Genomic DNA, 115,343 nt, shown 5'->3' with positions numbered 1-115,343 from the left:
ACCCAGGCATGGCGCTTACCGGGATCCCCTTCAATAGGAAAGGAGCCACGTACGACATCAGTGGATCGGATCGGAGTCTTGTCCCAGTCTGCGTTTGCGTCGAATTCCGCGACATTCCGACCTTGGGTCAGATCGACCGTCATCATGCCAACTTCGCCATTCAAATTCTGTGCGGGCTCAGCCTTATCGCCACCACCAAACCACACCGCCCATTTTCCGTTCCCCATTGAAAGCAAGGTCGAGTCACAAATGACCTTCAAATTCCAAGCAGCGCGCTGCCGATCCGTGATGAGACCTGCGATCGACATCTTTTTCCAGTGTATCCCGTCCGTCGAAACCGCATAACCCAGGTTCCGAATCTCCGCATTGCTTCTCCCCGTATAAAGCATGTAGAAATAGGGCGGGGCATACGCAACGCTCGGCTCCCCCAAGCCGTTCTCATCAAACGCGCCGTAAGCGCCGACATCCAAGATCGGATTAGCCGGGGACCTTTGCCAAGTAACTCCATCCGATGATCTGGCGACGCCGAGTCGCTGCGTTGCTATTTCATCTTGCCCAAGGTAATACAGGTATAAATAGTCGGCCTTGCAGAAGTTCGTGAAGCCCCGCCTGGCCAAGCGATGCAGTTTGTTGGAGGGTAATAGAACTCCCAGAACGAATATCGATCTGATAAAGATTCTGGGAGTTTCGGAGTGGTCGCCAATGAGCACGCCTGATTTCTTTCGTAGCCGTCTGGACGCGATGATTGATCTACGTCACCCGCTTGCCGTGTTGGCAACGAAGATGTCATGGGCTTCAATCGAAACGACGCTTGCTCCCCTGTTCGAGCGACGTTCACGCGATGGACGGGTGAGCGAAGCGGTTGACCTGTTTGGCTCGAACTCGCTGGAATTTGCCGGTGGCGTCAGTGCGGCTGGACGTCCGCGCTTGCCTATGCGGCTGATGGTGGGTCTGCTGTACCTGAAGCACGCCTACAACGAGAGTGACGAAACGGTGTGCGAGCGCTGGGCACAGGACGTGTACTTTCAGTTCTTCTGCGGCGAGGAGTATTTCCAGCCGCGTCTGCCGTGCGACCCGACCAACCTGGTGCGTTTTCGGCAGGCGCTGGGCGAAGCCGGTGTCGAGGAGCTGCTCGCGGCGACGATCGCGGCTGCGGTGCAGATGAAGGCGGTGACGCCGGTCGAATTCGAGCGCGTGATTGTCGACACCACGGTGCAGGAGAAGGCGATTGCGTATCCGACCGACAGCCGTCTGCTTGAGGTGGCGCGGGCCAGACTCGTTCAGTTGGCGCAACGCGCAGGGTTGGGGCTGAAGCAAACGTACGAGCGCGAAGGCAAGCGACTGCGTCGCCGCGCGGGCGGCTATGCCCATGCGAAGCAGTTCAGGCGCCTGCGTCGTGTACTCAAGCGTCAGCGCACGGTACTGGGACGGTTGCTGCGCGATATCGAACGCAAGCTGTCTGGAGCTTCAGACGAACGGCAGGCACAACTGCGCGTCTGGCTTGAGCGGGCCTGGCGCATTTGCCACCAACGTCCAAAGGACAGGAACAAACTCTACGCACTGCATGCGCCTGAAGTTGAATGCATTGGGAAAGGAAAGGCACGCCAGCCCTACGAGTTCGGCGTCAAGGTGAGCCTCGCGATCACGGAGAAACAAGGGTTGATCGTCGGTGCGCGGGCGTTCCCCGGCAACCCCTATGACGGCCATACGCTGGCCGAGCAACTCGAACAGAGCTCCATTCTGTTGCAGGACCTGCCCGGTACACCACAGCCGAAGACCGTGTTGGTCGATCTCGGGTTTCGCGGCGTCGACGTGGAGGTATCATCAGTACACCTGATTCATCGCGGCAAACACAGGACACTGACCAGCACGCAGCGACGTTGGCTCAAGCGACGCCAGGCGATTGAACCGATCATCGGCCATGTGAAGCACGACCACGGTATGCGTCGCTGCTGGCTCAAAGGACAAACCGGCGATGCGCTGCATGCCGTGCTGTGCGCCACGGGCTACAACCTGCGCTGGCTGTTACGCGCGATTGTTCGCCTGGGTCTGGGGCCCATCTTTTTTGTCCTCGCCTGGCTGCATTCGATCGCCGATGTCCTGTCGCATCCGCTGCTTGCGCACCGGGAACGCTTCCGGCGGGCTAACCGTCCCGCTCCGACAAAATACCCGATCGGCGTCGTGCGTCAAGCAAACTGAATTTTGCAGGGCCGACTAAATAGCCGTCCTTGGCGATAACATAGGGATCACCAACTGCCTGACTATCCCACGTATGGGACGCACCAGTCGCAAATACCGGCTTGGGATAATTTGTGAATTTAAACCCGTCGCTGGAAGTCGCGAGACCAATCTGTGTACGCCCGGATTTATCACGACCTTGGTAGAAATAGAGAATCTTGCCCTTCCAGACTATGGCGGCTCCGTTCGCCGCGATATAGGAAACATCCCAGCTTTTTCCGTCGGGTTGCAGGACGGGATTGCTGTCAAATTTCCGCCAGACAATACCGTCTGAGGACGTAGCAATTCCAGTCCTCCAAACTTTTCCGTCATAACCCGAGTAGTAGTTGAAGAGCTTCCCGTTCAATCGCACAACCGACGGGTTCAAAACATCAACAGCGTCCCATTGCGTAGGAGCGCCTCGCGTTAACACCGGCTTCGCAAGCACATTTTCTATCTTGAGAGGAACGGGAGCTGCCAAACCTTTGGACGGTGCGAGAGTAAAATCGTCTCCAAGCGGCGCCGCAGGTGCCGCTTGCACAACTACGGCGACGAGGCATGCGGCCATCACGGCCAGCTTCTTTTCCATGTTATTCCCATACAGTTTGAGGCGGCAAGTTTGCCACAGTTTTTGTCCTTGATCGCCGCACGTACATGCCGGAACTGAGGATTGGCAGGGAGTCAAACATGGAGTCCCGCGGGAACACCGACCGGATTTATACAGCCGGCGCGAATGTCGACTAGACGTCACAAGCCAACCGGTCCTTACCACCATCTAATCGTGCCAGTCGCGCCCGAAAGCTACTGGTTGCCCAGTCCGCAAATCGGGCACCTTGCCTTGCGGATGGGATAGAATCGCGGGAATTCTACGCGGCCATTTACCCTACGAACTGCTACATGATCCAGCACGCCCATCGCCGCATTGACGATATCGAAGCCCTTCGTGCGTTTGCCGTCCTGTTCACGGTTATTGAACATGTCAGATATGTGCTGTCATGGGGCAACCACTATGTGTACATATTCGACCTGTTTTTTAGTGCCACGACCGGCGTCGACTTGTTTCTTTGCATATCGGGGTTCGTTATAGCGCGAAGCCTCCTCCGAACCCTAGATTCTGCGTCGGACAACGAGACGTTCTGGCGCCGCGTATTCGCCTTCTGGGTGCGTCGAGTGTTTCGCATCTGGCCTACATCTATTTTTTGGGTAACGGCCATCGTCGCGTGTGGGGTCATCTTCAGGCACGCTGGGTACTTCGGCCACTTCAGGGAGAACTTAGCTGACTTCGCAGCGGTTGTAACTCAGACCGCTAACTTCCATATGGTCGGTTGCCTCCCTCGGTCGGAATGCGGAAATGCGGGGCCATGGTGGAGTCTCTCGCTCGAAGAACAGTTTTATATATTATTGCCATTCGCCGCGTTTCTCTTTAGAAGAAAAATCGCTTACTTCATGGTGCTCGTCGTGGTGGCACAGATATTTCTTCATCGTCCGAGTTGGACCTACGGGTGGGTATTTAGAACAGATGCGCTTGCCCTTGGGGTTCTATTGGCTATATTCGCGAACACCAAGCTCCGAGAAGCGGTGAATCCAAAGTTCTTGGCAAATCGCCTGTATGCGATTCCTATAGTCGCAGTTCTACTTGTGTTAATGGCATCAATGCCCGATGCGGCGAGAAAAATCAGTTCCGTACCGTTCTCAACTGGAATGGTCGCGATAATAGCATCTGTGCTGGTGTTTATCGCCTCATTCGACGGCGACTATATCGCCAAGGGACCAATTGCGAAAACCGTTCTGCTATGGATCGGGTCCCGCTCGTACTCAATTTACCTGATTCACTGGTTTTCCATTCAGGCAACGAAAACTATTTGGTGGTTCGTTGAGCCAGCCCGTACAGTATTCGACGGGAGATATACATTACGGTACCTGCTGGTATGGATCGCGTTGACCGTCATTCTGAGCGAACTGAATTACCGGTTGCTCGAGACACCACTTCGAAGAAAGGGCGCGGACATAGCGAGGCGAATCGGAAACGGCGAATCAGCTGATCGGCCGGCATCACCAACTTCCATTTCCGAGCATTCAGCGAATGAAGCCTCGGCCGCTTCTGCTTAGTGACCGTTTAGCGCCGTTTGTCGCAGTTGCGATCCAGCTCGTCGAACCGGCAGCACCGGCGCGCGAACTGCCGTACACAAATTTTTGACGTCTCGGAGGTCGTGCAACACCTCAAACGAAGCAATTTTATTGGAGGCACGAAGACAGGGTTCCTTCCAAAACCCCAGGCCACGGGAGTCCGCTTCCGATGTGTCATAATTCGCGCATCTCCAAATGCGATATGTCCCGCCAACAGCCGCGCGGGACTGAGCTCAGTGCACGTCACGCACCCAAGACCGACCATCCCAAGAAAGTCCATGCAGAGTCGCTTAAGTAACTTGCCACCCCGGTCCCTTGAGGCGCCCGCCCGCTCAGAAGTACGCATCGCGATACCACTTTGGATAGTAGTGGCCTTGGCGCTTGCCGCGATGACGTACTGGCGGTTTGTGCGGTGGGAGCCATCAGTCTTCTTTGGAGATGACCTCTACAACGTCTTGGCGACGCTGAAAGACCATACCTTCGCCAGCGAATGGCAGCAACCATTCACGACGCCATTCTACGAGAAGTACCGGCCCGTGTTCGAGCTGATATGGCTGGCACTCGTCCGCTTATTCCAGACGGATCTACGCGGCTTCCTCGCCTTCAACTTTGGCGTGCATTTGCTGAACGCAATGATTTTGTTTGCTATTGCAATGCAAATCTCGAATGGCAACAAACTGGTGAGTGTAGGTGTGGCTGTCGCCTTTGCCGGCTCGCGCTTCGCACTCTATCAGATCACTCAGGCCACGGGCCCGGTCGAAGCGATCGCGCTAACGCTGTTCCTACTTACGATTGGTTGGGTTTTAAAAGCGTATCAATACCCGGAAGATAGCCGCTGGCAATGGCTCGTTGTAGGCGCCTTCTTCCTCTGCATACACACGCATGAGCGGTATATCTCCCTTACGCCCGTACTTGCATTTATGCTCGCGCTATCGCGCCGTCGCAGTGCTAGCTTTTTCAATCGATATGGCGCAGCGATTGTGTGTGTTGCAATACCGCTGTTCAACGCGCTAGTAAAAACAAGCCTACTTCATTTGGCATTCTTCGTAGGCACGGGCGCGACGCACATTGACGTGAATGTGCAGCGAATCGTTGAGCAGGCAATGCAAGCGATCCTGTCAGTGGTTGGATTCAACTATGGTCCCGAATATCTGGTTGGCCATAGCATCGTATTCGGCGAGTCATCAACCGGCGATGACGCTGCACGCCTTCTAGCAACGATAATCGTGTGCGCCGCGCTCGTCGCAACCACCTATGCAGTTTTAGTTGGGGGACGATCCCGCGCTCCGCTCCGTTGGTACCCTGTCTTTACGCTAGCGATTTTGATTACGATCCTAGTTCCACCGATCGTGACAATTCGCCTCGAACAGCGCTGGCTTTACGCTCCGCTGGCGCTTTTCTTGCTTCTTTTTGCATGGGCTGCGAGACTGGACGGAAGCAAACGTATTGTGCCAACGATCGCGAGCCTTGCGGCTTGTCTTTCATTGCTCACGCTGGATATCCTTCTGAGCCAATATATCCCCCGGATCTACTTCATAAGTTCCGCGACTGCTGCCTCGCTTGCAAAGCGTGACATAGTGGATGCTCACGCAGCACCGCTTGGTCAAGATCTGCTGTTGCACGCAGCACGCGACCATTGCAAGTGGACCTTGCAGGAAGGACGCTTCTTTGAACTGTACGAGGGACAGGTTCGAAAGATTTACTGCGCGCTCACCGATGACTCGTTCGACGCCCTGCTGAAGACATACCCGTCAGCGCAAGCATTCAGCTACACACCAGGTGCGTCGTTCACTCCCGTAGTAAGACCGAAGTAACCTCCGGCCCCGCATCCCATGGAACCACTCCAAACTCTGGATCAGCAGCGCATGCTGGAGATCCGCCGCCGACTGCTTCGCATGCACTACGAGAGTGGTGTGGGTCACATCGGCGGCAACCTGTCGTCCCTTGATGCGATTGCATTGCTCTTCAACGAGTACATCGGTCCAAACGACCACTTCGTTTTGTCGAAGGGGCACTCAGCCGGGGCGCTCTATATCGCACTCTGGAGCGCCGGAAAACTCGACGACAGTCAACTCGCGACGTTCCACAAGGACGGGACGTTACTCGCCGGCCATCCTCCCGCAGGCGGAATCCCTGAGATCATGTTTGCCACCGGAAGTCTGGGGCACGGACTATCTCTCGCTGCCGGCACAGCCCTCGCAACCCGCATGCGTGGAAAGGCCGACCACGTATATTGCGTGACGTCAGACGGAGAGTGGCAGGAAGGATCAACCTGGGAAGCCCTTATTTTCTCGAGTCACCAACAACTGGCAAATCTGACCGTTCTGGTTGACCACAATCAGCTTCAGGGTTTTGGATCTACGAATGCAATCGCCTCGATGGCGCCGCTCTGGGAACGCCTTCGTGGTTTCGACGTCGAGATCGATGTCGTGCCTGGTCATGACCTACAAGCTATTCGAACCGCACTCAACAAGCGGCCGGGCCGCCCACATATCGTCATGCTCGAAACGACAAAGGGCAAGGGCGTATCGTTTATGGAAAACCAGATGGAGTGGCACTATTTGCCGCTGAGCGAAGCTCAGTATAAGCAGGCAATCGCGGAGCTCGCCGGATCATGAGAAAGCAATTGTGTGATGCGCTGGTAGCGCGCGCCGCAAACCCGGATATGGCGTTTCTGACGGGCGACCTGGGTTTCATGGCATTGGAACCACTCCGCGAAACAATGGGGCAACGCTTTATTAATGCCGGTGTCGCAGAGCAGAACATGATTACGGTGGCAGCCGCAATGACGCGTCAAGGCTGGGAGACCTGGGTCTACAGCATTGCCCCGTTCTGCTATGCGCGACCGTTTGAACAGATCCGAAACGACATCACGTTTCATAAACTGCCGGTCCGGATGATCGGAAACGGTGGCGGCTACGGTTACGGCGTAATGGGACCGACCCATCATGCCATCGAGGACTATGGGATTCTGCTGACGCTGCCAAACATCACCGCATTTGTGCCGGCGTTCGATGAAGACGTCGCTGCAGTGATCGAGCGCGCCGGCGCCTCCGCGGGAGCCGCGTATATCCGGCTGGGTCGAGGCGAGGCACCGAAAGATTTCGCCATCCCAGCATATTCACCCTGGCGCCAACTCGTCTCAGGTAATGGGCAGCCCGTGATCGCGGTGGGCCCGCTCGCGGGAACGTACATCAATGCCTTGGCAAGTCTACCGGAAGCGAACAGACCTAACCTGTGGGTCGTTGGCGAGCTACCGCTCGCGGCTAATGGGCTGCCGGAGCGCCTAACGGCGCAGATCGCAGCCTCGGGAAAGCTCTGTGTTGTCGAGGAACACGTTGCACGTGGTAGCTTTGGCTCCGAGCTGGCGCTGCACCTCCTCACTCATGGGATTTTCGCAAAGCTGCATCACTTGCACGCCAAGGCACACCATTACCCGCGCTACGGGTCGCAGAACTACCTCCGCCGCGAATCCGGCCTCGACCCGCAAAGCCTGCTCGGCGCGCTCGGCCTCATCTGACCTTCCGCTGTCAACATCCATCATGACCAATCCGAGTTTAGACATCCGCTCCCTGCGGGGGCCGATCCTCATTACCGGTGCCTCAGGCTTCGTCGGTGCAAACCTGTTTCTGAAGATATTCGCATCGAGACAAGATGTATTTGCCGTAGTGCATCGGGACAAAGCGTGGCGGCTCGCTGGCGTGCCGGACACGAATGTGATGGCTGTCGACGTCAACGATCCCGCTGCCGTCAAACACATGCTGGACACCGTCGCTCCTCAAACTGTCTTCGATTGCGTTGCCTACGGCGCATATTCATTCGAACAGGATCCGGGGCTGATCTATCAAACGAATTTCAATTCCATCGTCACGCTAACCAGCTTGCTCGCGCAGCGGTCGATCTCGGCGTTCGTTCACGCTGGCAGCTCTTCGGAGTATGGGAAGAATTGCGCGGCGCCGCTCGAAGACAGCACACGCGAACCGAATAGCCACTACTCGGTTTCGAAGGTCGCGGTTGGCGAATACCTGCGCTACATGGGAATCGAGCGTCGGTTTCCGTGCGTCAACCTGCGTTTGTACTCCGTCTACGGCCCGCTCGAAGACGGCTCGCGCCTGATCCCCACCCTCCTGCGGAAGGCTTTGTCTGGCGCGCTTCCTCCCTTTGTTGCTCCTGATATCTCACGCGACTTCGTCCATGTCGACGACGTATGCTCCGCATTTATCAGCGCTGCAGTCCGGATGAACCCCTCGCTATATGGTGAAAGCTTCAACATTGGCAGCGGAACAAAGACAACCATTCGCGAATTGGCGGGGCTGACGCGAGGTCTGTTTGATGTCAAGGAAGAGCCACAATTTGGCACGATGGACGACCGCTCATGGGACATGTCGGACTGGTATGCGAATCCTGACAAGGCCAATACGTTGCTGGGTTGGGAAACGCAGATTTCGCTCGCCGACGGACTGAGTCTGACTGCGAACTGGGTCAAGACGCTCAGTGAGGAAGAACTCGCGCAACGGTCCAAGCAGACCTTGCACAAGCGCAAGCGCAGTGTCTCGGCAATTATTGCGTGCTATAAGGACGAGCCGGCCATTCCGATCATGTATCGCAGGCTCACCGACACGTTTCTTAAGCTCGGCATCGACTACGAAATCATCTTTGTAAACGACTGCAGCCCCGATAACTCTGCGGAAGTCATCCGTGAGATATCGACAACAGATCCCAAAGTCATCGGCATCTCTCACTCGCGCAATTTCGGTTCCCAGATGGCGTTTCGCAGCGGTATGGAGCTATCGACCAAAGACGCCGTTGTTCTGCTGGATGGCGATCTTCAGGATCCGCCGGAATTGATCGAAGCGTTCTACGCTGCCTGGGAGCAAGGCAATGACGTCGTGTATGGAAATCGGGTCGGTCGAGAAATGCCGTGGCATTGGGGCCTGCTGTATAAGGCCTTCTACAGGGTGTTCGCGGCGTTTAGTTACGTGAAAATCCCCCTCGACGCCGGTGACTTTTCCCTCATTGATAGAAAGGTCGTTCGGTGGCTGCTGGCATGTCCGGAGAGAGATCTATTCATGCGCGGCCTGCGCGCATACGTAGGATTCCGTCAAACGGGCGTGCCTTACGAACGTCCGGAGCGAATGTTCGGACACACGACGAATTCGCTGGCGAAGAACATCGACTGGGCGAAGAAAGGAATCTTTTCGTTCAGTAACGTGCCGCTCACCATGCTGACGACGGCCGGGCTTGCATTGTTCAGTCTGTCGCTGATTGCTGCTGTCATCATTGCAATACTGAGGCTCGCATTCCCCGATATAGCGCCACGCGGTATTACGACACTGCTGATTGCAGTACTCATGTTTGGATCGATCAACCTGTTCGGCATCGGCTTGGTTGGCGAATACATCGGAAAAATCATGATCGAGGTGAAGGGCCGACCTCGGCTTATCCGCGCCGCGTTGATCAGGCACGGTGTAGTCACGGAACAGATGGCAAAAGTCCCGCAGCTTTGAGCGCAATCCATGCACGCACCTGTCGTGTTGCAATGTGCGGCATTGGCATTCCCCTGACCTCATAGAACCGTCAAGATGCAACTCTCACAACGAGCTCAGCGTAACTGTCCTGTCTGCGGCAGCCCTCCCTCGACAGCGAAGGTCTTCTTCGACGAGCACATCGACTCGTCAAAGCTGACGGAATTTAGCTTTGCGTCGAGAAAGGAGCCTGAGTACCTGTGCTATCAGATGGTCCAGTGCCCCGCGTGCGATCTGGTCTACGTAGACCGGCCACCGTCTCAACAGGCGTTGGCGGAGGTCTACCACGCTGCCGACTACGACAGCAGTGAAGAAGCCGATGATGCTGCGACAGCTTATGCGCGCGTCATTCAGCCAGTACTCGGCGGGCTCCGTCTCGGACGTGCGCTTGAGATTGGCACCGGCACCGGTGTCTTCCTGGATAAGCTCAAAGAGATGGGTTTCGATAATGTAGTCGGCATCGAACCCTCTACCGCAGCTATTGCGGCTGCTCCGCCGCACCGGAATGGCTGGATCCGCGAAGGCATCTTCGTGGAAAGCGACTATGAACCAGAGTCGTTTGATCTGATCTGTTGCTTCATGACCCTGGAGCACGTGCGCGAGCCCAAGGAGATTGCCAGTTCAGTGATCAACCTGCTCAAGCCGGGCGGCGCATTCGTCACGGTTACGCATGACTACAGGAGCGTTGTGAATCGATTGATGGGAAGGCGCTCACCCATTATCGATATCGAACACATGCAACTTTTCTCCACGCGTAGCATAGAAGCGCTGTTCACGCGCACGGGCTACACCGACATTCGAGCGCGCCCGTTCATCAACCGATATTCGTTGAGATATTGGACCCGGCTGGCGCCCCTTCCGTCAGGAGTCAAAGGGCTCGCCCAAAACGTACTTTCATCGGTTGGACTGAGCGGGATCAAGATTTCAATGAATGTCGGCAACACCGTAGCATTCGGCTTTAAGCCGCCAAAATAGCGTGCTCAGGACACTTTACAACCGGTCTGGGCGCGTCGGCCGATTTGTCGCGGTCGGGGCGCTCAACACAGTCTTTGGCCTTGCGACCTATACACTGTTCATTCGGCTGGGCAGCCCGACGTGGTTTGCACTCGTCGGCGGAAACGTGGCCGGCCTGGTATTTAATTTCCTGACGACCGGCGGACTTGTATTTGCCGATCTCTCCCCTGCCCGTATACCGAAGTTCGTGGCTGTCTATGTCGGTACCTATTTCCTGAATCTTTTCCTGATTCATTGGCTATCGGCCGTCGTGGGCGGGCCAATTCTGAGCCAGGTCATTCTGACGCCGATCATGGCTGTCGTTGCCTACCTGCTCATGTCGCGCGTGGTGTTCGCGACACCCGCCAACGGCGGGAGCGAATCGCGATAGCCGGTAAAATCAGGGGTTGGAGCAGCGCAACGCTCAAGCTCTAAACAAACAACGAAGTTCCAGCGCCCGAGTCCAGAGGGATACTGCCTTGCAAGAACAGTTCCAGCCGATAGCGGTCACGTCGCCAACTCAGCACCCGCTTCTATTCAAATTGCGCTGCCTGGTCGACGTGCAGCTTGGCTCCATCGCCAAATTTCTGCGGCCCCACCTGGCTGGCCTGCATGGAAGCGTCCTCGACGTGGGCGCCGGTGAATCACCATGGCGCGATTGGCTTCCAGCAGATGCCACGTACCATGGCATCGACATTGGGAATTCAGACGACTTCGGAATGTCGCGCGGTCGGGCCGATATCACCTACTATGACGGGCGCAAGATTCCGTTTCCAGACGCCGCTTTCGACAACGCAATTTGTATCGAGGTGCTTGAACACGCGGCAGACCCGGAACTGCTGCTGGAGGAGATCGCGCGAGTACTGAAGAACCAGGGCACCCTATTGTTGACTGTTCCCTGGTCGGCGCGCAGACACCACATACCTCATGACTATCATCGTTTTACGCGTGAACGCCTCGGCGTGCTGCTCGAGCAACACGGATTCAGCGACGTGCAGATTGTTGAACGTGGCAGCGATATCGGGGTAATCGCAAACAAACTCACCGTGCTCACCTTGCGACTTCTTCGCCCAGCGAAAACTGTCGAGATGGTATGGACGCTGCCGCTCGCGGTTTTATGCGGGCCGATCGCGTTGGGATTCCTGATTGCCACGCATTGGGCAGACGCTGCGGGAAGAGGCGCGGCGGAAGACCCGCTCGGGTACTTCGTTTCTGCGGTCCGGCGGAGCTAATAGGCTCGCGGATAGATTGACGCGTTGATGTGCGGACTATCGCAGGAGTAGCTAGCGGCAATCTAATCATTAACGCTAGCCATTCGTCAGCGCAGCAACCTGACGCTATTGCACGTCCGAGGGATGGTTACTGAGTTGAGCCGCAACGTCCAGCAAATCGTCGACACGAATAACGTCCGGCTCCAAATCCTCGACAACCGCGTCCCCAAACAAATAGCAAGTGCCGACCTTTGCAGCCTTGGCCGCCTGCATATCGGTCAACGAGTCTCCCACCATGACTGACGTGCCAAGATCAACGTGGTGCTCCGCCGCCGCCCTCAACAACATCCCCGGCGCCGGCTTCCTGCACTCGCAAGCAATCCCATACTCGCCAATCCCGGCCGTCGGATGGTGCGGGCAGTAATAGACCTGCGTGATCGGCGCTCCCTGCGCAGCGAACTGTTCGAGCATCCAGCTTGTGAAAGCTGCAAACGTCTCTTCGCTGTAGTAACCGCGCGCGATCCCCGCCTGGTTGGTCACGACAAACACGTCGTAGTCCGCCTTGCGCGCCTGACGCACCAACTCAAAAATTCCCGGTACGAACACGCAGTCCTCGGCACGATGCAGGTAACCAATGTCGACATTGATCACCCCATCGCGATCGAGAAACAGCGCACGCTTCAATGCTGTCATCGTCTCAAGCCACCATCTGCGGCACGAGCGTCTGTGCCAGCGCATAATCTTCGGGCACACCGATATCGATCAACTGGCTAACGGCCGGAACCGCGTGAACCTGAAGCTCGGCAAGATGAGCGTGCAAAAAGTCCTGCTCGAACGAAAACCGCTCCTGGTTCACATAGCGCATGAACGAAGCCCGCTTCACCAGATAGACACCGGCGTTGATAAAGCCTGCACCGGTCTGCCCCTTCTCGCGGAATGCGGTGGCCCGGCGCGGCGGCGCCGCGTCGAAATCCACGGCCCCGTAGCGCGCCACATCGTCAAGCTTTGCCACCGCCATGACGACGTCGGCCTCGCCCGATGCGCCCGCGGCACGCAGGTCGTCGAAATCGACGATGGTCATCGTATCGCCGTTGAGCACGAACGCTTCGTCGCCGCCAATCTCAGCCATCGCCTTGGCAATGGCGCCGCCCGTACCGAGCGGCTCATCTTCGATGACGTAGTGCACCTTCAGTGCTCCGAAGGCGTCGCCGAAGTAATCCTCGATCACGTCGCGCTTATAGCCGACGGACAAGTACACATCCGCGATACCCTGCTGCTCGAGACGGCGCAGAACCCACCACAGGAATGGCTTGCCCGCCACCACGGCCATCGGCTTTGGCAGATCAGGTACGACCGAACGAAGGCGCGTACCAAGTCCGCCAGCCAGAACGATTGCGGGAATCATGCCGGGGTGAAAAGGCTCGACTCAACCAGGCCACAAATGATGTGGGCCAGCAGGATATGCCCTTCCTGGATCTTCGGCGTCGAGCGGGACGGCACTTCAATGCACACGTCGCACAGATCGAGCATCGCGTTACCGTTGGCGCCAGTGAACCCCGCCACATACATGCCCTTCGCGCGTGCCTCTTCCATGGCACGCAGGACGTTCGCAGACTTGCCGGACGTCGAGATGCCCCAGAAGAAGTCACCCTTGGTGGCAACGGCCTGCACCTGGCGTGCAAACACTTTCTCGTAACCGTAATCGTTGCCGATAGCGGTCAATGCAGAGGTATCCGTCGTCAACGCAAACGCCGGCAAGCCGGGACGGTCGAAGTTGAAGCGGCTGACAAACTCGCCAGCAATGTGCTGCGCGTCGGCTGCGCTGCCGCCATTACCGGCGATCAGCACCTTGTTGCCTGCCTTGAACGTGTCGACGATCGTCTGTGCGAAACCCGCGACCTTATCCAGCAGGACTTCGTCGGCGTGAATTGCGGTGAAAACGTCGATCGCCTTCGAGATTTCGTTCCGGATCGTATCTTTCATTAGGTCCTCCAGGAATACGCACCGTGTTCGGTGAAGTTGCAGGTAAATACCTGACCGTTGAATTGCGCGAGGGTGCGCATCACGTCAGGTCGCTTCGTCGGATCAACGACGAACATCATAAAACCGCCGCCACCGGCGCCGGATACTTTGCCCGCACGCGCACCGGCCGCAATCGCCGCATCATAGATTGCATCGATGCTTGAATTGCTAATACTGGTCGCCATTAGCTTCTTCGAGATCCACGAGAGACGCATCGACTCGGCGAAACTGTCAAAGTCACCCTTGAGAATGGCTTCCTTCATCTTGATGGCTTCTTCTTTCACGCGGTGCAACGCATCCAGCGAGGTGGAATTGCCACTGCGCACGCTGTCAGTCTGCTGCTGAATGATCCGGGCAGACTCGCGGGACACGCCCGTGTAAAACAAGACCAATGAGGACTCGAGTTCCGCACGCACTGACTGCTTGACGCGCAGCGGGTTGACGATCACCCGGTCCTGATAAAACTCCATGAAGTTAAAACCGCCGAACGTGGCCGCGTACTGGTCCTGCTTGCCGCCGGCAAATGCCAGGTCGACGCGCTCGATGTCATAAGCGAGTTGCGCTATGTCGTATTCGCCAAGCGGAATCTGCAGGTACTCGACGAAGGCGTGGACCAACGCCACCACCATCGTCGACGACGAGCCCAGGCCCGATCCCGGCGGCGCTTCGGAGTGTGTCGTCACGAGTACGGGCAGCGGGACGCCAGCGTTGTAGTCGCGAACGATACGGTTGTACACGCCCGCGTGCAGCTCCAGGCCCTTGACCAAGCCGAGCGACGCCGTAGCCGCGCCGGACCAGTGCACCGAGTTATCCGCCGCCACCAGTTCAACCGTCTCGTCGTCACGGGGGGTAATGGTCGCGTACGCGAACTTGTCGATGGTGGCGTTCAGGACAAGCCCACCAAAGTCGTCGGAGTATGGCGAGACGTCCGTGCCGCCGCCCGCGAGTCCAAGCCGCAGCGGTGCACGCGCGCGAACGGTTCCGGGTTTGAAAGAGGTAGTCATAAGCGATAAATCAAAGGTTGAAATCCAGATCCTGCGTGAACACTTCACGAATTGCCGAGCTCGAGAAGTTCGCGGCGACGTACGCACGCCCCGCTTCGGCAACACGGAACCAATTCGCGTCATTGCGAACCAGTTCAATCACGCTCGATGCAAACGCGGCCGGATCGTCGGTCACGGGCAGAAAGTCGTCGAGACCCGCCAATCCCTGAACGCCAACTGGTGTCGTCACCAGCGGAGTACCGAAGTTAAGAGCTTCAACAACCTTGTTCTTGACGCCAGCGCCAAAGCGCAACGGTACCACTGCCACGCGGGCGAGTTCATACAGCTGGGCAAGCCGCTGATCCGTCACGTAGCCGGTCACCACCACCTTGGGTCCAGCGAGAGCTTTCACCTCGTCGGTCGGATTTGAGCCCACCAACGTGAGATGGATATGCGGCAGTTCCGCAGTGATACGCGGCATGATCTCGTTCACGAGCCACTTCGCTGCGTCGACATTAGGCGGATGGCCAAAGCCCGCAACGAAGACAATCTGGCTGCGCTCCTGTAACGTCGCGGCGCTTTCGGTGGACGGACGAGGCTCGAAGAAATAAGGCGGCAAGGTGCGCGCTGCCACGCCCGGCGCCATCTTATTGACCGTATCGGTTTCCGTAGACGACGGGTAATAGACCAGGTCAACTGCCTTCCAGACCTTCAGTTCAAGCTGACGCTCAGTCTCCGCCTGGCGCAGCAATTTCTGCTCGCCCGAGACCTCCGCCTGCTTCAAGGTGCGCTCGAAGTGCAGGTCGTGGCCGTAATAGAGCAACTTCGCAGCAGGTGCGTATTTACGCAGCGGCTCGATGAACGGCTCGCTGACATAGGGCCGATTCAAAAATGCGAAGTCGATGGTCTGATCAGTATTCTTGATCCACTCGTCAAAACCGTCGATGAACTGCGGGCCGTAAAAGACCTCGACACCCATTTGCTGGAGCGGCTTCACATAGGCTTCGTCGTACCAAAGGTTCTGCGGCCAGAACTTGACGTTGAGGCCCATCTCCAGGAATACACGAATGAAGCAGATCAAGGAGCGCGAACCTGCATCGCGATCGGGCTGCGGAACATAGTGGTCGACAATCAAAACGGTCTTGCGAATACGCGTGCGATCGCGCGCTGCACTCACCTGCGTGGCGTTGTCGAAGTGCTGCGCGTTGAGGACTTCAAGCCAACGCTCCCGAAACTTCTTCTGATTCTCTACCTGGTAAGCCTTGATGCCAGAGCCGGTGTCAGTTCCGTTCGAGATGCCTTCGTAGTGAACAATGACCGATTCCGGCTGGTAATAGACCTTCTTACCCGCCAGACGCACCTTGAATGCCAGATCGGAGTCCTCGCAGTAGGCCGGTACATAGTGCTCGTCGAAACCGCCCAGTTCGTTCCACAGCTCCCTTCGGAGCAACAACGAAGCACCCGACGAATAGTCGATTTCTTTGACGTAGTTGTAAGCGCTCTTGGACGGATCGTCGAGACGCCCGAAATTCCACGCCGAACCATCCTTCCACATGATTCCGCCGGCTTCCTGCAGACGGCCATCGGGATAGACGAGTTTGGAGCCGACCATACCGCAATCGGGACGTGTATCGAACAACGCCACCATCGAATCGAGCCAGCCAGGCGTCACTTCCGTATCGTTGTTCAGGAAGTAGACGAATTCGCCGCGTGCGTGGGTCGCCGCGTGATTACAGGAGCGGATAAAGCCCAGATTCTTCGGGTTCAAGACGAAGCGAAGACCCGGAATCTCTTGCATCCGCAGAATGTCCTTATCTCCTGACGCGTCCTCAGCGACGATCACTTCGATCGGAACCGCCGGCAAATATTCGATGATGGACCGAACGCAGGCAAGCGTGTACGGCAAATTGCCGTAGGCCGGAATCACGACCGATACGAGGGGCTTCTCCACCTCGGGCAGCGTCAAAGAGGCGAGGACCGAATCGAACTCTTCCGGCTTGATCTGTGGGCGCCCCAGGACCTGGGTTAGCGGCGCGCCTTGACGCTTCCACGCTTCGTAGAACACCACGCCTTCGAAAAGCGGACCGGCAGCGCGAAAGACAACATCGGCAAGCTTGTTCTTTTGCCGGTGACTGAGCGGTAACGCCTTGTAGGCTGCTCGTCCCCACCGTTTGGCATACGGGCGAAGCGGCCGCAGTACCGACGCGACATCACCTCGGGCGACCCGCACAATGCCACGCAGCGGTCGCGTGATCTTCCATGAGGTGGACGCGTAGACGCTTGCCAGCTCGCCCTGCAACTGGCCAAGGCCTGTCTGCAATTCGTCGAGCTCGTGGCGAATCGCCTCATACCGCTCGACGAGCGCGGCGGTTTCACCGTCCGCGGTCGCTCTCAGCCCTCGAAGCTCGTTTTCGCGCTCACGCATCGAATCGGCGTGGCGTTGAACCTCCGCGTCAAGCGACAGTGCCCACTCGGTGCGGTCGGCAAACTCAGCTTGCAACCGGCGGATCTCCGTGTCGCGCGCCTCGATTTCGGCGGTCTGACGGTTCGCCCATGCCGCAATTTCCTCTTTCCGCGCATAGAGATCGCTACCCTCTTCAAAGAAGATAGACGCCTCCAGCTTGGGCTGTCCATGCTCAGCATCCTTCGAGCAGACCGCCAGAAAGTACATGATCGCGTCGAGTTTCGGCGTACGCACCGCTACACCGGCTTGATCGAGCGTCAAAGCGGAATACGCTGCATCCTGCCGATCACCCGGAAGGATCACCGAGCTCGTTGCAAGGCGCTGGCCATAGTAAGTCACAGCGCTGAAATAGCGCTTCACCAGCGCATCGAGCTCTTCGAAATAGAGCTCGCGGACGTGAAACTCGTTATTAAAGTTTCGATCGTCCGAATACACCTTCTTATTGGGCGACGACAGGATGAGAAAACCGCCCGGCTTAAGTACGCGGTGAATCTCCGCGAGCATTTCATCGTGCTGCGTCAGGTGTTCGAGCGTCTCAAATGAGACGACCGCGTCGACGCTGGCGTCAGCCAACGGGATCGCCGTTGCGCTGCCCTGCCGAAACGAGAGGTTCGGAACATCCCCGTAGCTCTCCGCCGCGTGCTCGACGGCTTCATGCGAAATGTCAACGCCGGTCACCTCTTTGGCGTACCTGGCCAAAATCGCCGAGCCATAGCCTTCACCGCAAGCAATGTCCAGCACATGCAGGCCCTTGACTGTCTGTGCGGCCCAGCCATAGCGGTGCAAATGCTCATAGCGCATGTCCCCGTCTTCGGTCGGGACATACCGTTCGCCGGTGAATTCGATCACGCCAGTGACCTCTCTTTTTCGACGCTAATGCTCAACATAGGGATACCAATTAAGCCGTGACGCATCGTGCTGTCGACGGTACGGAACTGCAACGCGTCATGGAGCCAATGCTGTTGGGTGTGATCGTCCTGGGTGCCGGATGCAACCGCGGCGTCGATGGAGTACGCGCCAACCGGCAGTATGGGCATACGGAACCGGAATGAAGCAAGGAACACATCACCCTCAGTCCCTTCGATGACGTCTTCGTAACTCAGGTGCGAGTTGTCCCCGAACAGCCGTTGCCCGAGGCGATCCTTCACGTAGAAGCCAAAAATCAATCCGGTCATCTGCGTGTGTGCAGCGACTTTCAGTTGCAGGGTGATCAGGTCGCCACCTTGCATGAGTTGAGCCTGACGTCCATCTTCGTCGATCAACGCAACATCGACGATCGAGGCGCCGCCCGCTCCGAATGCGCTCTCCTGCACCGCGGGATCGAATTCAAATACCTTGATGGTGTTCGCAGCTTTCAATTGATCGACCCGCGGATCGACCACGTCGAGCGCCTTCATCTTGGCCCGGGCCCGCGCGGTCTTCACCGCACTCACTGCCACGCCCTGTGCCTTTCGATCCAGCACATGCTGCTCGGCAAGGTAAGCCTCGACCACTTCTTTGGCCGACCCATCCATGCGCACCGAGCCATGATCGAGCCAGACCGCGCGTGAGCACAGGCTCGTCACCGCACCGACGTCGTGACTCACGAACAGCAGCGTGCCGTTCTTCTGGAACTCGCGCAAAAAGCGCATGCACTTCTGCGTAAAGCGCACGTCGCCGACGGACAACGCCTCGTCCACCACCAGCACGTCCGCATCGACGTGCGCAGCGATCGCGAACGCCAGGCGCACATACATCCCGCTCGAGTACGTCTTCACGGGTTGCGAAACGAAGTCGCCAATCTCCGCGAACTCGATGATCGACTTGTAGCGTTCCTTCAACTGCTTTTCGGTCAAACCGTAAAGCATGCCGCTCAGGTAAACGTTCTCTTCGCCGGTGAAATCGGGATTGAAACCGGCGCCCAGTTCGAGCAGCGCGGCGACCCGGCCGCTCCGCTTCACCTCGCCTTGAGTCGGAAACAGGGTGCCACAGACGAGCTGAAGGAAGGTCGACTTGCCAGACCCGTTCTGCCCAATGATCGCCACCGTCTCACCGCGGCTGACCGTCAGATCGACATTCCTCAGGGCCCAGAATTCGCGGAAGTATTCCTTCGGCTGCCGGCCCACCATCCGCGACACACGCGGCAGGATCATCTGCTTCAGCCGATCCTGCGGAGCACTGTAAATTTCATAACGCTTGCCGAGACCATGCACCTCGACAGCGGTTTCTCTCACGCTATCAGAGCACATCTGCAAATCCCTTACGCGTTTTCTGGAACCAGAATAGTCCAAGCGATGCGACGATATACGCAATCACCGAATAGATAGCCCAACCGAGCCAGTTGACTTGGCCGCCCCAGATTGCGACGTTACGAATCTGGTCGATCACAAAGGTCAAGGGGTTGAGCATGATGATCGCGCGCAAGCGCGGTGGCACCGAGGTCAGCGGATAAAAGACGGGCGCCATGAACATCAGCAGCGACGACACAATACCCATCACTTGCCCGAGATCGCGCATGAAGACGCCGAACGACGCAAGGAACCACACCAGCCCGGCAATCAATACGATAAACGGCAACAGGATCACGGGAACGAAAATCACCGTCCACGGAATATGCCCCTGCCAGAACAGGATCGCGATAAGAAGAATGACCGACGCGACGAGCATGTGAAACAACGCGGTGCCAATCGCGATCCAGGGCAGTGTCTGCAGTGGGAACACCACCTTCTTAACGTAGTTCGGATTGCCGACCACCAACATCGGCGCGCGTGTCAGGCACTCCGAGATCAAGTTGTGCGCCAGCACGCCCACAAACATCACCACCGCGAATTCGATGTGGTCGGTCGACGTAGGCCGCCATCTCGACTTAAACACAAACCCAAATACAAACGTGTAAATGCTCAACATCAACAGCGGCGTAATGAACGACCAAAAGAGTCCGAGAAACGAACCCTTATAGCGACCGGCCACTTCGCGTTTCACGAATTGCACGATCAGATGCCAATTCTCCGTGAGCGAGTACACGACCGCCAGTGGATGCAGCAGTCGATTTGGTGTTTCCATACCTGTTCCTGTTTGCAATGCGGGACGTGCTTACTGCCCCAAAAGATCGTCCAGCGCCAGCGCTAGCCCTTCGCGCCAGTCGAGGCGACCGAGCCTGAAGCGTCGGTCGAACTTATCGTTGTCGAGCACGGAATACTGCTGGCGGCGCGCCGGCGTCGGATACTCGTCTGAGGAGATCGGTTCGATCGACGTTGCCTTGATCGCCATCTTCCCGGAGGCACGCGCGCCCTCGATGATCGCGCTCGCGAAGCCGTGCCATGTTGTCTCGCCCGCAGCCGTCATATGGAACAAGCCGGACTCGAATTCGCCGGCATTGCGCTCGCGCTGAGCCTGCGCCACGACATGGGCGGTGAGATCCGCAATCATGCGCGCCGAAGTCGGCGCACCCGTCTGGTCCGCCACCACACGCAGCCTGTCGCGCTCACCCGCCACGCGCAGCATGGTTCGCAAAAAGTTGCTGCCACGCGGCCCATACACCCAGGTGGTCCGTAGCGTGAGCCAATCGCCGGCCACGTTTTCAATCGCCCGCTCGCCGGCTAGTTTGCTCGCACCGTAGGCATTCAACGGCGCCACGGGATCAGTCTCGAAGTACGGCGTCTTTGAAGACCCGTCGAACACATAATCGGTCGAGTAGTGGACCATCAGCGCGTTCTGCTCACGCGCGGCCTCAGCCAGCACGCCAACCGCCTCAGCATTCACCCGGTGTGCAAGCTCGGTCTCGGTTTCCGCATTGTCGACAGCCGTATAGGCCGCAGCATTGACAATCACGTGCGGACGCACCGACGCCACCAGCTTCGCCAGCGTCTCCGGCCTCGCCAGATCGGCCTCGTTGCGATCAAACGCCAAGACGTCGCCGAGCGGAGCCAGCGCACGGCGCAGCTCCCATCCGACCTGCCCGTTACGGCCAGTCAGCAAAATCCTCATGCGAACACCTCTGCTTCGGCGAGCGGCCGCGCTGCCGCATCTTTCGCGGCAACCTGCGGCTCGCCCTCGAGCGGCCATTCGATCCCGAGTGCCGGATCATTCCACAGCAGACTGCGCTCGAACTCAGGGAACCAGTAGTCGGTGGTCTTATAAAGAAACTCGGCGCTTTCCGACGTCACGCAGAAACCGTGCGCGAATCCAGGCGGCACCCAAAGTTGCCGCTTGTTGTCGGCAGACAGGTACACGCCCTCCCATTTACCGAAGGTCGGCGAACTGCGCCGGATATCCACCACGACGTCGAACACCTCCCCGGACACCACGCGAACCAGCTTGCCCTGCGGATTCTGAATCTGGTAATGCAAGCCGCGCAGCACGCCCTTCGCAGAACGCGAATGGTTGTCCTGCACAAACTCGGCGCTGACCCCCGTCTCTCTCGCGAATTCGCGCGCGTTGAAGCTTTCGTAGAAGAAGCCGCGCGCGTCACCGAACACTTTGGGCTCGATGATCTTCACGTCCGGCAAAGTGGTCGCAATTACGTTGATGGCCATGCCAAGGGGTCCGAAAGTAAATTTTGCAGATAGCGCCCGTAGGCATTCTTCGAGAGCGGCGTGGCCAGCTTCTCGAGCTGCTCCGCGCTGATCCAGCGTCGCCGGAACGCAATTTCCTCGGGGCACGCCACCACCAGCCCTTGGCGCTTTTGCAGCGTCGCAATGAAGGTGGCCGCTTCTATCAGCGAATCGTGCGTGCCGGTATCGAGCCACGCAAAACCGCGTCCCATGATCTCGACGTTGAGCGCGCCGTTGGCGAGATACCGCGAATTGACATCGGTAATTTCAAGCTCGCCGCGCGGCGACGGCTTGATTTCGGCAGCGATATCGCAGACTTGCTTGTCGTAGAAGTACAGGCCCGTTACCGCGTAGTTGGAGCGCGGCTTCGCCGGCTTCTCTTCAATCGAGAGGGCGCGGAACTGCTTGTCGAACTCCACCACGCCATAGCGCTCGGGATCTTGTACGTGATACGCAAACACAGTTGCGCCGTCTTCCTGCTGGTTGGCGCGCTCGAGCTGCTTCGCGAGATCGTGGCCGTAGAAGATGTTGTCGCCAAGAATCAGCGCCGACGGATCATTGCCCACAAAATCGCGGCCGATGATGAACGCCTGCGCGAGACCGTCCGGCGAAGGCTGAACGGCGTATTGAATGTTCATGCCCCACTGGCTGCCGTCGCCGAGCATGGCTTCGAAACGCGGCGTGTCCTGCGGCGTGGAGATGATCAGCACGTCACGAATACCCGCCACCATCAGCGTGGACAGCGGGTAGTAGATCATCGGTTTGTCGTAGACCGGCAGCAACTGCTTGGAGACGACATGCGTGATCGGATACAGGCGCGTGCCCGATCCGCCCGCGAGAATAATGCCTTTGCGCGCCATTGCCGTGCCCTTACGCGCGCTGCGCGTAGTTGGTCTCAACCCACTTCCGATACTCACCCGAAGCGACTTCGTCAGACCACAACTGATTGTCCAGATACCACTGAACCGTCTTGGCGAGGCCGGTCTCGAACGTCTCAGCCGGCTTCCAGCCGAGCTCGCGCTCGAGCTTGCGGGCGTCGATCGCATAACGGCGGTCGTGGCCCGGACGATCCTTCACGTAGGTGATCTGATCGCGGTACGAGACGCCTGCCTTCGGACGCAACTGATCGAGCAGTTCGCACAGCGTATGCACGACGTCGAGGTTCTTCTTTTCGTTCCAGCCGCCGATGTTGTACGTCTCGCCCGGCGTACCGCGCGCAAGCACTTCGCGGATCGCGCTGCAATGGTCGCCCACATATAGCCAGTCGCGCACGTTCTGACCGTCGCCGTACACCGGCAGCGCCTTGCCGCTGAGCGCATTGGCGATCATCAGCGGAATCAGCTTTTCAGGGAACTGGTACGGACCGTAGTTGTTCGAGCAGTTCGTGGTGAGCACCGGCAGGCCATACGTGTGATGGTAGGCGCGCACCAGATGGTCGGAACCCGCCTTGGTGGCCGAATAAGGGCTATTCGGCGCGTACGGCGTGGTTTCGGAAAATTGCGGATCGGTAGCGGAGAGCGAGCCGAACACTTCGTCGGTCGAGACATGCAGGAAACGGAACCCGACCTTGTCGGCCTCGCCGAGCGTATTCCAGTACTGACGGGTGGCTTCGAGCAGCGTGAAGGTGCCGACCACATTGGTCTGCACGAAATCAGCCGGGCCGTGAATCGAACGATCCACATGGCTTTCAGCCGCAAAGTGCAGCACGGCACGCGGCTTGTGCTCGGCAAAAAGCGCATCCATCGCGGCACGATCGCAGATATCGGCCCGCACGAACACGTGCCGGGGATTGGCCTGCTGCGACTTGAGCGTACCCAGATTGCCGGCGTAGGTCAGCTTGTCAACATTCAGCACCGCTTCGTCCGACGCATTGAGCCAGTCGAGCACGAAATTGGCGCCGATAAAGCCGGCACCGCCCGTTACCAGGATCATGAATTTCCCTTCCAGATGTTGGTGGCAGATCGAAGCCGGTTCGCCGACGATCTACGCGCCTCGCGTTGTGGCGTTTGTCTTGTCAGCGCCCGGCGCCACCCCTCGCACAGCGGGCAGGCGCTCAGACGCCAATCTTATAAAGGCCCGATTATAAAGCCGCGCGGGGCAAAAACTAGAACCCTAACAACTTGAAACGGCTTGACAAGTTTGGTTTCTATTGACTAGCAAGGAGTGATTTGACGCGGCATCGCAACATAAGATAACGGCAGATGCGCGCAGATACAGCCGGTTACACCGATTAAGCCGCCAACATCCAACGAAGCGTATCCATGAACGGAATCGCCTCGACTTCCGGCACCAGCGAGCGCAGCTTGGCGGGCGAGCCGGCCAGCATCTTCACGTCAGTTTGTCGCACGAAAGCCGGATTAATCTGGATCTCGAGCTCATGACCGGTCAGAGCGCTCGCCGCCGAGAGAATCTCTCGCAGCGTATAAGGCGTACCAGTACAGACATTAACCGTCTCCGAGGCAGCGGCCTCAGATTCGAGCAAAGCCTCATACGCGCTCGCCACATACCGCACATCCGAAAAATCACGCGCCACGTCGATATTACCTAACTCGATAGCCGACTCACGCCGCGCAAAATGCTCAACGATCTTCGGCACCAGAAAATTCGATGCCTGCCCGCGTCCAGTGTAGTTAAACGGCCGCACGATCAAGATCGGCAACCTGTCAAACCACGTCCGCACCATCGTCTCCATCGCCGCCTTGCTAGCGGCATAGTGATTCACCGGCGTAACCGGAAAGGTTTCGTCAATGGCGTCGCTCGTCACATTGCCGTAAACATTGGCGCTACTCGCGATCAACAACTTACGGGGCGTATGGCCAACGGCCGCGCAGGCCTCCAGCAGATTCAGCGTGCCGATCACATTGACGCGGTAAAAGTCGAGCGGATCGTTATGGCCCACGAAGCTGATCGCCGCCAGATGCACAATGTAATCGGGCCGCACCGTTTCGATCACGCGCCGGCATGCGTCGGGCGACGTAATGTCGAGCCTGATGCGGGTTGGCGTTTCAGGCTCGTTGCGCCCGGCCACCGTTTCGATCACGGTATGGCCGCGGCCGAGCAGATTGTCGACCAGATAGCGGCCCGTGAAGCCACTCGCCCCGGTGACGAGCGTGCGGATAGGTTGCTGCGCATGAAAAGACGACATGCTTTCTCCGTTCACGAGGTTCATCAGATTTGCTCCTTTCACTCCCCGCCCCTCAGGGCGGGGAGTGAAAGGAGCGCAGCCGCGAGGCTGTTTCACCAGATTTTCAATCTCACACAAACATATGATATTGTGTGAAGCATGGACATTAAGCGTGCATACCGATTCCGGTTCTACCCTACGCCCGAGCAAGAAGCGATTCTTGCCAGGACGTTTGGGTGCGCGCGTTTTGCCTATAACCACATGCTTCGGTTGCGTACCGATGCGTGGTATCAGCGTCAGGAACGAGTCGGATATCACGAAACCTCCGCAGCGCTCACGGCGCTCAAGAAAACACCCGAGCACGCATGGCTGAACGAAGTCAGTTCGGTTCCGGTGCAGCAGGCCTTGCGCCACTTGCAAACGGCATTTGCGAATTTTTTCGCCAAGCGCGCGAAGTATCCGAATTTCAGGCGCAAGGACGGCGCGCAGTCTGCCGAGTACACGACGAGCGCTTTCAAGTGGGATGGTGCGTCATTGAAACTCGCGAAGATGGATGCGCCTCTTGCGATTCGATGGTCACGCACTATCCCGAAGGGAGCGAAGGTAACGACCGCCACGGTGTCGAAAGACGCATCGGGCAGATACCATGTCTCGATGCTGTGCGATGACGCAGTAAGCGCGAAGCCTGAGGTATCCGGCAAAGTTGGCATCGACTTGGGTCTGACGCACTTCGCCATCCTTTCTACCGGCGAGAAGATCGCGGCCCCTAACACGTTCCGAAAGAACGAGGCTAGGCTCGCCAAGCTGCAACGGCGACTAGCGAAGAAGCAAAAGGGTTCCGCCAATCGCATGAAGGCGAAGCTCAAAGTTGCACGAATGCATGCCAGAACGGCAGATTCCCGAAGGGACTTCCTGCACAAACTTTCGAGCCGGCTGATAAACGAAAACCAAGTGATCGCCATCGAAAGCCTTGCCGTCAGCAACATGCAGAAGAACCGTTGCCTTGCAAAGTCGATCAGCGACGCAAGCTGGTCCGAGTTCACCCGGCAACTAGAGTACAAAGCGCAGTGGTACGGACGCACGTTGGTCGGCATCGACAAGTGGTACCCGTCAAGCAAACGATGCAGCGATTGCGGACATACAGCGGTCAAGATACCGCTGAATATCCGCGCATGGACCTGCCCGGAATGCGGCAGCATCCATGATCGCGACATCAACGCTGCGCGCAATGTTTTGGCCGCCGGACTGGCGGCGTCAGCCCATGGAGAAAGCGTAAGTCCCATGTCTCTTTGAGATGAAGTTGGGTTGCCGTCTGTGAAGTGGGAATCCCCTTCCTTTAGGGAGGGGAGCAGTCAACCTGTTGTGGTGCAATATTGCGCGCACCAGCGGCGGCGCTCCTGACAACGCCCCCGCCAGTCCCGGTTGCTGGCGGCTCCTGACGGCGTATGCCGCGATATCCCGGCCTCAAACGGGCTATTATGTCACGCTAGCATGTTGCACCGCCCAACGCGGCACGCCTTGTTCGTAACTGCGTGTATCGAACTGCACCGACTTCTCGATGACATCCTCCACCGCTTCCGCCGCCGCTGCTGCTTCTGCTGCTTCTGCTGCTTCTGCTGCTTCTGCTGCTTCTGCTGCTTCTGCTGCTTCTGCTGCTTCTGCTGCTTCTGCTGCTTCTGCTGCTTCTGCCGCTTTTACCGCCGCATCTGCTGTCGTCAAGCAACCGCACCCGCTACCTCTCGCTTTCGGCGACCTGCAAGGCTGCCGCACGCCGTTCCAGCAGCTGCTGGCCAAGGCCGCGCCGCCTGAAGACACACCGCTGTGGTTCGCGGGCGACCTGATCAACCGCGGGTCCGAGTCGCTCGCCACGCTGCGCGACATCATTGCGCTAGGCGACCGCGCGGTGCCGGTGCTGGGTAATCACGACCTGCATCTGCTGTCGGTGTCGGTGGGAATTCGCAAATCGAAGAAAGGCGACACGATCGACGACATTCTCGCCGCGCCCGATGCCGCGGATCTGCTCGAATGGGTCCGCCATCGTCCGCTCGCGCATTTCGACAAGGGGATGCTGATGGTGCATGCGGGCGTACTGCCGCAATGGGACGCCGCCCTGACGATGGAGCTCGCCGACGAACTGCAGCGGGCGCTGCGCGCGCCGAACTGGAAAGAAACGCTCGCGGGGCTCTACGGCAACGAGCCGAATCGCTGGACGCCCGGCATCAAGGGCATCGAGCGGCTGCGCCTGACGTGCAGCGCATTGACGCGCATCCGCTTCTGCAATGCCGAAGGCGCGATGGATTTCAGCAGCAGCGGCGGCCTGAATTCCGCGCCGCCGGGCAGCATGCCGTGGTTCGACGTGCCGTCGCGCAAGACCGCCGACGTCACCGTGGTGTTCGGCCATTGGGCCGCGCTCGGTTTGACCTTGCGCGACAATCTGATCGGCCTGGATTCCGGCTGCGTATGGGGTGAAAAACTCTCCGCCGTGCGTCTTGCGCAAAATCCCGCAGAGCGCACGCTAACCCAGGTCGACTGCGAGACTTGCCGCGTGCCAGGCGGCGGCGACTAAGCCGATTCCTTAGGCCGACCGGCCGGGCTGATCGACCGGCTCGATCAGCGTCGGCGAGGCGTTGGAGGCGTCAAAAGCACTGGGCGATGAAATCGACGCCGCGATCGCAGCACCGGACCTCGTCATGCCACGCTGCATCTCCCGCAACGCCATCCCAATCACCCCTTCCGCCTCCGCCGCCAGCGTGCGCCGATCCGCACCCGGCGCAAGCGGCGCACCGACATACACATGCGCGGTCAACGGCCCGCCGCGCAACAGCATGTTCAGCGAATCAGCTAGTGTCACATCGTCGATATACGCAGGCGCGGTGGATTGCCGGCCCTGCGAATCTTCATACATGATGCACAGCGGCTGCACCGGCACCGAGGCCGACACGACGGCCTGGAACATATTGGCGTGAAACGGCAGCAGCGTCAGACCGTTCGACGTCGTCCCTTCAGGAAACACGCACATCAGTTCGCCCGCGCTCAGGCGGTCGGACAGTTCGTGCATGATCCTCTTCGCATCGCTGCGCTTCTCGCGCTGGATGAACACCGTGTCCAATTGCTGCGCCAGCCAGCCGACCACCGGCCAGTTGCGGATCTCGGCCTTCGAGACGAACGGCGTGGGCCGCCACGCATTGATCACGTAGATGTCGATCCACGAAATGTGATTGGCGACCACCAGCGCGCCGCGGTCGAGCCGCGCGCTATCGTTATGCACGACGAGCTGCATGCCGCATAAGCGCAGCATTTTCAGCGACCATTCGCGATTCAGCGTGTGACGTGCTTCGGCGCTAGCCTTGGGAAAGCGTGTCGCGACGATCCACATGCCGTGCAGCAGATGCGCGATGAGACAGGCCTTGCGTAACGCGAGCTTCATTGTCGGAGCTTTCCGTAACTGGGCAATGACGCGGATATTAGCGCTGTTCGAACGCGACGTGACCGGACACAATCGTCGCCCGCACGCGCGCCGGCAGTTCATAGCCGAGGAAGGGCGTGTTGTGCCCCTGGCTCTTCAACGCACGCGGCTCGACGCGCCAAAACGCATTGCGGTCGAACACGCAGAGATCGGCGACGGCGCCCACGGCGATGCGGCCCGCCGCGTCCAGCTTCAACACGTCGGCCGGCGCCGTGGTGATGCGGTTCAGCGCCTTGGCCAACGGCACGCGCGCTTCGTCGGCCCACTTGACCGTGAGCGACAAAAACAGCTCGAGGCCCGTCGCGCCCGGCGTGGCTTCGGCGAACGGCAGAAGCTTCTCGTCGTCGTCGACCGGCGTGTGGTCGGAGCAGATCGCGTCGATCGTGCCGTCGACGAGACCCGCACGGATCGCCTCGCGATCGCGCTGCTGGCGCAACGGCGGATCGAGCCGGAATTGCGCGTCGAAATAGCCGATGTCGAGATCGATCAGATGCACATGGTTCACGGTGACGTCGCACGACACTGGCAAGCCTTCGGCCTTGGCCGCGCGCATCAACTCGATGCCCGCCGCCGACGACACGTGCGACAGATGCACTCGTGCCCCCGTCACGCGGACCAGCTCGAAGATCGTGTGCAGCGCGATCGTCTCAGCCGACACCGGCACGCCCGACAGCCCAAGCCGCGACGCCAGCGCGCCGCTCGCGGCCACGCCGCCCTTGCCAAGATACGCCTCGACCGGACGCAGCCACACGGTGTAACCGTAGGTCCTCGCGTACTGCAACGCGCGCATCAAGACCTGCGTGTCGACCACCGGCACGTCGGCCTGCGAAAAGCCGATACACCCCGCCTCGGTCAGCTCGACCATCTCGGTGATGACCTGGCCTTTCAGGCCGACGGTCAACGCGCCGAGCGGATAAACATGCGCCTGGTTCAGATTGCGCGCGCGGAACTTGAGCATCTCGACGAGGCCCGGTTCATCGAGCGTCGGATCGGTGTCCGGCGGACACACGAGACTCGTCACGCCGCCAGCGAGCGCCGCGGCCATTTCGGATTCGAGCGTCGCCTTGTGTTCGTAGCCCGGTTCGCGCAAGCGCGCGGACAGGTCGACGAGGCCCGGCGCGATCGACAAGCCTTTGGCGTCGATCGTCTTCTCTGCGTGGAAATCAGCGGGCGCGTTGCCAATGGCGACGATCTTGCCCGCTTCGATAAAAATGTCCTGCTGCTGTTCGGTGCCCGCTGCCGGATCGATCAGCGTGCCGCCTTGAATATGAATCTTCATGCGCTGCCTTATGTTTAGCCCGGCGGTTTAACCAGGCGTTCAGCTAAGTTGTGCGTGACTTGACGCGTGCTCGTTGTGTGCCGTGGCGCCCTGGACGCGCTTTGAGCTGGTTAAGCTCGTTGCGTCGTGGCGCGAGTCAGTTGCGAGATCAATCGTGATTGCCCACGACGATCCCCATCACCGCCATGCGCACCGCGATGCCGAACGTGACCTGGTTCAGAATCACCGATTGCGGGCCGTCGGCCACCTGCGAATCGATTTCGACGCCACGATTCATCGGCCCCGGGTGCATCACGATCGCATCGGGCTTGGCAAGCGCAAGGCGCTCCGGCGTCAAACCCCAGCTCTTGAAGTACTCCTGCGCCGACGGCAGCAGCGCACCGCTCATTCGCTCGTTTTGCAGACGCAACATGATGATCACGTCGACGTCTTTCAGGCCTTCGTCGAGGTTATGGAAGACGCGCACACCCATCTGTTCCAGACCGCCCGGCAGCAGCGTGCGCGGACCGATCGCGCGCACTTCCGGCACGCCGAGCGTGGTCAGTGCATGAATGTCCGAGCGCGCGACCCGCGAATGCAGAATGTCGCCGACGATCGCCACGCGCAGATTCGTGAAATCCTTCTTGTAGTGGCGGATCGTGTACATGTCGAGCAGACCCTGGGTCGGGTGTGCATGACGGCCGTCGCCGGCATTGATCACATGCACGTGCGGCGCGCAGTGCTGGGCGATCAGGTACGGCGCGCCGCTCGATGCATGACGCACGACGAACATATCGGCATGCATTGCCGAGAGGTTGTTGATCGTGTCGAGCAGCGACTCACCCTTGCTCGTCGACGAAGCATTGATGTTCAGATTCAGCACGTCCGCCGACAAACGCGTCGCGGCGATCTCGAAGGTCGTGCGCGTGCGCGTCGAGTTCTCGAAGAACAGGTTGAACACGGACTTGCCGCGCAACAGCGGCACCTTCTTCACTTCGCGATCGGTCACGCTGACGAACTGGTCGGCGGTATCGAGAATGTGATTGACGATCGCCTTCGGCAAGCCTTCGATCGACAACAGATGTTTGAGCTCGCCGTTTTTCGTGAGCTGCGGATTGCCCCTCAGGAAGCCATAACGGAAGCGCTCGGTGGCGCTGTCGGCCGAATCCTGGGGGCCTTGGGTGGCGGTGTTCATGGTGTACCTGCTTGTTGCTCAATGCGCAAAGCCGCGTTCAATCGACGCGGGCTTCGGTGTGAAAGGTGAAACGCTGATTGCCGTCGGCCCCGCTCTCTTCGCGGGTCAGCACGAGCGTGGCCTCGGCGGGCACTTGCACCACGCCGCCGACGAACCGCGCCGCCACTGGCAGCTCGCGTCCACCGCGATCGGCGAGCACCGCCAGTTCGACCGACGCCGGACGGCCGTAGTCGTACAGCTCGTTCAGCGCCGCGCGAACCGTGCGACCGGTGTACAGCACGTCGTCCACCAGCACGATGTGGCGCTTGTCCACGGAAAACGGCAGCGAGGTCGGACTCGCCTGCGAGTGCAAGCCCTTCTTGGCGTAATCGTCGCGATGCAGCGCGACATTCACCACGCCGAAGTTCGGCACGCGGAGGTCGCGCGCAAGGCGTTCGGCAAGCCACGCGCCGCCGCTGTAGATACCGGCCAGCACGGCGCCGTCCGCACTGTCTTGCCCGGCGCCGAGCCTGTCACCGTAAACGGCACGAATCTGCTCGAGCAAGGCGCTGTAGAGCGCTTCGGCGTCAATGGAACTCATGATCGTCGGGAAGTCCGTCTAGATATTGCTGGAGGATGATGCTGGCGGCTTCGGCGTCGAGCATGTCGGCGCGGCCGTTGCCGGCGCGGATTTCCGCCTTCGCCTCGACCGACGAATAGCGCTCGTCGATCCACGTCACCGGCAGATTGAAGCGGCCATTCAGCTGATTGCCGAAGCGCTTCGCGAGTTGGGTCATTTCGTGCGGCGTGCCGTCCGGGTGCATGGGCAAGCCGACCACCAGCGCGTCCGGCTTCCACTCGGCGATCAGCTTGCCGATCGCCTCGAAACGATATTCGCGGCTGCGGTTCTGCACGATCACGAGCGCCCGTGCGCTGCGGGTGAGCGAATTGCCCACCGCCACGCCGATCCGCTTTTCACCATAGTCGAACGCAAGCAGCGTCGCCTCACGTCCGGCCGGCGGACTCATGCGTCACCTTTCATGCGTGACCTGCTTCGCCCGACAGCATTGACAGCGAAATGCCGAGCAGCGCGAGCGCCGCTTCGAGGCGCTCTTCGGCAGGCACGTCGAAAACGATTTTCGGGTCGGCTTCAACGGTGAGCCAGCCATTCTTCGAAATCTCTTCTTCAAGCTGACCCGCGCCCCAGCCGGCGTGGCCGAGCGTGAGCAGGAAGCGTTCCGGGCCGGTGCCGCTCGCGACGGCTTCGAGCACGTCTTTCGAAGTGGTCATCTCGAGCCCGCCCGGCACCGACATTGACGACGTATACGCATTGCCGTCTTTCGGATCGTGCAGCACGAAGCCGCGCTCGGTTTGCACCGGGCCGCCGAAATACACCGGCACATGGAGAAGGGGTTCGATCTCGAGCTTGAGATCGATGCGACTAAAGAGCGCTTCCAGGTCGATATCGGTCGGCCGGTTGATCACGAGGCCGAGCGCACCGCGCTCACTGTGATCGCAAAGGTAGACCACCGTTCCTGAAAACGTGGGGTCCGCCATGTTCGGCATGGCGATCAGGAACTGGTTGGTCAGATTGATGCGATCGGTACTCTTGGACATAGTTAGGATTTTAGCAAAGACGGTGCAGGATGGCGGGCTTTGAGCGCGGGACCGCGATGTGCGCGATGAACTGCGCCGCGAGCCATCGACGGCGAATCAAGTTGCACTCTATCACGCACGCAGGCCTTGTCCACGGTGCGGTTAGCGGTGTTTTGCGACACGCATATCGCGTGCCTCCGGGTTCGAACCTTGCTCGCCGCCGCGGCCGGCATGAGGATGCTTACCGGCGCGCAGCACCTGCTGCTGATTGCGCAACCGTTCAGGCGCCGCCCTGCTCGATCGCGCGCGTCAATGCCGCCAGCGCGGCGCGGCTGCCTGCCGGCGCGACGCCCGCAGCGACTTTGTGCAGCATCGCGCGCAACGCTTCGGCAGCCTGCTCGAGCGTGCTCGCCGCCGGCGCGCCGACGATGACGTGGGCGCGCACCGCCGGCGTCGATACGCCGGCGTGCGCGCGGCGGCGCCACGCAAGCCCGAGCGCATCGGCAACCAGTGCCACGTGGCCAAGGCCCAGCGCGCACGCGGCGGCGCCGAGCCGGTAGGCGGCGTCGCCCGCCTGCAGCGCTTCGCTCGGATCGGCTTTCTCGGGCTGATCGGCCGCACGGGCATGCTCGGCCAGCGCCGAAATCGAGGCATCCGCCGTCTGCAGGAAATCTTCATAAGCATGGGCGTTGACGGTCAACACGCCCAACTCACGCGTCAGCGTGCTGTGGGTCGCGCTGATCGCCTGTGCCTGCACGGCGCCGGCTTCCCAAAGCATTTCGGATGCCTGGGTGCCCGCAACATGCCAATCGACCGTCAGGCCATAGTCGTGCAGCACGTCGACCTGATCGGCGTCTTCCGCCGCAGCACCGTACAACGCGTAGTCGCGCCACAGCAGCGCCAGCGTCGCGCGCACCAGCGAACGCGGCGCGCGCTCGATGCCGCGCGCGTGATCGGCCAGTGTCAGGTTGCAGCGCGCATAGAAACGCCGCGCGTCGGCTTCTCCGGCGGCGCGGCCGCTGACGCGCAGCGCCTTGGCGCAAGCTTTGGCGAGGCGCCAGAAATCGTAAGGGTCTGGGCCGGCAAGTTCGGTCAGGACGACGTCCAGTTCGTCGAGCGCCGCGTTCGTGAACGCCAACGCGGCACCGCTGTTATCGGGCTGCGCGCGCAACACGGGCAGCAGCGCGCGCTCATAGCGTGCCCGCAAATGGCCCAATTGATCCGCGGACTGGGCATGCAGCGATACCGGCGGCACCGGGCGTGCGCTCAGCGCGAGGTCTTCGAAAGCGGCGGGCGAACCGGGCGTGTGCTCGGACAGACGGGTACAGAGCGCGCGATAGTGGTTGAACAGAGTGGGCGAACAAGACAGCTCGCGCAAGTTGTGGCGCTCGAGCGCCGCGCGGAAATCGCGCAACGCCGCGCCGAACACGGGCCGTGCGCTGCCCGCGTCAGCGGCGTTAGCCGGTTCACCCTCGTCGGCCAAAGGCGAAAGCCGCACCAGCGCGTCGGCGAAGCGCTGCGCGCTCAGCCAGCCGGCCTCGCGCAATGCGTGCGACGCACGCAGCAGCGCCGCAGTGCTCTCGCTGCGTTGTTCGAATGCCAGCAGCGCCTCGGCCAGCGCCAGCTCCGCGGAACGCACAGCGCCGCCGCGTGGATTCGGCAATGCATCGAAGGAATCAGGTGCAGCGGATCGAAGAGTCATGGCAGGCGACAGGAAGCTGACGGGCCGCCGCTTTGCGCCGCACGAGAGACTGCTCGGCTAACGCGCGAACTGGCGACAGGACAATGACAGACTACCGCTGCGACACGGCGCAACCGGCGACGTTCCGTGTCGACGCGTTGGGGTTGCGTTGTGAACGCATGAACCGCGTTCGATCCGGCCTGCGCCGCCTGCAAAACGCCGCGCCGCAGGCACACGGCATGGCACGCTACTGGACACCGCCGCTTGCCCCTCGAACCTCAGATCTGGACCATCTCGAAGTCTTCCTTGCGCGCTCCGCATTCCGGGCAGGTCCAGTTAATCGGAACGTCCTCCCAGCGGGTGCCCGGCGCAATGCCTTCGTCCGGCAAACCGGCTTCTTCGTCGTAAATCCAGCCGCAAATCAGGCACATCCAGCTTTGATATTCCATTCTTGTGTCGCGTCGTAGAGTCCGTGGAAACGGGAGCCACGATGGTACCGTGTTGCCGCCCCAATGCCTAGCATTGACATCCTCTCCGCCATAAACGACGGGGATTCCTACGGCGCTCAGGCGGTTTCTACCTGAGTCGCTTCGGCGGGTTCCTGCTTCACGGAGCGGCCTGACTGCGCCGTCTCTCCACAGGCTAACAAGCGCTGTCCGCGCTCTAAAACGTTGATCGCGCCGACCACGTCGGCGTGATTCTCATATCCACATGACATGCACGCAAACCGTGATTGCGTCTGGCGGTTGTCCTTTGATACATGGTTGCAGCGGGGGCACGCCCGACTCGTGTTCTGCGGCGGCACGGCGATGAGGTAGCCGCCATTCCACGCCAGTTTGTAATCCAGCTGGCGGCGAAACTCGAACCATCCCTGATCGAGAATGGCCTTGTTCAGGCCAGACTTGGCCCGAACGTGTTTGCCCGGCCGCTCGGTGCTGCCTGCTGCCGATCTGGACATGTTCCGAACCTGCAGGTCCTCGACACAAACCATCGCGTGGTTTTGGCTGATTGTGGTCGTGGTCTTATGCAGGTAGTCTCGACGGGCGTTACCGATGCGGGCATGAATGCGCTGGACGCGGGATCTTGCTTTCTTCCAGTTTTTGCCAAACTTTGCCTTGCGGCTCATGGCCCGCTGGGCTTTACGAAGCCGTGCCTGGTGCCGCCTGAAGCTGTTGAGCGGGGCGTAGAACGTGCCGTTGCTCAGGGTCGCGAAGCGGGCGATGCCCATGTCGATGCCAACCATACCTGCCGCCTGCGGCACAGGTTGCCCAACCTCGCGCTCGGTCTGGATCGACACAAACCACTTGCCGCATGACTGGCTGACGGTAACATTCTTCGCCGTGCCCAGCGCATCCCGACTATTGCGATAGCGTAGCCAGCCGAGTTTGGGCAGAAAAATGCGGCTATTCGCTTGGTCGATCCTGAATTGCTTCGGGTCGGGATAACGGAAACTGTCTGACCGCCCCTTCTTCCTGAAGCGCGGGAAACCTGCGCGCTTGGCGAAGAAGTTCTTGTAGGCACGCTCAAGGTCTTTTAAGGCGTGTTGCAATGGATGAGTCGGAGCGTCCTTGAGCCACGGCGTGTCAGCACCATTACGCCATGCCGTCAGTTGCTTCGCCATCTCGACATAGCTGATGAATTTTCTGCCTGCCTCGTAGTTCTCCTTTTGCAAAATCAGCGCCTTGTTAAATACGAACCGGCATGAGCCCGCGAAGCCGCGCATATCACGCGCCTGCCCGGTAGTGGGCATGAGTTCATATTTGTAGGCTTGGAGTCGGTTCATAGCCACGACTATATTACCGGTCTATAAATACTGACAACGACCTTCGGCACGGCAGGCATTCAGTTTTACGACGCGGGTGTATTTGGTCTTCCTGACCAAGCACCAGCATGGCGCTTTCACCAATGAGATTCTTGATGACACGCGCAGCGTTTTGGCAACGTGTGCGAGTTCGACGGTGAGGGCAAGCACGGGCACCTGTTGATGAACTAGTCACCGAAAGTGGATGTGCCAGCGCTGACGCAAAGCCTGAAAGGCGCGTCCAGTGGGAAAATCCGAAAAAGCTCTCGGGCGGTGCATTACGTTATGGTTCCCGACCTACTGTGCGGGTCGTAGTGACGGTGCGCACATTGTCGTCTAGCGCCGGCAGCAGACGCCGCGCTTACAGGGTTGGGGACGGTTGCGAAGTCCGCACTATCATTACCGGGACTGAATACGAAGATTTGGCGCGCACTGGATCAGGGGCCGTCAAACGTAGGACGCGACGACCTCGGACTATGCGGATCGCGTCAATCCGTATCATATTGCGACTTAATGGAGCCCTCGCCGCCGAAGAATGCGAAAAAACGCCTTCACAACGGTTTAGGCCGCATAATTGAGCCGATTGCGCACCCTCTGCGCCTAAATACAGCCCCTTTTTGCAAATTTTCATGCCCAGCGACACGCCTCCGATCGTCCTCACCTTCGGCCTTTCCGATCCCACCGGCGGCTCCGGCCTGCAAGCGGACCTGATGACCCTTGCCAGCATGGGCTGCCATGGCGTCTCCGTGCTCACGGGTTACACCGTGCGCGACTCGGCAAGCTGCGACGAAGTCACCGGGCTCGACCCTGAAGTGGTCGCGACCCAGGCTCGGATGCTGCTCGAAGACATGCCGATCGCCGCGTTCAAGGTCGGCGGATGCACGCGCGCGGAAGTGGTGAGCGCGATTGCCGAGGTGGTCGCCGATTACGACGACATCCCGCTGATCCTCGCCCCCGACTTCACGCTCGACGACGAACACGTGCTCGCCGCCGACGAACTGCGCGAAGCGATCGCCGACCTGCTGGCGCCGCAAACCACCTTGCTGGTGGCCGATTCAGCCACGCTGCTCGCCCTCGCCCAGCCGGACGGCGACGCCGAAGCGCCGAGCCTCGACGCAGCGATTTCGCATCTGCTTTCGCAAGGCTGCGAGTACATTCTGTCGACGGAAACGGGCACGCACCGGCTCGTCAATACGCTGTTCAGCGAAGACGGCCAACTGCGCCAGGATATGTGGGACCGCGGCAGCCATCGGATCATGGGCATCACCGATACGCTCGGTTCCGCGATTGCCGCCTTGCTGGCCAACGGCCAGGAGCCGGCGGAAGCCGTGCGCGAGGCGCAGGAGTATCTGTATCAGGCGGTGCGCAACGCATTCCGGCCGGGAATGGGTGCTTATATGCCGGACCGCTTCTTCTGGGCCCGCAGCAGCGACGACGACACGCCCCCTGCGGCCGGCAAGGACGCGGCGCCGGGCGAGGCGCGGCACTAAGCTTCGACTGCATGAGCGGCAGGCGCATGGCAAGCATTACAGCTGTAATAAGACGGCATCCAAAAAACCCGCATATCTGCGGGTTTTTTCTTTTCAAACAGCCCTCTACCCTCCACTTCGGTGTAAATACACTTTCGAACTTGTAATAAAACGTTACAACGCACCTCTTATCGTCAGGTTAAGCTTTACGAATCGTAATCCGGTCATGTAAGCCTATGTCTTCGCCGATTCCAGTTCCCCTGCCCATGGGGGCCTCGGACGATCCCCGCACTTTCCTGCAACGCGTCCACGGCGAAGTCACTACCCGCGACAGAATGCAAATATTCCGCCACAAGCCGGTTACGATCTGGCTGACCGGGTTATCCGGGGCGGGCAAGTCAACCATCGCTTTCGAACTCGAACAGCGACTCGTATCGCTAGGCCACGCGTGCTATGTCCTCGACGGAGACAATATCCGCCACGGGTTGGCATGCGATCTCGGTTTTGACAAGAAAGACCGGCGTGAAAATATTCGCCGAGTGGCGCACGTGGCTCAATTGATGAACGACGCGGGCCTCATTGTCATCACAGCGCTTATCTCGCCCATGCGCGAAGACAGAGCGATGGCGCGCGAGATCGTCGGGCCCGGCAATTTTATCGAGACCTACCTGTCAGCCTCCGTCGACGCTTGCGCCGGTCGTGATCCAAAAGGTCTCTATGCCAAAGCCCGGGCTGGCGAGATTGCGTCGTTCACCGGGGTATCCGCACCCTATGAAGCCCCGGCCGACCCTGAGTTGAGAATCGACACCGCAACGCAAACGCCGGCCGAAAGCGTAGCGAAACTATTCACCTACTTGCACGATAACTGTCTGGCGGATCCCCGCTGAGCGGCCCACGGAACGTCTCACCGCTTGCCCCAAAAGAAAAAACCCGCGTTTTTGCGGGTTTTTTCTTTTGGAAAGCATGCCTCGCGGCGCACTTCCCCATGTGTTTCCAACTGAGCCTCTAACGAGAGAGGTCCAACCGAAATTACATGTCCATGCCCATGCCGCCGGGCACACCGCCGCCCATCGGAGCATCTTCCTTCGGCAGCTCGCAAACAGCTGCGTCGGTCAACAGCAGGCCAGCGACTTGCTTGTCCGGGTTGCCGATTTCCCAACATATAAACAGAACGGGTTTTCTCACACATATCACCAGCATTCAATCGGTGCCCCCATTACCTCGCTGGCGGTTTCGTCCACGCCTCAAAAGGGACAATCGCAACGTGCAATGGCAGATGACGGTCGTGTAAAAGCGTCGAAATAGGCGGTTTCGCACATATGTGACAAACCGTGTTGATTAGGATTATCGGGATTGCTCCAATTTCTCATTCGGCTAGAAAAACGTGAAAACCAAAATTACCCATCCCGACCGAATCAAACCAAACGGTTTAGACACCGAACAAATTGCTGCGCTTAAAAAGCGCGGCTTCAGTTCGTTTGAGAACGTTGCATTCCCCGAGGAAATTGCTGAACTGAGAAGCATCTGCGAGCAACTGATATTCGCCGGTACCGGCGCGCAAGAAGGCGCGCTGTTTGATTTTGTCGGCGAGAATCCGCTCGCGTCGACCGCTCTTACTCAATTGCTTACGCCGAGTAACTTCAATCCGCGGTTGCGCCGGATGGACTATCACAAACGTCTTGACTCGCTGGCTAAACAGATTCTGGGTCCCCGCGCGCGGATTGCAGGAGATCACCTCTTCTACAAACCGCCAATAGCCGGCCCTGAGACCCCGTGGCATCAGGACGAAGCCTTCCACGATCCAAGGTTCTCATACCAGGAAGTGAGCTTCTGGCTACCACTGCAACCAGCCACAGTCGAGAACGGCTGTCTGCGTTTTATTCCAGGTTCGCACCTCTGGGGCGTTCAGCCTCACAGGAAACTCGCGGGCAAGGAGCGTTCACACGGGATTGAATGTTACGACGGATTCAATCCTGAAGACGCAGTCTTTTGTCCGGTGCCAGTTGGCGGGTGCACGGTGCACCTAGGTCGTACATTGCACGGAGCCGGACCGAATGTCACGGCCAATGCCCGCATTGCATATGTAGTTCTCTTCGATGTTCCTGCTACCGTTTCAACCGAACACCGCGAGTTCAACTGGCTAAATCAAGCAACAACGCGCGACGAGACTGAACGTAAATGGAAACAGGGCTACGGAAAACTCATCGCTTTATATCGTCGTCTGGTGCGACGGAACAGTACCGATCCTTATCGCTTATATCATGGCCTTAAACGCCGTTGGTGGTCTTTGATGCAAAGCCGCAGGCGCTTATAGCACGTTGTCTTTTGCTGTGATGACTGCCCGAAAAAGGAAACGGCCCAATCGGCATAAGCCGATTGGGCCGTTGCGGTCAGGCTGACCATTATTAAAACCCGCATCTCTGCGGGTTTTTTCTTTTGGGGTGCACGCCTCGCGGCGCAGCTCCCTATGTGTTTCCAACTGGGCCTCAAATGAGATACGAGTGAGGCCCAATCGGAAATTACATGTCCATGCCCATGCCGCCCATGCCGCCGGGCATACCGCCGCCCATCGGAGCATCTTCCTTCGGCAGTTCGCAAACAGCTGCGTCGGTGGTCAACAGCAGGCCAGCGACCGAAGCTGCGTTTTGCAGCGCCGTGCGCGTCACCTTCGTCGGGTCCACGACACCTGCGTCAACCAGGTCGACGTACTCGCCGGTTGCTGCGTTGTAGCCGAAGTTGCCTTGGCCAGCAGCAACAGCTGCCACCACGACGCTGGCTTCTTCGCCACCGTTCGTGACGATCTGGCGCAGCGGCTCTTCCATCGCGCGCAGCACGATCTTGATACCTGCGTCCTGATCGGCGTTAGCGCCCTTCAGACCAGCGATTGCCGTACGTGCACGGATCAGTGCGACGCCGCCGCCAGCCACGATGCCTTCTTCCACAGCTGCGCGCGTTGCGTGCAGTGCGTCTTCGACACGTGCCTTCTTTTCCTTCATTTCGACTTCGGTCGCAGCGCCGACCTTGATCACTGCAACACCGCCAGCCAGCTTGGCCACGCGCTCTTGCAGCTTTTCACGGTCGTAGTCCGACGTTGCTTCTTCGATTTGCGTGCGAACTTGCTTCACACGTGCTTCGATGGTTGCAGCTTCGCCAGCGCCGTCGATGATCGTGGTGTTTTCCTTGCCCACTTCGATACGCTTCGCTTGACCCAGTTCCGCCAGCGTTGCCTTTTCGAGCGTCAGGCCGGTTTCTTCAGCGATAACTTGACCGCCGGTCAGGATCGCGATGTCTTCCAGCATGGCCTTACGACGATCGCCGAAGCCCGGAGCCTTGACAGCAACCGTCTTCAGGATGCCGCGGATGTTGTTCACAACCAGCGTAGCCAGCGCTTCGCCTTCGACGTCTTCTGCGATGATCAGCAGCGGACGGCCAGCCTTGGCGACTTGTTCCAGTACCGGCAGCAGATCACGGATGTTCGAAACCTTCTTGTCGTGCAGCAGCACGAACGGGTTTTCGAGCACAGCAACTTGCTTGTCCGGGTTGTTGATGAAGTACGGCGACAGGTAGCCGCGGTCGAATTGCATACCTTCGACCACGTCCAGCTCGTCTTGCAACGACTTGCCGTCTTCAACGGTGATGACGCCTTCCTTGCCAACCTTGTCCATCGCTTCAGCGATACGGTCGCCGATCGACGAATCGCTGTTCGCCGAGATCGCGCCGACTTGAGCGATTTCCTTGTTGGTCGTGCACGGCTTGCTGATCTTGCGCAGTTCTTCGATCGCGGCCGTCACAGCCTTGTCGATGCCGCGCTTCAGGTCCATCGGGTTCATGCCCGATGCAACGTACTTCATGCCTTCGCGGACGATCGACTGAGCCAGAACCGTTGCGGTCGTGGTGCCGTCACCTGCGTTGTCGCTGGTCTTGGAAGCCACTTCCTTGACCATTTGTGCGCCCATGTTCTGAAGCTTGTCTTTCAGTTCGATCTCTTTCGCGACCGAAACACCATCCTTGGTGACCGTCGGGCCGCCGAAGCTGCGTTCCAGGACAACGTTGCGACCCTTCGGGCCCAGCGTGACCTTCACAGCGTTAGCGAGGATGTTCACGCCTTCAACCATCTTGGCACGGGCGGAATCACCGAATACGACGTCTTTAGCTGCCATCTTCTAACTCCTTGAATTCTTTGGGATATGACCGGGAAAAGTAGCGACCAGCGCTTACTTCTGCACCACGGCCATGATGTCTTCTTCGCGCATCACGAGCAGTTCGTTGCCGTCGACTTTGACGGTCTGGCCTGCGTACTTGCCGAACAGGACGCGGTCACCAACCTTCACGTCGAGTGCGATTTGTGCACCCTTGTCGTCACGCTTGCCCGGGCCGACTGCCAGGATTTCGCCTTGATCCGGCTTTTCCGCTGCGGCTTCGGGGATCACGATGCCCGACGCAGTCTTGGTTTCTTGATCCAGACGTTTGACGATCACGCGATCATGCAAAGGACGAAGGTTCATACATACTCCTCTCTTGATTGAGACTGAAGAACGCTGAGAAAACCCGGCTGGTTGAGCCAGCCGGCGATGTTGTTAGCACTCTCGTGCAGCGAGTGCTAATTATATGGACGGGTGGTGACAAATTCAAGAAGGGATGTGGCGTTGATTGTTGAGATTCGCTTAAGTTTGAACTTTGTTCACTTAAGTCTGAACGCCCGGGGCCGCATCGGAACGCGGCCACCACAGATTATTCATAACAAAAACAATAGCTTGCGCTCGGATCATCACGTGCTGCCGCGCGTGCCTGGAGCAGGCCGCTGCAACTTTTCCGAGCGTTGCCCGGGTGCGGGCGGCCGCGATTTTCGCAACCCCAGGGAAATCCCCAACGCCCCGTCGCTGACATAACCCGGTCGAATGTAGCCCGGAAACGAGGTCGCAGGTCTACAGCGCCTGGTCGCATCCGACGAACGTGGCGTGACGTTCCGCTGGAAGGATTACGGGGCAAAGGGACGAGCACGCTATAGCAGTACCGTACGTTTTTCATCGTCCTCTCCTGACGACCCTCATCGCGCCCTGGGTTCACCCTGGTTTTTGCGCCGTTTCCCGCCATCTCGCATCAAAGTGTCTTGAATGGACAGCAGGATGGCGTTTTCGCGCGCTATCCGGGGCATTGCTTCGGCAATCTGCGTGCTACGCTCCAACGAACAACCTTCGCGACAGTAAGCCGCTGTTCAGCGGCAGAATCAACAGCCAACAGGACACGCCGCGAAGCGCAATGGCCAATGACAAAAGCGAAACATCGCTGGGGGAGTGAATGCGATGGCATTTAAAAAATATATCGTACTGACGCTAATGGTGATCAGCAGCGCTGCCTTCGCATGGCAGCCACTCACCTATCCAATCAAAAGTCAAAGCCCTTATCAGCAAGGCGCCGACCGCGCGCTGTGCTATGCGGAAGCGAACCGGGTCACCAAGGTCAACACGGTGCGCGAATCGCAGATTCCGCCGCCCGCTGCACCTGCCCGCAAAGCCTCGTCGACCGGCGTACCGTCGAGTCCGCCCTTACCGTCCCACACCATCTCTGCTGTGCCGATGAGCGCGAGCATGCCCGCCGCCGCGGCCGAGCCCGGCGCGCGCGCGCCAGCGGCGACCGCAGCAATGGCCACGGGCGCCTCGGCGGCGAAACCGGCAAGCGCGCCCACGGCGGGCACGCCAGCCACCGCCGCGATGGCGGCTTCGGGGACGATCGCTGACCTCGGCGCATCGGGGGCGGCGATGGCCAGTTCGTCACAGGCAAACGCGGCGTCTGGCGTGAAGCTGCCACCGCTGCCGGCACCCGAGCCGCCCATGACACGGTATTGGGCCGCGTATGGCGCATGCATGCAGGCACGGGGTTACGTCGTCACCCAGTAGTAACCCCTGCATGCAAGTCTTGTTGCCGTGCCCTGTTCTTCGAATCGTGGCGTCGACATTCGACGCCCATTAGCGAGCTGGCCATGCTTAGCGACACGACCTCCAATCAGCAAGATTCCCGGCGATGCGGGCAGTGCGGTGCGCCGCTAGCCGGCCGCTTGTCGCCTTGTGCTTCGTGCCGGGCTCTGCCGGTCGACACGTTCGATGCACGCGCCGCATCATCGCGGGAATTGCGGGCTCCGTTGAGTCATCCTCGGTCGATGCTCGCCACGACACTGCCGCCGCGCAGAATCTGGAGCCCGCGGTCGCGCGCACTGGTCAAGCGCTACGACTCGATCGAAGAGCCCGTGGCCGCAACGAGCGTCTATCGGCGGTTGCGCAAGCCCATCGTGGTGGGGGCGTCGGTGCTAGTGGCGACATCCGCCGTCTATCTGGGTTTCGTCCACGAGGACGACTCGCGCGTGGGTACGCAGATCGCGGTCACCGGCAAGGTGCAGTTGCAGAACGGCGAGCCGTCCATTCCCGTTGCCGGACGACCTGGCGCGGTCGCAGCGCAGCGGCGGCAGCCGAGCGTCGTCCCGCAGCGACAGCCCACCGTCCTCGCGCAACGGCAGCCCGCCGTCCTCCCGCAGCGGCAGCCCGCCGTCATCGCGCAGCAGCAGCCCGCCGTCATCGCGCAGCAGCAGCCCACCGTCCTCCCGCAACGGCAGCCCACCGTCATCGCGCAGCAGCAGCCCACCGTCCTCCCGCAGCGACAGCCCGCCGCCGTCCCGCAGCGGCAGCCCACCGTCATCGCGCAGCAGCAGCCCACCGTCCTCCCGCAACGGCAGCCGGCCGTCATCGCGCAACGGCAGCCCGCCGTCCTCCCGCAACGGCAGCCCACCGTCATCGCGCAGCAGCAGCCCGCCGTCCTCCCGCAGCGACAGCCCGCCGCCGTCCCGCAGCGGCAGCCCACCGCCGTCCCGCAGCGGCAGCCCACCGTCCTCCCGCAGCGGCAGCCCACCGTCATCGCGCAGCGGCAGCCCACCGTCCTCCCGAAGCGGCAGCCCACCGTCATCGCGCAACGGCAGCCCGCCGTCGTCCCGCAAAGCCTCGCGTCGTTGCATTCCTCGCCAGTTACACCACCGGTCGCATCACCACTCGCGCAGCGCCGCGTCGCGCTGGCAACGCCGGATCCCAGGCGCGCCACCGTCAATCAGCCAATCAGCCCGGCGGATAAACTGCTCGCCGATGTGTCGAGGAATCTGAGAGCCGCGCGTGCCAGTCTGCAAGCGAACAATCTGTCGGCAACAAAAACGCGCCTCGCCGCAGCCATCGCCGCACAGCCTGACAACCGCGATGCACTGCGCCTGCGCGCCACGGTGCATACACTCGAACAGCAGCGCGACGCGCTACTCAGCCTCGCACGCGGCTGCGGTTACATCGGGCGTTGGACGTGCATGTCGCGCGACGCCGGCATTGCCCTGCAGATCGATTCGAGCAGCAAAGCGGCACAGCGTCTCGCAACACAGGCGATGCGTGAATCCGAACTCCAGATCGAGCCGCCGATCGACGCTGCGCCTGAGCAGTTGCCCGACACGCGCGACGTGATCGCGCATCATTGAGGTCGGAGCCTCAACCACTCCATGCAGCACAAGACGCGCATCGGTCACCTGCATGAGGACTTCCCGAAAAACGCGCACCGTCCCTACAGTTGATTCTTCACCGCCGCATACCTACCGATCCGCGCGACCTGCGGAGCAGCGCCACTGGACCCGGCGCCGTCGGTGAATGAAAGCAGCGCGAGGTCGACGCCGATGAGACCACGGTCATCGATGAATGCGAGCCGATGGCCGGCACGCAGTCCGTCACGCCTTGGCATTGACAGCCCTTGCCCCGGTCGCCAAAACCCAGGCAACCAGCGTCGAGTGCGGTCCGGGTAACTAACAACCCGGGAGATTCCTTCACACAATGGTTCGGTGCACGACGTCCGCAGTAGACCGACGGCGAAACGGCGTCGACGGGGAGGATCAGCAATGCGCCATAAGTATGCAACGCCCTGGATCTGGATTTTTCTGCTACCGCTCGCGCTGGACTATAAGGCGACCGACGCGAACACGGCCCACTTTGCGGAACGCCTGCTGGTCTTGCCGTCGATCGCCGCGGGCCTTGCGCTGCTGCTGATCGCCCCCCGCTTCCACGAACCTTCGCGACTGCGTTCGGTCGTCACGCTCAGCACGCTGCTCTGCGTGTTCGGCAGCATCGTCGCCCAGCTGGCTCAGGGCAATGACACCGGCAACTATCTGCGCACCCTGCTACCTTTCGTGCTGTTCATGGTCGGCTACCTCGTCGCTTGCCGCCCGTGGAGCGAATACCGGCTCGCGCAATTCGAAAAGACGCTGTTCCTCGCCAATATGATCAGCCTCGTGATCACCTTTATCTGTGGGATGGCCGCCGCCGGCGGTCTCGACGAGGTGCGCCTGCGGCTCGTCTCCGTGACGCTGTTGGGATTGCAAGGCGTGTTGTTGCACGAACTCGTCGTGGCGCGGCGCTTCTCGTTCTACACCGTCGCGACATTCGCGGCCACCATCGTCGTTGAATTGCTGAGCGAAACCCGCAGTCTGCTGGTCGGCACAGTGCTGCTGTTCCTGCTCGCGATAGCGCTGAGCGCGCCGTCTATCCGCCGCATACTTGTCCGCAGCGTGGTCGCCGGCGCGGTGCTGGCCGGCATAGGCGGCATCGCGGCCTGGAGCTTTCCGACCGTCGCGCCGCAGTGGACGCAGCGCATCTTCGCGTCCGGGGACGCGGCGTCCGGCAAGGATCCGACCACGATCGCCCGTCAGGCTGAAATGCGCAATCAGTACGACCAGGTGACTTCGTCCGCGGACACGCTGCTGTTCGGCGAAGGCTATGGGCACTACTATCGTTATTCACCCGTCCATCTGCCCGACCTCGCGGGTCAGTTCACTGAGGAACAGCTGTACGCGATCCGCGAGTGGACCGCAGGTCACAACTTCTGGGTCTATCAACTGTTCGCCGGCGGCCTCGTGTTCGGCATCGGCATGCCGCTGGCAATGCTGGCTGCGCTGGCGATCTGCTTTTTCTCATACCGCTACTGGCGCGCCGTCGTGCCCGACGCGCCGCTGCTGCCGGTACTCGGCCGCGCGATCATGCTGTTCGCCGCGTTGCCGGCGACCTCGATCGGCGGCAATCCGCTCGGCCCGCGCTTCTCCGGCCTGGTGTTCGGTGTCGCGCTCGGTCTGATGATCGCGACCCACGCACGCCTGCAACGCACGCTGCCGGCACCCGCGAAGTGCCCCGCACGGCCGCCGCAGTGGGGTTCGGCCGCGATGCCCGAGTTGCCGGGCCGCGTTCGTCCCGGCATGGGGAGCGCCGATCTCCCGGCCACGCTCGGCATGTCGCGTCCAGCGGACGCGCCGTCCGAGTCGAAGCCGTTCGGCGCGCTCGTGCCGCGCAACTCGCCGGCGCCACACGCCAATCGACCGACGATCGTCCGATGAAAATCCTCTCGCAGGTCGGGCCAGGCGCGCGGACCAGAAACGGCAACGCGGCGCAAGATAGATTCAACCCGACTGCATCTTCCTGGGGGCCACGATGACCACTCCGATTCGGCTTACCGCGGCATGGATGCTGGTCGCCGTTGCAACCTCCGCCGCACCGGCTTTCGCGCAGAATAGCGCTGCAACCGCCGCGATACCTGGCAATGCTTACGGCGCCGAGGCGCCGGTTCCCTTTGGCCAGACCGAAAAAAATCGCAACCGCGAACAGCAGTTGCTCGGCGCACCACGCGAATACAGTGAGGGCGACGGCGGCACGCAACGCAATATCGACAATGCGCTACGCGACGAGCAACGCATGACCGTCACGGGCGGACAGCCCGCATCCGGCAAGGGTCAACGCAAAGCGCCGGCGGGCGCCCACGACCCGCTACGCGGCGCCGCCCAGCCGGGCCGTCCGAATGCGGGCGCCGATCTGCTGCCCGCGGGCGCGGCGAAGAACGCCTACGCCGATCCGTACGGCGCAGGCAAGCGCTCTGTCTACCGCTCGCCGTGGTGAGATCGCAGCGATGAGGTGACCGCCTGATCCGCGAGGTCAAGCTCGGATCGCGTCCGAGCAATCACGCTCCTATAGCCGTCGGCGGCAAGCCGACGGACGAGCGCGGAGCCAGGCACGCCACGGTGGCCCGCGACGAAGATGCGTGCCTGCCCGTTCATTGCAGTTACTCGTGGTGCTCCAGCGCGGTGAAGCCAGCCAGCGTGACGAGCGCGTCGCGGCGTGCGATCTGGTAGTCCGAGCGCACCATGTCCTTGACTATCTGCTCGAACGGCGTGGACGGCTGCCAGCCCAGCTTGGCATGCGCCTTCGACGGATCGCCCAGCAGCGTGTCGACCTCGGCCGGCCGGAAGTAGCGCGGATCAACCCGCACGATCACGTCGCCGGGCGACATCCTGATCTCCCGCCCTTCGACCTTTTCGACAATGCCGACTTCATTCTCGCCGGTACCTTCGAAGCGCACGGTGACGCCCAGTTCAGCGGCCGCACGCTGAACGAACTGACGCACGCTGTACTGTACGCCGGTGGCGATCACGTAATCGTCGGGCTGGTCCTGTTGCAGCATGAGCCATTGCATCTCCACGTAATCGCGGGCGTGGCCCCAGTCGCGCAGCGCCGACAGGTTGCCGAGATACAGCGTCTCCTGCATGCCCACCGCGATGCGCGCGATCGCACGCGTGATCTTGCGCGTCACGAAGGTCTCGCCACGCACCGGCGATTCGTGATTGAACAGAATCCCGTTGCACGCGAAGAATCCGTAGGCCTCGCGATAGTTGACCGTGGTCCAGTAAGCGAACAGCTTGGCGATCGCGTACGGGCTGCGCGGATAAAACGGTGTGGTTTCGCTCTGCGGCGTCTCCCGCACGAGCCCGTACAGTTCCGACGTGGACGCCTGATAAAAACGCGTTCTCTCCTGCAAGCCGAGAATCCGCATCGCTTCGAGGATGCGCAACGTGCCGAGACCGTCCGTGTTGGCCGTGTATTCCGGCTCCTCGAACGACACCGCAACGTGGCTCTGTGCCGCGAGGTTGTAGATTTCGTCGGGCTCGACGCGCTGGATCACGCGCAGCAGGCTGGTCGAGTCGGTCAGATCGGCGTGGTGCAGAAAGAGCCGTTGGTCCGGCTCGTGCGGATCGCGGTAGAGATGATCGATCCGGTCCGTGTTGAACAGGGACACCCTGCGTTTGATGCCGTGTACGACGTAGTCCTTGGCGAGCAGCAACTCAGCCAGGTACGAGCCGTCCTGTCCAGTGATGCCGGTGATTAGCGCAACCTTGCGTGTCATGGAACCTACTCCCAAATTAAGTTTTCCCGAGGCCTATGCCAACCCCAACCCGGATACCCATACCCATTTCAATACCAATCTCAATGCGCGAACCAAAACTGTGGACCGGTTCGGCTTCCTGACAAATACCTCCAGCTTCAACCCGCAATGCTGTCGTAGCCGTAATAGCCGCCCTGATACCCCGAGCCGAGAAACGCACCTTCCTGCGGCACATCGGTCAGCAGCACGCCCCGCATCGCCACCCCGCCATTGCGCAACCGTTTGGCCGTCTCGATGATCTCGTTGAGCGGATGGCGGCCGTGGCGCACCACCAGCAGCGTGGTGCCTGCGTATCTGCCGATCAGCGTCGAGTCGGTCACCGCCAGCACCGGCGGTGTGTCGACGATAACGAGGTCGTACTGCGGCTTCAGTTCGTCAAGCATCATTTCGAAGCGCTTGCTCATCAGCAATTCGGCCGGATGCGCGGGCAACGTGCCCTTGGCGAGCACGTCGAGACCGGGCAGCACGTCGCGCTGGATCATCGAGTTGAGATCGCCGCCGCTCAGCACGTCGGACAGACCCGGCTGATGGGTGATGCCGAAGTGCGAATGCACGTCGCCGCGGCGCATGTCGCCGTCGATAATCAGCACCCGCTTGTTCGCCGACGCCACCAGCGCCGACAGGTTCACCGACAGAAACGACTTGCCGGCGTCGGGCCGCGAGCCGGTGATCATCACGACGTTGTTCTCTGCGTGATCGAGCGAGAGCTGCAGCGAGGTGTGCAGATTGCGCACGCCTTCCACCGCGATGTCTGCCGGCGCCTGCTGCGCGAGCACATGCAGCCCGCGCCGGCGCAGCGAAACCTGTTGCTGCAGGCGCAACTGGGTCTGGCTGCGCGGCACGACCGCGAACACCGGCAGGCCAAGCATCCCTTCGAGTTCATCCGGACGCTCGACGCCACCGAACATCGCACGCTTGAGGAAGGTCAGCAGGATGCCGAGCGCGAGGCCGCCGCCGAGTGCGATCAGAATCACCAGCATGCGCTTCGGGCGCACGGGTTCGTCGGGTGCTTCGGCGAAATCCACCACGCGCATCGTGCCGACCTGGCCCGCCTTCGCCACGCGCAGCTGCTGCGCGCTGTTGAGCAGGTTCGTGTACTGCTCCGTGGTGACGTGCACGTCGCGCAACAGGCGCAGCGCGGTCTGCTCGTTATCGGGCATTGCCGCGACGCTGCGATTCATGTTGATCTGCGCGCCCTGCAACGCGGCGATTTGCGCGTCGAGCGCGGCCACCGCCGGGTGATTCGCCGTGAAGCGCTGCGACATCTCCGCGCGTTGCTGCTGCAGGTCGAGCAACCTGGTCTTGTTATCGACGACCTGTTGCAGCAGCAGGCGGCTTTCCTCGCCCAGGTCGACCGCGCCGTGCTCGTTACGGAACTTGTTGTAGCGCTGCTCCGCTTCGTCGAGTTCCTTGCGCGCGCCCGGCAGTTCCTGATCGAGGAAGGCCAGCATGTGCTCGCCTGCGGTCGACCGGCTCTCCATGTCCTGACGCATGAACTCGCTCGCCACGTTGTTGACGATCGCCGCGGTCAATGCGCTGTCGCCGCCTTCGAGACTCGCGCGAATCACGCCGGACTGCTGCGTGGTTTCCTCCACCACCAGCGCATTCTGCAGATGGTTGACCGTGCTCAGCGTCGACGCGCGCGACAGTTCGAAACGCGAGCCGGGTGCGCCCACCAGCTTGTCGACATGCAGCGCGATCGGGCCGTCGGCGGTATCGGTTTCGACCGTCTCGCCGACCCGGCCCGACAGGATCGCAATGCCGTTGCGGTCACGCAGCACATACGTCCCGCCGCCGCCCGCAATCAGCGTGAAGGTCGTGTCGTACATCTCCTTCGACGTGTCGAAACGCGACATCGCAATGCTCTGGTCTCCCCATGCGAAGCCGGACAGGTTGATGAACGACGGCAGCCTGAAACCCCACTGGCCGTTCACCAACCCCGCGATCATCCGGCCGATGACCGGAAAATAACGCGGCGTCGCAGTGATATCGAGGTGCAGCTTTTTGACCGTGTCCTCCGTGACCAGGCGCGATTTCAGCAACTCGATCTCGGCCGCGGTCGACGGCCTCGTGTCGAACATGCTGGTGAGCTGCGGCAAGGAATCCTTGCCGTTCGCATTGGCATTGGCCGCCTTGTCCTCGACGTGGAACAGCACGTCCGCACGGTACGTCGGCGACGCGAGGAATGCATACGCGCAGCCCAACGCGAGCGCGATCAGCGTCACCGTCAGGACGGTGCGCCAACCGCGCACGATCGTGCGAAGGTAGTCCGACAGATGAAGCTCGTCCGGTCCGGACACGTCGGTGTAGCCGGTGTAGCGGTGTTCGAAATTGATTGCCATGTTGTTCCACCCACCAAAGCCCACCAGTTATGGGTTCACACTGCGCGCGCGGTCATTTCGCCAGGATCGCGCCCGTCACAGCCGCATTGATTGCAGGCAGCAGCAGGTTCAGCACACGGTTGAAGCGAACCAGTCCGCCTTGTCCGACGTACACGATGTCTTTCGGCTGAAGCTCGAACTGATTGGCGAGCACCATCGCAACCGGCGACGTCGCATCGAGGTGATAGATCTGCGGCGATTCGCTCGTCGAATTGCGGATCACGAACAACTGCCTCGCCGCGGCCGTGTTCGAGTCGAAACTGCCGCTGTCCGAGATCGCTTGCGACAACGTCAGCGAACCGTTGCGCATCGGCTGCACGGTCGCCGGCTTGTTGACCTCGCCCATCACATATACGCCGCTGTCCTCACGCGCGGCAACCCGTACCAGGTCGCCCGGTTGCAGATAGATCTCCGACGGATTGCGGCCGCGCTTGATCAGATCGTCCACGTTGATCTGATTGACGACGCCATTGCGGACCAGCTCGACGCGGCTGCGGTCCGCCGTCGCGTTAAAGCCGCCGGCCTGGTTGATCGCCATTGTCAGCGACATCGGGATGTCATTCAGCGATTGCGCGCCGGACGTGCGCACTTCGCCGTCCACATAAACCTGCGCATTGCGGAACGAAGCGACCCGCACCGTCACTTCGGGCTTCTGATACACCTTGCTCAGACGGCTGTACAAGTCCTTCTGGATCGCCGCGGTGTCCTTGCCCGCCACATGCATGTTGCCCGCGTACGGGAACTGCACGTTGCCGTTTTCGTCGATCAGGAAGCCCGCCGTCGCATCCGAACTGCGCGAGTTCTGCGTCGGCTGTCCCAGCGCGGCGGCGAGTTCCGGGTGATCCCATACGACGATCTGTAGCACGTCGCCGGGGCCGACCCTGTATACGGGCGGCTTGCCGAACAGCGCGAGCGTCGCCGGCTGCAGCGTCGCCGACATCTGATCCGCATTCATCTTGCGCAGCAGCGCGAGGTTGATATCGGTAATCGGTACCGTCTTCTGCTGCGAGGCTTCCGTGCTGAAGTCGCCGCCGGTGTCCTGAATCGCCGCTGGCGTGATCATCCGCTGGCCGGGCACGCTGCCGCATCCGGAAAGCAGTGCCGCAGTAGCGAAAACCAGGAGACTTCCCGTGCGTAGTCCAAGTGAGCTCATGATGTTTCCTCCGTACGCCACAGCGACTGTTCTCAGGAGAGGCAGCGCCCAGCGTGTTTGTTAGCTACGTCTTAGTAAGCGTTTCGATGCACCAGTCCGGCCACTATCGTCGCGCCGATGATCCGCATATCGAGTGCGAACGACCAATGCCCCAGGTAGTACAGGTCATGTTCGACGCGGCGCTCCATTTTCTCGATGCGGTCGGTCTCGCCACGAAAGCCGTTTATCTGCGCCCAGCCTGTAATGCCCGGCTTGATCCGGTAGCGATTGATGTAGCCCGCGACCACTTTCTGATAGAGGTCGTCGTGCTCGAGTGCGTGGGGACGCGGTCCGACGACCGACATGTCGCCACGCAACACGTTGAAAAATTGCGGCAGTTCGTCGAGGCTCGTGCGGCGCAGGAACGCGCCCACTTTCGTCACACGCCTGTCGTGGCGCGTGGCCTGACTGAGCGTGCCCTTGGCCTCGGTATGCAGACGCATTGAGCGGAACTTGTAGATCGTGAAGACGCGGCCGTCCGCGCCCTTGCGCTTCTGCTTGAACAGCACCGGCCCGCGCGACGAGAGCTTCACCGCGATCGCGATGCCCAGCAGGAGCGGCGCGAGACTGAACAGCGCGGTGGCCGCGAACAGACGGTCGAAGATTTCCTTCTTCAGCATCGAACTCGCGGACAGCGGCGAAGCGACCAGATTGATCGCCGGCACGCCAAGCAGGTCGACCATGCCGCTGCCTTCGAACAGCGCATGGCTGCGCACGTCCGGCACGAAGCGGATGTTCACCAGATCGTCGCGGAACTCGCTGATCAGCGAGCAGATCAGCGGCTCTTCGCTCAGCGAAAGCATCAGCCAGAGTTCATGCACGTCGTTCTTGCGGATGTAGTCGGCGAGCGCGTCGACGGTGCCGAACACCGGCACGCGCGAGTTCGCCGCAGCCGACACGCCCGACACTTCCGAGAGCGTGTTGTAGACGGCCGTCGCGCGAAACCCGGCGGTCGGCGCGGATTCGATGCGGCGAATGATGGCATCGCATTGCGAACCGCTGCCGACGATCGCGACCTGATGCAGATTCATGCCAACGCGGCGAGCGTGCGCCAGCACCGCGTGCGTGATCAGCCGGTATGAGATCATCAGGCCGCCCGTGACGGCGGTCCAGTACGAGAACCACAGCCGCGACACGGCGTCACTGCGATGCAGCGAATACATCAGGCCGAGCGCGCAGACCTGCACGATCAGCCATGCGAGCGAAACCTGGCCGGCCAGCGCCAGCTTGGAGCGGCCGCGCCACGATTCGTAGACGCCGAACGCCGGAAAAATGGCGAGCGCGAATGCTGCGGAAAACATCACCAGCGCCCAATGGAACCCGGATTGAGCAAGGTAATCGAAGCGGATCTGCGACGCCACCGTCGCTCCCGCCAACACCAACGCGACATCGAAAACTCGCGCGAGCAAATCCTGAAACTTGCGCATCTCGCTTACCTCGTTCTTGCCGTTCTTGTTCGCCAATGAGTCCCGGCGGGCTGCTCAGGAGCAGCGGCCGTAGTTGTCGTTGAACCTCACAATGTCGTCTTCGCCCAGATAGGAGCCTGACTGGACTTCAATGATTTCAAGCGGCAATTTCCCCGGGTTTTCGAGCCGGTGGCGAATGCCGAGCGGAATGTAGGTCGATTCGTTTTCGCTCAACAGGAACTGTTCTTCGCCGCGCGTGACGAGCGCGGTGCCGCGCACCACCACCCAGTGTTCGGCCCGGTGGTGATGCAGTTGCAGCGACAACTGCGCGCCCGGCGTGACGACGATGCGCTTGACCTGGAAGCGCTCGCCGCGGTCGACCGAATCGTAGAAGCCCCACGGGCGGCGCACCTTGCGATGCGCGTCGGCCTCAGGCGCGTGCTGCGCCTTGATGCGCGACACCAGCCCCTTCACGTCCTGCACGTGCGAGCGATCGACCACCAGCACGGCGTCGGCGGTTTCGACCACCACCACATTGGCCGTCCCGACACATGCGACGAGCCGTCCTTCCGAATGCGCGTAACTCGACACCGCGCCTTCGAACGTGAACCGTCCGCGCCCCGCGTTGCCGTTGGCGTCCTTCTCCATCGAGGCCCAGACCGCGTCCCATGAACCGAGGTCGGACCAGCCAGCGTCCAGCCTGACGACCACGCCGGCGGGATTCGCCACTGCTGCGCGGCTGTGCGCGCCGTTCACGCCGTCGGCGCCGGTGATCGTGCCGGTCTCGGCGCTGTCGGTCAGACGCTCCATCACCGCATAGTCGATCGAATCCGCTGGGCCGCCGATAAACGCGTCCGCCAGCGGACGGAAAACCGCGCCGTCGGTCCGGCCGCCGCTAAAAGCGCGCTCGCAAGCCGAGTGCATGTCGGGCTGCAGGTGCTTCAGCGTCTGGAGCCACACGCTCGCACGAACGATGAAGATGCCGCTATTCCACCAATAGGTACCGGCCGCGACGTACTGCGCGGCGATTTCTTCCGCGGGCTTTTCGACGAAGCCGTCGATTGCATGGCCGCCGTCGCCCAGCTCGGCACCAATACGGATATAGCCGAAGCCCGTGTCCGGACGCGTGGGCGGCACGCCCAGCGTTGCGATCGCACCGCGCTCCGCGTGGCGCGCGGCGCATGCGAGCGCGCCCTGCAATGCCGGCACATCCGCAATCGAATGGTCGGCCGGCATCACCACGAGAATCGCATCGCCGCAGTCCGCGCAGGCGAGCGATGCCGCCAGCGTCAAAGCAGGCGCCGTATCGCGGCGTGCCGGTTCCACCACGAGACGAGCGTCGACGCCGTTTTCGTGAAGCTGTTCGGCAATCACGAAGCGATGTTCTTCACCGCACACGATGATCGGCGACACGTCCACGTTCCAGCCTGCGGGAAAGCCTTCCATGCGCCGCGCGGTGGCCTGTAGCAGCGAGTCGGCGCCGACCACATCGATCAGTTGCTTGGGGAAGTTTTCGCGTGACACGGGCCACAGCCGCGTGCCCGAGCCGCCCGCAAGAATGACCGGGACGATGCGCGCGCAAGGCGCGCTGGCCGCTCCGGCCGCCGAGTCGTCGGGTCCGGGCGACGCGGCGCTTCCAGCTCCCTGAGTTGACATTTTCGGATTCCTTATAATGCCAAAAGATACAGCGGTTTACTTGCCCGACACCGCGTTGCTCGCGCGGCCGTCAGGCTGACTCCGTGCGCGCTATTCGCCGACCAGGCGGCGGCTTTGAATTCTGAATTCGGTGGGAGAAATTCTCATCCGTTTGCGGAACACCTTCGCGAGGCGGTCGCCGTTGCCCATGCCGGTGCGCCGGGCAATCTTGTCGACCGGCAATTCCGATTCGGTCAACAGGCTGCACGTCACCGCGAGGCGTTCGTGCAACAGAAAGCTCGAAGGCGTGATGCCCATTTCCATCTTGAAGCGGCGTAGAAAGTTGCGCTCGCTCATCGCGGCGAATTGCGCAGCGTCGGCGATCGAAATCGCCTGTTGACAATTCTCCTGCAGCCACCGAGCCGCCGCGCGCACTTTATCGCCAGGGCTCAGACCACCGTCTTCGCTCAAGAGCGGCGCGAGGTTCGAGAACGAATCGGCGAGCAGCCGTTCGGCCACCGTGCGCGCGGTCGCGCCGCCGAGGTCGCGCTTGATCATCGCCAGCGCGCTTCGCATCGATTCGAGACGGTCGCCCGCATCGGCGGCCGATTCAGACGGCAGCGCGCCATTCGTCTGCTGACTGAGATCGCCGCCTTCCTTGCTGTCGTGTGCGTAAGCCGCCTTGAGCAGCGCACGCCCCTCCCCGATCGGCCGGATCATGCCGGTGTTGTGCCGGACACAGCGCAGCCATGCGATCAGCCGCTCGTCGCGAGCGGCCGCGAGCGCGCCCTTGCCGCCCGCCAGGTACAACGCATCGAAACCGCCGTAATGGCGCGCGTCGAGTCCGTCCGTCCATACCCGCAGTGCGGACGACGAGGTCACCATGCCGCCATCGGTCGAGAGAAAGGAAACGTCGTACAACCGGGCGCCCGAGCCGGACGTAGCCAGTTCATTCGCTGCCTGGAAGACCTCGGCAACAACGCCTGCGTCTTGTAGCGAGCAGTCGTTGAACATCAGTATCGCGATGCGACGCACACCCTTGTTCGGAGCATGCACCCAGCGCAGCATTGCGGACTCGATACTCGCACAGGTCATAGTCATCCTCTCAACAGAAAACGGAGCAACTCGTCACTTTTTACTGCCACAAAACCGCCGGCTCTGTGCGGTGCGTCATAGTCACGGGCATTTAGTATTTAGCATTTAGCCGCCATGGCCGAAAGCGCAGACATATTGGCGTATCAGTGAGGTGGCCGGGCAGCGCAATTCGGAATCCAGGAACTGGGCTGCTTCGCAATTAATCAGACAACGATTCCCCGCTGAATGAATGGGCGTTTTACCAATCTTAATGTAAACAAAACGGTGAATGCGTACGGCAGCGCACACTACGCGACCACTCGAAAATAGCGCACTTGCAATTTGACTCGACTACTTCCACGCATTTATTCAGTGTTTTTTTGCTTCCATGGCGCCACAGCGAGCACAAATGCTTTCGTCGCGGCAGCACTTAGCGAGCGTCGGCGCGGCCGGATTTCTTCTGAAGATTTATATGGCCGACCAATAAAGAACAGGCCTTCAATATAATTGCCTTGAAAGCCGGCAATATTATTTTAATCATCCATAGCCGCCAAACTTAATATAAAGATGGTGATTAATGTTGCAGATGTGAAACACGGAAATAAGACAGCTTCAGACCGGCCGGCAATCGACGGGCCAAGGGCCGAAAGTGTCAGGTAAGGATCAGTTCGTCTCCGCCATTGAATGGCGGGAACACACTAAGTTTTCCTGATAAATCTGTTTGAATTTCGCTAACCTAGCGCCTTCTTAATGCTTCTTGATGCCGGGGTAGCGGATGAAGTGTGTGGTAGCGGGCAAACGATCTACAACTGGGCACACGCATGACGGGACAGCGGGGTGTGCGGCCTGATCGGCGGCCATAACGGTGGTCGTCCACGGGCGTTGTCTGAAGCGATGGTCGCCACGGCACTCCACGTGGCAAGAGCCGAGTCGTTGACGCTTGCCCGGATTGCGCAACGCGTGCAGGCTGTCCATGGCGAACCGCTGCCATGCCGGATCGAAACACTCGGCGAAGCCCTCAAGCGCGAACTATCTATCACGGGCTGGCGAGTGCGCGTGGCGACCTGCTCGCGAAGCTCGGGCGGATCGATGAAGCGCGCGGCGAATTCGTGCGGGCGGCCGCGATGACGCGCAACGCAAGCGAGCGCGAACGGTTGCTGGAGCAGGCGCGCCGCATCGGAGCGTGAATCGGCGCCGGCTGCCGGGACGCGTCAGTAGCCCCAGACCTGCATCTCGTCGAGCGAATAGCCCCACGGCGTCGCGCGCTGCGTGCCGACCATCCGTACGTAGCGGCCGCTGCCCTTCAGGCCCGGGATCGACACATGGCCGTAGCCCACGCCACTCGAGGTCGAGTAGATCGTGGTCCAGTTCACGTTGTCGTTCGAGGTCTGGATCGAGTACACCTTCGCGCCGGCATCCCAGTACAGATCGACGCTGGTGATGTTCTTGACCGCACCGAGGTCCACCGCGAGCCATTGCGTGCCGGCGCTGCTTCCTTCGATCGAGTCCCAGCGCGTGCTCACGGTGTTGCCGTCGAACGCCTTGTCGGGCGTGAGACTCGTGTTATAGCTGGACGAAGCGGTGGCCGTCTTGCCTTGTGACAGCAGGCCCGCTGCCGGTGTGCTCGCGCCCGCGTAGTAGTTGGAACCGAGCTTCGCCTTGGTGCTGTCGGCATTGACGCCGAACTGCGTCAGGCTCCAGCGTTTGCCGGTGTTCGCGTCGCCTACGTAAAGCTGGTAGCCGCCCGCCGTGGTCGACGAGAAAAACACATAGCTGGTATTGCTGACCGGCGACGGATCGGAGTTATTGCTCTTGCAGTCGTTGATCGGCAGCTGATTGGGCGTGTCGCCCGGGTTCAGCTTCGAGTAGATCTGGTCGGCCTGGCTCGTCGCGTCCTTCCAGCGCGCATAGAAGACGGTGCCGTCGGCGCGGACGATTGGATAGTAGGTCGACAGGCCCGCTGGGGTATCGAACGCGACCTTCGTGTGGGTCGCAAGGATTTCCTTATACAGGCCGAGGCCCGCGCCGGTTCCGGTGGCGTAATAAATCGCGCTGCTGTCGGGCGTCGGAAACGGCATCGAGTTTTCGATCGAGGGCGCCGAGTTCGTCACGTCCGTTACCGACGTCAACGTCGGGCCGGCGCTGGTGAACGACAGCGTCGCCTGCATCACGTCGCCATTCTGCTTGAAGAACAGCAAACTTCCGTCACTGCTGAATTTCGGATCTTCGTTGCGGGTCTGGCCGGTGCTGTTGGTCAGATTAATCGGCGCGTTGGTCGAGCCGACCTGCCACATGAAGACGTTCCATGCGTTGTTGGTCACGCCCATGAAGGCGAGCCATTTTCCGTCCGGGCTGAACACCGCGTTCATCGGGTCCTTGATTCCCCACGTGCTCTTCGAGACTTGCGTGAGCGTGCGAGCCGAGAAGTCGTAGGTGAAAATCTGACTGGTACCGTCGCCGTAACTTACGTAGCTGTGGTACGCCACCTTGCCGGTCAAACTGCTGGGAAACGATGCGTCCGTCTGGGCGGACGGGCTGTTGACGCAGGCAGCGTTACTTTGACCGGCGCAGGCCGCGAACACGAGGCCGGCAAGCCCGATTGTTTTGAAGAATCTGAAACGCAAAACGTGGCACTCCTTCGTTAAAAACGATGGGAATTAAAAACAAGACCCGCTACGAGACACGGCCGCCCGGATCAGTTCGAGGGAGCGCGATGCGTCACCCATCGAATGAATTACGGCCGCTGAATGTGAATCTTGAGAAGCAGGAAAGGAGTTCGGACTGTCCGCGTTTCGCGCTGTGATCTGGACAGCGCACGAGCGCGATGTTGCGGAACGACAAAGCGGGTCGCAGGTCTGGACGTGGGTATGGAACTACTTCATACAACCAGGCGCAGAGGATAGCCGCGGACGCGCAAAAAGAAAACCTGCAGGAACAAAAAATGCTACGTATGCGCGAAAAATGCCTGTTTCTTGGGCCGAAGTGATTCTGAAACGACGCCCGAGGGTCGACCCCCAGTAATCCGAATCAAAGGGAGCGACCCCACTTGGATGGCCTTTCGTCCACAGTATCGATCGGTGTGGCGCCGTCGCGTGCGTCTGCTAGATTGAAGTGGACAAAATAGTCGAGCCGAAAGGGACCGCAATCATGTCAAGCCGAAACCCCGACAGCGATACACCAGCGTCCAGCACCGATACCCGCTCTGCAGGCGTGACAAGGTGGGGCCGCATTGCGGATCGATTGAGCTTTGGTCTGTGGAGACGCGCAGCGCCGCACGTGCTGGGGGACGGCTGGCCCCCGGACCTGGATGCGCGGGAAGAAGAAGCAGATCGCGAGATGACGCCATGGATAGCGCCCGCGGTCGCAGCGGCCGCGTTTCTTCTGGTCTTCGGCGGCTATGTGGCAATTGCCGGAATGGGCCGGCCGGGCGCCGCGCTGAAGCGCGTTGACGCGCTCGTCACGTCGGGCGTCGTGAGCGGCATGGCCTGGTTCCCGGGTGACCGGTTGCAGGGGACATCCTACTCGCAGACCTCGCGCTATTTCGGAGCGCCGCCGGCGGCCAACACGGATGCCGGCGAGGCTCGCAAGACGAACCTGGCTTCGGTCACCGCCAGCCGTTCGTTGCGCCAGGGCTCCGGCACGTCGCGAGCCGGTTCGCAGGGCCACTCGGCCACGCTTCTGTCGGAACGCGGGGCCGCGTTGCGCAACGTCGATTGCCAGAAAAACACGCGGCCAGGCTGTGCGCCCCCTCATACGCTGAGCGCGTCGCCGTTCGGCATGCCGCACGTTGCTCAGGGAGGACGCGCGGTAAATCGCTACGCGGGAAAACTCTACCGGCCGCATGGAAGGCATGAAGCGAAGACCAGCACCCAGATGGCTTCGCTGCCGTTCGACCACCACTAAGCTGAACTGCCACTCTAGAGGCGCCTGTTTTGCTTGCAGGGCGGTTCGCGAAACATTGCCGAACTGGGCGGGGTCTCGTTGTTTGACGCTCCGCCCGATACCGCCGCCCTCACTCCACCGTCACCGATTTCGCAAGATTGCGTGGCTTGTCGACATCGGTGCCGCGCAGACACGCCACATGGTACGCCAGCAGCTGGAACGCCACGACATGCAGCAGCGGCGACAGTACACCGTAGTAATCAGGCATCCATATCAACCGCACACCAGGCGCACTCGCCAGATGCGTGTTCGCGTCGGCGATTACATATAGCTGCCCGCCGCGCGCCCGCACCTCCTGCATGTTCGACTTGAGCTTCTCTAGCAGAATGTCGTTCGGCGCAGTCACGATGACAGGCATCGCATCGGTCACCAAGGCGAGCGGCCCGTGCTTGAGTTCGCCAGCGGGATAACCCTCCGCGTGGATGTACGAGATCTCCTTCATCTTTAGCGCCCCCTCCAGCGCGATCGGGTAATGCAGCCCGCGCCCGATAAACAGCGCGTGGTCCTTCCGGTGCAGTTCCTGCGCCCATGCCATGATCTGCGGCTCACGCGCCAGCGCGCCGCGCAATGCGTCCGGCAACCCGACGAGTTGACGCAGCAAGGCGGCTGTCTGCGCGGCGTTTAGGCGGCCGCGTTGACGGCCGATCGTCAATGCGAGCAGGAACAGCGCAACCAGTTGAGTGGTAAACGCCTTGGTCGACGCCACGCCGATCTCCGGCCCCGCCTGCGTGACGAACGCCCACCTGCTCTGCCGGACCATCGCGCTCGCCGCGACATTGCAGATCGTCAAGGTCCGCTCCTCGCCAAGCGATTGCGCGTAGCGCAGCGCGGCCAGCGTGTCGGCAGTCTCGCCCGATTGAGAGATCGGCACCACGAGCGTGCCGCGCTGCGGCACATAGTCGCGATAGCGGTATTCGCTCGAGAGTTCCGCATGCGCCGCAATGCCGGCAATGCTCTCGAACCACGCCCGCGCGGTCAGCGCCGAGAAATAGCTGGTTCCGCAGCCGAGCATCAGCACGCTATCGATGCCGGCAAACGCGACGGGATCGGCGGTGCCGAACAGCGTTGCATCGAGCGAGTGGAGGTGGGGCACGGTGCGGGCAACGGCAAGCGGCTGCTCGAAAATTTCCTTTTGCATGTAGTGGCGATAGGCACCCAGATCGGCATTGGCCGGCTGCTCCGCAACCGTGCGCACATCGCGCACGACCGGGCCGCCGTCGCGCTCGACGATGCGCACGTCGCCGCGCAGCAGGTCCGCGATATCGCCATCCTCCAGGTAGATGAAGCGGCTCGCGCAGCGCGCGAGCGCAAACGTGTCGGAAGCGAGAAACGCGCCGTCCGCGCCGAGGCCGACCACGAGCGGCGATCCCTGGCGTGCGCCGATCACCCGCTGCGGTTCGTCCTTGCAAATCACCGCAATCGCATAGGCGCCCTTTAACACGCGTATCGCATTGTGGACGGCGGCCAGCAGATCGCCGCAGTAATGGCTGTGAATCAGATGCGCGATGATTTCGGTGTCCGTCTGGCTCGCGAACTCATAGCCCTGGGCGATCAATGCTTCACGCAGCGCTTCATGATTTTCGATGATGCCGTTGTGTACGACGGCGATCTGGTCTCCCGAAAAGATCGGATGTGCATTCGCGATCGCCGGCATGCCGTGGGTCGCCCAGCGCGTGTGGGCGATGCCCGTCGAACCATTGAGGTCGGCCGCGCGCACCTCCGTTTCGAGTGCCTGCACGCGGGCGAGCGTGCGGATGCGGCGCGGTGCGCCGTGTTGTTGAAGTACCGCGACGCCGCACGAGTCATACCCGCGGTATTCGAGCCGTTTCAAGCCTTCGAGCAGCGCCGGCACGATGCTGCTGCGTTGGGCAACGCCTGCCACGATTCCACACATGTTCGCCTCCGTTGTCGTCGAACTGGTCAGTCCTTGCGTCACTGTGCGGCTTGCGTCGCGCAGCGGTCGGCAGGTCCTGGCGCCACCTCGCGCTTCGCGTTGAAGTCCGCTTCGCGCAGCCCCGCCGGGGACAGCGTGATGAAATGCATTGAGTCCGCACCGCTCTGGATGCCGATGGCGCCCGTATTGCCCCACGCAAACGGCGCACGTTGCAGCCCGCGCAACATGATCTTGTCGGGCTCGAGCGCCAGCGCCATCAGACGGCCGTCGCGGGTGGGCACATACGCCGTGCTGGCCGCGACGCCGATACCCGACTCGCGTACGGACGCGGGCAGACAACTGAGTTCGGCCGTGCGACGGCCGGCGTCGTCGATCAGAAAAACCGCGCTTCGGCCGTCCTCGAGCGTGGCTTCCACGACGAATCGTTCGATCGCCGGCACGTAGGCGGCTGCGTACACGTAGTACTGGACGCGATACGCGTCGATGCTGTCGGCGGGCCGGATCAGCTTGCCGGTGGACGGATCGAACAGCGCATATTCGAGCAACGCGCTCGTGCTGCCGGGGATGTACTTCTGCCAGACGAGCAACGCCTGATGCGGCGAGCCGGCGACCATCGGCCACCACTCGCGCACGTGGGCGGCGACATCGACATGCGACAGCATGCGGCCACGTGCGTCATAGACTTGCACGTACACGCCGCCGCCTGTGCCGAGATTATCGACGCCGCCGCCGTCGACCCAGTCCGCCGAATAGAACACGACGAAGCGCTCACCGACTGCGGCGACATGACCGGAGTGGCCGCCCGATTCGACGTCGTTCGGATACGCTTTGATCGCCGCGAGGTTCTGCCGGTACACGCCGTAGCGCTGGCTGACGTTGTTCGGCGTGTTCCAGCCGTCTTCGAACGTGACGAAGATGTCACCAGCGGCGTTCTGCGCAACCGACACGGGTTCCTGCGCCTCGGGCCGTTTGATGAAGATGCGCACATGCGAGAGGTGCGCGTCGCCCGGCGACCATTCGCCGACATAGACGTCATGCGGCCAGCTGCCGTCACGGTTGGCGCCGCGCGGCGGCAGGCCGGAACTGCTGAAAAAAACCCATGTCTTGCCGTTGCCCGCGCTTGCTTCGGCGATGCCGTGCATGAAGCGGCGCTCATCGCCCACGCCTGGCGCCGGCACCGCGACGACCGCGCCGACGGGCGTGCGCAGCGTGGCCGACGCCGGGCTCGCCGCGTGGCTGCTGGTGGCGAGCGCGATGCCCGACGCCGCGGCGCACAGGGCGGCAGCGCGCGTGGCGAACCGCAGCGCAACGCGCCACGCGCGCGCTGCGCCACGCGGCCGATCAGATAGACGGGCGCGCGGTTGTGCCGGCGCGCCAGCAACGGCAGCTGGATCCCGGTTGATTCTGCGCATTGTCGTCGTTCTCCTTCATCCGGCGATCCCGTCTGCGGCGCATGCCTTACACGGCGCGAGCCGAACTGACGGGATGTAGGCACGCTGTCGCGCAGGCGCTCGGCGTGACCCCTCGCTCGGTGCGCGCGGCGCGGCACAAGCTGAGCGTTACCGGCATCGTCGCAAGCGGCCGCGGCAGCGTGTTCGTCCGCCAGCGCCCAGCGCTCGAAATGCGTGCGTGTGAATGCTATAGGGTGCTCAAGTCCCTGCATCGGGCTCCCGGCGACGCCCCACCACATAGTGAACGCTAAACGAAGCGTTCCAGCTTCCGTTGAGGGAAGACGGCGCGGGCGACTCGGGCCAGTGCAAGCCCGACTCGGCCCTCCCGGTTGGGCGGCGCGCCGGCGCGGCGTTGCTTTTTCTCGGCGCTGGGTTCGACAGCGCCTTGAGCGCGGCGATCAAGCCATTCGAATCGTGCGACGCGACGAAGATGCGCGACACCGCGCCGCGGCGCGCCATCGACATCGCGGCGAGCGGCCCTGGCTCGACCGTGAGCCCGGCGGTGCGCCGCACGAGCCGTTGCATCCTGGAGCGTGACGCGAACGGATGGGCGACGCGCGACGCGATCATCCACAGCGTGAGCCCCGACGCAATTGAGCCGATCGCGACCAGATACGAAACCAGCTGTTCGAGCGGCAGATCGCCCTCGTCGAACGGCATCAAATACCGGTAGATATAGACGCCGATCGCCGCCCACATTGAGCCGACGGAAGCAGGCCGGACGAGGCGAAACCATACGACTTGCGCGAGCCCTATCTTCAGACCTTTGTCGGCGATGATCTGACGGGGGGAGCGCAGCGAGAGGTCAATGACGGGCGCGTTGTTCATGTTGAATACCTCGGTCAGGGCTCGTCCAGATGGCGCGTTTGCCACGCTGACGCAGCACGATGGTGGGCAGCGCAACGACGGTGGTGACCATGTTGATCAGCCAGAAAGCGAGCGGATACCAGACGGTGTCCAGGAAATACAGCAGCAGCTTGTCGTCGTACTGCCCGTCGATCAGGCAGCCGACAATCAACTGGAGAATGCAGGTGGCGACCAGCAGCATCCCGTGCCAGTGCGGCAGCAAGGCAATGTGCCAGTCGCTCGGCAGCGGCACGATCAGGCCGACGATGGCGAGGCCGAGAATGAACGTCATTGCGTACGCCCATGCAATGCCGAGCAGATACTCGGCAAACAGCGGCCACATCATCACCTGCGAAGGGCGCGCAATCGCTGGCGCGTACTTCATCAGCACCTGAATGCCGCCCTTGGCCCAGCGCAGGCGTTGCCGGTAGAGGCCCTTGAAGGTCTCGGGCATCAGAATCCAGCTGAGCGCATGCGGTTCGTATGCAACGCGCCAGTCTCGGCATTGCAGCTTCCAGCTGATGTCGATGTCTTCGGTGAGCATGTCGGAGCTCCAGTAGCCGACATCGGCGAGCGCCGTCTTGCGGAACATCGTGATGACGCCCGAGACCGTGAAGATGCGCCCGTACACCTGCTGGGTGCGCTTGATGAGCCCGACGATCGACGAAAACTCGCCGACCTGCATCCGGCCAAGCAGCGATGTACGGGTGCGGATGCGCGGATTGCCGGTCACCGCGCCGACGTTCGGGTCGGAGATAAAATGCTCGAGCATCCATTCGATCGCGTCGGACGCGAGCAGCGAATCGCCATCGATGCACATCAGATAAGGCGCGTTCGTCACGGCCGCCGCAGTCGTGAGCCCGATCGCCTTGCCCTCGTTCCTGGCATGATGAATCACGGTAAGGTGGGGGATTTCCGCCGCGAGCTCGTTGAGGATCGCGCCGGTGCGGTCCTTGCTGCCGTCGTTGACGGCGACGATGTCGTAGTTCTCGTAGTCGAGCTGCGCGAGATGCCGGATCACGCGATGCGCGTTCGATTCCTCGTTGTAGCACGGGACGATCACCGACACCTTGGGCATGCCCGCCATCACCAGCGCTCGCCGGGATCGCGTGCGGCCTTTTTCGAGCGCGAAGAAATGCACGATGCCACCGATCATCCACAGGTACGACATAAAGAATGGATAGAAAAAGATGAAGTCTTGCAGGCGGTTGATAATGACGTGCGTCATCAGCGTGTCACTCCTTTGTGCTGGGCCTGAAGCAACGCGTTGATCGAAGTGGGATCGAGCCGCGAGCGCAGCGACATCAGGTCACGCATCGCATCCAGCTCGGGCGCGTTGCGCGCGAAGTTGTCCGGGTAGTAGCCAAAGTTCACTGCGCCGCGCTGCCGCAGCCGGCGCATCTCGCCGAGCAGGGTCGCGGTCGGGACGTCGGCGCCGGTGCCCCAGTCCACCGCCTGCAATTCGAACACCGTGCGCCGCTCGCCGCCCGGCGTGGCCTGGGTGATATCCGCTAGCGAGTCGAGCCAACGCTCGGGGTTCGATACGTTTTCGCGCGACGGCATCGCCAGCACGGCGACAAAATCGTAGTTGCTCAGGAAGGCCGCGTAGCTCTGCGCGTAGCGAGCCGGGGCGGTGCGGTCCAGCAACACCTCGGGGTAGATGCTGCGCACCGTCAGCACGTCGCCGCCGTTCTGGCTATTGAAAATGATCTGTTCGAGTTCCTTCGTGAGATCGATCAGGTGCTGCGTCTTCGCGTCGGTCCAGCGGCTCATCAGCGCCGGGTCAGCGCGAATGCGGCCGATGTCGGTGGGCAGCCCCCAACGCTGCATTATCTGCGCCGCGTGACGGCCGGCATCTTCGTAATCGTCGAGCACCGCGTCCTCGCCGAACATTAGACCGGTGAACGCGGAATACTTGCCGAGATCCTCATACATTTCCCGAATGAAAGTGCGTGCGGCGGGATCGAACGGGCTCAGCCGATAGCGGTTCGCTTCGCGCCGGTTCGCCGGCGCGCCGGCCGCGGCGGTGACCGCTTCCATACGCCCGGCGAGCGCCGCCGGCGGACGGAACGCGAGCAGCGGCATCCATGCATAGACCTGAACGTGGGAGCGCGTATTGAGCTGCCATGCGGTGCGGCAGAACAAATCGGCACGCACCGGCAAATGGCGGTTCGGGAAATACACGGCTTCGGCAACGCCCGTGTGCTTTGGGTCGGAGAACGCCTGCAGATACACCGAGCTCGGCTGCATCCGGTAGATCCGTTCGATCAGATCGCCAAGCTTTTTCTCCTGCAAGTCGGGCTGCGGGTCGTACACGTCGTCGAGCGAGATCTGGACGACCCGCTCGACCGGATTGATTTCGCCGCGGTTGGTCGCCGGCTCGCGCATCGACAGCTCGAAGGCGCCGATGTCGACGTTGTAGGTCATCAGAATGCGGCGCAGCCGGTCGAGCGGCACATCGGGCGTGTTCGGGCCGGCTTCGAGGGTGAACTGCGTGTGCATGCCGAGCGACGACGAAATGCGCCGCACCGGCTGGTTCTCCGCGCCATATGGCCAGACCATCGAGCGCACGGTGACACCGGTGCGCTCGTGCAGTTTCTGCAGGCATTCGCGCAGGTCGTCGGTCACGCGCGCTTCGAACTCGGCGTCGGTCTCGTAGCGTTTCTGGTCGGCCAGGTACAGGTGCGAGGTGGCAGCCGGCAGCTCATTGCCCTGCGGATTGGCGAGTGCACCATGATGCAGGTCGTGGGTGTGTGACGCGATCTCGACCAGACCCGAGGCCGCCACCTTTTGCACGTCGTCCCATGACATGAACGTGTCGCGCGGCACGACGAAGTTGTCGGCAAGACGCACCGGCGTGTCGGGCGGTGTGTCGACCCACGACGTGACGATGCCCATCACGGCCGGGTAGCGAAAGCGCTGCAGGAGCGGCAGCACCTTCTTGTAATGACTGCGGAAGCCGTCGTCGAAGGTGAGCAGCACGGCGCGCGGCGGCAACGGCTTGCCGCCGTTGCGCGACGCCTCGATATCCCTGACGGTGACAGGACGATACGTGTTGGCTTGCAGCCACGAAAAGATCGAAGTCAGCGTTCCGGTGTCGACCGCATAGGGGTCGAGCATGTTCATCGTATCGAACGACGAGCGCAGATTGTCGCGGACATCGTGAAAGCAGATCACCCGGAACGTCTTGCCGTCGGCGGGATCGGACGGCGGCAGGATGTCGATGAGTTTGGCGGGCGTCAGCGAAGGAAACAGCGTACAGCCCGCCATCGCTCCGAGACAGCCACAGATAAAGCGCCTGCGTGATTCCATCGTCGAACCCTTCCCACGTTAGAACGGTACGTTCAGTACCAGGTAGCCGGTTTCGGAGAGTTCGCGTGAGCCGTCATAGACGTGGCTGGCCACACCTATGCCATAGCTGAACGTGATGTCGTGAGTGAACGTCCATGCATGCTCGATGCGCGCACCCCAGAACGCGCTTGTGCCGAACCCCCGTTCGTTGTACGCGCCGCCCGACAGAAAGATGCGCTGTTGCAACGCCCGTTCGCCGCGCCGCCAGATCGACCATTGATGCATCGCGGTCGCTTCGATCGAGTAGTCGCGCGACGGATTGAAATAGGCGGCGTTGGCGACCGTATTGCTGCTGGTGTCGCCGGTCAGCGACACGTTGATCAGCTGGTTGGCGGCGGTGAACACGCGCTGCGTGCCGCCGATCGTGACCTCTTGATGAAAATTCGAATCGCTGTAGCGGCCGACTGAGTAGCTGAGATTGGCGGACTGCCGGTCGCCGTTGGCGAAGCTGAACCCCGCGCGTGCCGTGCGCCCCCAGATGTGCTCGACATAGGCCTTCCACGGTAGCGCGTTGTCATCGCTGTCCACCGCGGCTGTCGCCTTGAAGTAATCGCTGAATGCGTACTCGACTTCGCCATTGCCGCCTGTGCGGCCGTCGGGGCCGAACGAACGGGTGAGCTCGCCGAGCACCGTGAGCGGCCCGCGCCGGTAGTCGCCGCCCACTCCCTGGCGGATCCGGTTCACGTTGCCGATGTCGGTGCTCGCATAGCCGTAGAACGTGTGCACCAACGCGCGCCAGTAATCGGCAATCGGTGGCGAGTACAGGAACACGTCTGTTGAGAACGAATTGTCGGCGAGCACGGAGTTGCCATGCTCGGCGTTCACGTCGATGCTCATGACGGGCGCATGAAAAGCCTGGTAGTCACGCTGGAAATTGCGCACGGCGCCATTCTCTGGAAACGTGTTGTCCAGCGCGTCATTGATCTGCCGCGCGTTCGAGTAGTCGCCGATGTCGATCGAGGTGCGCCCGAGACCGGACAGCGCCTCCACGTTATCCGGATGATCATTCAGCGTCGCCGTGTACACATCGCGCGCCGCCCGCACGCGCGATTGGCCTAGCAGCGTGTCGGCTTCGGCGTTGCGCACATCCGCACTAAACGGGATTTGTTGTTCGAGGCGCTTGAGCTCCGCCAGTCCTGCATCGGGCTTGCCGACGTAGATCAGATATTGCGCACGTAACCGGTACAGCCGCTGATAGTCGTCGTTCGCCACATCCTCGGGTCTCACCTGATCGGCCGGCGGCAGAGACGTGCTGATCTCGTCGAGCACCTTGCCCGCTTCCACATATTTTCCCTGGTCGCACAGCGCATAGAACAGCCCCTCGCGCAGATCAATGGGGCGCGTACGGGTCCCATACTGATAGCCGCGCGTGGCCGGATCGGCTGCTGCCGCGGTCGCCTGCCGGACGGCTCTGCGATACGCCTCTTCAGCTTTGTCAGGTTGGTTCAGATAGCTGTAAGCGTCGCCTGCGGCGCCGAGCGCTTCGACGGATATTTCGGCGCTCGACGGGATGGACTCGTAGGAAGTCACCGCGTCTTTCATTTTTCCGCGCCCCGCGAACGCGACCGTGCGGTCGCCGGCGAGTGCGTAGCGCACCGCTGCATAGTCCGGCGTGCGCGGCCAGTTCGCGTCCAGCCGATCGGCTTCCTGAAGCGCGCTGTCGAGCGCGTCGAAGCGATCCGGGCTGGTCATCGCGCGCGCTTTGTCGCGTCCGCCGCGCACCTGCTGACGGACTGCAAGTTCTTCAAGCTGTGCAATATCTACCGGCGTAAATACATCAGGTCGCGCCTTGGCCTCCTCCAACGCCTTGAGGGCGCCACCGCCGGTGGCGAGACCAAACACCTCCTTGCGCAGCGCATCGCTAGACTGGGTATCGGCGACGTTGCGCGAGTCTGCGACATCGGTCGGCTCACGCGCATCGCCGCTATCCGTTTCGACCGCGGCACACATCGACGAGATGAGCAGGAGCATGACTGGCGCACAGCTAACGAAAGGACTGCAACTCGACGTACGCAAACGCTTTGGCAGAGCAATCACGATAGGTCCTTGGTGTTGAAGACTTTCTTCTGAGGACTGCAGTCGTAGTGGAACGATGACCGCATCGAAAATAGCTACATTCGTGCCCGGTCAGCGTGACCGCGCGGAGCGAATATGGCGGGAAGAGAAGGTGACCGTCGTGTGCCGAATACTTCACAGGCGACCAGGCGACGCGGCGCGAAACGGGCCCTTCGGTACTGCCGGTGCGAGAAAAACCGCTTGATTCGGCGAACGCAAAGACACATCCAGGCTGCTGCGTGTCTGAATGATAGCCGGCGTTATCGCACGCGCTATCGGGGTGCCTACTAATGCGCGAGCGCAATTGTAACGCCCGGAAAAACGCTTTATATCGTTGCAAACGTAAGCAGAACAGCGGTCTGTCGGGCAGAGCCACACCCATCAACGTTTTCGTTTTGCGTGGCACGGGCTTCCGTCGTGGCACGTTCTCCGCTTGCGCTGTTGCAATTCGATTCGGAAGTAAACTTTAGTTACAACGGGTCAGGTCAAAATAAGAATAAGTCGGTAAATCGTATTCCTGATTAATTCATGGAGGAAATTTTTCCGTCTTTTTTTCATTGCGTTTTCGGCGGCACGTCCCTATTCTTGTTGACAACGATCGTGGGAGGGAGGTCGTCATGGGCAGCTTGCGCAAAGTGCATTTGCTAGTCATTGCTGCCGCGCTGGGCAGCGGCGCCAGCGCGGTCCCGCAGGAAAGGCCCGCCGGCTCTGGTCCAAATACGGAGGCAAATGCGGCGGCCGGGGCCCAGGAAATGCTTTACTACGTCTGCGGTCAGGCCGGCTTCGAGAAGGCAGTCACATCGCCCGATCCTAACCACCCGTTCAATCTTGGCGTGACCTTCGTGTCCGGACAGGGCGGTGCGCCATTGTCAGACGTATCGGTCAAGCTGCGGCGTCACGGGCGTGTGCTGATGGATTTCGTTGCATCAGGTCCCCGTTGCCTGTTCGCCGTTCCCACGGCGAGCTATCGCGTAGAAGGTACCTATCGCGGCGAGATGAAGTTCGAAATCGTGGAAACCGGCACCTTCGATACACAGATCAAGTGGTGACGCAGACCATTCGGTACGCTGCGCTACCTTAACCGGACCGGGCGTAGCGATGAGCGATAAGCGAAACGGGGAAGCGTCATCCTTGCAAGCCATGCATGCTGCGTCGCCACACACGCGCAACACGGCAACTCCCAGATTCGGCTGGGGCCTGGTCATGAGCGCGACGCTCACTCTTGCTTCGTTCGTGCTGATCCTGGCGGCGGTCGTGATCTTCGAAGGGAACGGGCGCGACGGTCGGACGCGGCAGCCGGTCGCACTCGTTCACTCAACGCCGACATCGGTTGACACCGCGGCCGCCACCCCCACTGCGAACGCCGCCTCATCCGGTTTAAGTCCGGTCGCGGAGCGGCTCGAAGCCGCGCCGGCGCCGGCCGGTTCCGCTGGCGAACTGGCGCGCGCGCGGGCCTGCGCGCTCGCCAAAGCATGGCCTTGCGTGATGGAAGCGGCGAGCGCCGTGCTCGCGCTAGAGGGCGGCAATACCGAAGCGCAGACGCTGCTTCAGCGCGCAATCGTCGAGGGCGGGTGGCGCAGCGAGACGACGCCGGCCAAGCCCGTTACGGAGGAGGTCTCCGCTAGCGGCGTGCAGGACAGGTCGCGGCGTCTGGCACTGTCGATCCGTCGCGGCAGGCATGGAGGTCTGGCGGAGCCGACACATTAGCCGCTGTGAACGATTTAATTGATAAGGTATGCGTAGTAGAGATGGGTTGTGCGCGCCGCGATTCATTCCCGCCTTCGGTTGCCCGCAGGCAAGATTTACCCCGAGCGCGCTGTGACTCAGCTCTCCCCCAGCTGCCCCTCCATCCCACTCAGTTCCTGCTCGCGCTCCTTCGACGCGTTGCCGATCGGCGGACCCGCAAAGCTCTTACGCACGCCCGCGCCGTACCAGATCGCCAGCAACACCGCAAGCAATCCGACAATCACGTACACCACCTTCTGATTCGGCGGCTGCATACCGACATAAGCGAGCACGAGTGCGCCGAACACCGCCGCCACCGCGAACGGCTTCGACAGCATGCCTAACTGGAACGGGCCCTTTTCCTTCCACACGCGACCTTCGGCAAAAATGCCAGCCGCAATCGGCATGGCGTATGAGATGAACAGGAACACCGCGCTACCCGCGCTCAGCACCGTGAAGGCGTCGCCGTACAACGTCACCACGATCGCCAGCACCGCCGAGGTCCAGATCGCGGCACCCGGCGTGCGATGTGCCGCATTCACTTTGCGCAGCCATTTCGAGCCAGGCAAGCCGCCGTCGCGGGCAAACGCAAACATCATGCGCGAGGTCGACGTGACAGCGGCGAGACCGCATACGTAGTTGATAAAGAACATCAGCAATTCGATCACGATGCGCAGCGGTCCCGGAATCGGCGCGAGAATCGCTTCGAAGAACCCGGTGCCCTGCTTCACCCCTGCGCTGATATCCGGCATCACCAGTACGAATGCGCACACCATTACGTAACCGAAGGTGGTCGACCAGAACACGGAACCGACAATGCCACGCGGCACATTGCGCGCCGCGTGATGCGTTTCCTCCGAGGTATGCGCGGAGGCGTCGAAGCCCGTGATCGTATAAGCAGTCAGCAGCAGGCCGGACAGAAACGCCATGGCGATGGTCTGCTTGGGCCACGCGCCGCCATCGACGCCCGTGAAGTTGGTGAAGGTGTAGAGCCGCGACAGGTCGATCTTGACCGGCGAATACACCAGCAGGGAAACCACCAGCATGACTGTCACCACAAAGATCAGATAACCCGACAGGTCCGTGATCTTGCTGGTGATGCGAATGCCGCGATGATTCAGGAATGCTTGCGAAGCGGTGATCACCGTCAGAAAGAGCGTCTGCTGCCACCACCCGAGCGAATCCGGATTCACGCCGAACATCGGTGCGATCAACGTGCGAAAGAACGGATCATAGGTACCGTAATTGATCGCGGCGACGACGAACACGAGACCGAGCAGATTCAGCCACGCGGTGAGCCAGCCCCACATTTTGCCGCCAAGAATCGAACTCCAGTGATAGAGGCCGCCGGCCGTCGGATACGACGACGCGATCTGCGCCATCGCCGCCGCCACGACCAACGCGAACAACGAGCCGAGCGGCCAGCCGAGTCCGATCGACGCCCCGCCCGCCGCCGACAAGCCCATCTGGAACGACGTGATGCCGCCCGACAGAATGCAGATCAGCGAGAACGACACCGCGAAGTTCGAGAACGCCCCCATGCGCCGGGACAGTTCCTGCGCGTAGCCCATCTTGTGCAACAGCTTGACGTCGTTGTCGGCGAGATCCGCCGACGGCACGGCCGTGTTGATGTCCATGACGCGATCCTTTGAACAGGGTTATGACGAAGCGGCTAAGCGATGCAGAGGCGTGACCGCGCAACGAGGGACCGGCTCACGCAGCCGTAAAGCAGTTATCCACGTACAGGTGTGCGCCGTTGACGAAACTGGCATCGTCGCTGGCGAGAAAGAGCGCGGCGCGCGCGACTTCTTCCGGCGCGCACAGACGGCCCTGCTGCACCGACAGCGCCGCTTCGCTCGCATCGAAGCCATACTTGGCGAGCGCGCTGATTTCGCGGCGTCCGTGTGGCGTATCGATGAAGCCGGGGCACACGGCATTGCAGCGAATACCACGGTCGCGATACTCGACGGCAATCGACCGCGCGAACATCGCGCACGCGCCTTTGGTCGTGCAGTACAGCACCTCGAGCGGCGTGGCCGCCACCGACGAAATCGACGCCGTGCACACGATCGAACCGCCGCCCGACGCGAGCATGTGCGGCAACACGGCGCGCGTCATCATGAACATGCTTTTTACGTTGACGTTCATGAGCCAGTCGTAGTCTTCGTCGGTGGTATCGACGAACGGCTTCACGACGATGCTGCCGGCATGGTTGAACAGCACGTCGATGCGCCCGAAACGCGCCATGACGTTCGCCACTGCGGCATCCACGGCTGCGCGTTTCGACACATCGGCGGCAAACAGTTCGGCCGTGCCGCCCGCCGCGCGAATGCGCGTCACGACTTCCTCGCCCGCATCGGTGTTGATATCGACCACGGCGACCTGCGCGCCTTCCTGCGCGAACAGCAGTGAAGCCGCGCCGCCCGCGCCGGTCGCGCCGCCTGACACGATTGCGATCTTGCCCTCAAGCCTGCCTGCCGATCTGCTCATGCGTGACTCCCGTTCCAGTGTCCAGTGCAGTGCGTTGGATTGCGTTGCGTTGTGCACAAAGTAGGGGCGGCAAAAGCGGCGACTATCCAAAATTGGCAAAAAGTAAAAATCCCGTAAAAATCCGGCTTACTGACAAATGCATTACATCCAGACTTGGATGCTTGCCGTATCGGGCAGCCGCCGTGCTCATGATCTGTGCGGGCACGGGGCAGGAAGCCACATGTGTGCCCCGGATGGGTCGCTCCGGCACTGCGACGTAAATTTTTTTTCGCATACACTGATCGGCACGAGGCTTTCGGGGAGCGCCACCAGAATCGGGAGAAGCTATGCAGCCGGTCAATCAGACAAGCAGCGCCGTCGAGATTCGCTGTTGCAGGAACATCGACGAGCAGGCGATGTTGCTCGACGCGTGGAACCAGAGCTATTGCCAGATTTCGCGCGGCGCCTTCGACGGCTCGGTGAGTTCGTTTTTTGCGGGCGGCGTGCGGGTGCTGGTGGAGCGCCTGAACCGCACGGTCTATCAACGCGGCCAGGTGGCGCGATCCAAGCTGGCGGTGGGCATTCCGTTTCAACTCGAAGGACATGCACTGCTGTGCGGACAGACGAGCCATCGTGACGGACTGCATGTATTTTCCGGCGATGGTGGGTTCGAGTTTTTATCGCCGGACAAGCACGTCGTGGTGAATCTGGAGATCGAGCCTGGCGCGATTGGTGATGAACGGGTGCGCTCGCAGCTCGATGAAATTACGTCGCTGCTGGGCGCGAAGCCTGGCGTATTGAATGTCGATCCTGCCAGATTGCAGGGCTTTCGCGAGGTCCTGAAGCATTTGCTTGATGCCGTGGCGGCGACGCCGACGTTGCTCGATGATGCCGGTGTTGCGGCGTCGTTTGAGAAGTCGGTGATCTTCGGTCTCGCTGAGACATTGCAGGGCATGCAGCATGCGGACCCGCACGGGAATCTCGAGGCACGTACCGCGCGGAATTGGCAACTCGTGAGAGGGATTCGCGAGGTGGTGGAAGAGTCGCCGGATTGCCCGCTGTCCGTTGCCGAGCTATGTGCGCGGTTTCACGCGAGCCGGCGAACGTTGCAATATGCGTTTGAGGATACCCTTGGGGTGAATCCTTCAGCGTATATACGAGCGGTTCGGCTTGATCACGTGCGGCGCGAACTAAGAGGCGCCGCATCCGTTACCGAGGTCGCTACCCGATGGGGGTTCTGGCATTTTGGGAATTTCTCGAGCGAGTATCGCGGGCAATTCGGGGAATTGCCATCGGAGACCTGGCGCAGCAGTAAGCGCCGCGCAGATTGAAGTTCGGTTCATGCCGACCGCCAAGCTTGCCCGCGAGAAAAACCGCAAGAGGCAATAAAAAAGGCGCGATTTGAACGCGCCTTCTTGGCTGCGGCGACGCGGCGGCCGTTATTGTTGGTTAGTGCTGCGCGGCTGATTGCTGCTCACCGGCCCTCGCAGTAGCGCTTGCCCGTACAGGCTCGCGCGTTGCAGCCATACTCGGCTCCGCATCAGCCTTGGTTTCCACTGCCGCCTGCGCTGCCTCAGACAGAAGGTTCGCAGCACATCTAGCCGTGATACGACTGTGAGCAATCCCCTTAGCATCGAGTGCAATCACCCGGTACAGTTCGAGGTCGCATTCGAGCTCCCGCTCATAACCTTCGGCAGTCTCGACCAGCAGTTCCAACAGCGCTTTCTGGTTTTGCCGTTCGTCCCGCGTCATGGAAGGAGTCCTGCATATTGAGGCCGCAAGAGTAGCCAGTCTCCTGAGTTGGTCCAACTGGCGACCACACAAATTGTGCGCCGATAGTGCTAGTTTTTCGTATTGGAGAGCGTCAACGGCGGGACGTGTTTCGGGTTGGGTCTTCGTAGTAGATTTGCTCATGGTGCGATTTCCGGTTCGTTCCTGAATCGCCCGACACTCGCTAAAAGATGGGGTGAGCGGGCACGTAGGCGGATTAGCAGACCGGGTAGAGAATCAGAACCGGCGAGCCTTGCGGCTCTCCCCCCACGGCCCGCCCATAGAAAAGGCGCGCATGGCTGGGCACTACCCACTTTCGTAGGTAGTGCGATTCTCTACTGCGGGCTGCTAAACCCGCGCCGTTTTGTCTAACGGCAGGAACAATCTAACGCACCTATTTTTTAAGACGATCAACCAATCAGGCTAAACGCGCAAATTATAACTAATCTTTACATTTGCCCCGTGACTGGCGTGCGACTGCGCGGATCGCGTAAATCGTCAAACGCCTCTTCAATACTCAGCACGTCTTCCGGCATCGCTTTTCCCCGGCCACAAAAGCCAGAGTAAACGCGCCTTCAAGCGGGTTTACAACAGTCCCGCCACCATCTGTAACGTTTCGCGCAACCGCCGTGGTACGGCATGAAGTGGTTTGTGATTTTTCAGGCTTTTCCTATTCGTTCTGTTTCTGTATTCAGCTAGGCTGGATTTTCCGCACGCGCTTAATAGCGTGCCTGCCCTTACGTGGCAGCCGAAGCCGTGCTCATTCACGCAGGAGACTTGAAGATGCCGGAACAGAAGGAAAACCAGACGACGTACCTGTTCGCCACCATCGGCGCGCGCACCGAGCGCGGCGGGCGTGTGTCTACCGGCTCAACGTTTCATCTTGCCGGTTTGCCGGTCGCGACCGTGGGCTGTGTTGTCACCTACCGCGACGGCAGCGAGGCCGTCATTACCGATGGCGCCGGTTTCGCTTTTGTCATTGCAGATCGCCCCGCTGCGATTGTCGGCAGCAGTCTCAGCAACGGCGACCGCATCATCGAAACGCTGTGGTCCGAGCTTGATGCTGGCGTAACCGTGAAGGATGGCGAAAAGATCGCGGGCCTGTTCGACCCTGCCTGGACGCCGCCACCAAGAAAACCCGTGGCTCGTTTCGCAACACGCGGTGCAACAACCGCGCGGGGCGGCGTCGTGCTCGAAGCGTCAAGCGCCTGGGAAGTTGGCGAAACGCAGCGATACGCCGCGAGCATTGGCGATTTCGTCCAGTACCAGGACGGCAGCCGCGCACGCATCATTACCGGCGTCGGCATTCCAGGCAATGCAAACCATGCCTATGCGGTCGTTGGCAGTCTGCTGGACAACGGCGATGTCATCACGGACAGCCCGCACCGCGAGCCGCGCACGTCAACGACCTTTGTCCCCCTGGACGAACACCGCGTCGCACTCACGCGCCAGTAAGGGGCACGGAGCTAAACATGGCAGGCACCTACTATGCAGCAGTTGAAGGCGATCCACTGACGAGCGGCAAGGGTAGTCAGGTTTTCGCGAGCGGACATTGTGGAACGATTACGGATGAAAGCGGGCGGCCTCGCCGCATGGTGTTTATCGGTGATCCGGCTTATTGCCAGGCATGTGATAGCCAGGGCGTCATTATCGGAGGCGCGGGCGTAAGCGGCGCGCGCCGCATGATTGATCTGGTGAACGGCGGGCGGCGTCAGGCTGTCGGAGGTGACTGGGTGTCATGCAAATGTCCTGACCACCCTCGCATCATCGCTATTTACGGGCGTCGCTGGATTATCCGGGATGACGGCGACGCCGCTCCTTCAAGAGCCCGCGAAACGCCCGCGCCGCGCCTCATTTACGACGAACAGTTCACGCTTAAAGATGGTAACGGTCAACCACTCCCAAATGTGCGATACCGGGTGCGTAACGGGGCGACGGTCGTAGCGAGCGGCGTAACCGATGCGAACGGCTGCACGCAGCGAATCAACACGGAAGGCGCGCTGCGGCTGACGCTAGAGGTTGACGCACACGAAGGAAGCGCCTGAATGCGAATCCCCACAGTAAGGCATGACGACCCAACTACGACGCGCGGCAAGGTCGTTACATTCAGTGGCACGATTCACGATGGAGGCCGAAAGGTCGCACTCCACTGCGACCAGGCGACGTGTGGTAACTGCAAAGGCCTGTGGAAGATTGTTGGAACCGGTGGAGGTGTTGGCGAGCGGAGCCGAGCCGCAGCCATTAACGGTGATCAGGTTCCATGCCCGTGAAAAAAGAACCGCGTTATCGCGGGCGCGGATGCCGGAATGTTCATGCAGAAAGACACCGGCACAGCGAGCGCTGCGCCACACAAAGCCCCACCAGCGGAGCAGTACGACGAGCAATTTACGTTGCTCGATGAAGCATGGCGGCGGCTCGCGAACGTGCGATACCGGATCGTTGTAGACGACGAACGGGTGATAACGGGAGCCACGAACGCGAAAGGGAAAACTGAGCGCATCAAGACGGATGCTGCATCGAGTTTGGGGCTTTACACAACGGGAGCAATCGAGAATGAGTGACTTTGGGGGAAGCAATAAATACGGATTCAAGTCCGGTAAGAATGAAGAATGGATCGAGGTACATTCCGGCGCTGTGACGAATACCACACCGGGCTCAATGGTTCACGTGACACTTAACACGGAAAAAATATGTGAGAACATGACGAACAAAGAATTCAGGGAGGTCATTGACAGCATCCTTCAACGCGCCATTCCCCTAGTTGACGCCCGCATCGCCGCGTTAAGGATTTGGCCACCCAGTGAGCGCGCACGCGTACAGCGTTGGTTCGGTCGCAACGACGAATCAGCACACACCCTCCTCCTAAACGGGCTGCCGAGAATTGCGGCCGTGCTACGTAGTTTGAGCCCCGCGAACTTTGTTCGTAGCGGTAGCGACCGAGATAGAACTACAGGGTGTATGGCCAATCCGGCGGGTAGCGGCCAGGAGGCTGCCCACGTCTGCGCGCCTGATACGGCTACGCATACAATTAGTATTAGTCCGCTGTTTTGCACCATGCGTCATTGGTCGGCTGATTCAGACTCACGCGTATCAACGGTCATTCACGAAGCAACGCATTTCATGGACACCATGGCGACCAAGGACAACAAATACACAATCGCTTACACGTTGCGAGAGTGGGCGCAAGGAAATTCCGATCTAGCTCTCGACAACGCAGACAGCGTAGCCGGCTACATCGTTGAAGGGGATTAAATTGAAACGTATTGCCTCGTCGATGCTATCAGCGCTTGCCATGTCAAGCGCCTTCGCTTGCTCCGGTCCGGCGAGCCAACCAGGACAAACGAAAGATATCAATTTCGACTTCAATTCTAGTGCGATCAATAACTCAGAAATCCTCTCCCTTGCGAATTGGATCGTAGATACACGCAGCAAAAGTTCTACCCTCGAAGGAGTTTCTATCGTCGGCTTGGCTGATAAGCGCGAACATGATCCGCAAGGCACCGCGGAAGATCGAGCCAAAAACGTTAAGCAAACGCTAGATGTTCTCGGAGTCCGATCCGCCACGATGGGCGTTATAGCTCATGTCTACAAACCCACAATGCCGAACGATAAATATGAGCCGACGGGTACAAGAGCGGAAGTAACGTTAATTCCTGTCTGCGCAGATAAGTAACGCACTGTTAGCCATATAGTGCCCCGCATACGCGGGGCTTCTACTTTAAGAAACCATGAAAATAGCATGTCTCACGCTTGCGCGCGCCGCAGGTAATCCGTTCGTTTGTTTCGCAACGTGTACCATGGCATCGCCGTCTGGAAGCCAACCTCTTTGAAACCGGGATTTATGATGCGCGCCACTAGCGTATTGGTTGCTCTACTTTTGATCGCCAATGCAGCCTACGCCTCATCATCGATCTACGGGTCTGAATTTGACTACAAAAAGGCAAAGCCTACTAGTACGTATTTTTCAGGGAGAACCCGTCAGCAGGTTGCATCGTACTGCAAGAACGAAATGCTGGGTACGATGGATTTGTCTGCCTGCGCCCAATTTCGTTATGAGGCGGCTATTGAGACTCTGAATAACAAATTCGCTCAGATAGAAAATGTCGCGAAAGATAGCGACCGGGGGCACCGGGCTAGTGACGAACCTGAAGCACTTCCGTTCTTCAAGAAAGCCCAATCAAACTGGCAACTCTACAGGGACAATGAGTGTTACGCGGAAGTGTATCAAGTTGGCCAGGCATCGTTGCGCTTTATTGACTTTTGGGATTGCATGACTCGAATCACGAAACAGCGTCTTGATGAATTAACCGTAAGCGATCCATTAGCGCCGTCCCTCTGAGTAGTGGACGAGCGTGGTGTTTGTGAAGTAGATTTGGCGGCGGATCAGCGCAGGGAGAGTGGCATTTTCCAGGGCATCAAGGCGTCGTAATCATCAACGGTCTTTGCCAGGGGGAGCCGTTCAAACAGCCAGGTCAGATAGCGGTACGGATCGATACCATTGGCTTTCGCCGTTTCAACAAGAGAATACAGATTGGCGCTCGCGTTAGCGCCGTCAACGGTATCCGAGAAGAGCCAGCCACGGCGTCCCAGGCAGAAGGGGCGAATGGAATTTTCACAGGCGTTGTTTGAGATTGGCCAGTCACCGTTTTCGATGTAACGAACCAGCTTCGGCCACTGCTCACGCAGATATGTCAGCGCCTTGCCAAGCAGACTCTGCGGCAGCACGCCAGGAGACTGCTTGATCATGAGATCCTTGATGACCTCGAGTACGTGGGCACTATAGCGCTGCCGTAGGCGCAGACGCCGGTCAGCACTCCACGTTTGACTGCGTGCCTCGGCGGCAAACAACTTGCCAAACAGCTTGATGAAGCGTGTTGCGAGCAGATCTGGCGTACGTGCAGCCTTGGGGACGTTTTCTTCTGCTTTGACGAAGTAACGGCGCGCGTGAACAACACAGCCAAGATGCACAAGCTTGTATCGCTCGGCGATACCGTTGTATGGCTCGTAGCCATCTGTCATCAGTACTGCGCCCTCCCGCACACCTGTGAACAACTTGTCGGCCAGTTTCGCACCACGCCCCGGCGTATAGGTAAAGCAACGGATCGGGATTCCCGTGCCCGTCATCTGTGACCACAGATAGCTCTTCGTCTGTGGCTTTCGTCCTTTCTCCTTGAGCACCTGGAAGGTCGTCTCATCGCACAGGATCACCTCGGCATCAAGCAGCGCGTCGCGCATCAGGTTGATCACTGGTTGGGCCGCCAGGCCGACGCGAACCATGCTGGCTGCGATCGTGTTGGATGAGATATCACCGCCGAAGCGACGCAGCAGTCCAGCCTGGCGGTACAGCGGCATACCGAACTGGTATTTGCCGGCCGCGATCCACGCGAGTGCCGATTCGGTCAGTAACCCCCGGAGGATGATGCGCAGCGGCGCCGGCGTGACCTTGATGCCCAGATCACAGCACGGGCAGGCATACTTGACCCGCTGATGCTGGATCACGCGGACCTGTTCCGGAATCACGTCGAGCTGCTCGCTGATTTCAACGCCGAACTCCACCAGCGCATGGCCGTCGTTGCTGCAGAAACGCTCGGCTTCCGGAAGTTCGTGCCGGCGAATCTCACGGGGCAGATTGGGATCAAGCGGCTTGCGGTGACCACGTTTTTTGCGTGTGTGCTCCGCGACCTTCGTCCCGGGAGTCTCTTCCTGGGCAGGTGTCGCATTCGCACCAAGCGCTTCGGCCTCGTTGAACAATCCAAACTGTTCGGAGTCCCGTGCTTCGCTCTTTGCTCCAAACAGATCACGCCGGTAAGCACGCAGCCGTTCCTCGGCCAGGTCGCGCTCCGCAGTCATCAGACGCAGCATGCTGCGGGTTTCTTCATGCGCGCGCTCCAGGGTGGCGTACGCCTCCCGCATGGCGAGTAACGCATTGAGTTCGTCGGCGGAGATCGTGATCTGGGCAGGCATGCCAGGTTAGACCAGCATGCCTGACGCGCGTTCAGCTCACGCGCAGATATTCCCGCCTTGGATGGCGATGGATGGTGGTAATGTCGTCGCCGTCGAGCAGCGCGTGCAGCAGATCGGTTGTCAAGGTCACGACTTCGGTCTTGTTGCCGGGCCAGATGAAGTGCTCTGCCTCAAGTCGCTTCGTCATAAGCCAGAACCCGCTGCCATCCCAGCCGAGGATCTTGATGCGGTCGCGACGCCGGTTCCCGAAGATGTAAAGAGAGGAGTCCATTGGATTGAGTCGCATGGCCTGCTCGACGAGGATCGAGAGACTGTTCATGCCGTAGCGGAAATCAACCGGATCGCGGTGGAGGTAAACTTTCAGGCTTACGTCGAACCGGAACATGGCAGCCTCCCCAGCATCTGTACGACGGTGGTCAACTCATCAATGCTTGCCTTGCCGAGGTCGAACTCAACGCCGTTGGACAGGCGCACGTGTAACGAGAGCGTCATCGCCAACGCTGGTGCCATTGGCAACGGCGCCGGCATGACCGGCACAAAGGCGCCGGGAGGTTGCTCTGTCACCGGGTGCCTCTGCGAATTGACAATCTCAACCGGTACACTGTCGATGACTTGCCCAGCACTCAGTCCATGCGGTTCGTCGGCGCCGCTATCCTGCGGCGCCTGCGTGAGTGCCTTCTCGCGCGCCATCAGGTACTTGGTGATCCACTTGCGCAGCAGATTTGCGTTAAGCCCGTGCTCCTGCGCAACACGGGCAACGGATACGCCGGGCTGCAAGGCTGCCTCGATGAGCGCGCGCTTTCCTTTTTCGTCGTAGCGCCTGCGCCCATCGCGGCTCTGGAACACGACTCTCAACTCAGGATTATTGTCAGCCATAGGTGTCCACCTCAATGTTAGGTGGACACCTATGCTCCTCGCTCAGAGCGTCAGTTGGTAGACGCCGAAGATGGATCGCTTACAATTAACCAATCCCAGTCAGGACGATTGAGCAATGTCCGCCCCGCTTCGGCGGGGCTTTCTTTACGCGAGCGACGAAGGTGCCTCGCCGACAGTCGCTTGTTTGGCTCCGGGGACTATGATGCAAGCCATTGAGATTACTCTTGCATTCGTGGCGCTATGTTTGGACAACTTCTTGGTAAGCGCCTTGCAGAAAACGAGCCCGCAATGGCTCTCAAGAATGCGGACAATATTGCTTGATACGTCATTTGCACTGACTAGCGTTATCGGCGTCTCTTTTGCGAGTCACGCTAACGCATGCAGTTTCGCCTTGCAGTACGGCGGCAAGATGGCACGTCCCGTAACTACGCTTTCAAACGTTGATCGGCTAAAACTAGCGTACCTGCTGGCAACCGTTCGCGATAGTGCCGTCAGGGAGGGGCCAGTTGCTACCTACGGCTTCGCGGACGAGCGCGACCGTGATGCTTCGGTAGTTGCCCGCCGTCGTGCAGAGTCCGTGAGTGGATATCTCCAGAGTCTGGGAGTAGCTCCGTAGCGTATCAACATCGATACCAAGATCTGGCGTGCCACTTCGCCCGTGCCCTTGGGCGAGCGCAATCAGATAGAAGTTGAATTCGAGCCTGCATGCGGGCCGACCGGTTGCGAGAGTCCTTGCGGTGGTACCACGCCATAGGCAACCAGACGAAGGCGCCAAGAAGGCAAAAACCGAAAACCCACCCCTAAACCCCAAAATCAGCGCACACTACTCCACTGCTCCCTTACGGAGCGACAACGCCAACTGGGGGGTCCATCATGGCAAAAGGTCAAGTACGCAGTAACCGCGAAGCGAAGAAACCGAAACAGGAGAAGAAACTAAAACCGGCCACTTCGCCATCCGGCGCGCCGCCGATCCGCGTAGCACCGAGCACATCGGCGACACAAAAGAAGCACTAAGCGAGTAAGCCCGCCCCGCCAGGCGGGCGTCACCCACCCATTACCTCGAAATATCCTCCAACGCGACATCCCGCGTCTTCGGCCCAAGCGTCCCGATGGCCAGCATGACGATCACCATCGCGCCTGAAATAAACACAAACACTCCGTTCACGCCAAAGCGGTTCAAGCATCCCGCAATCACAAACGCGGAAAACATCGCCGAAATCCGGCTCCACGAATAAACAAATCCCACTGCCCTAGCCCGAATACTGGTCGGAAACAGCTCCGCCTGATATGCGTGATAGCTATAGGAAATAATGTTGCCCGCCAGCACCAGGCACACGCCCAAACTCACCAGCAACACCGTCTCCCGCGCCTGGCTGAACAGCAGCCCACACACCACGTTCACCGCCGCCATGCAGATGATCACCGTCTTACGCTCGAAGCGGTCGGCAATCAGCATCCCCAACAACGGTCCAAGCGGCGCTGCAATCGCAATGATGCTCGCGTACATCAAACTCGTCGTGACCGTAATACCCTGCCTGATCAGCAACGTCGGAATCCAGTTCGCGAAGCCGTAATATCCCATCGTCTGGAACACGTGGAAAATGATCAGCATCAGCGTGCGCTTGCGATACGGCGGCACCAGCAGATCGCGAAACGCCGCACGTGCGCGCACCGGTTCAGGTAAGGCCGGCTCCGGCAAAGGCCGTCCATATTCCCGTTCGACGCGCGCTTCGAGTCGCTTCATCACCGCGTCGGCTTCCTCGATGCGGCCTTTCTGTGCAAGCCAGCGTGGGCTCTCCGGCAAACGCAGACGAATCCACCACACCACGATTGCGCCCACTACGCCGGTCAGGACGACCAGACGCCAGCCGTCGAGGCCGAAGTAACGGTGCGGCACCAGCAAATACGATAGAAACGCGACGATCGGTACCGCACAAAAACCGACCGCTTGTGAAAAGGCCGACGCGCGGCCGCGCACATGCTTCGGCACGAGTTCGGAGATGTACGTGCCAATCGTCACAATCTCCACGCCAATGCCGATTCCCGCGATGAAGCGCCAGAGATTGAGCCCGAGCGCCGTGTCCTGGAACGCCATGATGATGTTGGCCGCGGTGTACCACAGCAGCGACCATGTGAAGATCGCACGCCGGCCGAAGCGGTCGGCAAGAAAACCGCATGCCGCCGTACCGATGAACAGCCCCGCGAACAACGCCGCGATGAAACTCGCCACGCCGCTGGTGCCGAACAGACCATGCGTCGTCGCGGTGAGAATGCCGCTGCGCACGAGACCCGGCGCGATATAGCCGGAGAACATCAGGTCGTACAGTTCGAAGAAGAGGCCGAGGCTCAGCAGCATCACCAGGTGCCAGATGGAACGCGTGGCGGGCAAGCGGTCGAGCCGCGCAGAAATGCGCGCGCCCTCCAGCGCGATCTCTTCAGCGCGGCCACCCGCGGATGCGCCGGTGCCTGAGGGCAAACCACCCAGCGCGCCGGCATCGCCGACCGCTGTCGCATACACCGCTTGATTCGACGATTTCATCGTCTGTCTCCATGAGTTCCGGTCTGACGCCGGATGAGATTGATTGACTACGTTTGACGCATCGAACTCACCGCTCCGCTCACGCAGCGTCTCGCGGCGCCTGCGCCACGCCGCCACCCAGCGCCACAATCTGCGCGTCGTCATAACCCAACCCACGCAGCACGTCGGCGGTGTGCTCGCCGATCTTTGCGATCGGCTGGCGCGGTTGCAAACGCGCGCCATCCATCGAAATCGGCAGCAAGGGCATCGCGGTTTCGCTTCCGTCATCGAGCGTCAGTCGCGCAAGGCCGCCGCTCTCATTCAGATGCGGATCGTCGAACAGGTCTTCGGGTTTCGTGATCGACGCGAACGGAATGTGATCGCGCTCAAACAACGGCACGAGCGCCGCGCCTTCGAAGCCACTCAAGGTTTCGCCAAGCGTCTTCAGCAACCATTCGCGCGCCAGTACGCGGTCGTTGTTGGTCGCGAGGCGCGGATCGGCCAGCAGGTCGGCACGGCCGAGAATCGCGCACAGCGCGCGCCACTGGCCGTCGCCGGTCGCGGCGATAAACATCTGCTCGTCGTTGGCCAGCCTGAACACGTCGTAGACGGCCCATGCGCTGATGCGCTCGGGCATCGGCGCAGCGGGCACGCCGGTCGCGGCGAACTGCTGCATGTGTTGCGCCGAAAGCAGCACGCAGTTTTCGAACAGCGCGCTCTGCACTTCCTTGCCGCGTCCGCTCGCATGCCGTTCGTGCAAGGCGGCAAGCACGCCGATCGCGCCGAACATGCCCCCCATGATGTCGTTGACCGAACTGCCCGCACGCAGCGGACGGCCTACCGGTCCGGTCATGTAGGCGAGGCCGGCCATCATCTGCACGACTTCGTCCAGAGCGAGACGGTGTTCGTACGGACCGTTCAGAAAGCCTTTGTGCGAGACGTAGATCAGCCTGGGATTGCGTTCGCGCAGCGACGCGTAATCGAGGCCCAGGCTCGCCATGCGGCCCGGTTTGAAGTTCTCGACGAATACGTCCGCGGTATCGACCAGCTTGTGCAGCGCGGCCAGTCCCGCTTGGCTATCGAGGTCGAGCGCGACACTCTTCTTGTTGCGATTGAAGGTGCGAAAAAAACCCGCACCGGTGCCGAGCAAACGACGTGTACCATCGCCGCGCGGCGGCTCGACCTTGATGACTTCGGCGCCGAGGTCGCCAAGGATCATCCCGCAGGTCGGCCCCATCACCATATGCGACAACTCGACCACGCGAATGCCCGCAAGCGGCAACGCGCCCTGCGGTTCCGTCGAAGAAGCAGGTGCGGAAGAAGCAGAAGAGGCAGACGTAGAAGCAACTGGGGTCATTGCAGCACCTGTGATTCGGAAGGTTCAAAACATTGAGCAGCGGTACTGAACTGTTTCGGCAAACCGGCGCGCGCCAGATAGCCGTACAGCGGCTCGCCGGGCAGCGCGTCGGCGAGGACGTCGCGCGACGCGATGAGTCTGGCGAGGTCGATGCCGGTGTCGTAACCCATGCTGTCGAGCATGAACACGAGGTCTTCGGTGTTCACGTTGCCGGTCGCGCCCGGCGCATGCGGACAGCCGCCGATACCGGCCAGCGACGCGTCGAATTCGCGGATGCCGTGCTGCAGCGCGATCAGCGTATTCGCGAGGCCCAGGCCGCGCGTGTCGTGGAAATGCAGCGAGCGCAGCTTGCTTCCCGCGACCTCTCGCACCAGTTCGATGATTTCGCCGACCTGGCGCGGCGTCGCTTCACCGGTGGTGTCGCCGAGTGCGATGACATCGGCGCCCGCCTGCAACGCGGCGCGTGCAGTCGCGGCGATATCGGCGTAAGGCACCGCGCCTTGCAGCGTGCAGCCGAACACGGTCGACAATCCGGCGATCAATTCCACGCGCCGCGCGTTCGCGCTAGCCGTGCTATCGATCAGCTCGCGCATCGCGGCAAATGACTCGATCATCTCGACGGGCGTCTTGCGAACATTGGCAAGGCTATGCGCCGTGCTCACCGAAATCGGCGCGACGATCCGATGCACGCCGGACTCGAGCGCACGTTGCGCGCCTTTCAGGTTCGGCACCAACGCCGTCACGATTAAATCGTCGTAGCTGAGCGCGTGGGCGATCACTTCCTCGGCGTCGGCCATTTGCGGCAGCAGCTTCGCCGGCACGAACGACGCGACTTCCATATGGCGCACGCCGGCGGCGTACGCAGCGTCGATCCAGCGCCGTTTGAACTCGGTGGGCATCGTGCGGACGATGCTTTGCAGGCCGTCGCGCATGCCGACTTCGGTCACGACGACGCGCGTCTGGGTGTCACTCATGATCTGGAATCCCGTTCTTGAATCTTGCGTGGCGTGCAGGGAATGAAGCAACTGAGTGACAGCGTGCCCGCCCGCGGCCCCACGGCAAAGTCTGCGTTGACGACGCACTCCATCGCCGCTCGCGATGGCGGCGCAGGCAAGCGGGACGGGCGTGCGCCGCCGCCGAGGGAAAACCCTTAAGGGCTTTTCAGAGGGGGCCGGGCTGCGCTCAGACCGAGCGCAACAGATGGTCGAGTAAATGCGACGCCGTCAGCGTCAGCGCATTGCGGTCGCGCATGCAGATCACGAAACGCCGCTCTGCCCACGCTTCGCGCAACGGCACGGCGACGATGCCGTATTCATCGGCGGCATGCCTGGGCAGCGCCTCGCCCGGCAGGATCGCGACGGCAAGACCCGTCTGGATAAAACGATAGGCGGCGTCGAAGGTCGATACATAGGTTCGATAGTTGAGTTCGCGGCCTTTTTCCACCGCGATACGCTGCATCAGCGCGTTCACCGACGCGTTCGAGGCAAGCCCGAGATGATCGAACGCGAGGGATTGCTCAAAGCCAATCGCGGCCTCGCCGGCCAGCGGATGATCGCGCGGCACGATCAGCGCGAGATGATCGGAGCGATATTGCAGCACATCGAGACTGCCCATCGGCACCACATCGCGGCAGATGCCGAGATCGGCCACCCCCTCTTCCAGACCGCGCACGATCTCGGTGCTGACGCGCTCTTCGACATCGATACGAATCTGCGGATTGGCCTTCAGAAACCCCGACAGCGCCTCGGGCAGAAACTCGACCATCGACGACACATTCGCCAGCACCCGTACATGGCCGCGTGCGCCGGCCGCGTATTCGCTGAGTTCCGCCTGCAACCGTTCGTGGCCGCGCATGATGTGCCGCGCGTGCTTGAGCAGCGCCTCGCCGGCGGCGGTCGCGCGCACGCCGCGCTGGCTGCGCGAGAGCAGCGCGACGTCGACCAGCGCCTCGAGATCGGCGAGCCGCTTGCTGACCGCGGATGGCGCGATGAACTCGCGTTCAGCCGCTCGCGCGATCGTGCCTTCCTCGCAGACGGCGATGAACAAGCGCAGCGTCACCTGATCGATTTGCCACATGAACGGGCCTGCTCCGGGTGTTTGAAGTGTGAAAATTATGCCCGAGGAAGGCGGCAGCCAAGTCCATCCCAGGGTATCCATGGCCGGCGCGCCGGTTGGCGTCGTCGATTGCGCGCCGGGTTGCGAGCGCTGATCGTGTGTCAAACTGCGCAGGTTGACGCGGGGCGGGTGCGCGAGGGTCGATCGTGTCCAGAATGACGTAGCGTGATGCGGGGCGGGTTCGCGCTGCTTGATCCCCGCAGCCTTGCTCGGGATTTTCGGTCTGGCTATGCTTGGAGGCGCGCCGGCCTGCCCCCTGCCCGTACACGAGAAGCGCAACGCGCGCGACTAACCATTCAGCAGAACAACGCATAAAGGCTTTCCCATGTCCACCGCCAGTCTCTTCGCCACCTCCGCGGGTGTCGGCCTCGCGATTGCCGCGCCGGTCGGCCCGATGGGCATGCTCTGCATTCGCCGCACGCTGACGGGCGGCCCGCGCGCGGGGCTCGCAATCGGTTTCGGCATTGCGACCGGCGATGCGGTTTACGGTCTGATCGCGGCACTCGGCCTTGTCGGCATTTCGCAGTTCATGCTCGCCTATGACCGGCCCTTGCATCTGCTTGCCGGTCTGTTCCTGCTTTATCTCGGCGTGCGTGCCTTGCTGCAAAAAGCGCCCGCCGATGCGGCCAACAACGGGAATGGCAGCAGCGACGGCAAGCTCGCGCCGGTGGGCCGCGCCGGTGCGCTGCGCGCATACGCGAGTTCGTTGTTGCTCACGCTGACCAATCCGCAAACCGTCATCATGTTCGCCGCGCTGTTCACGACGCTCGCACCGCGTGGGGCGTTTTCATCGAGCATCGCGCTCACGACGGTAGGCGGCGTGTTTTGCGGTTCGATCGCGTGGTGGTGTTTTCTCGTGACGGCAGTGTCGCTCGCGCGTCATGCGATCGGCAGCAAGCTGCGCGTGGCGATCGACCGGATCGTCGGATTCACGCTGGCGGCCTTCGGCATGGTCGAGATTCGCCGCGCGCTTTGAGTGAGGTTTGTCGGCGCAGCGGGACCCGTCGCAGCGCATCATACGCAAGCGCGGCAGTTTTGCGACAATAGCGGCTTTCGCCGTGCCGCCGCGGGCCCGTCGCCGACATTCGCCAACGCTCGAAGGCCGGCGCGCGCCGGCCTTGCCACCTAACCTGTCCAACCCACCCGACCCTCAGCGGTCTGCTCAATGGCTCTTCCCCACATCGATCTGCTGTACTCCGTCTCCGGCCTGTTCGTGGGCTTTCTGGTCGGACTGACGGGCGTCGGCGGCGGCTCGCTGATGACGCCGATCCTGGTTCTGCTGTTCCACGTGCATCCGGCCACCGCGGTCGGCACCGATCTGCTGTACGCAGCCGCCACCAAGGCGACCGGCACACTGGTGCACGGCCTGAAAGGCTCCGTCGACTGGCAGATCACCCTGCGCCTCGCGGCCGGCAGCGTACCGGCTGCAACCGTCACCTTGATCCTGCTGCATCGTTACGGCATGGACACGCCGGGCACGAGCCGGCTGATCCAGATCGTGCTCGGCGTCGCGCTGCTGGTGACGGCCGTGGCGCTGATCTTCCGCCCGCAACTCGCGGCGCTCGGCGCGCGCCGTCAGCGCGCCCCCAGGCAAGGCCGTACGCTCGGGCTCACCATGCTGACCGGCGCGGTGCTGGGCGTGCTGGTTTCGCTGACCTCGGTGGGTGCAGGCGCCATCGGCGTGACAGTGTTGCTGTTGCTGTATCCGTTGCTGCCGACCACGCGCATCGTCGGCTCCGATATCGCGCATGCGGTGCCGCTCACGCTGCTGGCGGGCGCGGGGCATTGGCTGCTGGGTTCGGTCGACTGGTCGATGCTGCTGTCGCTGCTGGTGGGGTCGTTGCCGGGTATCGCGATCGGCAGTTATCTGTCGTCGCGCGCGCCGGACGCGCTGCTGCGCAACGTGCTCGCCGCTACGCTCACGCTGGTCGGCGTGCGCCTCGTGCTGGCCTGAAGCAAGCCGCCTCTATTTGAAAAACCGGCAGGTCAGATCGCTCTCGAACTGCCTGACCCATTGGCCGTGATGGTCGTGATAGGACTGCGCCCAGCCACCGCGCCGAACCGTGACGAGGCGCTCGTGCGCGGCATCGCCCGGATCCGGGCAGGCGCTGATGTCGAAATGCGATGGCGCAAATCCGTGCCGCGCGCACACCAGTTCGAAAGCCGCCCGATCGCCGATCGGCAGATCGGTATAGCGCAAAGGCGTGTTTTCCATGGTGTTGGCTCCGGTTCCCATCGCATCACAGTACGCTTCACGACGCGTCCATTGTGTGTCACAGCGCACAAACTGGCCGTTGCGGTGCGGGCGTTCAGCCCGGAGCGGGTCTAAGCCAAAATCGCCGCTTCAAAAATCACTGGTACGCAAGCCGCTCGCGCGAGGCCGCTTATCGCGGCCTCGCGCGTTGCAGCCGTCTTACTCCTGAACCACGGTCAGCTTGTTCGACACCGACGTCACGCCGGCGACGCCCTTGGCCACTTCGCCGGCAGCGTCGATCTGGCTTTGCTCAGGCACCGAGCCCGTCAGGGTCACCGCGCCGCCACGGGCACGCACGGCGATGTTCGAGACGTCGATGCCTTGCGCCTTGGCGAGCGCGCCGCGCACCTTGCGACCCAGTTGGCTATTGGCCTTCTTGCTGGCCTTAGCGCTTGCAGCCGGCGTTGCGGTCGTGCCCGTCGCCGTTGCATCGCTTGCCTGAGCGTACACGTTGCACGCCACCACCATCGCCACGACCGAGCCCAGCGTTTTCAGAAAACCGACCGATTTCATAGTTTCTTCTCTCCTTAGCTACACATTGGACCGCATGTAAAAGCGGCTTCGTTACGACTACGGGCGGCCATGCTTTTCAGGCGCGGCAAGGCGCGGCTCAGCGACGGCCGACTATGGCTGCAACACGGTGTGCGAGAGGCGGGAGAGGCCGGCCGCCGTAAGCCGCATGCGATGCCACGCATGCCATGCGGTACGAGTGCCGGCAAGCCGCGAAGTCCGCCGGCGCGCCCGGTTCTTGTCTGTCGTGCCGGGTCACGCCGCGCGAAACGTCTGTTCGCGGCAGCGATCGACAATTTAATCGAGCCGCGCCGGAAGCGCAAAGGATTTAGCCATACCTCGGGGTGCCCGCCGGTTGCCATGGGCACATGGATCAGCTTTTATTCATGCGCCGCCGCGCGATTCTCAGGTACCATCGGCGCGACGTGCGCTGCCACGCGGCTCGTGCGTCCCAGGCGTCGGCGCCGCGTCCGGCATGGCGCGAGCGCCTCGCCCCGGTTCGCGCGCCGCAGAGCGCCGCCACCCCGTTCACTTTCGACCGTAGCCGTCACGTCACCTGATGAAGCCAGCCACCGGCCGCAAACGCCCTCCCCGTCTCGTCGCCCGTTTCGTGGCGATCTCCTGGCGCGATCTGGCGGTCTCGTTCGGGCCGATCCTGCTGATCGCCGCCGCGGCGATCTGGGTCGCCGTGCGCCTGATCCAGCCCGCCCCGCCCAGTACGCTGACGATGAGCGCCGGCCCCGAAGGCAGCACCTTCTGGAACGCGGCGCAGAAGTACAAGACGATTCTGGCGCGCAACCGCATCACCTTGAACGTGTTGTCCTCCGAAGGCTCGCTGCAGAATCTCAAGCGGCTTTCGGACCCGAATTCGAACGTCGACGTCGCCTTCGTGCAAGACGGCGTTGCCCCCGGGCCGGCAAGCGAAGGGCTGATGTCGCTCGGCAGCGTGGCCTATGTACCGCTAGCGATCTTCTATCACGGGCCGACGGTCGCGCGGCTCTCCGAATTCAAGGGCTTGCGCCTCGCGGTCGGCGCCGAGGGCAGCGGCACGCGCGAACTGGCGCTCGCGCTGCTCAAGGCGAACGGCATCGTGCCGGGCGGCCCGACCAAACTGCTGCCGCTCTCGGGCGACGACGCTGCCCAGGCACTCGTCGCCGGCAAAGTCGACGCGGCTTTTCTGGCCGGCGATTCGGCGCAACCGGCGGTGATGGGTAAGCTCTATCGCACGCCGAATGTGCAGTTCTACGACTTCACCCAAGCCGATGCGTACACCCGCCGCTTTCCGTATCTGAAGCAGCTCGAAATGCCGATGGGCGCGTTCGACCTCGGCAAGAACCTGCCGTCCGCGCCGATTCATATGGTGGCGCCGACCGCCGAACTGGTGGCGCGCGATTCGCTGCATCCCGCACTTTCCGATCTGCTGATCGAAGCGGCGCGCGAAGTCCAGGGTAAGCCGAGCATCATGCAGCGCGCCGGTGAATTCCCCGCGCCGCTCGCCCACGATTTCCCGATCAGCGACGACGCCGCCCGTTACTACAAGTCAGGCAAGAGCTTCCTCTACCGGATCCTGCCGTTCTGGCTCGCGAGTCTCGCGGACCGGCTGCTGGTGGTCGTGGTGCCGCTGATCGTGCTGCTGATTCCGGCGCTGCGCCTCGTGCCGTCGCTGTACGCGTGGCGGGTGAAATCGCGCATCTACCGCTGGTACGGTGCGCTGATCGCGATCGAGCGAAGCGCGCTCAGCGAACACTCGGCCGCCGAACGCAACTCGCTGATCGAGCGGCTGGATGCGATTGAAGAATCGGTGAACGGTCTGAAAATGCCGCTCGCCTATGCGGATCAGTTCTATGTGCTGCGCGAGCATATCGGCTTCGTGCGCGAGCGGCTCGCCCATAGCCGCGAGGCTCAGCGCGACGCAGCGGGCGAACCTGGCGACGGACCCGTGCCGGCCGGCGCCGGACCGGAACCATATTGACCGGTGCAAGCGGCGGCTGCACCGCGTAAGATCATTAAAATTCCGACGATCCGGCAGACAGCCCCGTTCGGAACAGGCAATCCGGGAGACATTTATGACCATTGGCATCGACGCCAGACAACCACTGTGGTTTTACGATTTTGTCTCGCCGTTCACGTACCTGCTGCTCGAGCAACACGACAAATGGCCGGGCTTCGACTTCGCGTTCACGCCGGTCGTGCTGAACGAGTTGTATAGCCACTGGGGCCAGCGCCCCGCTTACAACGTGCCCTCGAAGCGTACCTTCACGTATCGCCACGCGCTGTTTCGCGCGGAGCAACTCGGCATTCCGTTCAAGATGCCGCCAGCCCATCCGTTCGACTCGATGAAGCCGCTCCTGCTCGCCACCGCGGCGAAGGGCGACATCAGCTTCGTTCGCGAGATTTTCCGTTTCATCTGGCGCGAAGGTCGCGATCCGTCGAGCGTTGCAGCGTTCGCCGAACTGTGCGAGCGCGTCGGTATGCCGGACGGCCCGGCACTCATCACGACCGAAGAGGTGAAAGCGCAATTGCAGCGCAATACCGCGGATGCGATCGGTCTTGGCGTCTACGGCGTGCCAACCTTCCGTCTGAACAATCAATTATTCTGGGGCGAAGACGCGTTGCCCATGGTGCTGTACTGCGCACGCACGCCGAACTGGCTCGATTCGAAGGAGGTGAAGCGGATCAGTTCGCTGCCCTCGGGTCTTGCGGACGATTAAGCGAAGCGAAACCGTAATATTCGTGCCAACGGGCGCGTGGTGTCAGACGTGATTGCGTCAAAAAGGCCATCCTGATGCCGGCCATACCGCGCCCGCTATGCCACCACACCGCAAACGGGCCTAAGGTTATAACCTTTGCGCCCCGCTCTCGCGATCTGGCTCGCGGGCGGCTCCGTATAGCGCTTCATCCGGGCCTGACCTGCTTGCATCGACTCGCCTAAACCCAATACTGTTAACAAAGTCGAATTTGTGTTAACTTTCAAGCGCCTGCAACGACAAGAAGAGCTTGAAGATGGCAAGAACGGAAGCAACGCTGCCCGGTGGTGCGAGGCTCGCGGACTATCTGGCGGTGGGGTATCTGGCGCTGAACTGCTCGCTGGGCGAGGTCAAGGAGGCGCTCGTGAAATGCGGCGTGCATACGCGGCTACGCCGCGATATGCCGCGGGAAGTGCTGGTGTATTTCGTGATGGCGATGTGCCTGTATCCGCGCGTGGCCTATGAGGAAGTGTTTCGGCTGGTGATCGAGGGGCTGCGGCGCATCTACGGCGACCAGGTACGCGATGTGCAGGTCAGCAAGGCGGCGATCTCGCAGGGGCGCGCACGCCTGGGCTGGCAGGTGATGCGCGAGCTGTTCGCCCGGCAGGCAGCGCAACGCCCACGAACTGCAGGCGACGACTATGCGGGCTACCGGGTCATGAGCGTGGACGGCTCGACGCTGGATGTGCCTGATGAGAAGGTCAATGCGGAGGCGTTCGGTTATGCGCAGGGCGGACGCGGTGAGGCCGCGTATCCGCAGATTCGCTTTGTAGCGCTGGCCGAATGTGCAACGCACGCGCTGTGTGAGGTCCAGATGGGCGGGGTATGCGATGACAGCGAACAGGCGCTCACACGCCAGCTGTTTCCGGCATTCTCGGACGACATGCTGGTGCTGGCCGATCGCCTGTTCTATGGCTATGACATGTGGCGCGACGCGGTGGCCACCGGAGCGAAGCTACTGTGGCGCGTGAAGTCGAATTTGCGGCTGCCGTGCGAAGTGCCGCTGGCAGACGGTTCGTACCTGAGCACCGTCTATGCCAGCGACACCGACCGGCGACACCAGCGCAACGGCATGCGGGTGCGGGTCATCGAGTATCGCCTGGAAGGCGTGCCTGATGCCGAGCCGCAGTATCGCCTGATCACCAATCTGCTGGACGCAGCGGTAGCGCCTGCCATAGAACTCGCGGCGCTGTACCACCGGCGCTGGAAAATAGAAGAGATGTTTGACGAGATCAAGACACATCTGTGCGATGGCAAGAAGGTGCTGCGCAGCAAGACGCCTGATCTGGTCCGTCAGGAGTTCTATGCGTTAATGCTTACCCACGCGGCGATCCGTCGCCTGATGTACGAGGCGGCACAGGACAGCGGACAGCGACCCGAAGACTTATCGTTCGTTCATGCCGTGCGCGTGCTGAACCGACGCCTGCCCGAGGCGGCGGCCGTTCCCCCCTGAGCAGTGGCAAAGTTGGAGGCTCAGCTTGCTGCGGGAAATCGCCAGCGGGCGCGCGGTGCAAAGCCGCGGCAAGCGCAATCCCCGCGGCGTGAAGCGAAAGATGTCGAATTTCCGGATCCGGCGACGATGGGAGCCGTTGAATCAGCGAATAGCGCCCAAAGTGGTTATCAAGTGAACAGTATTGCGCCTAAACCATGGACGACGACTCCGCCGCCTCCCTCGATATCTGGCTCGTGCGCGTGCTGCGCACGCTGCTGGTCGAGCGCAGCGTCACACAAACCGCACTGCGTCTGAATCAGACCCAACCCGCCATCAGCACCGCGCTGCGCAAACTGCGCGAGACGCTGAACGACCCGATTCTCGTGCGCGGCAAGTCGGGCATGGTGCCGACCGAATACGGCGAATCCTTGCTGGCCTCGGCGCAGCGTGTGCTGCGTGAGGTCGATTTCGTGGCAACGCCGCACGGCGACTTCGATCCCGGCCGCTCGCGCCGCACCTTCCGCGTGGCCGCGCCGGACTATCTGAACGATTTTTTCATGCCCACCGTGATCGCGCAGTTTCGCGAGGCGGCGCCGCATGCGCGTCTGGAGATCGATTCGCTGAGCCCGATGCTCGACCATTCCGCCGCACTCGATGCGGGCGAACTCGATCTGGTGATCGGCAACTGGCCGAAGCCCGATCCGCGTTTCGGACGCAGCGACCTGTTCTCCGATACGGTGGTGTGCCTGATGCGCGCCGATCATCCGCTGACACGCGCGCCGCTCACGCGCGAAGCTTATCTCGCCGCGCCGCATCTTGCGCCGACGCCCTACAGCGGCGCGCGCGGCGGCGCCGTCGACATCGGCTTTGCACGGGCTCGCGCCGACCGGCGCATCGTCGCTACGCTGCCCTATTTCGGCCTCGTGCCGCAAACGCTGCTGCAGTCGGATCTGATCTTCACGACGACCCGCCGGTTCGCGATGCACTATGCAAGCATCCTGCCGCTCGCGGTGGTCGACGTGCCGATTCCGTTTCCACGCATCAAGTGTTATCAGTTGTGGCATCCGCAGCCGGACCGGCCAAGCGATGTCGGCTGGCTGCGCACGTTGATGTCGCACGTGTCGGATGAACTGGTCGCGCAAAAGGTGCGGCGTGCGAAACGGCCGCCGAAAAAGGTAACGTCAGCCGCAGCGGACTGACGTTCTGGTTTGAAGGTTGAGACGTGGGTGCTATAAGCCGAATGCTTTACGTGACGCGTTTCACGCTCAGCGCTTGACGTTGCGAGCCTTACGTTGAACGCCTTACGCGAGGCAACTCGCTTCGTCCGCTCACACGCTCGCACAAAGCTTCTGCGTCACCGCCTGCACCGCGGCCTCGCGCGTACGAATCTGCAGCAACTCGGCACACACGGCGACCGCGATTGCCGCAGGCGCTTTATCGACTATGCCGGCGACGCCGATCGGACAGGTCATCTCCACCAGCCGATCCAGATCCACCCCACGGCCCAGCAAACGACGCTCGAATTTCACGCGCTTCGTTTTAGACCCGATCATGCCGAAGTAGGTGAAATCGCGCCGCCGCATGATGCGCGCGGCGAGCGAAAAATCGAGCGCGTGGTTATGCGTCATCACGAGGAAATACGCGCCGGGCGGCGCCGTGTCGACGATCGCATCGGGCGTGTCGGTCGCTTCGACCTGCACGTTGGCCGGCGTTTCGTCGGGGAACAGTTCGTCGCGCTCATCGACCCACTGGACGACACACGGCAAGCTGCCGAGCAGCGTAACGAGCGCATGGCCGACGTGCCCCGCGCCGAACAGCACGATGTGCATCGGCGCCGGACGCGGCGCTTCCACGGCGCTGCGCCGGCCGATCTGAACGGATGAAAAGTCGTTCATGGCGATCAATCCAGTTAGTTTCGATAATTGCACGATTGCCCCGGCTGAGCAGTTTCATGACGTTTATGGCAGCGCTGGCGGCCCTGACAGTCCCGGCAGTCACGGCGTGGCCCCAGGGCCGCGCCGCCCCGCGCACGGCACGAGGCGCGCTTACTGCCGCGCCGCCACAGTCGCCGCCCGCACCGCGCCGACCGCCTTCAAGATTTCCTCGCTGGTCGCGGGCGCGTTCAGCGGCGGATTGACCTTGTGGTCTCCCACGGCCGACACCGCATCGCGCACGGCAAAGAACACCGAGAACGGCAGCAGCAGCGGCGGCTCGCCGGTCGCCTTCGAACGATGGATGCTGTCCTCCGCATTGCGATTCTTGAACAGACGCACACGGAAATCGGGCGGCGTATCGTTGACGGTCGGGATCTTGTAGGTGGACGGCGCATGCGTCATCAGCTTGCCGCCGGCGTTCCACCACAGTTCTTCGGTCGTGAGCCAGCCCATGCCCTGGATGAACGCGCCTTCCACCTGGCCGACGTCGAGGGCCGGATTCAGCGACGCGCCCACGTCATGCAACGCGTCTGCGCGCAGCACGCGCATTTCGCCGGTCAGCGTATCGATCACCACTTCCGACACGGCCGCGCCGTACGAGTAGTAGTAGAACGGCCGGCCTTGCAGCTTCGATTGATCCCAGTAGAGCTTCGGCGTGGCGTAGAAGCCGTCCGACCAGAGCTGGACACGCGCGATATAGGCCTTCGCGATCACTTCTTCGAACGGCACGATCACCTCGCCGACCACCACGCGGTCGTGCACGAAACGCACTTCCGAGGCCGCCACCTGCCCTGCGCCGAAACGCTCGGCGGCAAAGGCCGACAGACGTTCGCGCAATTGGCGCGCGGCATCTTGCGCCGCCTTGCCGTTCAGGTCCGAACCGGTCGACGCAGCGGTCGCCGACGTATTGGCGATCTTGCTCGTATCGGTCGCCGTGACGCGGATGCGGTTAAAGCCGATGCCCAGTTCATGCGCGACGACCTGCGCGACCTTGGTGTTCAAACCCTGGCCCATTTCGGTGCCGCCGTGGTTCACCAGCACCGAACCGTCGGTGTAGATGTGCACCAGCGCGCCGGCCTGATTGAAGTGGGTCACGTTGAACGCAATGCCGAACTTGACCGGCGTGAGCGCCAGGCCCTTCTTCAGCACTTCGTTGTTCGCGTTGAACTCGTTGATTGCCGCACGGCGCGCACGGTATTCGCTGGTCGCTTCGAGTTCGTCGATCAGTTCGTGAATCACGTTGTCTTCGACCACCTGACCATACGGCGTCTGGTTGCGCTCGGTCTTGCCGTACAGATTGCGGCGGCGCACGTCGAGCGAATCCTCGCCCACCGACCGCGCGACGTTGTCCATGATGTACTCGATCGCGAACGCGCCTTGCGGACCGCCGAAGCCGCGAAACGCAGTGTTCGATTGCGTGTTGGTCTTGCCGCAGAAGCCGTCGATCGTTACGTCGGACAACCAGTACGCGTTGTCGAAGTGGCACAGCGCACGCGTCATCACCGGACCGGACAGGTCGGCGGAGAAGCCGCAACGCGAGGTCATGTCGACCGTGACACCGTCGATCACGCCCTTGTCGTCGTAGCCCACTTCATACGTATAGTGGAAATCATGGCGTTTGCCGGTGACCATCATGTCATCGTCGCGGTCCGGACGCAGTTTCACCGGGCACAACAGTTTCCATGCGGCCAGCGCCGCGCAGCACGCGAACAGACCCGATTGCGATTCCTTGCCGCCGAAACCGCCGCCCATGCGGCGGCATTCGATCAGCACATTGTGCGACGCCACACCCAACGCATGCGCGACCATGTGCTGCATTTCGGTCGGGTGCTGCGTCGAACAGTAGACGTGCATGCCGTCGTCGTCCTTCGGCACCGCGTAGGAAATCTGGCCTTCCAGATAGAACTGCTCCTGGCCGCCGAGCAGCATCTCGCCGGCTTCGCGACGCGCCGCACGGGCGATCTTCGTATCGGCCTCGCCGCGCGCGAGCTTCATCGGCGGCAGGACGTGCTGGTTCGCGGCGCGGGCCTGTTGCGCGGTAAGGATCGCGGGCAACTCTTCGTAGACCACGTCGGCGCGGCGCGCTGCGAGCCGGGCGATTTCATGCGAGGTCGCGACCACGATGAACATCGGCTGGCCGACGTATTGCACGACTCCGTCGGCGAGAATCGGATCGTCGCCGTGGATGATCGGGCCGACGTCGTTGACGCCGGGGATATCGCCCGCGGTGAAGATCGCGACCACGCCGGGCGTGGCGCGCACTTTGTCGAGCGACATCGAGACGATCTTCGCGTGCGCTTTCGACGACAGGCCGAGCGCGGCGTGCAGCGTGCCGGCGAGCGTCGGAATGTCGTCGGTGTAGGTGGCGCGACCGCTCACGTGCAAATGAGCGGACTCGTGCGGACGCGAGATGTGGACCTGGGTAAAGTCGTCGAGATCCTGAAGGTCTTTCAGGAACGGTTCGGCATGCTGATTCATTCTGGTGTTCTCCGTATCCTTGTGGCTTCTCAGGCGCTCGCGCCGGCCGGGGCGCAGGCAGCGGCAACTGCACGAACATCCAGCGCGCTCTTCGGCAGCGGATTGTTCGGACGTGTTTCGAGCCAGAAGCGGTACAACGTGTTCTTCGCCGCTTCAAGGCGGTAGTTGCTGGTCGCGCGCATGTCGCTAAGCGGCGCGTAGTCGTTGCCGAGCGCGAGCATCGCGGCCTGCGCGGTGGCTTCGTGCCATTCGGCGTCGCGCAGCACGGCTTCGGCGTGCGTCGCGCGCTTCGAGGTGGCGGCCATGCCGCCGAACGCAATGCGCGGCTCGCGGATCAAGTTGCCGTCGGCGATAAAGGAAAACGCCGCGCACACGGCCGAGATGTCCGAGTCGAACCGCTTCGACAGTTTGTAGGTACGGAACTGCAGGTTCTGGCGCGCGCCGGTGCGGGTCGGCACCTTGAGTCCGACGACGAACTCATGCTCCGCCATGTCCTTCTTCTGATACGCGAGGTACAGATCCTCGAGCGGCATGTCGCGTTCGATCTCGCCGCCGCGCACGATCACATGCGCGCCGAGCGCGATCAGGCCGGGCATCGAATCGCCGATCGGCGAGCCGTTGGCGATGTTCCCGCCGAGCGTGCCGGCATTGCGGATCGGCAGCGACGCGAAGCGTTGCCACATTTCGGTGAGTTCCGGATATTGCTTCGCGATTTCCGCGTACGCCTTTTCGACGGTCACGCCCGCGCCGATCTCGATCCAGTTGTCATTGGTTTCGAGCTTTTGCAACTCGGCGATCTGGCCGACGTAGACGATGTTGCCGAGCTCGCGCATCTGCTTGGTTACCCACAAGCCGATGTCCGTGCTGCCGGCGAGGATGCGGGCGGCCGGTTCGGCCTGCTTGATTTTCGCGAGCGCATTGACAGTGCGCGGCGCATCGAACTGCTGGCCGGCGTGCCGGTAGTGGAACGTGTCCTTGCGCTCAAGCGTGGCGAGCGTTTTCGACAGCGCTTCGACATTGACCGGCGCTTTCGGCGCGGGAGCTTCGAACATGCGCACGGCCGCGTCGACGATCGGACGATAGCCGGTGCAGCGGCACAGATTGCCGGTCAGCGCGTTGCTGATGTCGTCACGCGACGGCACGGTCTTGTTCGCGCAGCTATGTTCGTGGCCGTGTTTTTCGTACAGCGACCACATCGACATCACGAATCCCGGCGTGCAGAAGCCGCACTGCGAACCGTGGCACTCGACCATCGCCTCCTGCACCGGATGCAGCGAGCCGTCCGGCTGACGCAGGTCTTCGACAGTGAAAAGCGCTTTGCCGTCCAAGGTCGGCACGAACTGGATGCAGGCGTTCACCGCCTTGAAGTCGACGCCGCCCGCCTCGTTGCGCTCGCCGATCACGACCGTGCAGGCGCCGCAGTCGCCTTCGGCGCACCCTTCCTTGGTGCCGGTGCAATGCGCGTCCTCGCGCAAATACTGCAGGACGGTGCGGGTGACGGGCGCATCCTTGATCTCACGGATCGCGTTGCGGTGGTAAAAGCGAATCGGCTCAGTCATGTCTCGTTACTCTCAATGTTCTGTGTCCGTTGGGACGTGCTGCGATGATGGTTCGAAAACTATCACCGTCAATAAATACAACCCATAGCGGAGATCGCATGCGGGACATATTCGTGAAACGATATAGAGATGGGTTTGCCAGTCGATTAGCTTATGTTGACGTGGCCGTTTGGCGGCATTTTCGTGAAAATTGTTGAATTTTGGACACTATCGACCAGGCCTCTTGATCCGCCGCGGATGAAAAGGCCGCTCGCGCAGGGTGAGAACGAACCACTATAGGGCTCCGGCACCATTTTTTAGGCGCCGAAATTATTAAGCAAATCCTGCAGGGGAATCGGTTCCATGGGAAAATCACGCCTTCCCGCCGTTTTCAAGTCTCGTTTTCCCCATGTCCACCGACTCAGCGACACCTCGCAGCGAATTTGCGACGACTATCCAGATCATTCCGGTCGTCTTTTTCACATTTCTTTGCTACCTGACGATCGGAATTCCGCTGGCGGTGCTGCCTGGCTACGTCCACGACGACCTGGGTTACAGCGCGATCCTGGCCGGTGCGGCGATCAGCGTGCAGTACCTGGCGACGCTGGCATCGCGGCCGCTCGCCGGCCGTTCGGCCGACACGTTGGGGCCGAAGCGGACGGTGTCGATTGGTTTGCTGGGTTGCGGCGCGAGCGGGATTTTGCTGTTGCTGGCTGTGTTATGCGGGCGCTGGCCGGTGTTGAGCCTGGGATTGCTGGTGTGCAGCCGTCTCGTACTCGGTTTCGGCGAGAGCCTGTGCGGCACCGGCGCGATTTTGTGGGGCATCGGCCGGGTGGGCACGAGCCACAATGCCCGGGTGATTTCGTGGAACGGCATCGCGACTTACGGCGCGCTTGCGATTGGCGCGCCGCTCGGTGTCGCGATTGCGCACTCGATCGGGTTCGCCGCGTTGGGCATTCTGGTGATTCTGCTGGCGGCGCTCGGTTTTTATCTGGCACGGCCCATCGCGCCGGTACCGATCGTGCATGGCGAGCGGATGTCGTACCGGAGCGTGCTCACGCGGGTACTGCCGCATGGGATCGGGTTGGCACTGGGCTCGGCCGGCTTTGGGTCGATTGCGACGTTCATCACGCTGTTTTATGCCGCGCGGCACTGGCCCAATGCGGCTTTGTCGTTGACTGTGTTCGGCACGCTGTTCATTGGCGCGCGCCTGTTGTTCGCCAACACGATCAAGGCCTACGGTGGGTTCCGGGTCGCGATTGCTTCGTTTTCGTTTGAATGCGCCGGACTGTTGATGTTGTGGCTGGCGCCTGAGCCGCATATCGCCCTTGCGGGGGCGGCCTTGACCGGGTTTGGGTTTGCTTTGGTGTTCCCTGCTCTCGGCGTGGAAGCGGTTGGGCTCGTGCCGCCCGCTAGCCGCGGCGCGGCTTTGTCGGCTTATTCGGTGTTTCTCGATCTCTCGCTGGGGATTACCGGGCCATTGGCCGGCTATATCGCTGGGGAGTTCGGATATGCACAGGTGTTTCTGTTTGCAGCAGTGGCTTCAGCAATGGCGGTCGTGCTGTCGGCGGTGATGTATCTGCGGTATTCGCGGGCGCCCAATGCGCCTGCGGCGACCTGATTTTTCGCGTCTGCTTGAACACAAACAAGCATGCAGACAAACAACCGCCACCACAGGCAAAACCCTCACTTCCCTTCCGACAACCCACGCTCAAGCGCCGCCACGCCAGCCGGCAACTCAACCTTAACGCCAAGGTCCACCATCGTTCGCCCGAGCGCGTGCAAGGTTCTGAACAGGTTGTGCTCCCGGCACTGCTCGCCCATCTGTCCGATACGTACGATCGGCAAACCGAACGAACCCGAGATTTCCACCTGGTGATGCCGCGAGATGTGGCCGCAGATATCCGCAGGACTCAAGCGCTCCGGCACGACGATGCCGACCACCGAGTTCAGCCGGCAAGGCGCCGGTGCATAGAGCTGCAAGCCCAGCGCAGTGATCCCCGCCTGAAGCGCCACCGAGCACTTCAAGTGGCGCGCAAAGCGCTTTTCGAGCGTCTCCGCGCACACGAGACGCAGCGCCTCGTGCAGTGCCAACACACCCGACACCGGCGCCGTGTAGTGATAGCCGGCGTTGTGCCAGAAATTTTCCGCAAGCGACGCGTCGAGGCACCAGTGCGCGTTCGGCGCCGTGCGGCCTTTCACGCGCGCCCATGCCTCATCCGAAAACGCGATCAGCGAAACACCCGGAATCGACGACAAACCCTTCTGCCCGCCCGTAATCACCGCATCGATACCCCACGCGTCCATCTCCAGCGGCATCGTGCTCAACGTACACACCGCGTCGACGATAACCAGCGCACCGGCTGCTTTCGCGAGCGCCGCAATGTCCTTCAAATGATGGTTCCACACGGTATTGGACGTCTCGCCCTGCACTACCGTGACGATCTCCGGGCGCTCGCGGCGAATCGCCTCGGCGACCTTTTCAAGGCTCGCTACTGTGCCGTCCTCCACGTCGAGCATGGCAACGTGCGCGCCGACGCGCCGCCCCATCTCCGCCATCCGCTCGCTGAAAAAACCGTTCCTGATGCTCAGCACTTTCGTGCCTTCCCAAGCGAGGTTGGAGATCGCCATTTCCATCGCGGCAGAACCCGGCCCCGCCACCCCCAGCACCCACTTCGAATTCGTCTGAAATACGTAGCGCGCCATGGTCTTTACCTGGCCGATCACCTTCACCATCGTGCTGCCCAGGTGATTGATCACCACCGTATTAGCCTTGGCAACCGCCGCGGGAATCGGCACGGGGCCGGCGCCCATCATCAGCAACGGCTCTTCGGGAAGAATGGCGTCGAGCGACTCGACAACCGGACAGGGCACAGTGTAGGAAACGGGTGCGGCAGATGTGGATGAAGTCGGCATGATCGGCACGTAAATGTCAGGGCGCAAAGGAACAAGCGGCCCCGCCAGCAATGACACTGGCGGGGCCGTTCGTCCGATCATTCACCGATCCGCGCGATTGCGCAAGTTTTTTCACTTCACCTTGGACTTATCGAGCTTCTTGCCGGTTGCTGCGTTATACCGCTCGACATATTCCTCGATCAGCTTGCGCATCGCGCGGCCGATCTGCCGATAGTCCGACTCGTTCAGATTGGCTAGCGACACCCGTCCCGACGGATGCTGCGTACCGAAGCCGCGGCCCGGCAGCAACACCACGCGCGCTTCGCGCGCGAGGCGGAACAGCAATTCGGACGGCTCGGTGTTCTTCAGCAGCCAGTCGACGAACTCGCGCCCGAACATGCGCTCGCCGAGGAACTCGATGTCGAGAATCGTGTAGTAGTCGACCTGGTTCGGATCGTTGTCCTCGAACGAAATGCCAACCTCTTCGTACAGCGCCTGCTTGCGCTTGCGGATCAGGCGCTTCAACGCGTTCTTGTACGCGTCGGGCGTATCCATCAGCGAGAACAGCGAGAACAACACCATCTGCACCTGCTGCGGCGTCGACAAACCCGCCGTGTGATTCAGCGCGACAGTCCGGCTGTCGGCGACCAGCCGGTCGATGAGCTTGAGCTTTTCCGGTTCGGTCGTGATCGATTCATAACGTTCGTGCAACTGCTTCTTCGTGTCCTTCGGCAGTTCGGCGATCAGCTTGTCGAGCACGTTGTCGCGATGCGTCGCGATCACACCGAGACGCCAGCCGGTCGCGCCGAAATATTTCGAGTACGAGTACACCAGAATCGTGTTCTTTGGGCACAGCGCAAACAGCGAGACGAAGTCGTCGGCGAAGGTGCCGTACACGTCGTCGGTCAGAAGGATCAGATCGGGGCGCTCCTTCACAATCTCCGCGATGTATTCAAGGCTCTGCGTGTCCATCTTCACCGAGGGTGGATTGCTCGGATTCACAAGGAAGAACGCCTTCACCTTTGGATCGCGCAATTTGTCGAGTTCCTTCTTCGAATACTGCCAGCCGTTGGCGACGTCAGCTTCGACATTCACGACGTTCAGCTGATAGTCGTTCAGGCGCGGAATTTCAATGTACGGCGTGAAGATCGGTAAGCCAAGCGCAATCGTGTCACCCGGCTTGATCAGGTGATTCTCGCGCATCGTGTTGAAGATGTACGTCATCGCCGCCGTGCCGCCTTCCACCGCGAACACGTCGAACTCGCCGACAAACGGGTGGTTGCCGATCATCTCCTTGCGCAGATACTGCCCGACAATCAGTTCGGACAACTTGAGCATCCGGTCCGGCACCGGATAGTTCGACGCGAGAATCCCCTCGCACATTTCATAGAGGAAGTCGCCCGCGGAGAGTCCAAGCTGATCGCGCACATACGACACGGCGCCACGCAGAAAGTCGATGCCGGGCACGCCCTTGTATTCGCGCAGGAACAGATCGAAGCGTTCCGTGAGCCCTTCGCGGCGCGGGAAACCGCCGACCCCCTCGGGCATGAATGCAAACGAACGCTCCGATTCGCGCATCGCAAAGAGACCGAGTTGCCAGAAACCGTGGCGCGGAATCGTCGCGAGGAAGTTGGGATTGCCACGGCCGGCGTTGAGCATCGATGCGTTAGCTGCACGCTCTACCGCGCCGCCGCCGGCGGCCTTGATCAGTTCGTCCTTGAGTTCGAACGGGCTGAGCGCCGCAAAGCCGGCTTGGGCCATGTCGCCTTGTTTCTTGCCGCTTTTCTCTTTTGCCATGATGCGTTCTCCAATGTGCAAGTGAATGACGCCGGCGTCGCGCGTGATCGTTCAGTTGACGCCGGCGTGCAGAGATCGATAAATGTGTGCGCCAGACCAGACTGAGCCAGGCTAAACCAGGCCGACCACGAGCGGTCCGAGCAGTGTCAATGCGACGTTCGCAATCGCATACGTGATCGCGAACGGCACGGTCGGCACGGCGCTTTCCGCCTTGTCGAGCACGCCGCCGAATGCCGGGTTCGCGCTGCGCGAGCCTGACAGTGCTCCGGCCAGAATTGCCGCGTTTTTGTAGCCCAGCACGTAGCGGCCGAACAGCATCGTCAGCAGCAGCGGGAACAACGTGACGAACACGCCGAGCAGGAAGATCGTCATGCCGCTCGCCTTGACCGTCACGACCGCCTGCAAGCCGGAATTCAAGCCGACCACCGCAACGAACGCCGCGAGACCAAAGTCCTTCAACAACTGCGAAGCCGCTGTCGGCATCACGCCGTACATCGGGTGCTTGCCGCGCATCCAGCCGAACAGCAAACCGGCCAGCAGGCAGCCGCCACCCGAGCCGAGCGTGAGCGGAATGCCGCCCACGCTGATGACGATCAGCCCGATCAGCAGACCGAGCACGAGGCCGACGCCCATATAGATGAAGTTGGTCTTGTTGCTATACGGCAGCTCGTAGCCGGCGGCATCGACGGCGCGTTTGGTGTCTTTCGGCGAACCGTAGAAGGTGATCACGTCGCCATGCTCGAGCCTGGTTTCGGGCAGGATCGGCAGTGGCTGGCCAGCACGCGAGACGCTCTGGATGTAGACGCCGTGGCGCATGTCGCGATCCACGACTTCGCGTGCGGCGGCGATCGTCGTGTGGTTCATGCCTTTGCGTGTGAACACGCCTTCGCGCGTCTGCATCACGACGCCAATGTCCTCGACGTTGGCGATCTCGTTGCCGTTCGCGCCGAATGCGACCACCGCCTCGCGGCGGCCCACCACCAGCACTTCGTCGTCGAGTTGCAACGCAAGGTCGGCCGTCGGCTCGAGGTTCTTGCCATCACGCTTGATCCGCTCGACCGTCAACATGTCCTGATGCAGGGTCTCGACTGCCTTGACCGTTTTCCCGGCGCTGACATCGATTCTGTACGCACGCCCCACCAGTTCGGGTAATGCACGAATCTGCCCCGCGCCGAGTGACGACGAACCTGCTGACAGTTCGCGCTCCGCTTCGATCGACGCCTCGCGCAGCCCTTGCCCCATGAATTTCGGCAAGATGTTCACGCAGACGATGATCGCGCCGAGCGAGCCGAACACGTAGGTCACGGCGTACGCGATTGCTACGTCGGATTGCAGCGACTTGACCTGATCGACGGGCAGACCGAGACGCGCGATTGCGTCGCCGGCCGTGCCGATAATCGCCGACTGTGTCAGCGCGCCGCCCGCGAGCCCTGCTGCGAGGCCCTTGTTCAGATGGAACAGCTTCGCGCAAACCACCACGGTGATCAGCGCGGAGACGGCAAGAAACACCGCCATCGCGATCTCACGCAGCGTCTTGCGGTTCAGCGAGTTGAAGAAGCCCGGCCCGGAGTCGTAGCCAACCGCATAGATGAATACGGCGAACATCACCGATTTCACGCCGTTGTCGATCGTCACGCCTGCCTGGCTGATTACGACCGCGGCCAGCAATGAACCGCCCACACCGCCTAACTGGAATTTGCCGAAGTTGATCTGCCCGATGAAGTAGCCGGCTGCAAGCGACAGAAACAGCGCGATCTCGGGTGATTTCTGAAAAATGTGATGTAGCCATTCCATCATGCCCTCGCTAGATATAGTTTGCAATGCTGAGTACTTTGTGCTGGGTGCTGCATATGCATACGGACCTCACGGCATCCGCATGCACTCGACCGCGCGCCACGCCGCGCGCAGTCCATCTGGCCGCCTAGCCGAACTTCCCGGCGAGGCCGACTACGATCGGCCCCATCAACGGCAACAGAATGTTCGAGAGTGCATAGGTGATCGTGTAGCCGATCACCGGCGTCGAATTGCCGGTCACGCCGACCAGCGCGCTGATCGCCGGCGTACTGCATTGCTGGCCGGCAATGGCGCCAAGCAGCATGGGCGTTTCGAGCTTGAGAAACACGCGGCCGATCCAGAGCGACAGCAAACCGGGCACGAGCACCATCAGAATGCCGGCGACAGGCAGCGCCAGACCGTATTCGCGCACCAGCTTGATGGCATCGGGTCCTGCCGATAGCCCAACGGCGGCAATGAAGGTGGCAAGGCCGAAATCCTTGAGAATTTGCGCGGCAGCCGAAGGCAAGGAACCGACCAACGGATGGCGCGAGCGGATCCAGCCGAACAGCAGCCCCGAGAGCAGACAGCCGCCGCCCGTGCCGAGCGCGATCGACACGCCGCCGATGCGTCCGCCGAGATGGCCGATCGCCATGCCGGCCAGCACGCCCAGGCCTAGATAAACGAAGTCGGTTTTCAGGGTCGCGGGGAGCACGTAGCCCAGACGCCGCGCGCCACGTTCGATGTCGGCCTTCGCGCCCACCAGCGTCAGCACGTCGCCGCGATTGAGCTCGGTGCCGGGCAGCGCGGGCACCGTGGTTTCGAGCCGCGTGACGGCCGCGATATAGACGCCGCGCCCTTCTTCCGGCTTCGCCCGTTCGCGCACCTGCGCAACCGTCAGGCCGTGCGCCTCGCGGCGCGTCAGCACGACGTCGAGTTTCTCCACCATGAACTGGCCGAAGCCGGCGTCCGCCACCTCTTCGCCGAGGCTCGCCGCCGCGGCCACGATCGCTTCGCGCCGCCCAGCCACGAGCAGCAGGTCGCCAGCGGCCAACGCCAGTTGCGGCTCGGCCGGCACGTCGGCTCCGTCGCGCCGAACCCGCTCGATGGTCAGGTTGAAGCCGTGCGTCTGTTCGAATGCAAAGATCGTCCCGCCGGCCGCCTTACCGGCCCGGAATGCGCGCCCCACGAGCGCCGGCGCCGCGGCCCGCTGACCCTCGCCGAAGGCGCCGTCGCCGCCGAGCTTGCGCCACACGCGCTCGGCTTCATCGCGCAAATTGACGCGCAGCAGCAACGGTGCGAACTGGCTGGTGAACAGGACGATGGTGACCAGTCCGAACAGGTAGCTCACGCTGTATGCGGTCACGATATTGGCCTGCAAACGCAGCGTCTCGGCGTCGCTGAAGCCGAGCTTGGCGATCGCCTCGGAAGCCGTGCCGATCACGGCCGACTCTGTCGCGGCGCCGGCCAGCAAGCCGGCCGCCGTGCCGGCGTCGAGCCGCATCACGAAGACCGCGATCATGATCAGCAGCAGCACCGACACGATCTCGACCACCGACAGCAAGCCGTAGCGCCAGCCCCGGCCAATATTGGCAAAGAACTGCGGGCCGCCGGTGAAACCCAGCGCGAAGATAAACAGCGCGAATGCGATGTTCTTCAGATCGGGGGCAAGCCGCGCGCCCGTTTGACCCAATATCAAGGCCACGATCAACGTGCCGCAGACGCCCCCGAGCTGAATTGGCCCCATGCGAAACGAACCAATGAAATATCCGATTGCAAGGCTTGCGAACAGCGCGATCTCCGGTTGAGATCTCAGCAATTCACCGATCATGTTGGCTCGCCGATTTACGGTTTATTAGCAGAGAGATGAAAAACTCTCTCTGGAATTTGAAGCGAATTCGCTCCGAGCCGCCACAACTCGGAAATAACGCATCCGGCATAACCGGATTCCATTGAATGGAAACTTTATGGCAATGGCATGACGCTGTTGGCGTCAAAAAAAACATGCCGCAATGCAGCAACGATGGCGAAATAGTTTTCAGCAAGCTCGACAGTCACGCATTCCTCGCGAAGTTGTCTAACGCATTTAAAAAGACATGTCCTGCTGGTGGCCAGTTTTCAGCACGATATGTTCGTGCATTTTCGAAACCTCTTTTTTAATAAATATTGTAGTTCGACACGGCTGTCAATATGATTTTCAATTGCAGCCATTTGCGCTTCGCAAAAGAGGATATTTAGTAAATGCCGATATGGTTTTCAGACTGCGCATCGCGCGCGGAGGTCATTACCCCTATAGGGCGATATACTGACCCGCCCGCATGCCGTGCCGTAAGTCGAAAATGAAGCATGGCGCGATGCCGATCAATACCGGGCGCGGCGGCCTTGTCGAAAGCAATGCGCTGAGCGGCGCGTTGAAGGACGGCCAGCTCGGCCATCTCGGGCTCGACGTGTACGAGGAAGAAGGCGGCCTCTTCTTCGAGGACCACTCGAACCCGCCGTTGCAGGACGACGTGCTGGCAAGCCGGCACGCCGCGCAATGTCGTGCCGGCGCGAAGTTAGGCGTTGCCGCCGCCATCCACCGTGGTCGGGCGGATCGCCGTGCGGGCGTCGTCCGGGGCGCCGCACATCTCGCGCAGCAAGGCCGCCTCGCGCTCGTGCACTTCCACCGGAAACCAGCGCGCGCCCGCGTCGACCAGATAACGCGCACGATGCTGGCCATTGCGGAACGCCACCACGCCTTCGCGCTCGATACCGAACCAGCCCAGCAGACCGGGCGCGCGACGCGTCGAAATCGTCACATACGGCATCTGCGGAATGCGCGAATTGTCCGGATCGAGAAACTCGCGAATGCCTCGCACCTTGCCCGCATGCCATTCGGTGACCGGCTTCAAGACATAGTTGGTGTTGTCGCGATCGGCGCATTCCAGCAGTTTGCGCGCGTCGACCATGACCACCCGATGGCGCGTGCTGTCAGTCACGAAAACGCGTTTCAGGCGCACATGGTCGTACCATGGATGGTCATGCAGAGGCACGGTCCAGACAGTCTCGGCTAAGGCCGGCGCGGCTGCGGGCGATGAATTGGGCAAGGGCAAAGACAGGCTCGATGAGCTAGCTAAAAAACGCCAGCGCGTTAAAAGAGCGCTAACGCTACGAGCGGATTGTGAAAGATGCATGACAACCAACGGTATTAGTCGAACTGCATGAGCATCCGCCTTGAGCAGCCGGACGCAAACCTTTACGGACACAACGATGATAACCCCGCAAAATTCGAATCAACACGTGCGCATCGAAGCCAACGAGGACACCGGCATCGCCACCATCGTGCTCGACCGGCCTGCTCGGCGCAATGCGGTCGACCGTCCTACCGCGCAAGCGCTCACCGCCGCCTTCCAGCGTTTCGAAGCGGAGCCGGCATGGCGCGTGGCCGTGCTGTTCGGCGCGGGCGGCACCTTCTGCGCCGGCGCGGATCTCAGCGCGCTCGCGGAGGAGACCCGCCGCAACGAGCTGCACGCCGACGGCAGCGGTCCCGGCCCAATGGGACCGACGCGCATGAGCTTCAGCAAACCGGTGATCGCCGCGATTGCCGGATATGCGGTCGCGGGCGGCCTCGAACTGGCCGCGATGTGCGATCTGCGCATCGTCGAAGAAGATGCGGTGCTCGGCGTGTTCTGCCGGCGCGTCGGGATTCCGCTGATCGACGGCGGCACGATCCGCTTGCCGCGTCTGATCGGGCTATCGCGGGCGCTCGACCTGATTCTGACCGGCCGCCCGGTGCAAGCGCAGGAAGCGCTCGGCTTCGGTCTCGCCAACCGCGTCGTGCGTAAGGGTGAAGCACGCGCGGCGGCGGAACAGTTGGCCGCTGAACTGGCGGCCTTTCCGCAGGCGGCGCTGCTGGCGGACCGCCGCTCCGCGTTGGAAAACAGCACACTCGATGATCTCGCCCTGGCGCTGCGGCGCGAAGGCGCCAGCGGCTATCCGGCGGTATTCGACGAGGGCGTTGCAGGCGCTGCACATTTCGCCGAAGGCGCCGGCCGTCACGGCAACACTTTCAAGTCGGACGAAAGCACCTCATAAAACAGCGTCATTCCGTTGGGCAGTGCGCTTCAAAGCGCATTGCCCGGCGCACTCCACAGCGCTCCAAGGCAGCTTTCAACAAGAAACAACAGCCAGCTTGACGCTCAGCAAGGCGGTTTTGACTTAGGTAGAATCCCCTACTGTTTTCCCCTCGCATGGCGCATGCGTTCTCGCCCCGAAAAATGCGCGCCTGCCGCACGACGCTTCCCGTCGTGCCGATTCACGCTCCGTCATCATGCCTTTACCCCTGCTCGCCCTTGCCATTGCCGCTTTTGGAATCGGTACCACTGAATTCGTGATCATGGGGCTGCTGCCCGATGTCGCGCGCGATCTGTCCGTGTCGATCCCGGCGGCCGGCATGCTGGTGTCGGCTTATGCGCTCGGCGTCACCATCGGCGCGCCGATCGTCGCGATCGCCGTGGCCAACATGCCGCGCAAAAAGGCGTTGATGAGCCTGATCGGCGTCTTTATCGTCGGCAACCTGCTGTGCGCGATCGCGCCCGGCTACGCGGTGCTGATGGCCGCGCGCATCGTCACGGCGTTTTGCCATGGCGCGTTCTTCGGCATCGGTTCGGTAGTCGCGGCCGGTCTGGTCGCGCCGAACCGCCGCGCGCAGGCCATCGCGCTGATGTTCACCGGCTTGACGCTCGCCAACGTGCTCGGCGTGCCGCTCGGCACAGCGCTCGGTCAGGCGGTGGGCTGGCGCGCGACCTTCTGGGCTGTGACCGGCATCGGCATTCTTGCCGCGGGCGCGCTCGCCGTATGCCTGCCGGCGAAGATCGAGATGCAGAAGGCGAGCCTCGTGCGCGAGTTCAGCGTGTTGAAGAACCCGCAAGTGCTGATGGTGCTCGGCATCAGCGTGCTCGCGTCGGCCAGCCTGTTTTCCACCTTCACCTACATCACGCCGATTCTCGAAGACGTGAGCGGTTTCACGCCGCACGCGGTCACGTTCGTGCTGTTGTTGTTCGGCCTCGGCTTGACGGTGGGCAGCACGCTCGGCGGCAAGCTCGCGGACTGGCGGCTGATGCCCTCGCTGGTCGCGTTTCTGCTGGCGATCGTTGTCATCCTGACCATTTTCGCCGGCACCATGCACGCTGAGATCCCGGCCATGATCACGATCTTCGTGTGGGGCGTTCTGGCCTTTGCGATTGTGCCGCCGCTGCAAATGCTAATCGTCGACCGCGCGAGCCATGCGCCGAATCTGGCGTCGACCCTGAATCAAGGCGCGTTCAACCTCGGCAATGCAACGGGCGCGTGGCTCGGCGGCATGGCGATCGGCGCGGGCGCGCCGCTCACCACGCTGCCGTGGGTCGGCGTGGCGACCTCGATCGGTGCGCTGGCGCTGACGCTGTGGTCGGTGTCGATCGACCGGCGCGCGCAACGGATGGCGGTAGCCGGGTAGGCTCGAACAGCTGCCGCCCCAAAGCCAACGGCCGCATCTCCGAAGGCGACACTCGTTCGCGCTCATCTTGGTTTTACCCAATCCGCACACAGGTGCGAATGACCCGCGGCCGTAGTAGCATCTCGGCCGATGAAAGTCATCTTCACTCGCGATTTCCTCGCGCTGATCCTGAGTGTTGCCGTCGTCGGACTCGGCAGCGGCGCCACGCTTCCCCTCACCGCCCTCGCGCTGACGCAAGCCGGCTATGGCACCGACGTGGTCGGCCTCCTGACCGCCGCGCAAGCGGGCGGCGGCCTTGTCGTCGTGCCGGTGGCCGGCTGGATCGCGGCGCGCTTCGGCGGGCGCCAGGTGATCGTCGGCGCGGTGCTGGTGGTGGCGCTGGCAACCGCGCTGATGCAACTCACATCGAACCTGTGGCTCTGGGCGGTGTTGCGCGTGCTGTGCGGCGCGGCGCTGATGCTGCTCTTCACGATCAGCGAAGCATGGGTCAACCAGCTCGCCGACGACGCCACCCGCGGCCGGGTCGTCGCGATTTACGCAACCCACTTCACGCTATTCCAGATGGCGGGCCCGGTGCTGGTGAGCCAGATCGCTGACTTCATGCACTGGCGCTTCCTGATTTGCGGCGCGCTCTTCCTGCTGGCCTTGCCGGCGCTCGCCAGCATCCGCAAGACGCCGCAGGCGTCGGAGGATGAACACGCGGCGCACGGCAGCTGGCGTCATGTGCTGCCGCAGATGCCGGCACTCGTGATCGGCACGGGCTTTTTCGCGTTGTTCGACACGATCGCGCTATCGCTACTGCCGCTCTTCGCGATGTCGCACGGCATAACGAGCGAGGTGGCCGTGCTGTTCGCGTCGGCCCTGCTGCTCGGCGACACGACGCTGCAGTTTCCGATCGGCTGGCTCGCCGACCGGCTCGGCCGCGAACGCGTACATGTCGGCTGCGGTGTGATCGTGGTGGTGCTGCTGCCGTTGCTGCCCTGGGCGATCAATTCGCCGTGGCTGTGCTGGCCGTTGCTCTATGTGCTCGGCGCGACCGCTGGGGCGATCTATACGCTGTCGCTGGTCGCCTGCGGCGAGCGGTTTCGCGGTGCCGCGCTGGTGTCGGCGAGTTCGCTGGTGGGGGCGTCCTGGAGCGCGGCCAGTTTCGGTGGGCCGCTGGTGGCCGGCGCGCTGATGAAGGGTGTCGGCAACGATGCGATGGTCGGCGTTCTGCTGGCCGGTGCCCTCGCGTTTCTTGCTGCCGCGCGGTGGGAGAAGCGGCGTGCGCCGGCGGGGGCGATCGGCTGACGGTCGGGCTGCGGGGCTGCGCCGCTGTCGTGTGATTGCGCTGTTGCATGCCCCGATGCTGGTACGCAAACGGGGAAGCCGCAATGGCTTCCCCGTTTTTATTGCGCGTCCTTCTTCCGCGTTACTTCTGCGCCGGCAGAATCTCCCCAACACACGTGCCGAACCCCACGCGGTACCCATCACCCTGGCACCATCCGGCAAGCGTTAGTTCGTCGCCGTCTTCGATAAACCCTCGCGTGCCGCCTTCCTTCAGCTCCAATGGATTCTTGCCGTTCCATGTG

General features: G+C 61.4%; 101 protein-coding genes and 2 pseudogenes (2 of these 103 only partly in view). 41 read left to right on the top strand and 62 right to left on the bottom strand.

The features are described 5' to 3' along the window. A protein-coding gene (locus AYM40_RS03190; protein WP_063494951.1) for a hypothetical protein crosses the window boundary here: on the bottom strand, nt 1–710 show its 5' portion. 349 nt of this gene lie to the left of the window's left edge; 710 of the gene's 1,059 nt are visible here — the first part of the coding sequence; it begins with the start codon at nt 708–710; its stop codon lies beyond the left edge, outside the window. On the opposite strand from AYM40_RS03190, the gene AYM40_RS03185 reads away from it, so the two are divergent. Beyond that, nucleotides 703–2,199: an IS5 family transposase gene (locus AYM40_RS03185; protein WP_063494538.1), complete on the top strand. Its 1,497-nt coding sequence runs from the start codon at nt 703–705 to the stop codon at nt 2,197–2,199. The genes AYM40_RS03190 and AYM40_RS03185 overlap by 8 nt on opposite strands. Here AYM40_RS03185 and AYM40_RS03180 read toward each other — a convergent pair. Continuing rightward, on the bottom strand, nt 2,144–2,806 hold the full coding sequence (locus AYM40_RS03180) for a hypothetical protein (protein WP_063494950.1): 663 nt from the start codon (nt 2,804–2,806) through the stop codon (nt 2,144–2,146). The genes AYM40_RS03185 and AYM40_RS03180 overlap by 56 nt on opposite strands. Before the next feature lie 308 nt (nt 2,807–3,114). Here AYM40_RS03180 and AYM40_RS03175 point away from each other — a divergent pair, with 308 nt between their 5' ends. The 8 genes from AYM40_RS03175 (at nt 3,115) to AYM40_RS03140 (ending at nt 12,094) form a co-directional block, all read left to right on the top strand. Continuing rightward, a complete protein-coding gene (locus AYM40_RS03175; RefSeq protein WP_063494949.1) occupies nt 3,115–4,326 on the top strand; it encodes an acyltransferase family protein in 1,212 nt (403 codons plus the stop codon). Nucleotides 4,327–4,718: 392 nt separating this feature from the next. Next, complete coding sequence (locus tag AYM40_RS03170) at nt 4,719–6,158, top strand: hypothetical protein (protein WP_158515231.1); 1,440 nt, start codon at nt 4,719–4,721, stop codon at nt 6,156–6,158. 18 nt (nt 6,159–6,176) lie between these two features. Further along, nucleotides 6,177–6,962: a transketolase gene (locus AYM40_RS03165; protein ID WP_063494947.1), complete on the top strand. Its 786-nt coding sequence runs from the start codon at nt 6,177–6,179 to the stop codon at nt 6,960–6,962. Nucleotides 6,963–7,009: 47 nt separating this feature from the next. Beyond that, complete coding sequence (locus AYM40_RS03160) at nt 7,010–7,864, top strand: transketolase (RefSeq protein ID WP_201788154.1); 855 nt, start codon at nt 7,010–7,012, stop codon at nt 7,862–7,864. Nucleotides 7,865–7,886: 22 nt separating this feature from the next. Next, entirely contained in the window at nt 7,887–9,851 is a 1,965-nt protein-coding gene (locus AYM40_RS03155; protein ID WP_082854924.1) for an NAD-dependent epimerase/dehydratase family protein, read from the top strand. Between the two features lie 75 nt (nt 9,852–9,926). Continuing rightward, complete coding sequence (locus AYM40_RS03150; protein WP_063494945.1) at nt 9,927–10,844, top strand: class I SAM-dependent methyltransferase; 918 nt, start codon at nt 9,927–9,929, stop codon at nt 10,842–10,844. Between the two features lies 1 nt (nt 10,845). After that, nucleotides 10,846–11,253: a GtrA family protein gene (locus AYM40_RS03145; protein ID WP_063494944.1), complete on the top strand. Its 408-nt coding sequence runs from the start codon at nt 10,846–10,848 to the stop codon at nt 11,251–11,253. 88 nt (nt 11,254–11,341) lie between these two features. After that, complete coding sequence (locus AYM40_RS03140) at nt 11,342–12,094, top strand: class I SAM-dependent methyltransferase (RefSeq protein WP_063494943.1); 753 nt, start codon at nt 11,342–11,344, stop codon at nt 12,092–12,094. Between the two features lie 105 nt (nt 12,095–12,199). On the opposite strand, the gene gmhB is transcribed toward AYM40_RS03140, so the two are convergent. The 12 genes from gmhB to AYM40_RS03080 form a co-directional block, all read right to left on the bottom strand. Further along, nucleotides 12,200–12,766 (bottom strand): D-glycero-beta-D-manno-heptose 1,7-bisphosphate 7-phosphatase, encoded by a 567-nt coding sequence (gmhB, locus tag AYM40_RS03135; RefSeq protein ID WP_063494942.1) that lies wholly within the window; start codon nt 12,764–12,766, stop codon nt 12,200–12,202. Nucleotides 12,767–12,770: 4 nt separating this feature from the next. After that, the gene (locus tag AYM40_RS03130; protein WP_082854922.1) at nt 12,771–13,478 is read right to left on the bottom strand and encodes a nucleotidyltransferase family protein; all 708 of its coding nucleotides are present in this window, start codon (nt 13,476–13,478) and stop codon (nt 12,771–12,773) included. Then, nucleotides 13,475–14,056, bottom strand: a complete 582-nt coding sequence (locus AYM40_RS03125; protein ID WP_063494941.1) for a D-sedoheptulose-7-phosphate isomerase — start codon at nt 14,054–14,056, stop codon at nt 13,475–13,477. The genes AYM40_RS03130 and AYM40_RS03125 overlap by 4 nt, the downstream gene beginning before the upstream one ends. Continuing rightward, a complete protein-coding gene (locus tag AYM40_RS03120; RefSeq protein WP_063494940.1) occupies nt 14,056–15,099 on the bottom strand; it encodes a dehydrogenase in 1,044 nt (347 codons plus the stop codon). Before AYM40_RS03120 ends, AYM40_RS03125 begins: the two co-directional genes overlap by 1 nt. Nucleotides 15,100–15,109: 10 nt before the next feature. Continuing rightward, on the bottom strand, nt 15,110–18,391 hold the full coding sequence (locus AYM40_RS03115) for a methyltransferase domain-containing protein (RefSeq protein ID WP_063494939.1): 3,282 nt from the start codon (nt 18,389–18,391) through the stop codon (nt 15,110–15,112). Then, on the bottom strand, nt 18,388–19,755 hold the full coding sequence (locus AYM40_RS03110) for an ABC transporter ATP-binding protein (protein WP_236720886.1): 1,368 nt from the start codon (nt 19,753–19,755) through the stop codon (nt 18,388–18,390). Before AYM40_RS03110 ends, AYM40_RS03115 begins: the two co-directional genes overlap by 4 nt. Before the next feature lie 4 nt (nt 19,756–19,759). Continuing rightward, a complete protein-coding gene (locus tag AYM40_RS03105) occupies nt 19,760–20,584 on the bottom strand; it encodes an ABC transporter permease (protein ID WP_054041700.1) in 825 nt (274 codons plus the stop codon). 30 nt (nt 20,585–20,614) lie between these two features. Further along, nucleotides 20,615–21,508: a dTDP-4-dehydrorhamnose reductase gene (gene rfbD / locus AYM40_RS03100; RefSeq protein WP_063494937.1), complete on the bottom strand. Its 894-nt coding sequence runs from the start codon at nt 21,506–21,508 to the stop codon at nt 20,615–20,617. Continuing rightward, nucleotides 21,505–22,056, bottom strand: a complete 552-nt coding sequence (gene rfbC, locus AYM40_RS03095) for a dTDP-4-dehydrorhamnose 3,5-epimerase (protein WP_063494936.1) — start codon at nt 22,054–22,056, stop codon at nt 21,505–21,507. The genes rfbD and rfbC overlap by 4 nt, the downstream gene beginning before the upstream one ends. Next, nucleotides 22,041–22,934, bottom strand: coding sequence for a glucose-1-phosphate thymidylyltransferase RfbA (rfbA, locus tag AYM40_RS03090; RefSeq protein WP_063494935.1), 894 nt, complete (start codon nt 22,932–22,934; stop codon nt 22,041–22,043). Before rfbA ends, rfbC begins: the two co-directional genes overlap by 16 nt. Nucleotides 22,935–22,944: 10 nt before the next feature. Then, nucleotides 22,945–24,006 (bottom strand): dTDP-glucose 4,6-dehydratase, encoded by a 1,062-nt coding sequence (gene rfbB / locus AYM40_RS03085; RefSeq protein ID WP_063494934.1) that lies wholly within the window; start codon nt 24,004–24,006, stop codon nt 22,945–22,947. A gap of 298 nt (nt 24,007–24,304) precedes the next feature. Continuing rightward, a complete protein-coding gene (locus tag AYM40_RS03080; RefSeq protein WP_063497815.1) occupies nt 24,305–25,219 on the bottom strand; it encodes a GDP-mannose 4,6-dehydratase in 915 nt (304 codons plus the stop codon). A 138-nt stretch (nt 25,220–25,357) separates the two neighbouring features. Between AYM40_RS03080 and tnpB (AYM40_RS03075) the strand changes: the two genes are divergently transcribed. Both tnpB (AYM40_RS03075) and AYM40_RS03070 read left to right on the top strand, forming a co-directional pair. Next, complete coding sequence (gene tnpB / locus AYM40_RS03075; protein ID WP_063494933.1) at nt 25,358–26,491, top strand: IS200/IS605 family element RNA-guided endonuclease TnpB; 1,134 nt, start codon at nt 25,358–25,360, stop codon at nt 26,489–26,491. 265 nt (nt 26,492–26,756) lie between these two features. Continuing rightward, a complete protein-coding gene (locus tag AYM40_RS03070) occupies nt 26,757–27,764 on the top strand; it encodes a symmetrical bis(5'-nucleosyl)-tetraphosphatase (protein WP_082854921.1) in 1,008 nt (335 codons plus the stop codon). 9 nt (nt 27,765–27,773) lie between these two features. Here AYM40_RS03070 and AYM40_RS03065 read toward each other — a convergent pair whose 3' ends face one another. The 9 genes from AYM40_RS03065 to AYM40_RS03025 all read right to left on the bottom strand — a co-directional run bounded on the left by AYM40_RS03065 (nt 27,774) and on the right by AYM40_RS03025 (nt 36,156). Beyond that, nucleotides 27,774–28,625 carry a lysophospholipid acyltransferase family protein gene (locus AYM40_RS03065; protein ID WP_063494932.1) on the bottom strand — a complete coding sequence of 284 codons (852 nt, stop codon included), beginning with the start codon at nt 28,623–28,625 and terminating at the stop codon, nt 27,774–27,776. 37 nt (nt 28,626–28,662) lie between these two features. Continuing rightward, nucleotides 28,663–29,943, bottom strand: a complete 1,281-nt coding sequence (locus tag AYM40_RS03060) for a dihydroorotase (RefSeq protein ID WP_063494931.1) — start codon at nt 29,941–29,943, stop codon at nt 28,663–28,665. Nucleotides 29,944–30,091: 148 nt separating this feature from the next. Next, on the bottom strand, nt 30,092–31,117 hold the full coding sequence (locus AYM40_RS03055; RefSeq protein ID WP_063494930.1) for an aspartate carbamoyltransferase catalytic subunit: 1,026 nt from the start codon (nt 31,115–31,117) through the stop codon (nt 30,092–30,094). Between the two features lie 37 nt (nt 31,118–31,154). After that, nucleotides 31,155–31,697 carry a bifunctional pyr operon transcriptional regulator/uracil phosphoribosyltransferase PyrR gene (pyrR, locus tag AYM40_RS03050; protein ID WP_063494929.1) on the bottom strand — a complete coding sequence of 181 codons (543 nt, stop codon included), beginning with the start codon at nt 31,695–31,697 and terminating at the stop codon, nt 31,155–31,157. After that, nucleotides 31,684–32,124: a Holliday junction resolvase RuvX gene (gene ruvX, locus AYM40_RS03045; RefSeq protein ID WP_063494928.1), complete on the bottom strand. Its 441-nt coding sequence runs from the start codon at nt 32,122–32,124 to the stop codon at nt 31,684–31,686. The genes pyrR and ruvX overlap by 14 nt, the downstream gene beginning before the upstream one ends. Before the next feature lie 10 nt (nt 32,125–32,134). Beyond that, entirely contained in the window at nt 32,135–32,713 is a 579-nt protein-coding gene (locus AYM40_RS03040) for a YqgE/AlgH family protein (RefSeq protein ID WP_042327851.1), read from the bottom strand. Nucleotides 32,714–32,972: 259 nt separating this feature from the next. Next, complete coding sequence (locus AYM40_RS03035; RefSeq protein WP_063494927.1) at nt 32,973–34,394, bottom strand: hypothetical protein; 1,422 nt, start codon at nt 34,392–34,394, stop codon at nt 32,973–32,975. Nucleotides 34,395–34,651: 257 nt separating this feature from the next. Next, nucleotides 34,652–34,822 (bottom strand): rubredoxin, encoded by a 171-nt coding sequence (locus AYM40_RS03030; RefSeq protein WP_006047743.1) that lies wholly within the window; start codon nt 34,820–34,822, stop codon nt 34,652–34,654. 116 nt (nt 34,823–34,938) lie between these two features. Then, nucleotides 34,939–36,156, bottom strand: a complete 1,218-nt coding sequence (locus AYM40_RS03025) for an RNA-guided endonuclease InsQ/TnpB family protein (RefSeq protein WP_063494926.1) — start codon at nt 36,154–36,156, stop codon at nt 34,939–34,941. Between the two features lie 647 nt (nt 36,157–36,803). On the opposite strand from AYM40_RS03025, the gene AYM40_RS03020 reads away from it, so the two are divergent. Continuing rightward, a complete protein-coding gene (locus AYM40_RS03020) occupies nt 36,804–37,664 on the top strand; it encodes a hydroxymethylpyrimidine/phosphomethylpyrimidine kinase (RefSeq protein ID WP_063494925.1) in 861 nt (286 codons plus the stop codon). 215 nt (nt 37,665–37,879) lie between these two features. Then, nucleotides 37,880–38,530 (top strand): adenylyl-sulfate kinase, encoded by a 651-nt coding sequence (cysC, locus tag AYM40_RS03015; RefSeq protein ID WP_181448401.1) that lies wholly within the window; start codon nt 37,880–37,882, stop codon nt 38,528–38,530. A 142-nt stretch (nt 38,531–38,672) separates the two neighbouring features. Here cysC and AYM40_RS41205 read toward each other — a convergent pair whose 3' ends face one another. Further along, a complete protein-coding gene (locus AYM40_RS41205) occupies nt 38,673–38,828 on the bottom strand; it encodes a hypothetical protein (RefSeq protein WP_158515230.1) in 156 nt (51 codons plus the stop codon). A 199-nt stretch (nt 38,829–39,027) separates the two neighbouring features. Here AYM40_RS41205 and AYM40_RS37910 point away from each other — a divergent pair, with 199 nt between their 5' ends. Beyond that, nucleotides 39,028–39,957: a phytanoyl-CoA dioxygenase family protein gene (locus tag AYM40_RS37910; RefSeq protein WP_082854920.1), complete on the top strand. Its 930-nt coding sequence runs from the start codon at nt 39,028–39,030 to the stop codon at nt 39,955–39,957. 205 nt (nt 39,958–40,162) lie between these two features. Here AYM40_RS37910 and groL read toward each other — a convergent pair whose 3' ends face one another. Both groL and groES read right to left on the bottom strand, forming a co-directional pair. Continuing rightward, nucleotides 40,163–41,803: a chaperonin GroEL gene (groL, locus tag AYM40_RS03005; protein WP_063494923.1), complete on the bottom strand. Its 1,641-nt coding sequence runs from the start codon at nt 41,801–41,803 to the stop codon at nt 40,163–40,165. Between the two features lie 54 nt (nt 41,804–41,857). Continuing rightward, on the bottom strand, nt 41,858–42,148 hold the full coding sequence (groES, locus tag AYM40_RS03000) for a co-chaperone GroES (protein ID WP_007178996.1): 291 nt from the start codon (nt 42,146–42,148) through the stop codon (nt 41,858–41,860). 798 nt (nt 42,149–42,946) lie between these two features. Here groES and AYM40_RS42185 point away from each other — a divergent pair. Then, nucleotides 42,947–43,540, top strand: coding sequence for a hypothetical protein (locus tag AYM40_RS42185; protein WP_082854919.1), 594 nt, complete (start codon nt 42,947–42,949; stop codon nt 43,538–43,540). 407 nt (nt 43,541–43,947) lie between these two features. Here the strand turns inward: AYM40_RS42185 and AYM40_RS42180 are convergent, their stop codons facing one another. After that, nucleotides 43,948–44,646 (bottom strand): hypothetical protein, encoded by a 699-nt coding sequence (locus AYM40_RS42180; RefSeq protein ID WP_063494921.1) that lies wholly within the window; start codon nt 44,644–44,646, stop codon nt 43,948–43,950. Between AYM40_RS42180 and AYM40_RS42175 the strand changes: the two genes are divergently transcribed. After that, entirely contained in the window at nt 44,641–45,144 is a 504-nt protein-coding gene (locus tag AYM40_RS42175; RefSeq protein WP_063494920.1) for a hypothetical protein, read from the top strand. The genes AYM40_RS42180 and AYM40_RS42175 overlap by 6 nt on opposite strands. 83 nt (nt 45,145–45,227) lie before the next feature. Here AYM40_RS42175 and AYM40_RS37895 read toward each other — a convergent pair whose 3' ends face one another. Further along, complete coding sequence (locus tag AYM40_RS37895) at nt 45,228–45,401, bottom strand: hypothetical protein (RefSeq protein WP_181448400.1); 174 nt, start codon at nt 45,399–45,401, stop codon at nt 45,228–45,230. A 154-nt stretch (nt 45,402–45,555) separates the two neighbouring features. Here AYM40_RS37895 and AYM40_RS02980 point away from each other — a divergent pair, with 154 nt between their 5' ends. Then, nucleotides 45,556–47,040: an O-antigen ligase family protein gene (locus AYM40_RS02980; protein WP_063494919.1), complete on the top strand. Its 1,485-nt coding sequence runs from the start codon at nt 45,556–45,558 to the stop codon at nt 47,038–47,040. Between the two features lie 94 nt (nt 47,041–47,134). After that, the gene (locus AYM40_RS02975) at nt 47,135–47,596 is read left to right on the top strand and encodes a hypothetical protein (protein ID WP_063494918.1); all 462 of its coding nucleotides are present in this window, start codon (nt 47,135–47,137) and stop codon (nt 47,594–47,596) included. A 163-nt stretch (nt 47,597–47,759) separates the two neighbouring features. Here AYM40_RS02975 and gmd read toward each other — a convergent pair whose 3' ends face one another. The 6 genes from gmd to AYM40_RS02945 form a co-directional block, all read right to left on the bottom strand. After that, on the bottom strand, nt 47,760–48,878 hold the full coding sequence (gene gmd / locus AYM40_RS02970; protein WP_063494917.1) for a GDP-mannose 4,6-dehydratase: 1,119 nt from the start codon (nt 48,876–48,878) through the stop codon (nt 47,760–47,762). A gap of 137 nt (nt 48,879–49,015) precedes the next feature. Next, entirely contained in the window at nt 49,016–51,259 is a 2,244-nt protein-coding gene (locus AYM40_RS02965) for a polysaccharide biosynthesis tyrosine autokinase (protein ID WP_063494916.1), read from the bottom strand. A 52-nt stretch (nt 51,260–51,311) separates the two neighbouring features. Then, entirely contained in the window at nt 51,312–52,451 is a 1,140-nt protein-coding gene (locus AYM40_RS02960) for a polysaccharide biosynthesis/export family protein (protein WP_082854918.1), read from the bottom strand. A 71-nt stretch (nt 52,452–52,522) separates the two neighbouring features. Further along, a complete protein-coding gene (locus tag AYM40_RS02955; protein WP_063497812.1) occupies nt 52,523–53,917 on the bottom strand; it encodes an undecaprenyl-phosphate glucose phosphotransferase in 1,395 nt (464 codons plus the stop codon). 54 nt (nt 53,918–53,971) lie between these two features. Beyond that, nucleotides 53,972–55,552 carry a sugar phosphate nucleotidyltransferase gene (locus AYM40_RS02950; RefSeq protein WP_063494914.1) on the bottom strand — a complete coding sequence of 527 codons (1,581 nt, stop codon included), beginning with the start codon at nt 55,550–55,552 and terminating at the stop codon, nt 53,972–53,974. Between the two features lie 90 nt (nt 55,553–55,642). After that, on the bottom strand, nt 55,643–56,626 hold the full coding sequence (locus tag AYM40_RS02945) for a helix-turn-helix domain-containing protein (protein WP_063494913.1): 984 nt from the start codon (nt 56,624–56,626) through the stop codon (nt 55,643–55,645). 1,013 nt (nt 56,627–57,639) lie between these two features. Between AYM40_RS02945 and AYM40_RS02940 the strand changes: the two are divergent. Beyond that, nucleotides 57,640–57,792 (top strand): annotated as a pseudogene (locus tag AYM40_RS02940) (RNA polymerase subunit sigma-24); the annotation flags it as partial. A gap of 24 nt (nt 57,793–57,816) precedes the next feature. Here the strand turns inward: AYM40_RS02940 and AYM40_RS02935 are convergent. Further along, nucleotides 57,817–59,205 (bottom strand): discoidin domain-containing protein, encoded by a 1,389-nt coding sequence (locus AYM40_RS02935; RefSeq protein ID WP_236720968.1) that lies wholly within the window; start codon nt 59,203–59,205, stop codon nt 57,817–57,819. Between the two features lie 547 nt (nt 59,206–59,752). Between AYM40_RS02935 and AYM40_RS02930 the strand changes: the two genes are divergently transcribed. Next, nucleotides 59,753–60,508 carry a hypothetical protein gene (locus AYM40_RS02930; protein WP_148662085.1) on the top strand — a complete coding sequence of 252 codons (756 nt, stop codon included), beginning with the start codon at nt 59,753–59,755 and terminating at the stop codon, nt 60,506–60,508. Between the two features lie 109 nt (nt 60,509–60,617). Here AYM40_RS02930 and glmS read toward each other — a convergent pair whose 3' ends face one another. From glmS to AYM40_RS02900, 6 genes are all read right to left on the bottom strand, one after another. Continuing rightward, nucleotides 60,618–62,441, bottom strand: a complete 1,824-nt coding sequence (glmS, locus tag AYM40_RS02925) for a glutamine--fructose-6-phosphate transaminase (isomerizing) (protein ID WP_063494909.1) — start codon at nt 62,439–62,441, stop codon at nt 60,618–60,620. A 38-nt stretch (nt 62,442–62,479) separates the two neighbouring features. Further along, nucleotides 62,480–63,853: a hypothetical protein gene (locus AYM40_RS02920; protein ID WP_236720885.1), complete on the bottom strand. Its 1,374-nt coding sequence runs from the start codon at nt 63,851–63,853 to the stop codon at nt 62,480–62,482. Nucleotides 63,854–64,090: 237 nt separating this feature from the next. After that, entirely contained in the window at nt 64,091–64,720 is a 630-nt protein-coding gene (locus tag AYM40_RS02915; protein WP_063494908.1) for a hypothetical protein, read from the bottom strand. After that, nucleotides 64,698–65,969: a poly-beta-1,6-N-acetyl-D-glucosamine synthase gene (gene pgaC, locus AYM40_RS02910; RefSeq protein WP_063494907.1), complete on the bottom strand. Its 1,272-nt coding sequence runs from the start codon at nt 65,967–65,969 to the stop codon at nt 64,698–64,700. The genes AYM40_RS02915 and pgaC overlap by 23 nt, the downstream gene beginning before the upstream one ends. Then, nucleotides 65,966–68,050, bottom strand: coding sequence for a poly-beta-1,6-N-acetyl-D-glucosamine N-deacetylase PgaB (pgaB, locus tag AYM40_RS02905; protein ID WP_063494906.1), 2,085 nt, complete (start codon nt 68,048–68,050; stop codon nt 65,966–65,968). The genes pgaC and pgaB overlap by 4 nt, the downstream gene beginning before the upstream one ends. A gap of 18 nt (nt 68,051–68,068) precedes the next feature. Next, the gene (locus tag AYM40_RS02900) at nt 68,069–70,060 is read right to left on the bottom strand and encodes a tetratricopeptide repeat protein (RefSeq protein WP_063494905.1); all 1,992 of its coding nucleotides are present in this window, start codon (nt 70,058–70,060) and stop codon (nt 68,069–68,071) included. Nucleotides 70,061–70,761: 701 nt separating this feature from the next. Between AYM40_RS02900 and AYM40_RS02895 the strand changes: the two genes are divergently transcribed. Continuing rightward, the gene (locus AYM40_RS02895; RefSeq protein WP_063494904.1) at nt 70,762–71,193 is read left to right on the top strand and encodes a hypothetical protein; all 432 of its coding nucleotides are present in this window, start codon (nt 70,762–70,764) and stop codon (nt 71,191–71,193) included. 154 nt (nt 71,194–71,347) lie between these two features. Beyond that, nucleotides 71,348–71,851 carry a hypothetical protein gene (locus AYM40_RS02890; protein ID WP_148662084.1) on the top strand — a complete coding sequence of 168 codons (504 nt, stop codon included), beginning with the start codon at nt 71,348–71,350 and terminating at the stop codon, nt 71,849–71,851. 116 nt (nt 71,852–71,967) lie between these two features. Here the strand turns inward: AYM40_RS02890 and AYM40_RS02885 are convergent, their stop codons facing one another. After that, entirely contained in the window at nt 71,968–73,506 is a 1,539-nt protein-coding gene (locus AYM40_RS02885) for an amino acid permease (protein WP_063494902.1), read from the bottom strand. Between the two features lie 76 nt (nt 73,507–73,582). Further along, entirely contained in the window at nt 73,583–74,359 is a 777-nt protein-coding gene (locus tag AYM40_RS02880; protein ID WP_063494901.1) for an SDR family NAD(P)-dependent oxidoreductase, read from the bottom strand. A gap of 326 nt (nt 74,360–74,685) precedes the next feature. On the opposite strand from AYM40_RS02880, the gene AYM40_RS02875 reads away from it, so the two are divergent. Beyond that, nucleotides 74,686–75,669: a helix-turn-helix domain-containing protein gene (locus AYM40_RS02875; RefSeq protein ID WP_063494900.1), complete on the top strand. Its 984-nt coding sequence runs from the start codon at nt 74,686–74,688 to the stop codon at nt 75,667–75,669. A gap of 118 nt (nt 75,670–75,787) precedes the next feature. Here the strand turns inward: AYM40_RS02875 and AYM40_RS02870 are convergent, their stop codons facing one another. Beyond that, the gene (locus AYM40_RS02870) at nt 75,788–76,252 is read right to left on the bottom strand and encodes a hypothetical protein (RefSeq protein WP_063494899.1); all 465 of its coding nucleotides are present in this window, start codon (nt 76,250–76,252) and stop codon (nt 75,788–75,790) included. 639 nt (nt 76,253–76,891) lie between these two features. On the opposite strand from AYM40_RS02870, the gene AYM40_RS02865 reads away from it, so the two are divergent. From AYM40_RS02865 to AYM40_RS02845, 7 genes are all read left to right on the top strand, one after another. Continuing rightward, on the top strand, nt 76,892–77,563 hold the full coding sequence (locus AYM40_RS02865) for a PAAR domain-containing protein (protein ID WP_120303414.1): 672 nt from the start codon (nt 76,892–76,894) through the stop codon (nt 77,561–77,563). Nucleotides 77,564–77,580: 17 nt separating this feature from the next. Beyond that, nucleotides 77,581–78,153 carry a hypothetical protein gene (locus AYM40_RS02860; protein ID WP_063494898.1) on the top strand — a complete coding sequence of 191 codons (573 nt, stop codon included), beginning with the start codon at nt 77,581–77,583 and terminating at the stop codon, nt 78,151–78,153. Next, nucleotides 78,154–78,378, top strand: a complete 225-nt coding sequence (locus AYM40_RS43570; RefSeq protein WP_420488457.1) for a PAAR domain-containing protein — start codon at nt 78,154–78,156, stop codon at nt 78,376–78,378. Between the two features lie 42 nt (nt 78,379–78,420). Continuing rightward, entirely contained in the window at nt 78,421–78,669 is a 249-nt protein-coding gene (locus AYM40_RS02855; RefSeq protein WP_148662083.1) for a hypothetical protein, read from the top strand. Further along, nucleotides 78,662–79,360, top strand: coding sequence for a M35 family metallo-endopeptidase (locus AYM40_RS02850; protein WP_063494896.1), 699 nt, complete (start codon nt 78,662–78,664; stop codon nt 79,358–79,360). Before AYM40_RS02855 ends, AYM40_RS02850 begins: the two co-directional genes overlap by 8 nt. Nucleotide 79,361: 1 nt before the next feature. Continuing rightward, complete coding sequence (locus AYM40_RS39855; protein ID WP_148662082.1) at nt 79,362–79,781, top strand: hypothetical protein; 420 nt, start codon at nt 79,362–79,364, stop codon at nt 79,779–79,781. A 105-nt stretch (nt 79,782–79,886) separates the two neighbouring features. Beyond that, nucleotides 79,887–80,447, top strand: coding sequence for a lysozyme inhibitor LprI family protein (locus tag AYM40_RS02845; protein ID WP_236720884.1), 561 nt, complete (start codon nt 79,887–79,889; stop codon nt 80,445–80,447). A gap of 44 nt (nt 80,448–80,491) precedes the next feature. Here the strand turns inward: AYM40_RS02845 and tnpC are convergent, their stop codons facing one another. The 7 genes from tnpC to AYM40_RS02805 all read right to left on the bottom strand — a co-directional run bounded on the left by tnpC (nt 80,492) and on the right by AYM40_RS02805 (nt 88,899). After that, on the bottom strand, nt 80,492–82,072 hold the full coding sequence (gene tnpC / locus AYM40_RS02840; RefSeq protein WP_063494894.1) for an IS66 family transposase: 1,581 nt from the start codon (nt 82,070–82,072) through the stop codon (nt 80,492–80,494). Nucleotides 82,073–82,103: 31 nt separating this feature from the next. Continuing rightward, nucleotides 82,104–82,457 carry an IS66 family insertion sequence element accessory protein TnpB gene (gene tnpB / locus AYM40_RS02835; protein ID WP_063494893.1) on the bottom strand — a complete coding sequence of 118 codons (354 nt, stop codon included), beginning with the start codon at nt 82,455–82,457 and terminating at the stop codon, nt 82,104–82,106. Then, nucleotides 82,439–82,948 carry a transposase gene (locus AYM40_RS02830; protein ID WP_063494892.1) on the bottom strand — a complete coding sequence of 170 codons (510 nt, stop codon included), beginning with the start codon at nt 82,946–82,948 and terminating at the stop codon, nt 82,439–82,441. The genes tnpB (AYM40_RS02835) and AYM40_RS02830 overlap by 19 nt, the downstream gene beginning before the upstream one ends. 1,054 nt (nt 82,949–84,002) lie before the next feature. Then, a complete protein-coding gene (locus AYM40_RS02820; RefSeq protein WP_063494890.1) occupies nt 84,003–85,487 on the bottom strand; it encodes an MFS transporter in 1,485 nt (494 codons plus the stop codon). A 79-nt stretch (nt 85,488–85,566) separates the two neighbouring features. After that, entirely contained in the window at nt 85,567–86,823 is a 1,257-nt protein-coding gene (locus AYM40_RS02815) for a CaiB/BaiF CoA transferase family protein (protein WP_063494889.1), read from the bottom strand. Next, entirely contained in the window at nt 86,820–87,797 is a 978-nt protein-coding gene (locus tag AYM40_RS02810; RefSeq protein WP_063494888.1) for a hydroxymethylglutaryl-CoA lyase, read from the bottom strand. The genes AYM40_RS02815 and AYM40_RS02810 overlap by 4 nt, the downstream gene beginning before the upstream one ends. A 208-nt stretch (nt 87,798–88,005) precedes the next feature. Further along, a complete protein-coding gene (locus AYM40_RS02805) occupies nt 88,006–88,899 on the bottom strand; it encodes a LysR substrate-binding domain-containing protein (protein ID WP_063494887.1) in 894 nt (297 codons plus the stop codon). Nucleotides 88,900–89,263: 364 nt separating this feature from the next. Between AYM40_RS02805 and AYM40_RS02800 the strand changes: the two genes are divergently transcribed. Together AYM40_RS02800 and AYM40_RS02795 are read left to right on the top strand one after the other, a co-directional pair. Next, on the top strand, nt 89,264–89,914 hold the full coding sequence (locus AYM40_RS02800) for a LysE family translocator (RefSeq protein WP_063494886.1): 651 nt from the start codon (nt 89,264–89,266) through the stop codon (nt 89,912–89,914). A 189-nt stretch (nt 89,915–90,103) separates the two neighbouring features. Further along, the gene (locus tag AYM40_RS02795) at nt 90,104–90,892 is read left to right on the top strand and encodes a sulfite exporter TauE/SafE family protein (RefSeq protein WP_063494885.1); all 789 of its coding nucleotides are present in this window, start codon (nt 90,104–90,106) and stop codon (nt 90,890–90,892) included. Nucleotides 90,893–90,904: 12 nt separating this feature from the next. Here the strand turns inward: AYM40_RS02795 and AYM40_RS02790 are convergent, their stop codons facing one another. Next, nucleotides 90,905–91,153 (bottom strand): hypothetical protein, encoded by a 249-nt coding sequence (locus AYM40_RS02790; RefSeq protein WP_063494884.1) that lies wholly within the window; start codon nt 91,151–91,153, stop codon nt 90,905–90,907. 198 nt (nt 91,154–91,351) lie between these two features. Further along, nucleotides 91,352–91,705 (bottom strand): BON domain-containing protein, encoded by a 354-nt coding sequence (locus AYM40_RS02785; RefSeq protein WP_063494883.1) that lies wholly within the window; start codon nt 91,703–91,705, stop codon nt 91,352–91,354. A gap of 556 nt (nt 91,706–92,261) precedes the next feature. On the opposite strand from AYM40_RS02785, the gene AYM40_RS02780 reads away from it, so the two are divergent. From AYM40_RS02780 to AYM40_RS02765, 4 genes are all read left to right on the top strand, one after another. Next, nucleotides 92,262–93,674 carry a TAXI family TRAP transporter solute-binding subunit gene (locus tag AYM40_RS02780; protein ID WP_063494882.1) on the top strand — a complete coding sequence of 471 codons (1,413 nt, stop codon included), beginning with the start codon at nt 92,262–92,264 and terminating at the stop codon, nt 93,672–93,674. Between the two features lie 94 nt (nt 93,675–93,768). Continuing rightward, nucleotides 93,769–94,413 carry a 2-hydroxychromene-2-carboxylate isomerase gene (locus AYM40_RS02775; protein ID WP_063494881.1) on the top strand — a complete coding sequence of 215 codons (645 nt, stop codon included), beginning with the start codon at nt 93,769–93,771 and terminating at the stop codon, nt 94,411–94,413. Nucleotides 94,414–94,705: 292 nt separating this feature from the next. Beyond that, nucleotides 94,706–95,902, top strand: coding sequence for an IS4 family transposase (locus AYM40_RS02770; protein ID WP_063494880.1), 1,197 nt, complete (start codon nt 94,706–94,708; stop codon nt 95,900–95,902). A gap of 194 nt (nt 95,903–96,096) precedes the next feature. Beyond that, a complete protein-coding gene (locus tag AYM40_RS02765) occupies nt 96,097–97,080 on the top strand; it encodes a LysR substrate-binding domain-containing protein (protein ID WP_063494879.1) in 984 nt (327 codons plus the stop codon). Between the two features lie 129 nt (nt 97,081–97,209). Here the strand turns inward: AYM40_RS02765 and xdhC are convergent, their stop codons facing one another. The 3 genes from xdhC to xdhA all read right to left on the bottom strand — a co-directional run bounded on the left by xdhC (nt 97,210) and on the right by xdhA (nt 101,852). Beyond that, nucleotides 97,210–97,776: a xanthine dehydrogenase accessory protein XdhC gene (xdhC, locus tag AYM40_RS02760; protein ID WP_063497809.1), complete on the bottom strand. Its 567-nt coding sequence runs from the start codon at nt 97,774–97,776 to the stop codon at nt 97,210–97,212. Nucleotides 97,777–97,926: 150 nt separating this feature from the next. Further along, nucleotides 97,927–100,293: a xanthine dehydrogenase molybdopterin binding subunit gene (gene xdhB / locus AYM40_RS02755; protein WP_063494878.1), complete on the bottom strand. Its 2,367-nt coding sequence runs from the start codon at nt 100,291–100,293 to the stop codon at nt 97,927–97,929. Nucleotides 100,294–100,322: 29 nt separating this feature from the next. Further along, nucleotides 100,323–101,852, bottom strand: coding sequence for a xanthine dehydrogenase small subunit (xdhA, locus tag AYM40_RS02750; RefSeq protein ID WP_063494877.1), 1,530 nt, complete (start codon nt 101,850–101,852; stop codon nt 100,323–100,325). Between the two features lie 388 nt (nt 101,853–102,240). On the opposite strand from xdhA, the gene AYM40_RS02745 reads away from it, so the two are divergent. Next, nucleotides 102,241–103,452, top strand: coding sequence for an MFS transporter (locus tag AYM40_RS02745; RefSeq protein ID WP_063494876.1), 1,212 nt, complete (start codon nt 102,241–102,243; stop codon nt 103,450–103,452). A 65-nt stretch (nt 103,453–103,517) separates the two neighbouring features. Here AYM40_RS02745 and AYM40_RS02740 read toward each other — a convergent pair whose 3' ends face one another. The 4 genes from AYM40_RS02740 to aspT (AYM40_RS02725) all read right to left on the bottom strand — a co-directional run bounded on the left by AYM40_RS02740 (nt 103,518) and on the right by aspT (AYM40_RS02725) (nt 110,127). Continuing rightward, a complete protein-coding gene (locus tag AYM40_RS02740; protein ID WP_063497808.1) occupies nt 103,518–104,747 on the bottom strand; it encodes a pyridoxal-phosphate-dependent aminotransferase family protein in 1,230 nt (409 codons plus the stop codon). A 111-nt stretch (nt 104,748–104,858) separates the two neighbouring features. Continuing rightward, a complete protein-coding gene (locus tag AYM40_RS02735) occupies nt 104,859–106,523 on the bottom strand; it encodes a bifunctional aspartate transaminase/aspartate 4-decarboxylase (RefSeq protein WP_063494875.1) in 1,665 nt (554 codons plus the stop codon). 111 nt (nt 106,524–106,634) lie between these two features. Beyond that, nucleotides 106,635–108,317, bottom strand: a complete 1,683-nt coding sequence (gene aspT / locus AYM40_RS02730) for an aspartate-alanine antiporter (protein WP_063494874.1) — start codon at nt 108,315–108,317, stop codon at nt 106,635–106,637. Between the two features lie 127 nt (nt 108,318–108,444). After that, nucleotides 108,445–110,127 carry an aspartate-alanine antiporter gene (aspT, locus tag AYM40_RS02725; protein WP_063494873.1) on the bottom strand — a complete coding sequence of 561 codons (1,683 nt, stop codon included), beginning with the start codon at nt 110,125–110,127 and terminating at the stop codon, nt 108,445–108,447. A 502-nt stretch (nt 110,128–110,629) separates the two neighbouring features. On the opposite strand from aspT (AYM40_RS02725), the pseudogene AYM40_RS37885 reads away from it, so the two are divergent. Next, a pseudogene (locus AYM40_RS37885) lies at nt 110,630–110,815 on the top strand (NAD(P)-dependent oxidoreductase); the annotation flags it as partial. A gap of 36 nt (nt 110,816–110,851) precedes the next feature. Here AYM40_RS37885 and AYM40_RS02715 read toward each other — a convergent pair. Beyond that, complete coding sequence (locus AYM40_RS02715) at nt 110,852–111,469, bottom strand: plasmid fertility inhibition factor family protein (RefSeq protein ID WP_063494871.1); 618 nt, start codon at nt 111,467–111,469, stop codon at nt 110,852–110,854. A gap of 76 nt (nt 111,470–111,545) precedes the next feature. On the opposite strand from AYM40_RS02715, the gene AYM40_RS02710 reads away from it, so the two are divergent. The 3 genes from AYM40_RS02710 to AYM40_RS02700 all read left to right on the top strand — a co-directional run bounded on the left by AYM40_RS02710 (nt 111,546) and on the right by AYM40_RS02700 (nt 115,062). Continuing rightward, a complete protein-coding gene (locus AYM40_RS02710; protein WP_063494870.1) occupies nt 111,546–112,370 on the top strand; it encodes a crotonase/enoyl-CoA hydratase family protein in 825 nt (274 codons plus the stop codon). Nucleotides 112,371–112,605: 235 nt separating this feature from the next. Then, nucleotides 112,606–113,772, top strand: coding sequence for an MFS transporter (locus AYM40_RS02705; RefSeq protein WP_063494869.1), 1,167 nt, complete (start codon nt 112,606–112,608; stop codon nt 113,770–113,772). 129 nt (nt 113,773–113,901) lie between these two features. Next, the gene (locus tag AYM40_RS02700) at nt 113,902–115,062 is read left to right on the top strand and encodes an MFS transporter (RefSeq protein WP_063494868.1); all 1,161 of its coding nucleotides are present in this window, start codon (nt 113,902–113,904) and stop codon (nt 115,060–115,062) included. 121 nt (nt 115,063–115,183) lie between these two features. On the opposite strand, the gene fahA is transcribed toward AYM40_RS02700, so the two are convergent. Further along, nucleotides 115,184–115,343 carry the final stretch of a fumarylacetoacetase gene (gene fahA, locus AYM40_RS02695; protein ID WP_063494867.1) on the bottom strand. The gene runs 1,169 nt beyond the window's last position, so only the last 160 of its 1,329 coding nucleotides appear in the window; its start codon lies beyond the right edge, outside the window — the gene reads right to left on this strand; it ends in the stop codon at nt 115,184–115,186.

Source organism: Paraburkholderia phytofirmans OLGA172, assembly GCF_001634365.1.
Taxonomy (GTDB): Bacteria; Pseudomonadota; Gammaproteobacteria; order Burkholderiales; family Burkholderiaceae; genus Paraburkholderia.
The sequence above is the reverse complement of the archived record's forward strand: the minus strand, read 5'-3'. Positions and strand labels throughout refer to the sequence as shown.

Excerpts from the sequence above, each read along its gene's own strand:
- AYM40_RS03185 (WP_063494538.1), top strand. The coding sequence starts at position 703 with ATGAGCACGCCTGATTTCTTTCGTAGCCGTCTGGACGCGATGATTGAT.
- AYM40_RS03180 (WP_063494950.1), bottom strand. The coding sequence starts at position 2,806 with ATGGAAAAGAAGCTGGCCGTGATGGCCGCATGCCTCGTCGCCGTAGTT.
- AYM40_RS03175 (WP_063494949.1), top strand. The coding sequence starts at position 3,115 with ATGATCCAGCACGCCCATCGCCGCATTGACGATATCGAAGCCCTTCGT.
- AYM40_RS03165 (WP_063494947.1), top strand. The coding sequence starts at position 6,177 with ATGGAACCACTCCAAACTCTGGATCAGCAGCGCATGCTGGAGATCCGC.
- AYM40_RS03160 (WP_201788154.1), top strand. The coding sequence starts at position 7,010 with ATGGCGTTTCTGACGGGCGACCTGGGTTTCATGGCATTGGAACCACTC.
- AYM40_RS03155 (WP_082854924.1), top strand. The coding sequence starts at position 7,887 with ATGACCAATCCGAGTTTAGACATCCGCTCCCTGCGGGGGCCGATCCTC.
- AYM40_RS03150 (WP_063494945.1), top strand. The coding sequence starts at position 9,927 with ATGCAACTCTCACAACGAGCTCAGCGTAACTGTCCTGTCTGCGGCAGC.
- gmhB (WP_063494942.1), bottom strand. The coding sequence starts at position 12,766 with ATGACAGCATTGAAGCGTGCGCTGTTTCTCGATCGCGATGGGGTGATC.
- AYM40_RS03130 (WP_082854922.1), bottom strand. The coding sequence starts at position 13,478 with ATGATTCCCGCAATCGTTCTGGCTGGCGGACTTGGTACGCGCCTTCGT.
- AYM40_RS03125 (WP_063494941.1), bottom strand. The coding sequence starts at position 14,056 with ATGAAAGATACGATCCGGAACGAAATCTCGAAGGCGATCGACGTTTTC.
- AYM40_RS03120 (WP_063494940.1), bottom strand. The coding sequence starts at position 15,099 with ATGACTACCTCTTTCAAACCCGGAACCGTTCGCGCGCGTGCACCGCTG.
- AYM40_RS03105 (WP_054041700.1), bottom strand. The coding sequence starts at position 20,584 with ATGGAAACACCAAATCGACTGCTGCATCCACTGGCGGTCGTGTACTCG.
- rfbD (WP_063494937.1), bottom strand. The coding sequence starts at position 21,508 with ATGAGGATTTTGCTGACTGGCCGTAACGGGCAGGTCGGATGGGAGCTG.
- rfbC (WP_063494936.1), bottom strand. The coding sequence starts at position 22,056 with ATGGCCATCAACGTAATTGCGACCACTTTGCCGGACGTGAAGATCATC.
- rfbA (WP_063494935.1), bottom strand. The coding sequence starts at position 22,934 with ATGGCGCGCAAAGGCATTATTCTCGCGGGCGGATCGGGCACGCGCCTG.
- rfbB (WP_063494934.1), bottom strand. The coding sequence starts at position 24,006 with ATGATCCTGGTAACGGGCGGTGCCGGCTTTATCGGCGCCAATTTCGTG.
- AYM40_RS03080 (WP_063497815.1), bottom strand. The coding sequence starts at position 25,219 with ATGTCGTCTTTTCATGCGCAGCAACCTATCCGCACGCTCGTCACCGGG.
- tnpB (WP_063494933.1), top strand. The coding sequence starts at position 25,358 with ATGGACATTAAGCGTGCATACCGATTCCGGTTCTACCCTACGCCCGAG.
- AYM40_RS03070 (WP_082854921.1), top strand. The coding sequence starts at position 26,757 with ATGACATCCTCCACCGCTTCCGCCGCCGCTGCTGCTTCTGCTGCTTCT.
- AYM40_RS03065 (WP_063494932.1), bottom strand. The coding sequence starts at position 28,625 with ATGAAGCTCGCGTTACGCAAGGCCTGTCTCATCGCGCATCTGCTGCAC.
- AYM40_RS03060 (WP_063494931.1), bottom strand. The coding sequence starts at position 29,943 with ATGAAGATTCATATTCAAGGCGGCACGCTGATCGATCCGGCAGCGGGC.
- AYM40_RS03055 (WP_063494930.1), bottom strand. The coding sequence starts at position 31,117 with ATGAACACCGCCACCCAAGGCCCCCAGGATTCGGCCGACAGCGCCACC.
- pyrR (WP_063494929.1), bottom strand. The coding sequence starts at position 31,697 with ATGAGTTCCATTGACGCCGAAGCGCTCTACAGCGCCTTGCTCGAGCAG.
- ruvX (WP_063494928.1), bottom strand. The coding sequence starts at position 32,124 with ATGAGTCCGCCGGCCGGACGTGAGGCGACGCTGCTTGCGTTCGACTAT.
- AYM40_RS03040 (WP_042327851.1), bottom strand. The coding sequence starts at position 32,713 with ATGTCCAAGAGTACCGATCGCATCAATCTGACCAACCAGTTCCTGATC.
- AYM40_RS03035 (WP_063494927.1), bottom strand. The coding sequence starts at position 34,394 with ATGACTCTTCGATCCGCTGCACCTGATTCCTTCGATGCATTGCCGAAT.
- AYM40_RS03030 (WP_006047743.1), bottom strand. The coding sequence starts at position 34,822 with ATGGAATATCAAAGCTGGATGTGCCTGATTTGCGGCTGGATTTACGAC.
- AYM40_RS03025 (WP_063494926.1), bottom strand. The coding sequence starts at position 36,156 with ATGAACCGACTCCAAGCCTACAAATATGAACTCATGCCCACTACCGGG.
- AYM40_RS03020 (WP_063494925.1), top strand. The coding sequence starts at position 36,804 with ATGCCCAGCGACACGCCTCCGATCGTCCTCACCTTCGGCCTTTCCGAT.
- cysC (WP_181448401.1), top strand. The coding sequence starts at position 37,880 with ATGTCTTCGCCGATTCCAGTTCCCCTGCCCATGGGGGCCTCGGACGAT.
- groL (WP_063494923.1), bottom strand. The coding sequence starts at position 41,803 with ATGGCAGCTAAAGACGTCGTATTCGGTGATTCCGCCCGTGCCAAGATG.
- groES (WP_007178996.1), bottom strand. The coding sequence starts at position 42,148 with ATGAACCTTCGTCCTTTGCATGATCGCGTGATCGTCAAACGTCTGGAT.
- AYM40_RS42185 (WP_082854919.1), top strand. The coding sequence starts at position 42,947 with ATGGCATTTAAAAAATATATCGTACTGACGCTAATGGTGATCAGCAGC.
- AYM40_RS42180 (WP_063494921.1), bottom strand. The coding sequence starts at position 44,646 with ATGCAACGACGCGAGGCTTTGCGGGACGACGGCGGGCTGCCGTTGCGC.
- AYM40_RS37895 (WP_181448400.1), bottom strand. The coding sequence starts at position 45,401 with ATGCCAAGGCGTGACGGACTGCGTGCCGGCCATCGGCTCGCATTCATC.
- AYM40_RS02980 (WP_063494919.1), top strand. The coding sequence starts at position 45,556 with ATGCGCCATAAGTATGCAACGCCCTGGATCTGGATTTTTCTGCTACCG.
- AYM40_RS02975 (WP_063494918.1), top strand. The coding sequence starts at position 47,135 with ATGACCACTCCGATTCGGCTTACCGCGGCATGGATGCTGGTCGCCGTT.
- gmd (WP_063494917.1), bottom strand. The coding sequence starts at position 48,878 with ATGACACGCAAGGTTGCGCTAATCACCGGCATCACTGGACAGGACGGC.
- AYM40_RS02965 (WP_063494916.1), bottom strand. The coding sequence starts at position 51,259 with ATGGCAATCAATTTCGAACACCGCTACACCGGCTACACCGACGTGTCC.
- AYM40_RS02960 (WP_082854918.1), bottom strand. The coding sequence starts at position 52,451 with ATGAGCTCACTTGGACTACGCACGGGAAGTCTCCTGGTTTTCGCTACT.
- AYM40_RS02955 (WP_063497812.1), bottom strand. The coding sequence starts at position 53,917 with ATGCGCAAGTTTCAGGATTTGCTCGCGCGAGTTTTCGATGTCGCGTTG.
- AYM40_RS02950 (WP_063494914.1), bottom strand. The coding sequence starts at position 55,552 with ATGTCAACTCAGGGAGCTGGAAGCGCCGCGTCGCCCGGACCCGACGAC.
- AYM40_RS02945 (WP_063494913.1), bottom strand. The coding sequence starts at position 56,626 with ATGACCTGTGCGAGTATCGAGTCCGCAATGCTGCGCTGGGTGCATGCT.
- AYM40_RS02930 (WP_148662085.1), top strand. The coding sequence starts at position 59,753 with ATGTCAAGCCGAAACCCCGACAGCGATACACCAGCGTCCAGCACCGAT.
- glmS (WP_063494909.1), bottom strand. The coding sequence starts at position 62,441 with ATGTGTGGAATCGTGGCAGGCGTTGCCCAACGCAGCAGCATCGTGCCG.
- AYM40_RS02920 (WP_236720885.1), bottom strand. The coding sequence starts at position 63,853 with ATGCGCAGAATCAACCGGGATCCAGCTGCCGTTGCTGGCGCGCCGGCA.
- AYM40_RS02915 (WP_063494908.1), bottom strand. The coding sequence starts at position 64,720 with ATGAACAACGCGCCCGTCATTGACCTCTCGCTGCGCTCCCCCCGTCAG.
- pgaB (WP_063494906.1), bottom strand. The coding sequence starts at position 68,050 with ATGGAATCACGCAGGCGCTTTATCTGTGGCTGTCTCGGAGCGATGGCG.
- AYM40_RS02900 (WP_063494905.1), bottom strand. The coding sequence starts at position 70,060 with ATGCTCCTGCTCATCTCGTCGATGTGTGCCGCGGTCGAAACGGATAGC.
- AYM40_RS02895 (WP_063494904.1), top strand. The coding sequence starts at position 70,762 with ATGGGCAGCTTGCGCAAAGTGCATTTGCTAGTCATTGCTGCCGCGCTG.
- AYM40_RS02890 (WP_148662084.1), top strand. The coding sequence starts at position 71,348 with ATGAGCGCGACGCTCACTCTTGCTTCGTTCGTGCTGATCCTGGCGGCG.
- AYM40_RS02885 (WP_063494902.1), bottom strand. The coding sequence starts at position 73,506 with ATGGACATCAACACGGCCGTGCCGTCGGCGGATCTCGCCGACAACGAC.
- AYM40_RS02880 (WP_063494901.1), bottom strand. The coding sequence starts at position 74,359 with ATGAGCAGATCGGCAGGCAGGCTTGAGGGCAAGATCGCAATCGTGTCA.
- AYM40_RS02875 (WP_063494900.1), top strand. The coding sequence starts at position 74,686 with ATGCAGCCGGTCAATCAGACAAGCAGCGCCGTCGAGATTCGCTGTTGC.
- AYM40_RS02870 (WP_063494899.1), bottom strand. The coding sequence starts at position 76,252 with ATGAGCAAATCTACTACGAAGACCCAACCCGAAACACGTCCCGCCGTT.
- AYM40_RS02865 (WP_120303414.1), top strand. The coding sequence starts at position 76,892 with ATGCCGGAACAGAAGGAAAACCAGACGACGTACCTGTTCGCCACCATC.
- AYM40_RS02860 (WP_063494898.1), top strand. The coding sequence starts at position 77,581 with ATGGCAGGCACCTACTATGCAGCAGTTGAAGGCGATCCACTGACGAGC.
- AYM40_RS43570 (WP_420488457.1), top strand. The coding sequence starts at position 78,154 with ATGCGAATCCCCACAGTAAGGCATGACGACCCAACTACGACGCGCGGC.
- AYM40_RS02855 (WP_148662083.1), top strand. The coding sequence starts at position 78,421 with ATGCAGAAAGACACCGGCACAGCGAGCGCTGCGCCACACAAAGCCCCA.
- AYM40_RS02850 (WP_063494896.1), top strand. The coding sequence starts at position 78,662 with ATGAGTGACTTTGGGGGAAGCAATAAATACGGATTCAAGTCCGGTAAG.
- tnpC (WP_063494894.1), bottom strand. The coding sequence starts at position 82,072 with ATGCCTGCCCAGATCACGATCTCCGCCGACGAACTCAATGCGTTACTC.
- tnpB (WP_063494893.1), bottom strand. The coding sequence starts at position 82,457 with ATGTTCCGGTTCGACGTAAGCCTGAAAGTTTACCTCCACCGCGATCCG.
- AYM40_RS02830 (WP_063494892.1), bottom strand. The coding sequence starts at position 82,948 with ATGGCTGACAATAATCCTGAGTTGAGAGTCGTGTTCCAGAGCCGCGAT.
- AYM40_RS02820 (WP_063494890.1), bottom strand. The coding sequence starts at position 85,487 with ATGAAATCGTCGAATCAAGCGGTGTATGCGACAGCGGTCGGCGATGCC.
- AYM40_RS02815 (WP_063494889.1), bottom strand. The coding sequence starts at position 86,823 with ATGACCCCAGTTGCTTCTACGTCTGCCTCTTCTGCTTCTTCCGCACCT.
- AYM40_RS02810 (WP_063494888.1), bottom strand. The coding sequence starts at position 87,797 with ATGAGTGACACCCAGACGCGCGTCGTCGTGACCGAAGTCGGCATGCGC.
- AYM40_RS02805 (WP_063494887.1), bottom strand. The coding sequence starts at position 88,899 with ATGTGGCAAATCGATCAGGTGACGCTGCGCTTGTTCATCGCCGTCTGC.
- AYM40_RS02800 (WP_063494886.1), top strand. The coding sequence starts at position 89,264 with ATGTCCACCGCCAGTCTCTTCGCCACCTCCGCGGGTGTCGGCCTCGCG.
- AYM40_RS02795 (WP_063494885.1), top strand. The coding sequence starts at position 90,104 with ATGGCTCTTCCCCACATCGATCTGCTGTACTCCGTCTCCGGCCTGTTC.
- AYM40_RS02790 (WP_063494884.1), bottom strand. The coding sequence starts at position 91,153 with ATGGAAAACACGCCTTTGCGCTATACCGATCTGCCGATCGGCGATCGG.
- AYM40_RS02785 (WP_063494883.1), bottom strand. The coding sequence starts at position 91,705 with ATGAAATCGGTCGGTTTTCTGAAAACGCTGGGCTCGGTCGTGGCGATG.
- AYM40_RS02780 (WP_063494882.1), top strand. The coding sequence starts at position 92,262 with ATGAAGCCAGCCACCGGCCGCAAACGCCCTCCCCGTCTCGTCGCCCGT.
- AYM40_RS02775 (WP_063494881.1), top strand. The coding sequence starts at position 93,769 with ATGACCATTGGCATCGACGCCAGACAACCACTGTGGTTTTACGATTTT.
- AYM40_RS02770 (WP_063494880.1), top strand. The coding sequence starts at position 94,706 with ATGGCAAGAACGGAAGCAACGCTGCCCGGTGGTGCGAGGCTCGCGGAC.
- AYM40_RS02765 (WP_063494879.1), top strand. The coding sequence starts at position 96,097 with ATGGACGACGACTCCGCCGCCTCCCTCGATATCTGGCTCGTGCGCGTG.
- xdhC (WP_063497809.1), bottom strand. The coding sequence starts at position 97,776 with ATGAACGACTTTTCATCCGTTCAGATCGGCCGGCGCAGCGCCGTGGAA.
- xdhB (WP_063494878.1), bottom strand. The coding sequence starts at position 100,293 with ATGAATCAGCATGCCGAACCGTTCCTGAAAGACCTTCAGGATCTCGAC.
- xdhA (WP_063494877.1), bottom strand. The coding sequence starts at position 101,852 with ATGACTGAGCCGATTCGCTTTTACCACCGCAACGCGATCCGTGAGATC.
- AYM40_RS02745 (WP_063494876.1), top strand. The coding sequence starts at position 102,241 with ATGTCCACCGACTCAGCGACACCTCGCAGCGAATTTGCGACGACTATC.
- AYM40_RS02740 (WP_063497808.1), bottom strand. The coding sequence starts at position 104,747 with ATGCCGACTTCATCCACATCTGCCGCACCCGTTTCCTACACTGTGCCC.
- AYM40_RS02735 (WP_063494875.1), bottom strand. The coding sequence starts at position 106,523 with ATGGCAAAAGAGAAAAGCGGCAAGAAACAAGGCGACATGGCCCAAGCC.
- aspT (WP_063494874.1), bottom strand. The coding sequence starts at position 108,317 with ATGGAATGGCTACATCACATTTTTCAGAAATCACCCGAGATCGCGCTG.
- aspT (WP_063494873.1), bottom strand. The coding sequence starts at position 110,127 with ATGATCGGTGAATTGCTGAGATCTCAACCGGAGATCGCGCTGTTCGCA.
- AYM40_RS02715 (WP_063494871.1), bottom strand. The coding sequence starts at position 111,469 with ATGCATCTTTCACAATCCGCTCGTAGCGTTAGCGCTCTTTTAACGCGC.
- AYM40_RS02710 (WP_063494870.1), top strand. The coding sequence starts at position 111,546 with ATGATAACCCCGCAAAATTCGAATCAACACGTGCGCATCGAAGCCAAC.
- AYM40_RS02705 (WP_063494869.1), top strand. The coding sequence starts at position 112,606 with ATGCCTTTACCCCTGCTCGCCCTTGCCATTGCCGCTTTTGGAATCGGT.
- AYM40_RS02700 (WP_063494868.1), top strand. The coding sequence starts at position 113,902 with ATGAAAGTCATCTTCACTCGCGATTTCCTCGCGCTGATCCTGAGTGTT.